The organism is Desulfovibrio ferrophilus, from assembly GCF_003966735.1.
GTDB lineage: Bacteria > Desulfobacterota > Desulfovibrionia > Desulfovibrionales > Desulfovibrionaceae > Desulfovibrio_Q > Desulfovibrio_Q ferrophilus.
The window spans coordinates 2,619,076-2,734,418 of record NZ_AP017378.1 but is presented as its reverse complement, the minus strand read 5'-3'; the positions used below and the strand labels follow the sequence as shown (position 1 = coordinate 2,734,418).

General features: G+C 58.9%; 91 protein-coding genes (1 of these 91 running past the window's edge). 44 read left to right on the top strand and 47 right to left on the bottom strand.

The window, feature by feature from the left end; translation table 11 throughout:
• The 14 genes from EL361_RS12630 to EL361_RS12565 form a co-directional block, all read left to right on the top strand.
• A protein-coding gene (locus EL361_RS12630) for a sugar transferase (protein ID WP_172961741.1) crosses the window boundary here: on the top strand, positions 1-1,055 show its 3' portion. It extends 361 nt beyond the left edge of the window; the window shows 1,055 of its 1,416 coding nt (coding positions 362-1,416); the start codon falls outside the window, past its left edge; the stop codon is at positions 1,053-1,055.
• A 309-nt stretch (positions 1,056-1,364) separates the two neighbouring features.
• Positions 1,365-5,261, top strand: coding sequence for a calcium-binding protein (locus EL361_RS12625; RefSeq protein WP_126380078.1), 3,897 nt, complete (start codon positions 1,365-1,367; stop codon positions 5,259-5,261).
• Between the two features lie 510 nt (positions 5,262-5,771).
• Positions 5,772-7,214, top strand: a complete 1,443-nt coding sequence (locus EL361_RS12620) for a CpsD/CapB family tyrosine-protein kinase (protein WP_172961740.1) — start codon at positions 5,772-5,774, stop codon at positions 7,212-7,214.
• Between the two features lies 1 nt (position 7,215).
• Positions 7,216-8,286 (top strand): polysaccharide biosynthesis/export family protein, encoded by a 1,071-nt coding sequence (locus EL361_RS12615; RefSeq protein WP_126380074.1) that lies wholly within the window; start codon positions 7,216-7,218, stop codon positions 8,284-8,286.
• A 23-nt stretch (positions 8,287-8,309) separates the two neighbouring features.
• Complete coding sequence (locus EL361_RS12610; protein WP_126380072.1) at positions 8,310-9,683, top strand: GumC family protein; 1,374 nt, start codon at positions 8,310-8,312, stop codon at positions 9,681-9,683.
• A 99-nt stretch (positions 9,684-9,782) separates the two neighbouring features.
• The gene (locus EL361_RS12605; RefSeq protein ID WP_172961739.1) at positions 9,783-10,757 is read left to right on the top strand and encodes a sugar transferase; all 975 of its coding nucleotides are present in this window, start codon (positions 9,783-9,785) and stop codon (positions 10,755-10,757) included.
• Positions 10,758-10,781: 24 nt separating this feature from the next.
• Positions 10,782-11,756, top strand: coding sequence for a glycosyltransferase (locus EL361_RS12600; protein WP_126380068.1), 975 nt, complete (start codon positions 10,782-10,784; stop codon positions 11,754-11,756).
• Entirely contained in the window at positions 11,753-13,159 is a 1,407-nt protein-coding gene (locus tag EL361_RS12595) for an O-antigen ligase family protein (RefSeq protein WP_126380066.1), read from the top strand. Before EL361_RS12600 ends, EL361_RS12595 begins: the two co-directional genes overlap by 4 nt.
• Positions 13,156-14,325, top strand: coding sequence for a glycosyltransferase (locus EL361_RS12590; RefSeq protein WP_126380064.1), 1,170 nt, complete (start codon positions 13,156-13,158; stop codon positions 14,323-14,325). Before EL361_RS12595 ends, EL361_RS12590 begins: the two co-directional genes overlap by 4 nt.
• 17 nt (positions 14,326-14,342) lie before the next feature.
• Entirely contained in the window at positions 14,343-15,359 is a 1,017-nt protein-coding gene (locus EL361_RS12585) for a hypothetical protein (protein ID WP_126380062.1), read from the top strand.
• A 14-nt stretch (positions 15,360-15,373) separates the two neighbouring features.
• Complete coding sequence (locus EL361_RS12580) at positions 15,374-16,510, top strand: glycosyltransferase (RefSeq protein WP_126380060.1); 1,137 nt, start codon at positions 15,374-15,376, stop codon at positions 16,508-16,510.
• Positions 16,507-17,991, top strand: a complete 1,485-nt coding sequence (locus EL361_RS12575; protein ID WP_126380058.1) for a lipopolysaccharide biosynthesis protein — start codon at positions 16,507-16,509, stop codon at positions 17,989-17,991. The genes EL361_RS12580 and EL361_RS12575 overlap by 4 nt, the downstream gene beginning before the upstream one ends.
• Entirely contained in the window at positions 17,988-19,061 is a 1,074-nt protein-coding gene (locus EL361_RS12570; protein ID WP_126380056.1) for a hypothetical protein, read from the top strand. Before EL361_RS12575 ends, EL361_RS12570 begins: the two co-directional genes overlap by 4 nt.
• The gene (locus EL361_RS12565) at positions 19,043-19,984 is read left to right on the top strand and encodes a glycosyltransferase family 2 protein (protein ID WP_126380053.1); all 942 of its coding nucleotides are present in this window, start codon (positions 19,043-19,045) and stop codon (positions 19,982-19,984) included. Before EL361_RS12570 ends, EL361_RS12565 begins: the two co-directional genes overlap by 19 nt.
• Before the next feature lie 8 nt (positions 19,985-19,992).
• Here the strand turns inward: EL361_RS12565 and EL361_RS12560 are convergent, their stop codons facing one another.
• From EL361_RS12560 to EL361_RS12540, 5 genes are read right to left on the bottom strand one after another with little or no spacing between them, the layout of a single operon-like run.
• Positions 19,993-20,796 carry an ABC transporter permease gene (locus EL361_RS12560; RefSeq protein ID WP_126380051.1) on the bottom strand — a complete coding sequence of 268 codons (804 nt, stop codon included), beginning with the start codon at positions 20,794-20,796 and terminating at the stop codon, positions 19,993-19,995.
• Between the two features lie 14 nt (positions 20,797-20,810).
• Positions 20,811-21,854, bottom strand: coding sequence for an ABC transporter permease (locus EL361_RS12555; protein WP_126380049.1), 1,044 nt, complete (start codon positions 21,852-21,854; stop codon positions 20,811-20,813).
• A 15-nt stretch (positions 21,855-21,869) separates the two neighbouring features.
• Complete coding sequence (locus EL361_RS12550) at positions 21,870-22,889, bottom strand: ABC transporter substrate-binding protein (RefSeq protein ID WP_126380047.1); 1,020 nt, start codon at positions 22,887-22,889, stop codon at positions 21,870-21,872.
• 46 nt (positions 22,890-22,935) lie between these two features.
• Positions 22,936-24,033: an ABC transporter ATP-binding protein gene (locus EL361_RS12545; RefSeq protein WP_126380045.1), complete on the bottom strand. Its 1,098-nt coding sequence runs from the start codon at positions 24,031-24,033 to the stop codon at positions 22,936-22,938.
• The gene (locus EL361_RS12540; protein ID WP_126380043.1) at positions 24,030-26,141 is read right to left on the bottom strand and encodes a molybdopterin-containing oxidoreductase family protein; all 2,112 of its coding nucleotides are present in this window, start codon (positions 26,139-26,141) and stop codon (positions 24,030-24,032) included. Before EL361_RS12540 ends, EL361_RS12545 begins: the two co-directional genes overlap by 4 nt.
• Positions 26,142-26,467: 326 nt before the next feature.
• Between EL361_RS12540 and EL361_RS12535 the strand changes: the two genes are divergently transcribed.
• Complete coding sequence (locus EL361_RS12535; protein ID WP_126380041.1) at positions 26,468-27,496, top strand: succinylglutamate desuccinylase/aspartoacylase family protein; 1,029 nt, start codon at positions 26,468-26,470, stop codon at positions 27,494-27,496.
• A 29-nt stretch (positions 27,497-27,525) separates the two neighbouring features.
• On the opposite strand, the gene EL361_RS12530 is transcribed toward EL361_RS12535, so the two are convergent.
• The 8 genes from EL361_RS12530 to glpA all read right to left on the bottom strand — a co-directional run bounded on the left by EL361_RS12530 (position 27,526) and on the right by glpA (position 37,758).
• The gene (locus tag EL361_RS12530; protein WP_126380039.1) at positions 27,526-28,437 is read right to left on the bottom strand and encodes a radical SAM protein; all 912 of its coding nucleotides are present in this window, start codon (positions 28,435-28,437) and stop codon (positions 27,526-27,528) included.
• Between the two features lie 178 nt (positions 28,438-28,615).
• Positions 28,616-29,152, bottom strand: coding sequence for a DUF2628 domain-containing protein (locus tag EL361_RS12525; protein WP_172961738.1), 537 nt, complete (start codon positions 29,150-29,152; stop codon positions 28,616-28,618).
• 246 nt (positions 29,153-29,398) lie between these two features.
• Positions 29,399-30,349: a hypothetical protein gene (locus EL361_RS12520; protein ID WP_126380035.1), complete on the bottom strand. Its 951-nt coding sequence runs from the start codon at positions 30,347-30,349 to the stop codon at positions 29,399-29,401.
• A gap of 228 nt (positions 30,350-30,577) precedes the next feature.
• A complete protein-coding gene (glpK, locus tag EL361_RS12515; RefSeq protein WP_126380033.1) occupies positions 30,578-32,092 on the bottom strand; it encodes a glycerol kinase GlpK in 1,515 nt (504 codons plus the stop codon).
• Between the two features lie 11 nt (positions 32,093-32,103).
• Positions 32,104-33,075 (bottom strand): CoB--CoM heterodisulfide reductase iron-sulfur subunit B family protein, encoded by a 972-nt coding sequence (locus tag EL361_RS12510; protein ID WP_126380031.1) that lies wholly within the window; start codon positions 33,073-33,075, stop codon positions 32,104-32,106.
• Positions 33,072-34,799, bottom strand: coding sequence for a 4Fe-4S dicluster domain-containing protein (locus EL361_RS12505; RefSeq protein ID WP_126380029.1), 1,728 nt, complete (start codon positions 34,797-34,799; stop codon positions 33,072-33,074). The genes EL361_RS12510 and EL361_RS12505 overlap by 4 nt, the downstream gene beginning before the upstream one ends.
• Positions 34,796-36,148 (bottom strand): glycerol-3-phosphate dehydrogenase subunit GlpB, encoded by a 1,353-nt coding sequence (gene glpB, locus EL361_RS12500; protein ID WP_126380027.1) that lies wholly within the window; start codon positions 36,146-36,148, stop codon positions 34,796-34,798. The genes EL361_RS12505 and glpB overlap by 4 nt, the downstream gene beginning before the upstream one ends.
• Entirely contained in the window at positions 36,145-37,758 is a 1,614-nt protein-coding gene (glpA, locus tag EL361_RS12495; protein WP_126380025.1) for an anaerobic glycerol-3-phosphate dehydrogenase subunit A, read from the bottom strand. The genes glpB and glpA overlap by 4 nt, the downstream gene beginning before the upstream one ends.
• A gap of 388 nt (positions 37,759-38,146) precedes the next feature.
• On the opposite strand from glpA, the gene EL361_RS12490 reads away from it, so the two are divergent.
• The 8 genes from EL361_RS12490 (at position 38,147) to EL361_RS12455 (ending at position 46,343) form a co-directional block, all read left to right on the top strand.
• On the top strand, positions 38,147-38,881 hold the full coding sequence (locus EL361_RS12490) for a DeoR family transcriptional regulator (protein ID WP_476698602.1): 735 nt from the start codon (positions 38,147-38,149) through the stop codon (positions 38,879-38,881).
• A gap of 103 nt (positions 38,882-38,984) precedes the next feature.
• Positions 38,985-40,067 carry an ABC transporter ATP-binding protein gene (locus tag EL361_RS12485; protein ID WP_172961737.1) on the top strand — a complete coding sequence of 361 codons (1,083 nt, stop codon included), beginning with the start codon at positions 38,985-38,987 and terminating at the stop codon, positions 40,065-40,067.
• Positions 40,068-40,080: 13 nt separating this feature from the next.
• Positions 40,081-41,166, top strand: a complete 1,086-nt coding sequence (locus tag EL361_RS12480; protein ID WP_126380023.1) for an ABC transporter ATP-binding protein — start codon at positions 40,081-40,083, stop codon at positions 41,164-41,166.
• 11 nt (positions 41,167-41,177) lie between these two features.
• Complete coding sequence (locus EL361_RS12475) at positions 41,178-42,047, top strand: carbohydrate ABC transporter permease (RefSeq protein ID WP_126380021.1); 870 nt, start codon at positions 41,178-41,180, stop codon at positions 42,045-42,047.
• Between the two features lies 1 nt (position 42,048).
• Entirely contained in the window at positions 42,049-42,852 is an 804-nt protein-coding gene (locus EL361_RS12470; protein ID WP_126380019.1) for a carbohydrate ABC transporter permease, read from the top strand.
• Between the two features lie 21 nt (positions 42,853-42,873).
• Entirely contained in the window at positions 42,874-43,152 is a 279-nt protein-coding gene (locus EL361_RS12465) for a DUF2160 domain-containing protein (RefSeq protein WP_126380016.1), read from the top strand.
• Positions 43,153-43,236: 84 nt separating this feature from the next.
• On the top strand, positions 43,237-44,979 hold the full coding sequence (locus EL361_RS12460; RefSeq protein ID WP_232034776.1) for an ABC transporter substrate-binding protein: 1,743 nt from the start codon (positions 43,237-43,239) through the stop codon (positions 44,977-44,979).
• Positions 44,980-45,317: 338 nt separating this feature from the next.
• A complete protein-coding gene (locus EL361_RS12455; protein WP_126380014.1) occupies positions 45,318-46,343 on the top strand; it encodes a fatty acid desaturase in 1,026 nt (341 codons plus the stop codon).
• 81 nt (positions 46,344-46,424) lie between these two features.
• Here the strand turns inward: EL361_RS12455 and EL361_RS12450 are convergent, their stop codons facing one another.
• Complete coding sequence (locus EL361_RS12450; protein WP_126380012.1) at positions 46,425-47,045, bottom strand: LysE family transporter; 621 nt, start codon at positions 47,043-47,045, stop codon at positions 46,425-46,427.
• A 28-nt stretch (positions 47,046-47,073) separates the two neighbouring features.
• Positions 47,074-47,985: a LysR family transcriptional regulator ArgP gene (locus tag EL361_RS12445; protein ID WP_126380010.1), complete on the bottom strand. Its 912-nt coding sequence runs from the start codon at positions 47,983-47,985 to the stop codon at positions 47,074-47,076.
• A gap of 99 nt (positions 47,986-48,084) precedes the next feature.
• On the opposite strand from EL361_RS12445, the gene EL361_RS12440 reads away from it, so the two are divergent.
• From EL361_RS12440 to EL361_RS12430, 3 genes are all read left to right on the top strand, one after another.
• Positions 48,085-48,699 carry a LysE/ArgO family amino acid transporter gene (locus tag EL361_RS12440; protein WP_126380008.1) on the top strand — a complete coding sequence of 205 codons (615 nt, stop codon included), beginning with the start codon at positions 48,085-48,087 and terminating at the stop codon, positions 48,697-48,699.
• Positions 48,700-48,770: 71 nt separating this feature from the next.
• Complete coding sequence (locus EL361_RS12435; RefSeq protein ID WP_126380007.1) at positions 48,771-49,595, top strand: AraC family transcriptional regulator; 825 nt, start codon at positions 48,771-48,773, stop codon at positions 49,593-49,595.
• Positions 49,596-49,902: 307 nt separating this feature from the next.
• The gene (locus EL361_RS12430; protein WP_126380006.1) at positions 49,903-50,841 is read left to right on the top strand and encodes a DMT family transporter; all 939 of its coding nucleotides are present in this window, start codon (positions 49,903-49,905) and stop codon (positions 50,839-50,841) included.
• A 107-nt stretch (positions 50,842-50,948) separates the two neighbouring features.
• Here EL361_RS12430 and EL361_RS12425 read toward each other — a convergent pair whose 3' ends face one another.
• The 9 genes from EL361_RS12425 to EL361_RS17105 form a co-directional block, all read right to left on the bottom strand.
• Positions 50,949-51,455, bottom strand: coding sequence for a class IV adenylate cyclase (locus EL361_RS12425; protein ID WP_126380005.1), 507 nt, complete (start codon positions 51,453-51,455; stop codon positions 50,949-50,951).
• Between the two features lie 413 nt (positions 51,456-51,868).
• Entirely contained in the window at positions 51,869-52,822 is a 954-nt protein-coding gene (locus EL361_RS12420; protein ID WP_126380004.1) for a universal stress protein, read from the bottom strand.
• Positions 52,823-52,943: 121 nt separating this feature from the next.
• Complete coding sequence (locus EL361_RS12415; protein WP_232034775.1) at positions 52,944-53,903, bottom strand: CoB--CoM heterodisulfide reductase iron-sulfur subunit B family protein; 960 nt, start codon at positions 53,901-53,903, stop codon at positions 52,944-52,946.
• Positions 53,896-54,462, bottom strand: a complete 567-nt coding sequence (locus EL361_RS12410) for a 4Fe-4S dicluster domain-containing protein (protein ID WP_126380002.1) — start codon at positions 54,460-54,462, stop codon at positions 53,896-53,898. The genes EL361_RS12415 and EL361_RS12410 overlap by 8 nt, the downstream gene beginning before the upstream one ends.
• A 17-nt stretch (positions 54,463-54,479) precedes the next feature.
• Positions 54,480-57,905 carry an FAD-dependent oxidoreductase gene (locus tag EL361_RS12405; protein ID WP_126380000.1) on the bottom strand — a complete coding sequence of 1,142 codons (3,426 nt, stop codon included), beginning with the start codon at positions 57,903-57,905 and terminating at the stop codon, positions 54,480-54,482.
• Between the two features lie 25 nt (positions 57,906-57,930).
• Entirely contained in the window at positions 57,931-59,076 is a 1,146-nt protein-coding gene (locus EL361_RS12400) for a Coenzyme F420 hydrogenase/dehydrogenase, beta subunit C-terminal domain (protein ID WP_126379998.1), read from the bottom strand.
• 16 nt (positions 59,077-59,092) lie between these two features.
• Positions 59,093-59,515, bottom strand: a complete 423-nt coding sequence (locus tag EL361_RS12395) for a hydrogenase iron-sulfur subunit (RefSeq protein ID WP_126379995.1) — start codon at positions 59,513-59,515, stop codon at positions 59,093-59,095.
• 30 nt (positions 59,516-59,545) lie between these two features.
• Positions 59,546-61,543 (bottom strand): CoB--CoM heterodisulfide reductase iron-sulfur subunit A family protein, encoded by a 1,998-nt coding sequence (locus EL361_RS12390; protein WP_126379993.1) that lies wholly within the window; start codon positions 61,541-61,543, stop codon positions 59,546-59,548.
• 24 nt (positions 61,544-61,567) lie between these two features.
• Entirely contained in the window at positions 61,568-61,837 is a 270-nt protein-coding gene (locus EL361_RS17105) for a transposase (RefSeq protein ID WP_172961736.1), read from the bottom strand.
• A 426-nt stretch (positions 61,838-62,263) separates the two neighbouring features.
• Here EL361_RS17105 and EL361_RS12380 point away from each other — a divergent pair, with 426 nt between their 5' ends.
• Positions 62,264-64,174 (top strand): hybrid sensor histidine kinase/response regulator, encoded by a 1,911-nt coding sequence (locus EL361_RS12380; RefSeq protein WP_126379990.1) that lies wholly within the window; start codon positions 62,264-62,266, stop codon positions 64,172-64,174.
• On the top strand, positions 64,174-65,595 hold the full coding sequence (locus tag EL361_RS12375) for a sigma-54-dependent transcriptional regulator (RefSeq protein WP_126379988.1): 1,422 nt from the start codon (positions 64,174-64,176) through the stop codon (positions 65,593-65,595). The genes EL361_RS12380 and EL361_RS12375 overlap by 1 nt, the downstream gene beginning before the upstream one ends.
• 10 nt (positions 65,596-65,605) lie before the next feature.
• Here the strand turns inward: EL361_RS12375 and EL361_RS12370 are convergent, their stop codons facing one another.
• From EL361_RS12370 to ilvN, 10 genes are all read right to left on the bottom strand, one after another.
• Entirely contained in the window at positions 65,606-66,250 is a 645-nt protein-coding gene (locus tag EL361_RS12370) for a chemotaxis protein CheX (protein ID WP_126379987.1), read from the bottom strand.
• A gap of 59 nt (positions 66,251-66,309) precedes the next feature.
• Positions 66,310-67,539 carry an HDOD domain-containing protein gene (locus EL361_RS12365; protein ID WP_232034774.1) on the bottom strand — a complete coding sequence of 410 codons (1,230 nt, stop codon included), beginning with the start codon at positions 67,537-67,539 and terminating at the stop codon, positions 66,310-66,312.
• 36 nt (positions 67,540-67,575) lie between these two features.
• On the bottom strand, positions 67,576-68,457 hold the full coding sequence (locus EL361_RS12360) for a CheR family methyltransferase (protein WP_126379985.1): 882 nt from the start codon (positions 68,455-68,457) through the stop codon (positions 67,576-67,578).
• A 184-nt stretch (positions 68,458-68,641) separates the two neighbouring features.
• On the bottom strand, positions 68,642-69,514 hold the full coding sequence (gene speB, locus EL361_RS12355) for an agmatinase (RefSeq protein WP_126379983.1): 873 nt from the start codon (positions 69,512-69,514) through the stop codon (positions 68,642-68,644).
• Positions 69,515-69,523: 9 nt separating this feature from the next.
• A complete protein-coding gene (nspC, locus tag EL361_RS12350; RefSeq protein ID WP_126379981.1) occupies positions 69,524-70,696 on the bottom strand; it encodes a carboxynorspermidine decarboxylase in 1,173 nt (390 codons plus the stop codon).
• Between the two features lies 1 nt (position 70,697).
• Positions 70,698-71,876 (bottom strand): saccharopine dehydrogenase family protein, encoded by a 1,179-nt coding sequence (locus EL361_RS12345; RefSeq protein ID WP_126379979.1) that lies wholly within the window; start codon positions 71,874-71,876, stop codon positions 70,698-70,700.
• A gap of 27 nt (positions 71,877-71,903) precedes the next feature.
• Positions 71,904-73,820 (bottom strand): biosynthetic arginine decarboxylase, encoded by a 1,917-nt coding sequence (gene speA / locus EL361_RS12340; protein ID WP_126379977.1) that lies wholly within the window; start codon positions 73,818-73,820, stop codon positions 71,904-71,906.
• Positions 73,821-74,277: 457 nt separating this feature from the next.
• Positions 74,278-75,366 carry a butyrate kinase gene (gene buk / locus EL361_RS12335; protein WP_126379975.1) on the bottom strand — a complete coding sequence of 363 codons (1,089 nt, stop codon included), beginning with the start codon at positions 75,364-75,366 and terminating at the stop codon, positions 74,278-74,280.
• Positions 75,363-76,292: a bifunctional enoyl-CoA hydratase/phosphate acetyltransferase gene (locus EL361_RS12330; protein ID WP_126379973.1), complete on the bottom strand. Its 930-nt coding sequence runs from the start codon at positions 76,290-76,292 to the stop codon at positions 75,363-75,365. Before EL361_RS12330 ends, buk begins: the two co-directional genes overlap by 4 nt.
• A gap of 15 nt (positions 76,293-76,307) precedes the next feature.
• Complete coding sequence (gene ilvN / locus EL361_RS12325; RefSeq protein WP_126379971.1) at positions 76,308-76,787, bottom strand: acetolactate synthase small subunit; 480 nt, start codon at positions 76,785-76,787, stop codon at positions 76,308-76,310.
• 186 nt (positions 76,788-76,973) lie between these two features.
• On the opposite strand from ilvN, the gene EL361_RS12320 reads away from it, so the two are divergent.
• Positions 76,974-78,041, top strand: coding sequence for an endonuclease/exonuclease/phosphatase family protein (locus EL361_RS12320; RefSeq protein WP_126379969.1), 1,068 nt, complete (start codon positions 76,974-76,976; stop codon positions 78,039-78,041).
• A 92-nt stretch (positions 78,042-78,133) separates the two neighbouring features.
• Here EL361_RS12320 and EL361_RS12315 read toward each other — a convergent pair whose 3' ends face one another.
• On the bottom strand, positions 78,134-79,288 hold the full coding sequence (locus EL361_RS12315) for a M20 family metallopeptidase (protein WP_126379967.1): 1,155 nt from the start codon (positions 79,286-79,288) through the stop codon (positions 78,134-78,136).
• 184 nt (positions 79,289-79,472) lie between these two features.
• Between EL361_RS12315 and EL361_RS12310 the strand changes: the two genes are divergently transcribed.
• The 5 genes from EL361_RS12310 to EL361_RS12290 all read left to right on the top strand — a co-directional run bounded on the left by EL361_RS12310 (position 79,473) and on the right by EL361_RS12290 (position 84,980).
• The gene (locus tag EL361_RS12310) at positions 79,473-81,041 is read left to right on the top strand and encodes an ABC transporter substrate-binding protein (RefSeq protein ID WP_126379965.1); all 1,569 of its coding nucleotides are present in this window, start codon (positions 79,473-79,475) and stop codon (positions 81,039-81,041) included.
• Positions 81,042-81,112: 71 nt separating this feature from the next.
• Entirely contained in the window at positions 81,113-82,087 is a 975-nt protein-coding gene (locus EL361_RS12305; protein WP_126379963.1) for an ABC transporter permease, read from the top strand.
• A 9-nt stretch (positions 82,088-82,096) separates the two neighbouring features.
• The gene (locus tag EL361_RS12300) at positions 82,097-82,987 is read left to right on the top strand and encodes an ABC transporter permease (RefSeq protein WP_126379961.1); all 891 of its coding nucleotides are present in this window, start codon (positions 82,097-82,099) and stop codon (positions 82,985-82,987) included.
• Positions 82,984-83,982: an ABC transporter ATP-binding protein gene (locus EL361_RS12295; RefSeq protein WP_126379959.1), complete on the top strand. Its 999-nt coding sequence runs from the start codon at positions 82,984-82,986 to the stop codon at positions 83,980-83,982. Before EL361_RS12300 ends, EL361_RS12295 begins: the two co-directional genes overlap by 4 nt.
• Positions 83,979-84,980 carry an ABC transporter ATP-binding protein gene (locus tag EL361_RS12290; RefSeq protein WP_126379957.1) on the top strand — a complete coding sequence of 334 codons (1,002 nt, stop codon included), beginning with the start codon at positions 83,979-83,981 and terminating at the stop codon, positions 84,978-84,980. The genes EL361_RS12295 and EL361_RS12290 overlap by 4 nt, the downstream gene beginning before the upstream one ends.
• A 130-nt stretch (positions 84,981-85,110) precedes the next feature.
• Here EL361_RS12290 and EL361_RS12285 read toward each other — a convergent pair whose 3' ends face one another.
• A complete protein-coding gene (locus EL361_RS12285; RefSeq protein WP_126379955.1) occupies positions 85,111-86,823 on the bottom strand; it encodes a glutamine--tRNA ligase/YqeY domain fusion protein in 1,713 nt (570 codons plus the stop codon).
• Positions 86,824-87,246: 423 nt separating this feature from the next.
• On the opposite strand from EL361_RS12285, the gene EL361_RS12280 reads away from it, so the two are divergent.
• A complete protein-coding gene (locus EL361_RS12280) occupies positions 87,247-89,931 on the top strand; it encodes a bifunctional diguanylate cyclase/phosphodiesterase (RefSeq protein ID WP_126379953.1) in 2,685 nt (894 codons plus the stop codon).
• Positions 89,932-90,261: 330 nt separating this feature from the next.
• Positions 90,262-91,146, top strand: coding sequence for a substrate-binding periplasmic protein (locus EL361_RS12275; protein WP_126379951.1), 885 nt, complete (start codon positions 90,262-90,264; stop codon positions 91,144-91,146).
• A 99-nt stretch (positions 91,147-91,245) separates the two neighbouring features.
• Here EL361_RS12275 and EL361_RS12270 read toward each other — a convergent pair whose 3' ends face one another.
• From EL361_RS12270 to EL361_RS12260, 3 genes are all read right to left on the bottom strand, one after another.
• Complete coding sequence (locus EL361_RS12270) at positions 91,246-92,643, bottom strand: sigma-54-dependent transcriptional regulator (protein ID WP_126379949.1); 1,398 nt, start codon at positions 92,641-92,643, stop codon at positions 91,246-91,248.
• The gene (locus EL361_RS12265; RefSeq protein WP_126379947.1) at positions 92,636-95,095 is read right to left on the bottom strand and encodes a c-type heme family protein; all 2,460 of its coding nucleotides are present in this window, start codon (positions 95,093-95,095) and stop codon (positions 92,636-92,638) included. Before EL361_RS12265 ends, EL361_RS12270 begins: the two co-directional genes overlap by 8 nt.
• A 146-nt stretch (positions 95,096-95,241) precedes the next feature.
• On the bottom strand, positions 95,242-96,879 hold the full coding sequence (locus tag EL361_RS12260) for a bifunctional metallophosphatase/5'-nucleotidase (RefSeq protein ID WP_172961735.1): 1,638 nt from the start codon (positions 96,877-96,879) through the stop codon (positions 95,242-95,244).
• Between the two features lie 68 nt (positions 96,880-96,947).
• On the opposite strand from EL361_RS12260, the gene EL361_RS12255 reads away from it, so the two are divergent.
• Complete coding sequence (locus EL361_RS12255; RefSeq protein WP_126379943.1) at positions 96,948-97,370, top strand: universal stress protein; 423 nt, start codon at positions 96,948-96,950, stop codon at positions 97,368-97,370.
• Positions 97,371-97,398: 28 nt separating this feature from the next.
• Here EL361_RS12255 and EL361_RS12250 read toward each other — a convergent pair whose 3' ends face one another.
• Together EL361_RS12250 and EL361_RS12245 are read right to left on the bottom strand one after the other, a co-directional pair.
• Entirely contained in the window at positions 97,399-98,499 is a 1,101-nt protein-coding gene (locus tag EL361_RS12250; RefSeq protein ID WP_126379941.1) for an HD domain-containing phosphohydrolase, read from the bottom strand.
• Between the two features lie 94 nt (positions 98,500-98,593).
• Complete coding sequence (locus EL361_RS12245) at positions 98,594-98,818, bottom strand: hypothetical protein (RefSeq protein ID WP_126379939.1); 225 nt, start codon at positions 98,816-98,818, stop codon at positions 98,594-98,596.
• A 245-nt stretch (positions 98,819-99,063) separates the two neighbouring features.
• On the opposite strand from EL361_RS12245, the gene EL361_RS12240 reads away from it, so the two are divergent.
• The 3 genes from EL361_RS12240 to EL361_RS12230 all read left to right on the top strand — a co-directional run bounded on the left by EL361_RS12240 (position 99,064) and on the right by EL361_RS12230 (position 100,986).
• Complete coding sequence (locus tag EL361_RS12240) at positions 99,064-100,566, top strand: sodium-dependent transporter (protein ID WP_126379938.1); 1,503 nt, start codon at positions 99,064-99,066, stop codon at positions 100,564-100,566.
• 3 nt (positions 100,567-100,569) lie between these two features.
• Entirely contained in the window at positions 100,570-100,662 is a 93-nt protein-coding gene (locus tag EL361_RS12235) for a MetS family NSS transporter small subunit (protein ID WP_126379936.1), read from the top strand.
• 120 nt (positions 100,663-100,782) lie between these two features.
• The gene (locus EL361_RS12230) at positions 100,783-100,986 is read left to right on the top strand and encodes a hypothetical protein (RefSeq protein ID WP_126379934.1); all 204 of its coding nucleotides are present in this window, start codon (positions 100,783-100,785) and stop codon (positions 100,984-100,986) included.
• A gap of 102 nt (positions 100,987-101,088) precedes the next feature.
• Here the strand turns inward: EL361_RS12230 and EL361_RS12225 are convergent, their stop codons facing one another.
• Positions 101,089-101,379: a peptidylprolyl isomerase gene (locus EL361_RS12225; RefSeq protein WP_126379932.1), complete on the bottom strand. Its 291-nt coding sequence runs from the start codon at positions 101,377-101,379 to the stop codon at positions 101,089-101,091.
• Between the two features lie 162 nt (positions 101,380-101,541).
• Here EL361_RS12225 and EL361_RS12220 point away from each other — a divergent pair, with 162 nt between their 5' ends.
• Positions 101,542-102,447: a Tim44 domain-containing protein gene (locus tag EL361_RS12220; protein WP_126379930.1), complete on the top strand. Its 906-nt coding sequence runs from the start codon at positions 101,542-101,544 to the stop codon at positions 102,445-102,447.
• Between the two features lie 96 nt (positions 102,448-102,543).
• Here EL361_RS12220 and EL361_RS12215 read toward each other — a convergent pair whose 3' ends face one another.
• The 4 genes from EL361_RS12215 to EL361_RS12200 all read right to left on the bottom strand — a co-directional run bounded on the left by EL361_RS12215 (position 102,544) and on the right by EL361_RS12200 (position 109,010).
• Entirely contained in the window at positions 102,544-104,778 is a 2,235-nt protein-coding gene (locus tag EL361_RS12215; RefSeq protein ID WP_126379928.1) for a sensor histidine kinase, read from the bottom strand.
• Positions 104,779-105,957 (bottom strand): ABC transporter substrate-binding protein, encoded by a 1,179-nt coding sequence (locus EL361_RS12210; protein ID WP_126379926.1) that lies wholly within the window; start codon positions 105,955-105,957, stop codon positions 104,779-104,781.
• A gap of 118 nt (positions 105,958-106,075) precedes the next feature.
• Positions 106,076-108,010, bottom strand: a complete 1,935-nt coding sequence (gene acs / locus EL361_RS12205; RefSeq protein ID WP_126379924.1) for an acetate--CoA ligase — start codon at positions 108,008-108,010, stop codon at positions 106,076-106,078.
• A gap of 136 nt (positions 108,011-108,146) precedes the next feature.
• On the bottom strand, positions 108,147-109,010 hold the full coding sequence (locus EL361_RS12200; protein ID WP_126379922.1) for a LytR/AlgR family response regulator transcription factor: 864 nt from the start codon (positions 109,008-109,010) through the stop codon (positions 108,147-108,149).
• Positions 109,011-109,320: 310 nt separating this feature from the next.
• On the opposite strand from EL361_RS12200, the gene EL361_RS12195 reads away from it, so the two are divergent.
• The 3 genes from EL361_RS12195 (at position 109,321) to lepB (ending at position 114,311) form a co-directional block, all read left to right on the top strand.
• Entirely contained in the window at positions 109,321-111,567 is a 2,247-nt protein-coding gene (locus EL361_RS12195) for a methyl-accepting chemotaxis protein (protein ID WP_172961734.1), read from the top strand.
• 256 nt (positions 111,568-111,823) lie between these two features.
• Positions 111,824-113,629 carry a translation elongation factor 4 gene (gene lepA, locus EL361_RS12190; RefSeq protein ID WP_126379918.1) on the top strand — a complete coding sequence of 602 codons (1,806 nt, stop codon included), beginning with the start codon at positions 111,824-111,826 and terminating at the stop codon, positions 113,627-113,629.
• Positions 113,630-113,711: 82 nt separating this feature from the next.
• Positions 113,712-114,311: a signal peptidase I gene (gene lepB, locus EL361_RS12185; protein ID WP_126379916.1), complete on the top strand. Its 600-nt coding sequence runs from the start codon at positions 113,712-113,714 to the stop codon at positions 114,309-114,311.
• 235 nt (positions 114,312-114,546) lie between these two features.
• On the opposite strand, the gene EL361_RS12180 is transcribed toward lepB, so the two are convergent.
• Positions 114,547-115,233 carry a hypothetical protein gene (locus tag EL361_RS12180; RefSeq protein WP_126379914.1) on the bottom strand — a complete coding sequence of 229 codons (687 nt, stop codon included), beginning with the start codon at positions 115,231-115,233 and terminating at the stop codon, positions 114,547-114,549.
• Between the last annotated feature and the right edge of the window lie 110 nt (positions 115,234-115,343).

The following is a 115,343-nucleotide window of genomic DNA, read 5'->3' as shown; positions in this document are numbered from 1 at the left end:
TTATCGTAGCCTTCAGGGTGACATTGGATGTCTATCTCGGGCGTCGCAAACGGCTGGATCGCCATTGCCGCCGGGTGCTGGTTGTGGGGGCAGGGCGCAAGGCCGATCTGGTCTGCAAGGAACTTTCGGCGCAGCGCAGCATGGGCCACAGGATCATTGGCTTCCTGACGACCGAGAAGGACTGCATCCATTGCATTTACGGGTATCCTTATCTCGGAGACCTGCGGGATATGGAAGAGATGCTGACCAGGGAGAGTGTGGATGAGGTGCTGTTTGTTCCGTCCAGGGACGATTCCACCGACATCGAGCCCTACTTGGAGATGTGCGAAACCATGGGTAAGGATTACATGATCGTGCCCTACATGTATGAGCCCGCAGCCAAGAAGCCCCTCAGGGGGGAAAACATCCAGTCCATCCCCGTTCTGGTTAAGCATATGGCCATCCCGAATCCTTCGGGGGCCATGTACAAGCGCATCATGGATTATCTGGTGGGTATTCCGGGGCTGTTGGTCTTCATTCTGATGTATCCTTTCGTGGCCTTGGCCATCCGCTGGGATTCCCCGGGGCCAACCCTTTTTCGTCAGGAACGTGTGGGCCGCAACGGGCGCATCTTTGGCATCTACAAATTCAGGACGATGGTTCAAGACTCCGAGGGCATCAAGGGACAACTGGCAGAGGGCAACACCATGAGCGGCCCCATCTTCAAGCTGGACGATGACCCCCGCATTACCCGTGTGGGTCGTTTTTTGCGTCGCACGTCGCTGGATGAGTTTCCGCAATTCATGAATGTCATCAAGGGTGACATGAGTGTTGTCGGGCCGCGTCCGCCAACCCCGGACGAGGTGGATCAATACCGCCTCGACCATTATCGTCGACTCTCTTTCAGGCCCGGGATCACGGGGCTGTGGCAGGTCTCTGGGCGGAGCGAGATCAAGGATTTCGAGAGGATTGTCGAGCTTGATTTGGAATATATCGATAAGTGGCGCTTTATGCGTGATGTCCGAATTTTACTGGAAACCGTATTCGTCGTGCTGCGCGGGAACGGGGCACAATGACCAACGCACCTTGGATTCTTCTGTGGCGCCTGTGCCACAGGGGATTATTGCAATGGGGTAGGGATAACACCGACATTGTTATCTATTGTTGACTGATTATTTGGTGTTGGATATGCTTCAGTCTTCATATTGTACGGCATTGTTCGATTAATGTCTGAGAGTTGCATTCCGAGGGGGGATATTACTCTACATCAAGATTGCGGTTTGTAATGCGCGAAGCTGTTCGCGTATTGCTCCGCGGATATTTCTGGGCTGCTTTCCATATGCGAAAGCTGTTCTGCCCCAGGCACAACCCACTGGCGACATATCATGAGATCATTCTGGACATTCTCGTTTTTCTCTCCCGTTATCCGGCTGCTGCACGGCCTGGGTAGTTTTTGGAGTGTGCGCCTGCATGGTGGCGACGGCGATGATGTCTTGTCTGGTGGTTTCGGCAACGACAGATTGTACGGCTGGGATGGTGACGACACCCTGTCCGGTGGTTGGGGCCATGACCGTCTTTACGGCGGTGATGGCGATGATTCCCTTGACGGTGGTTCCGGCAACGACAGGCTGTACGGCGGCGACGGTGGCGATACGCTGTCGGGTGGCAATGGTCATGACAGGCTGTATGGCGATGCCGGGAACGACCTGCTTAGCGGTGAGGCCGGAGATGATCGCCTCTGGGGCGATGCGGGTGATGATTCCCTGGATGGGGGAGCCGGCAACGATAGGCTTTACGGCGGTGATGGCAACGACACGCTATTGGGCGGCGACGGCAATGACCGGCTGTACGGTGGCGACGGCGACGACCTGCTGAATGGCGGCGGTGGCAGCGACATCCTGGATGGTGGTGCGGGTGTTGATACCGTCGATTATTCCAGCTCGGAAACAGGTGTTTCCATCGACACGGATCAACTCCTGAACATCGAAATCGTGCACGGTTCCGACGCCAACGATACCCTGACCGGTAATGGCGATGCCGATTCCCTGTTTGGCGGTGGTGGTGATGACACTCTTTCCGGCCTCGCAGGGAACGATACCCTTGATGGTGGCGACGGTTCTGATGTTGTCGATGGTGGCGATGGTGACGATTCTCTGCTTGGCGGCGAGGGCGACGACACTCTGAACGGCGGCGCAGGAGATGATGCCATCGATGCCGGTTCGGGTAACGATCTGCTCTCCGGTGGCGACGGCGATGATTCCCTGGCGGGTGGCCTGGGTGCCGATACCCTGAGCGGTGACAATGGCAATGACTCCCTGTCTGGCGGCGCGGGTGCCGACACCCTGTCCGGTGGTACGGGTGATGATCTTCTCTCCGGTGACGCTGGCGACGATTTTCTTGTGGGTGCGGGGCAGAATGATACGCTCCTGGGCGGACTCGGCAACGATACCCTGGACGCAGGGTACGGCGACGATCTGCTTGAAGGTGGCGAGGGCGCCGATTCCCTGATGGGCAGTGGCGGTGCGGACACCATGCTTGGTGGCATTGGTGACGATACCCTGTCCGGCGACATTGGGGCCGATTCCCTGGATGGAGGAGATGGACAGGATTTCCTGGTGGGTGGCGACGATGCCGATACCCTGAAGGGCGAGAGTGGCAACGACTCCCTGACCGGCGGCGCTGGTGATGACGTTATGGACGGTGGTGATGGGGTTGACACCCTGCGAGGTGATGCCGGTCACGATGTGATCTTTGGCGGTGCTGGCGAGGATATGCTCAAGGGCGGCGACGGTGCCGACACCCTGGATGGAGGTCTGGATGCGGATACCCTGCAGGGCGGTAGCGGCGACGACTCTCTGAGCGGTGGTTCCGGTGATGATTTCCTTGAAGGCGGGATTGGCGCTGACACGCTGCAGGGCAATGAGGGCAATGACTTCATGGCGGGCGACGACGGAGACGATTATCTGATCGGCGCTGCCAATAATGATACGCTGCTCGGCGGTGCCGGCAATGACACCCTCGATGCCGGGTACGGCGACGACTCCCTTGTCGGGGCAGATGGCGACGACTATCTGCTCGGCAGCGGCGGTGATGATATTCTTCTGGGTGATGTCGGCAGCGATACGCTCTCCGGCGGCATTGGTGCCGACTTCCTGTCCGGCGGCGATCATGGCGATTCTCTGGTGGGTGGTGACGGAGCCGATACGCTTGCGGGCGATGCCGGGGCCGATACGCTGTACGGCGGTGCCGGTGATGATTCCCTTGTCGGTGGCCTGGGCGAGGATGTGCTGTTGGGCGAGGATGGGGATGATTTCCTGTCCGGCGGTGACGGGGCCGATGATCTCAAGGGTGGCTCCGGCCAGGATGTTCTGGAGGGAGGGCTTGGCAACGACGTCCTCTCCGGCGGTGATGATCTCGACACGCTCCTGGGACAGGACGGCGACGATAGCCTGAGCGGCGGATCTGGGGATGATTCCCTTGATGGCGGCGCCGGGCGCGATAATATTTCCGGCGACGATGGCAACGATACGCTTCTGGGTGATTCCGGGAATGACTATCTTGCCGGTGGCCTGGATGACGATGTCATTTTCGGTGGAAGTGATGATGACCAGCTACTGGGCGGTTCCGGACTGGACACGCTGTGGGGCGAGCTAGGGAACGACAACCTGTCCGGTGGTGACGATGCCGACGTTCTCTGGGGTGGAGTCGGTGATGACCGCCTGTGGGGTGATGGTGGTGACGACGAGCTGTTCGGTGGCGACGGTGCCGACACGATCAAGGGTGGTTCCGGCAACGATGTCGTCGAGGGCGCATTTGGTGCGGACCACCTGACCGGTGGCAGCGGTGATGACCATGTCGGCGGCGGTGACGGCGACGACTACCTGAATGGTGAGGATGGTAATGATACCCTTTGGGGTGAAGCTGGCAACGATACCCTTGCCGGTTCCAGCGGTGCGGACCTCCTTGATGGTGGTGACGGCAATGACTCCCTGATGGGTGGAGCGTCGGACGATACGTTGTTGGGCGGAGCCGGTAACGATATTCTTTATGGAAACCTCGGCAATGACGTGCTGGAGGGTGGCGCTGGTTCGGATCGCCTGTGGGGCGATGACGGCGACGATGTGCTGCGCGGACTGGCCGATGAGGATGATCTGCGTGGTGGCAGCGGCAATGACCTTCTGGAAGGCGGCGAGGGTGATGACACCCTGTCCGGTGGCTGGGGGCTGGACGTGCTGCGGGGCGATGCGGGTGCCGATATCCTCTCTGGTGGCGGCGACGCCGATGAACTCTATGGCGGCGACGGCAGCGACAAGCTCATGGGCGATGCCGGTAACGATACCCTGTACGGCGACCTTGATGGCGATCTTTTGTATGCCGGAGACGGTGACGACTGGCTCTATGGCGGCGATGGTGACGACGTCGTGGATACGGGCTCGGGCCATGACAGGGCCTGGGGTGATGCTGGTGAGGATACCCTGAGCGGTCAGGACGGCAACGACACCTTGTACGGCGGCAGCGGTCAGGATTCTCTGTCCGGCGGCGATGGTGATGACTATCTTGGCGGTGGTTCCAGCGCGGATACCCTGTACGGCGGGAACGGTGCCGACTCCCTCTACGGTGGTGGCGACAACGATCTGCTGAGCGGCGATATGGGTGATGACAAGCTCGTGGGCGACGGTGGTGACGACACCATGGACGGTGGCCTGGGCAACGATACCCTCTATGGAAGCGACGGCGCAGACAGCCTTTCGGGCGGGGCCGGAACGGATTTCATGGCTGGCGGCGATGGCGATGACCAGTTGTTCGGCAATGCAGACAATGATTCTCTGGCTGGCGGCGCCGGGATGGATACGCTGTATGGCGAACTGGGCAACGACCGCTTGTGGGGCGATGGTGGCGACGACCAGCTGTTCGGTGGTCTTGGTGACGATTCCCTGCACGGAGAATTTGGCGCAGATACTCTGGCTGGCGGCGCTGGTTCCGATATCTTCTATTACGATGCCGCGGGTGAGGGCGGAGACTCCATCCTCGGCTTCAGTGATGGAGAGGACAAGCTCCGCTTCAATTCCGAAAATTTCATCGAGTCGTACGACATCGAAACCCTTTCCGGGTTTGATGGAAGCAACGGTGCTTCCGATGCCCACTATGTTTTCGACAGCAGCACGGGCATTTTCTATTATGACGCCAACGGGGCGGATCAGGCTGGAGGCGAAGAGGCCCTTGCCCACTTTGACAATGCTGATTCCATTGTCTGGGACGGAGATGATATCGAATTTGTCTGATGACTGAAGGGGATGCCGTGCCTTGAATCGGAATTGACCGGGGCCGGTCTATTAGAAGAGGCCAAGCTGAATTTATACTCCAGGGAGCGATGCTGCCTGGATTTTTTTTGTGAATTCTTTAGCTGATTGTGAACTCTGCGTTGTCCCTGTCTTTGAACCTGACTCTTCTTTTGAGTGCTGTGAACGGTGGCCTAATCTGGATGCAGTCCAGATTTATGCCTATATTCCATGAATAATTGTAAATTATTTTGCATTGTTTTCCACAGGTGCAGATTTTGAATACGTCCAGTTGCGACATGTCGGAAGCGAGAAGACTTCTGCCAAGCGGGAATAATGAGATTAAATTCTGAGTGTTGAAGTCGGAATTGAAATTAGTCCCTGGTAACGGGAAGCTCGAAATATAACGTTATCCACAAGGCGATTGGTCGTAACTAATATTTTTTCCCATTAAGTTGAGAATGGGGTAAGATCATGGTGAAAAATTCCAACGTTCGACAGTTAGGCAATACAATGAAGGCAATAATATCGTGTTCATACCGACGAGTAGCAGCCGGCCTGCTTGTTGTCCTGTTTCTGATTGCCCCGTCCACCGGAGCCTTCGGGCAGGAGTATTTGACGTTGCAACTTGCAACGTTTTCGCAAGAGTCCAATTCGCGGCGCTATTTTGAAACCTTGCGGGAACGGATTTCTCCTGACCTCCATGCGCAGTTGCGGGTCGAGCGCATCGGCGGGCTGTTCGCCTTCCGGCTGGGAGCCTGTGAGGACGAGTCCTGTATTCAGAGCCTGCGCGAATTGGTGATCGACGAATTTCCCAATGCCCAGCTGTTGCGGGTCCAGATATTGCCTGGGCGACTTGTGTTGGGCCGTAGTCCTGTTGTGGACCAAGCCCCATCGGTGGCGAAGCCGGCCATGGTCCCGGCAGCAGGGGAGCCGGAGACGGCTGACATCATTCCGGCGGAGTCTGAATCAGTAACGGTTTCGTCCGCACCTTCTCGGACAAAGGTCAAGCTTGCAACCCCACCCCGGTCCGAGCCCCAGCAAGAGCGGACGGTACAACCTTCGACGGGGAATTCTTCTGCACTTCTGGCAACGCCCTGGCTGCGCTACATTGGATATCTGGCTCTGGGGCTGTTGGCTCTGTTTGCGGTATTTTTCCTGAGGAAGAAGTCAATCAGGACGAAGCGCACGGCGCAAGCATCGCCGCCCAATGAGATGGCAACAACAGGAAGAGGTCGTATGACAAATGCAACCACACCCCGGCCCGAAGATCAGGGCACGCACGAAGAGCCACTGCGGGATGTTCCGGGCCTTTCCGAGGCTGACGAGGCGCAACTCAGGGGCAATCTTGCCGAGTTGGTCATGATCCAGGGCAATATTCAGGGCAAGGACAATAATGTCCGCACCATCTATGTGACCAGCTGCTTCAACGGGGAAGGCAAGACCCGTGCTGTGATGAACATGGGACATGGAATGTCCATCAACCACTCCAGAATTCTGTTGATTGATGGCAACCCCCGTGCTCCGCAATTGCATAAAAAGTATGGGGTTCCAAGCGCCCCGGGCCTGATGGATGTCCTTTTTCTGGGCACTTCGACTGAAGATGCCATCCACGAGACCAGATACAGGGACCTGCATGTGATGCCTTTTGGGCAGGGACCTCCCGGCAGGCCCAACATGCTCAAGGACAATATCCTGCGCGATTGGCTGGACAGGATGAAGGACTCCTACGATTTCATTATCATGGACGGTCACTCCCAGATTGGTTCTTCCGACGGTCCTTTGGTGGCTTCGATCTTCGATGGCACCGTGCTGGTGGTGGAATGCGAGAAGACCAAGTGGGAGGTCCTGCAGGACGCGAGCAAGAAAATTGCTCTGCTGGGCGGGAAGCCTCTGGGCATCGTGCTGAACAAGCGCAAGTTTTATATCCCCAGAATTTTCTACGGTAGGAAGTAATATGACCAGGCGCACGACAACACCTCTTTTGACGGCTCTTGTGCTTTGCATGCTGGGCATGCTCTTGGGCTGTGGTCCTCATCCCAACCTGAAGCGGGGTGAGGAGGTCGCCTTTGAATCAACGACCTTTTCCTTCGACAAGGAATCGTATCCTTCCCATGACGGGTTGTTCCCGGAATACCACGTGGTTCCCGGAGATCTTCTGGATGTGCTGTTTCAGGTCCAGTCCGGTGGCCAGGAAACAGCCTTTCGCCTTGCCGTGGATCATACCGTCAGCGTGAAGTTCATCCATCTGCCCGAATTGAACGAGACGCAGAACGTCAAGCCGGATGGGATGTTGTCGTTGCCCTATATCGGTGAGGTCCATGTGGAGGGCATGACCCCCACGGAACTGACTATCGAGTTGAAGAAGCGTTATGCCAAGGTCTTTCGGGATCCGGAACTCTACGTCACGGTCCCCGAGTTCAGCACCAAGATCAAGGAGCTCAAGAAGGATCTGCATACCGCCACGCGCGGCCTTTCGCGGCTGGTCACGGTGCGCCCCGATGGGTACGCCACTTTCCCCTTGCTGGGGGATGTGTTTGTGGCGGGTCGAACCATTACCGAAGCCAACAATGCCTTGGATAACAAATATATGGAGATTCTGCCCGGACTTCAGGTCGACCTGTTCCTGGAGAAGACCGTGGGCTCGGTGATCTATGTCACCGGTCAGGTGGACCGTCCCGGCAGCTACATGATCGAAAAGCCCATCTCGGTGCTTCAGGGCATTGTCATGGCCGGGGGCAGCACCAACGAGGCAGAGCTTGGCAGTGTGGTGATCTTCAGGCGCAACAAGAAGGAGTTCATCGCTACCAGAGTCGACATGGATGATGTCATGTCCGCCGATGGCAATGCGCCGTTCTTCTATCTGCGGCCCGACGACATCGTGTTTGTGCCTCGCACGCGTATCGCGTCGTTGGCGCAGCTGATGGGAGAGATCTCCGAGGTCTTCCTTTTCAAGGGGTGGAACGTCGACGGCAAGCTGTTTGATGATTATGTTTTCAGGTGGAACAATAGCACTTCCCGCAACTAGCGGACAAGACAGGCGAAGTACTCATGATAAAGACTGAAGATTACATGCGAGAATTCGTTCTCATCTTCTTCTCCCAGCAGCGGGTCATCATCTGGACCACGGTTGCGGTGTTTGCCTTGTCGGCTGCTGTGGCCATGTTCTGGCCCCCGACCTATATGGTTGAGGGATCGGTGCTGGTCAAGGGCAAGCGCTCCATGCGCAGTCCCGAGAGTCTGGAAAACGTTCAGTTGCGCACCGTGCTCGTGGACAAGGAGGATCTGAACTCCGAAGCCGAGATTCTGACCTCGCTGGATGTTGTACGTCTGGCCTTGGACAACCTGCGCCAGGAGGGCCAGGCCTATGCAGGGCGTGACTTCTCCGAAGAGCAAATTCAGGCCTTGGCCGGCTCCATCCGAGATGGGATCAAGACGGTGATTCTGCCCAATTCCAACATCATCGAGGTCAAGCTCTATGGCAAGGATGCGGGGCTGGCTCAGGCCGTATTGAACGAGGTTATGGCCAGCTACGTCCGGCGTCGAAGAGACGTCTTCAATCCCAAGGGAATGGAAGAGTTTTTTGCGGGGCAGGTCGGGCAGTTCGACAAGGGATTGCAGGAAGAAGAGCGACGTCTGCTCAGTTTGGCCGAGAAGTCAGGCTCAGCCGATGCCCAGCAGGAGATTACCAACAATCTGACTCTGAAGATGGAGTTGGAACGCCAGCTTTACGCTGCCCGAAGTGAATGGACGGACAGGCGGAAGTTTGCCGATCACATCTCCAATATCCTGACCTCGGACGGGATTCAGTTCTTCTCGTTCATCGACAATCTGTCCATTATCCATTTGGGCGATCAGTTGCAGCAGTTGGTGGTGGAGCGGGGGCAGGCCTTGCGGGTCTATCATCCTGAGAGCCGGCAGGTTGCGCGCATCGACGAGCAGATCGAGAACCTCAATGCAACCCTCAAGAACGAGGTGCGTACCTATAAGGAAGGCATTGAATCACGCATCAGAGTGCTCGAAGATGTTGCAACCACCCTTGAGCAGGATATTGCGAATCTTGAAAGCAAGAATCTGCGCCTCTACGAGGGACACGTGGCTCACCAGCGCGTGCAGCGCGAGATGGCCCTGCGCTCGCAGTCGTTCGAGACCTTTAGCCAACGGCTGCAGGAGGCCCGGATCGGAAGCGGTACCGAGGCCACCAACCTGTTCTCCATCAGTATCCTGAGTTGGCCCAAGACGCCTGCCTCTCCGATTTTCCCCCAGGCGAACAAGGTGATTCCGTTGGGACTGCTTGCAGGATTCATCACCGGGTGTTGCCTGGGCTTCCTGCGGGAATACTTCGATCATACCTTCAAGCGCCCCGAGGATGCGGAGCGTTATGCAGCTCTTCCAGCTCTTTTCTCCATCCCACTCGATCAGTAAGGTGTAACCATGGCATTCGTAGAAGACGCAACAAAACTTCATCCCCAACACTCCCGGTTCAGAAAGGGAGGGTATTTCGCGTATACACCGTGGTCGTTTGTGACGATTACCATTTTCAATGCGGTATTGGCCATTTTGGTAATGATTCCCGCTTTGCCTCTAATGTTTCTGATCGGGCTGACCATCAAGCTCAAGGATCGCGGGCCCGTCTTTTACAAGGGTACACGCTTGGGCATCAGCAAGCGTCCTTTTGCCATGTACAAGTTCCGCACTTTGCCCGTGGGGGCGCAAAAGACCATTGGGACCGATCTGTTCAAACCCGGGACATTTTGCCTCTCGCGGTTTTCCAAGTTCTTGCGTGACAGCAGGTTGGACGAGTTGCCCCAGCTGATCAATATCCTCAGGGGTGATATGGACTTCATCGGGCCGCGCCCGGTGAGGCCCGAAGTCTACGACGAGGTAGCAGACACCATCCGCAACTATGACCTCAGATTTTCGGTTCGTCCGGGGCTCATCGGCTACGCTCAGCTGTTCACCCCGCATAGCGCGCCCAAGCGGCTGCGGGCATTGATCGACAACAAGTTTATCACCCGCAAGCGCAAGCTGTCCTGGGACATGTTGATTATTTCCTATACGGCTTGGATCATAGGGCTGACGGCGTTGCGCAAGGGGACGGGGCATCTGACGGACCTGACGCGATCCCAGGTCTTTCGCTTCTATTCCCAAACCCGCGCTTTCGACCGGGTCCGGGCCAAGGGCGCGTCGGTGATTGTCTCCACCAAGGACGGGACCGTGCTTGAAGACAACGCCTTTTTGGTGGACCTGAACGAAAGTCATTTCAAGATTTTGTCCACCATTGACCTGAATGGTGAAGACTATCGGTTCGTGCTTCGGCGTACCATACGCCGGGGCAGGCGTGATCGTCCCAAGCGATCCATCTGCCATGGAAAGGTGTATAAGACCCTGCCCTGGAAGGGGAATTTCAAGCACGTGCATATCATTGCCTATGAGCCTGTGACGCCTCTCAATCACTATATGGTGGATCAGTATTTCTTGAAGAAAAGCATCGTCTAACGCCCCTGCGCCCTGGAGAGAACCATGACAGCGATGGATTTCGCGGTGATTCTTCCCGCCTACAATGAAGCGGTCCATATCGGTGACGCCATCGACGCGGTGCAGGCTTGTGCACGGGGTGGCATCAGCGTGGAAATTGTTGTTGTGGACAACCTTTCCACGGACGACACCGTCGCCATTGCCCGAGGCCGGGGGGTAACGGTTCTGGAGAATAAGACCGGCAAACGCATGACCATCTCGGCCTTACGCAATGCCGGTGCCCGGGCCAGCACTGCTTCGCTACTGGCCTTTCTGGATGCCGATATGCTCGTGCCCGCCGACTGGCTTGAGAAGGCCGCAGCGCGCTTTGCCACGGGCTTCAAGGGAGCCCTGGGATTTGCCGAGCAGGTGCCCGACGATGCCTCCTGGGTCGGGCGGATCTGGGGCAATCGCTCCGATGCCCCCATTACGGAATTGGCTACGGATTTCTTGCCCGGTCGCAACATCCTGGTAGGCCGCGAAACCTTCGAGTCCATCCAGGGCTTTGATGAAGATCTCACCACCTGTGAGGACAAGGATTTCACTTACAGGCTGAACAAGGTCTGCCGCTGCGTGCTACGCTCACCCGCTGCGACAGTGATTCATCTGGGCTACGAGCGGAGCCTGATGGAGTTCATCAAAAAGGAGTTCTGGCGGCAATCCACAACTCTGGCCTTTGCACGCCGCCATAACTATTCGCTGCGGACCCTGCGCAATCCTCTGATGAGCTTGTGGCATCTTCTGTGCGCGGTGTTTTTTGCCGTGGGCATCGCCCTAGGGGATTGGGTTTGGATCTTGTCGGCAACCGCCCTTTGGCTGGCCCCGTCCGCACTCTTTACCCTGCGCGATGCCATGAGCATGGGGCACCGTCGTGATTTGCCCGGTGTTTTTGCGTTGACGTTTCTGCGTTGGAATGTTTCCGGGGCCGCGTTGATGTGGCAGGGGGCGCTTCTGGTCCTGAAGCGAGGGCAGAGCGCATGATCTCGGGGCAGAATACATCGCGGGAGAATCCCGCCGTCTACATCATGGGAGCGCTTCTTATTGCGGCCACGGTGGCCCTGCTGCCCACCCGTTGGTATTATCTGGCCCCGGCCCCGGCCCTGGCCTTGATGGTCGTGTTCATGATGTGGCGGCGTCCCATGTGGGGCTTTGCCCTGATGATTTTTTTTGTGCCTTTTGATCAGTACCGGTCCCTGTCCGAGCAGTTTCGCTGGTTCACCATTTCCAAGTTGGTGGGAGTGCTGCTGGTCCTGCTGATCCTGTCCAGATGGCTGATCCTGCATAAAACCCCGGCCCTGCGTTCCAGGATGTGGCCCTGCCTAGGTCTGTTTATGGCTTCGGCCGTGGTGGCCAGTTTCTATACCGATAACCTGCCGACGGCACTCAATGAATTGCGCCAGATGGCAACGGCGGTAGTCTTTTTTGCACTGACGCTCTGCCTCGTACAATACAAATCGTTATTCAGTGAGGTGCCTCTGGCTGTGGTGCTCGGGATTTCGGGAAGTGCCCTGCTTTCCCTGTATGGCTACGCCACGGCCAACCCCCTGTTTGCGATGCAGGTGGGCGGCGAAGGCATGACCCGTGCTGTGGGCGGGTCCAACGACCCCAATCTGTTCTCGGTGTCATTGCTATTCTCTCTGCCCATCCTGACCCACTATTTTTTCGAGGCCCGGCTTACGCGCTGGCGCGTGGCCTCAGCCCTGTTGACCGTGATCAATATCATGGCATTGGTCATCACCTTTTCACGCGGCGGTGCGCTCAACTTTCTGCTGCTGTCCGTGTTGCTCTGCATGGAACATTACAAGCGCCTGTCTCCACGCAAGGCCGGGCTGTTGCTCACTGCCGTGCTGGCTACGGGGCTGATGGTTCTGGCCTTTATCCCGTCATCATACTGGGAGCGGCAGCGGTCCGTGGTCCAGACCTCCGATGACTCCATTTCACGACGCATCGACTATATCAAGGTGGGCTGGAATCAATTTTTGGAAAGTCCTCTCATTGGTCATGGCCCGGGGGTATTCAAGGAACTGTGGGCCGAAACCGTCTATTCCGGTGATATCGAGAAAGGCCTGAGCAGAGGCTATCTGCGTCCGGCCCATAACACCTACCTTGAGATGCTTGTGGGCATGGGACTCCTCGGCCTGGGATTCTACCTGTGTGTCATCCTGGCAGCATTGCATAATTTTCAGAAGGCCCAGCGCGGTTTGCAGGAAGCCGGACGCGAGCGGGAAGCCTCCATGGTCGGGGCCTATAAAATCGCCTTCATGGTCGTACTTTTCTATTTTCTGATCCTGAGTGCCCAGACACACAAGTTCTTCTGGGTGTCTCTGGCCTTTTCCCAGATTCTGCTGGCCGGAAGCCTTGTCGCACAGAAGGATGCGGCATGATCATTGGAGGATGGCTGCTCATCTTCGGCGCTCTGCTGGGGCTCGGTCTTTTTGTTGTCGTCAATCCCTTGCTCACGTGGCTGATTTCAACTCTGCATCCCTTGCGCCACAGGCCTGCGGATACCCCCGGTCTGTCCGTCAGCCTGGTCATTGTGGTTCATAATGGGCGCGAGTTGATCGGTTCCAAACTGGACAACGCTCTGGCTCTGGACGTTCCACCCGGTGGACTGGAAATCATCGTGCATTCCGACGGTTCCGGAGATGGCACGGAAGAAATCGTGGCCGCCTACGCGGACCGGGGAGTGAAGCTTTCCTCAAGCCCGCAACACAGGGGCAAGAGCCATGGCCTTAATACCGCCGCCTCATTGGCGACAGGCGATATTCTCGTGTTTAGCGATGTTGATGCCTTGCTCGCGCCGGACGCTCTGACCCGGCTCCTGTCGTGGTTTGTCTCTGATCGGGTGGGCGGGGTTTGTGGTCGGCGTGTGGTGCCGGGAGAGGCTGGTGCCTTCGAGGCCGCCCAGGCGGGATATGTGGGATTGGATTCACGCCTCAAGGCCGGGGAGAGCCGCCTGGGAACGCTGACTTCCAATGATGGCAAACTCTATGCGCTTCGCAGCGGGCTGTTCCCCGAGATTCCAGGGCCGGTGACCGATGACCTGTACGCCGCGTTGGCAGTGGTGAGCCTGGGCCATCTGTTCCTGTTTGATGCCGAGGCCCGGGCCAGAGTTGCCGTGCCTTCGCGTTCGCCCGGCGTCGAGTTGAAGAGGCGTCGGCGTATTGTGTCCACAAGCCTCAACGCCATTGCCTGCCACCGCGCATTGCTGAATCCCGCACGTTATGGGTTCTATTCCCTGCGGCTTTTGCTGAACAAGGTCGTGCGGCGGCTGATGCCCGTGTTCTTGTTGATGCTCCTGGCGGGCAGCGCCTTGGCTGCGGCCCAAAGTGCCGTGGCCGCTCTGCTCCTGGCCGGGCAGATCGCCTGCATGATTCTGGCAGCCAGCTTTCCCCTTGTTTCCTTCCGGTCAGGTGTGTTTGCACGTGTTGCCGGAGCGGCATTCTACTTCTACGTGGGCAACCTGGGCATGCTCTGGGGATTGGTGGACTTTGTTTTAGGCAATCTGCCCAAGCGCTGGTCGCCGGATAAGGGTGGGGCCACACAGTGATTCAAGGAGGATGCATCATGTTGCGTACCGTGTTTGCCGCAATCGTCCTGAGCGCATGGGCCGTTATGGTGTCGTGCTCCTCTGCTGTGGCCGGTCAGGGCCTGACGGGTACCAGCCTGCCGGGTGATTTCAAGGTCTTCTCTGCCGATTCGCCCTGGAATACCGCCATCGCGCCTGACGCTGCCCTGCACCCTGATTCCGCGGCGATGATCGATGCGCTGGCGACAAAAGCGGGGCAGCTCAAGGGCGATATGACCCAATGGACCGTACCGCTGTTTGTCGTTGATGCTGCCGTGAGCCCCAAGTACAGCGTCCGCTCGCCCAAGGAAGCCCTGCACCCGAGCGTGGACCCGGAGGGGAGGGGGGTGGCCGAGAATATTCCCCTGCCCGAGGGCCTCTGGCCCGATCCCAAGAAGGATGGGCACATGCTGATTGTTGATCCGAAACTGCGCAAGACCTGGGACCTGGCGCGAGCCAAGCGTTTGGCTGATGGCTCCTGGAAGGCCACACGACTGGCGGTATGGAATCTCGACGGTTTGGGTTTTGACCCCCCATTCACGGGCAAGCGCTGGTGGATGCGCGGGGCGCGTGGCTCGGGTATGCCGTTGATTGCCGGGTTGATCCGGCCCGAAGAGATTCAGACTGGCGAGATCCGCCATGCCCTGTCCTTTGCGGCGCCGACCACTCGCAAGTCGTCCTCTCCCGGAGGTCCCAAGGAGTTGTGCTCGCCGGTGGCTTCCCGCACAGACGGCAAGCATGAGGGCCGTCAGTATCTGCCCGAAGGGGTGCGTATCCAGCTTGATCCGGCCTTGGACCTCGATAGCCTGGGCCTGTCCCCGCAGACCAGAATCCTTGCCCGGGCCATGCAGGTCTACGGCATGTATCTGTGTGACCACGGGGATACGTTCAAGATCTATTTCCAGAACCTCGGACCGGATCGGGGCCGTTGGAAGGGCATCGGCGAGTTCAGGGACCTGGCCCGTATCCCGGTTAAGAGCTTCCGGGTGTTGGGTTGCAACACCGTGCGCAAGTAGAGGAGAGGTCCGGCGTGGCGCGGCAAAAAACCATCATGCACCTCAGACAGTCCTCCGGAGGCGGGGGCGGCGCTGATACGGTGATCATGGACTGGCTGGAACTGCTGGACCACGAGCGGTTCAACGGTTGTGTGGCCTATCTGCATCGTCGGGATCGGACTGTGGCGCCCATTCTGGAGCGTCTGGATGAGCGGGACATTGATCATTACACCTTTCCCGCCGGGAGAGTCTTCGATTTCGGTCAACTCCTGCGTATCAAGAGTCTGATCCGTGAGCGCAACGTGGGGCTGCTGCATTGCCACGATCCCAAGGCCGATGTGTACGGCAGGCTTCTGCGCCTGCTGGTTCCCGGCCTCAAGCTGGCGGTCACCCTCCATGCCTGGCACACGCATTCCTGGCGTTCAGCCCTGTACAAAAGGCTGGACCTGCTGGCGGTGCGCGGGTTCGATCTGGTCACTGCCGTGGCTCAGGACATTGCCGATATTGCCATCCGTTCCGGGGTGCGCGGAGTGCAGGCCATCCCCAACGGCGTGAATCTAGGACGCTGGACACTGCGCAGTCCCCTCTCAGGTTCGGAGCGCCCCTTTTGCGTGGGCTTTGTGGCGCGACTGAGTCGTGAGAAGGGTGTCGAGGATTTCGTAAACGTGGCCCAGCGGGTTGTGAGCGAGGTGCCCGATGTACGATTCTGCGTGGCGGGCGAGGGACCGGAGGGCGAACGCATGCGCTCCCTTGTGAACAGCGCAGGGCTGACAGAGCGGTTCGAATTTTCCGGTTTTCTGGATGAGGCTGCCATGCGCGGGTTGTATGGTTCACTGGATGTGCTGCTGCACCCGTCCCATTCCGAGGGCACGCCCATGACTCTGCTGGAAGCCGCAGCCACAGGCGTTCCCGTGGTGGCGACCCTGGTGGGTGGAGTGGGGGATGTGTTCACTGATGGAGAAACGGCCTGTCTGACCCGGGCGGGTGATGTGGAAGGTCTGGCCCGGAGTGTGATCGGGCTGGCCCGTGACTCTGCCAGAGCGGCAGCCCAGAGTGCCGCGGCCCGCAGTGCTATTGAGCATGACTATGACATGGCAACCCGCGTGCGCCTGCTGGAAGGTCTCTATCTGAAGGTGCTTGGAGCTGAATCTGTCGGGGAGGCGCGGTCATGAGCGAGAAGACCCAGCCCACAACGGATTCCCTGTCCGGGACCATCGCGCGCTACGCCACGAGTGTGGTGGCGCGGCAGACTTTGGGTGTGCTCAATGCCTACCTCAAACCCTTATTGCTCAGCCCTGCGCTCTACGGGCTGTGGAACCTGCTGAACACTGCTCTGGCCTTTGTTCCACTCACGCATCTCGGCTCACGCTCGGCCATGCGTTATCGCATCCCGGCCAATGAAGCCCGGGGTGACGAGCAGGCCAACGAGCAGGTTGTTGGTGCGGTTTTTTACGGAACCCTGTTCCTCACGGGGCTGGCTGCTCTGGGCCTGGGGGCGGCGGCGCTGTTCGTTGATGCGGGCGTCCCGGAACGTCTGGGGCTACTGGTCATGGCCGTGGTCATGGTCATCACCTGGCTTTCGGAATTTCACGTGGCCCTGTTCAAGGCCCGTAGCCGGTTTGCACCCATTTCCACAGCCAATTACATCAGCGCCGTGGCGGCCTGCGTGCTCAATGCGGTGCTGATTCTGGCCTTTGGCATCTACGGCCTGTTTGCGGCCCTGATCACGACCAATGGTCTTGTGCTGTGGTACCTGCGCAGGCACGCCCCGGCTCAGTCCATGAGCCGGTTCCGCATGGGGCTATTCATGGATCTGGTGCGTGAGGGCTTCCCCATCATCACTTTCAGTCTGGGGGCCACGCTCATCCGCACCGTGGACCGGTTCATCATCTCGGCCTGGCTGGGGCTGGAGGCACTGGGCTATTATGGTATTGCGGTCATGGCCTTGAATTTTCTGATGCGTATTCCTGATGCCTCGCGCGAGGTGGTGGAACCGCTGCTGATGCGCGACTTGCAGACCCGCCCGGAGCGGGATTGCCTGCGCGACTATGTGGAGCGGCCATTATTGGCCACGGCGTATGCCCTGCCCTTGCTCCTTGGGCCGGCCATGTTGCTTTTGCCCGCCGCAGTGAATCTGCTGCTGCCGCGCTACGCCCAGGGGGTGCCTGCCGCACAGATTCTGACGGGAGGCTGCCTGTTCCTGTCCTTGGCCTTTGTGTTGCGGGGCATCATCATTGCCCGTGGGCAGCAGGTGCGCGCCACGGGGGTGATGCTGGCCTCGGTGGTGGGGAATCTTGCCCTGAGTCTGGGGTTCCTGAGCCTGGGCTGGGGCATCGCGGGGGTGGCCTTGGCCAGTGCCTGCTCCTTTGCCCTGCTCTTTGGCGGATTGTGGATCTTTGTGCGTCGCCACGAAGCCGAACTGCCTGCGCCTTCCTGGTCAGCCCTGCTTGCGCCCCTTGCGCTGGCTGTTATTGCCACAGGGGCTGCTCAGCTGGCAGAGTTCTTGATGGGCGTTGACCCACTGGTGTCCGGCCCTGTCGGATGTGTCGTTTTCCTGTGCGTGGCCGTGCCGCTCTACAACCGCAGGGGCAGAATGAGTGGATTCTGGGAGCCTTTGACCGTGCAAACCCTCAGCAGAAGGTTCAGAAGATGAGTGTGACGCGATACGATCTGCTTGGACTGGCTGCCGTGGATTCCCATGATGCCCCCGAGGTTGTGGCCCATGAACTGGAGGCCCGGCTGGGGCGATTCGCCGTTCCTGCGGGTGGAGAGCGTGTTGCCGAGATCGATCTGGCGCCGTTGCCCGCAGAGGGCATGCCGGGTCTGGCCCCTGACCACCTTCAGTCCCAGCGCGGGTTCACCCTGACCACCGTGGAGGGTCATTCCGTGGCCGTGCTGCCGTATCGGGCCCAGGCCGATATCGTGCTCCTGCCCGGCGACCCCCTGCGCATTCGCTATGCCCCGCGCCCAGGGGTGGCGGGCAAGCTGTCGGCCCTGTTGCAGTATGCCCTGCAATGCGTCCTGCTCAGGCGGGACAGCGCCATGTTCCATGGTGCGGCCCTGGTGCGGGATGGGCGTGGCCTCGTGCTCACTGGATTGCAGGGGGCACGCAAGACCTTGGTGATGCTTAATCTGTTGCGACAGGGCTGGGATTTTCTGGCCGATGACAGGTTCCTGCTCCAGGCCGGTCGGGCGCACATGTTTCACGATTCCATCCCGCTCATGCCACATCATTTCGCCGCTCTGCCCTGGCTCGAAGGCCAGGGTGAAGCCGCTCGGAACTTTGCGCGTAGGGCGGGTAGGATGCGGGGCATTGCCCGCTGGTGCGAGAGACATATCCCCTCCTATCTTACCCCCAGGCTCGCCAAGTTCCATAACGCACCGCTCATGGTCCGGCCTGACGATCTGTTCCCCGACTGCAAGGCCGTGGCTGAGGCCCCTGTCTCCGACGTCGTGATGCTTGTGGGTGGAATCACCGGCTGCAAGGAATTGGATCTACCCGAGGCCGTGGAACCCCTGTCCATCATCCTTGATGTGGAGTTCCAGAACTACCTGCGCATGGCACTGGAACTCAAAGTGCGCGGCGTGGAACTCTGCCCGCCCACGGTCCCGGTTCTGGAGAGAGGGCTTACGGGCGCGCGCGTCGTGGAGTTGGGAGTGCCCGAGGCTGCGTCCGTGGACGAAACCGTGCAGGAGGTGCTGCGATGCATAGCGCGAGCATAATCATCCCCACCTACAACCGCCCGAAGGAACTCAGGGATTGTCTGGAATCCCTGCTGGCCCAGACCGTGAAGCCCCTGGAAGTCATTGTGGTCGACGATGGGAATCTGGACGAAGTCCCGTTCAGGCAGGACTTCATTGATGCGGGTGTCGGGTTCGTTTATTTCAAGAAGGATATCCCGGGGCTGACGGAATCGCGCAATGCCGGCATCGGTTTGGCCAAGGGCGAGATCATCTTCTTTCTGGATGATGATGTGATTCTGTTTCCCGATTATGTGGAGCAGATTCTTTCGGTCTACGCCGAGGGGGAAGGCTTCGTGGCCGGGGTCGGCGGCCTGGAGGACAACAAGCCGCCCATGCGTCCGCGCGACTATGTGAAGCGGGCCTTTGAATGGCCGTTTCTGGCCTGGGGCCTCCGGGAGGGGCATGTTCTGCCGTCCGGGTTCTGCACGCAGTTCGGGGAGTCGCCGTTTCCACTCAAAGAGGTGACACAGGTCGATTTCCTGCTGGGCGGCGTCTGTTCCTTTCATCGTGATCTCTTTCGCGAGTTCTCGTTCACCGAACGCTATCGCGAGTTTGGTCTGGGGGAGGACAAGGACTTCACCGTGTCCGTCTCGCGGCGCTATCCATTGTATCTGAATCCCAAGGCGCGGCTGGTGCATTTGGAGGCCGCGGCCATGCGCCCCGAAGATCGACGCTGGGCGCGAATGTTCCTGATGGGCACCTACCTGCTCTTCAAGCGGCATATGTGCCGGGGCTGGTGGAGTTGGCCCCTCTTCTGGTACGGGGTCACGGGCCATTTTTTGGCGCGCTGCGTGGCACTGGCCGTCTTCCCCAACCGGGGTAAGGTCGAAAAACTCAAGGGCCTGGTCGATGCCGTGAAGATCATCGCGGGCGGTAAAGCTCCGGAGATCGGGGGGCGCTGAGGAGGCATTCAGCGGTGAGCTTTCTCTGAACGTTGCCGAACCACACCGGCCATGGTCATCAAGACAACGGCCAGAATGATCAGTACGGCGGACACGGCTGCAATGGTCGGGTCCATCTGGTCCCGGATGCCATCCCACATCTGCTTGGGCAGGGTGGTGGAACGCGCTCCGCTGATGAACAGGGCGGTGATGAGTTCATCGAAGCTGGCGATGAAGGCGAAGATGGCAGCCGTGAACAGCCCCGGACGGATGAGCGGCAGCGTGATGTGGACAAAGGTCCGCAGTCTGCCCGCTCCCAGGCTGTTGCTGGCCTGCTCCAGGTCCCGGTCTACCCCCTGTAAGGTGGTGGTCATGACGATGACCACAAAGGGTACGGCCAGTACCGTATGCGCCAGAATCAATCCACTGATGGTACCGATGAGTTTCAGCTTGGCCATGAAAAAATACATGGCCACGGCATTGATGATGGCCGGAAGGATCAGAGGGCTGATGAACAGGCCATAGGCGCTTTGCCGGGCTGTACCTTTGAGTCTGGCGATGCCTATGGCTGCCAGGGTGCCCAGAACCGTGGCCAGCAGCATCACCGGGGCGGCCACGCGCAGGCTGTTCAGGGTGGCCCGCATCCAGGGCCCGGAGCTGAAGTATGATTGGAACAGCCCCAGCCCCATGGACTGTGGCGGAAAGCGCAGGATGGTGTCGTTGGAAAAGGCGATGGGCAGGATGATGCCCAGCGGGACAATCAGATAGATTGCTACCAGGGCACATACTGCCCGCAGTGTCCATAGGCGCAGAGGCAATCCTTGCAAGGCCATGGGCAGGCCCGAGGTCAGCGCTTCCAGGCTGCGTTTCTTGCGTATGGTCCACTGCAGGCGGACATCTTCACTACGATCCCACCAGCCCTGATCCCATGCGCGATCACCTGGATTACGATATTTTTTCGTGTGTCGAGGCGCTTGTTTCGTGGTGTGCCGTGTGCCTCGGATGTGCCGCCAAACAGGGACTCCAGGCCCATGAAGCGCAGGCACAACGCGAACAGGCCCATGACCGTGAACAGCAGGATGACGCTCAAGGCACCGGCAAAGCCCCAGTCGTTGACGATCTCCAACTGCGAGTCGATGCTCATGGCAATGACCGTGTCTTTGGGGCCACCCATGAGTGTGGGGGTGACAAAGGTTCCGGCCCCCACGATGAAGGTCAGCAAAAAGCCCGCTGCCACGCCGGGCAGGCTCAGTGGCAGGAAGACGCGCCGGAAGCTTTGCCAGGGGGAGGAACCCAGACTGTCGGCGGCGCGCAGCAGGGTGCGATCAATGCCCAGCATCACGCTGTGCATGGGCAGCACGGCAAAGGGCAGCAGGACATAGGCCAGACTGATGTAGACTCCACAACGGTTGTACATCAGCTCCAGAGGGGCGTCGGTCAGCCCTGCCCATTGCAGGAAATTATTGATGACACCAAAGCGGCCCAGGATGATCATCCATGAGTAGGTGCGCACCAGCACCGAGATCCAGAAGGGAATGGTGACCGCAGCCATCAGCATGGTCCGCCAGACAGGACCGAAAAAAGTCATGCCGTAGGCTACGGGATAGCCCAGCAGGATGCTGGCAGCTGTGGCCCAGAAACTGATGTCCAGGGTGTTGAGCAGGACCCGGAGGTACACGGAGTGTGTCCACAAGGCCGTGTAGTGTTCCAGAGTGAACTCCGGATCAAACAGGCTTTGCATCAGCACACCGGCCAGAGGGGCCAGATAGAAGACCACCAGATACAGCGCCAGGGGCGCGATCATCAGCGTCACGCCCCAGTGCTTGTGCAGGGCAGTGGACAGACGGGGCCTAAGCCCCGTCCTGCCCGATATATCATGAAGATAATCCATGCTGTCTGCTGTTTCCTATTGCATCTTCCAGGCTTCCCAACGGGCGGTCACTTCCTTGCCGTGTTCGCGGTACCACTCGCCGTCGATGATCACGGCGTTCTTCATGTTGTCGGGATGGCTGGGCATCTGGCGGGCCATGTCCTCGGGGATGTAGTCGTAGGCCTTCAAGTTGGAGGGACCATAGTAGCTGGCCATGGCCAGCTTGGCCTGGCGCTTGGGATCGGTGGTGTATTTGATGAATTTCATGGCAGCATCCTTGTGCTTGCAGCCCTTCAGAATGACCAGATAGTCCAGATCCACGACGGCACCGTTCCATTCGGGAACAACGGGAACGCCATCCTTGGCCAGGTCCAGCATGCGACCCGCGGCGAAGCTGCCCGTATCGGCCTCGTGGGCGCGCATCACCTGCTGGGCGTGGGCGCCGTTCTTCCAGTAGACCTTGATGTGGGGCTTGAGTTCATCGAGCTTCTTGAAGGCCCGGTCCACGTCGATGGGGTATATTTCGCTGGGGGGTACGCCATCGGCCAGCAGGGCGGCTTCAAGGTTGGAATAGGCCGTGTATTTCACGGCTCGGGGACCGGGGAATTTCTTGGTGTTCCAGACGTCGGCCCAGGTCTTGGGGCCTTGGCCAGCGGGCCAGACATCGGTGCGGTAGGCGACGTTGTGCGAATAATAGACCGTGGATACGCCATAGGGCTGGATGCCGCCCTTGACGAAGTCGTCCACCGGGATGCCGGAGAGATCCAGAGGTTCGAACAGTCCATCATGCGCGCCCAGAACATAGCCGTTGATGGAAGGTTCCACCACGTCCCATTCCACGTTGCCACTCTGCACCTGAGCCTTCATCTTGGCATAGTTGGGAAAGGAGACGAAGACGACTTCGATGCCGGTCTCCGCGGTGAAGGGCTTGGCAAAAGCCTCTTCCAGGGCCTTATTGTAGGTGCCGCCGTAACTGCAGACGGTGATGGTCTCGGCCTGAGCGGTTGTCGTGACTGCCAGCAGGCACAGGGCCATGGCGAAAAGGACGCGTTTCATCTCTGGACTCCGAAGGTAGAAGGGTTGTTAGGGAATGGTCTGATCTTTAGACTACGAAGGTGGCATCATCCGGTCGCCACCCGAAATTGATATTGTCGCCGGGGGCGAAGAGGGGAGTGTCCGCCCGGTTGTGCATCTTCATGACCACCAGCCCGGTGCTGCCTGCACTGTCGAGGCCTTGGGGCCGGATGAAGTATTTGATGGTGTCGCCTTGGTGAATCAGGTTTTCCAGCCGTCCGCTCAAGGCGCAGAGGCTGGCGGCGTTGCCGTTGACCACGGCCAGCTTCTCGGGCCGGATGGACAGGTAGCCCTGCTGGCCTGAACACAGGGGACAGCTGGTGCGGACCGCCGTATTTGCTCCATCGTGAAGGCTTACGGCCAGGGTCGAGTTTCCGGCCTCCAGAGTGGTGGCCCGGAAGAGGTTGGTTTCGCCGATGAACTCGGCCACAAATCGGTTGGCCGGGGTGTCGTAGATGCGGGCCGCAGGGCCGAACTGTTCGACCCGACCTTCGTTGATCACCGCGATGCGGTCGGACATGGTCAGGGCTTCCTGCTGGTCATGGGTCACGTAGAGCACGGTGATCCCCAGGCGCTGTTGCAGATCCTTGAGTTCCAGTTGCATGTGCTCGCGCAGATTCTTGTCCAGAGCGCTCAGAGGTTCGTCCATGAGCAGCACGGGCGGATTGAAGACCATGGCCCGGGCCAGGGCCACGCGTTGCTTCTGTCCCCCGGAAAGCTGGCCCGGCATACGGTCCGCCAGCCCCTCGAGGCGAACGGTGGCAATGGCCTGCGCGGCCTTGCGGGCGCGCTCGGCTCTGGGGACGTGGCGCATGCGCAGGGGGTATTCGATGTTCTGTTGCACGCTCATGTGCGGGAACAGCGCGTAGTTCTGAAAGACCACTCCAATGTCACGCCGGAAGGGGGCCAGACGGGTCACGTTCCGCTCGCCGATATTCACGGAACCTGCCTCGGGCGAGGTGAAACCGGCCACGACCATGAGCAGCGTCGTCTTGCCCGAGCCCGAAGGTCCGAGCAGGGTCACGAATTCCTTTTCCCTCACGTCCAGGCAGACGTTGTCCAGAGCCGTGACCGCGCCGTAACTCTTGGAGATGTTGCGGAGATGGATACCCTTGGCGGTGGTCATGACTGTTCCTCCATCGGTTCGATACGGCAGGGGATTCCGCGCAGGGCCGCAGAGCCCAATTCGCTGCTGCATGGCTCAGGGGCGCTGGTCAGCACATTCAGGTTGGCCTGTCGCCAGCCGAATTCCTGTGCGGCACCCTGCTCAGGAAACCACCAACCGTAATCAGCCATGACCACGCCGGGAGTCAGGCTCTCATCTAGTCGGACGCACTGGCGGATGGAACCGGTGGCTGTGGTCAGAAGGGCCATGGTGCCGTCGTTAAGGCCTAAAGATTGTGCGGTTTCCGGGTGCAGACGCATGCTCGGCTCGGGCTTGCTCCGACGCAACGAGGGCAGTTGTCGGCCACAGGAATGATAGAACTGAGGCGATTTCTGGCTGGTCATGATCAGGGGGAATTGGTCATCAGTGAGGTTGAATTCGCGGTACTCGGGCAGGGGGGGGAGGCCCAATTCTCCCAGGGGCGCGGAATAGAGTTCCACCAGCCCGGAAGGGGTGGGGAACCCGTGTTCCTCATGGGCCAGCAGTTGCTTTGGTCCGGCGATGGTGCCCTGGCTACGGAATTGATCGAAGCTCATGCCTGCGGGGTGCAGGTAGAACTCCAGAAACTCGTCCATGTCCTCGAAGGCATATTCGCCGTGACCAATGCGTCGGGCCAGATCATTGCAGATCTGACCTTCGCTGCGGGTCTCGCCGGGGTCGGCGACCTGTTGCTGAATGGAGGCCACCGGGAAATGCCAGGGCTGCTCCACGCTGTTGTGTTCCAGATAGGTGGAGGCGGGCAGCACGATGTCGGCCAGGGCCGTGGTGGGCGTCATGAAATGGTCCGTGGCGGCAATAAAGTCGAGCTTGGTCAGAGCCTTGGACATCAGCTGCGAGTCGGCGCTGGTGCAAAGCAGATTGCCGCCCTGGAGGTAGGCCCCACGGATGGGGTAGGGCTTGCCGTCCAAAATGGCCTTGGCCACGAGGTTGTGGGGGGCGTAGGCGAAGTCGGGCAGCAGTTTGGCATGGGCTCCCAATCGTTGCGCGGCCATATCCGGGGGCAATAGCTCCGGCCGAGTGAACAGGGGAGAGCGCCGCTGAAGCTCGCCCAGATCGGACCACATGACATCGGAGCCCGCTGCCCCAAGGTTGCCGGTCAGGGCGCGTAGAATACAGATGGCGCGGCAGGTCTGATAGTTGTTCGGTCCGGACTCCAGGGCGTTGCCCCAGAGGATGCAGCCGGGGCGCACCGTGGCGTACATTCGGGCGGCTTCCCGGATCTTTTGGGCCGGGACCCAAGTCATGGCCTGGGCGATTTCCGGTGTGTGGACTTGCAGGTGTGCCCGCAGACGTCTGAAACCCACGGTCCAGCGCTCCACAAATGCCCGGTCATAGAGCCCTTCCTCGATGATGACATGGGCCATGGCCAGGGCCAGCGCCCCATCCGATCCCGGCTTGGGCTGAAGTTGGAGGTCGGCCCTGTCGTTGCTTACACGGGGATCGATGACCACCAGCTTGGTTCCTGCGGAAGTGGCTTTTACGATTTCACGATGCAATGGGGGCAGGGTGACCTTGGGATTGAAACCCCATCGAATGATGCACCGGGGCGGATGCTTCAAGTCTGGATAGGCCATGAACCCGTATGTGTGCTTGGAGGCCAAGGCGCAGGGTGAATAACAGATCGACGAGGTGGTGGAGACGTTGGGAGAACCGAAAATATTGGCCAGGCGGGTCAAGTGATCGTCACTGGTGCCTTTGGAACCGCCCCGCATGAACACCACGGCTTGCGGCCCAAGGCGATTGCCGATCTTTGTCAACTCCGCAACAATGGTGTCCAGAGCTTCGTCCCACGAGACGCGTTCCCACTTGCCGCCGCCGCGCGGACCGGTGCGCTTGATCGGGTGGCGGAGTCTGTGGGGATGATCCAGCAATTCAAGCGCCGCATGGCCGCGTGGGCAGATCATTCCTTTGCTCAAGGGGTGGTCCGGATCGCCTGTGAGCGACGTAGGGTGTCCATCCTTGATACTGATCAGGACACCGCAACCATTGAAACATAGCCGGCAGGTGCTCTTGACGATTGTTGTCTCATCACCTGTGGACGAGTTGGGCATTTCTGCTGCCTGGCGCATAAAAGATGCTCTTAATTATTATTGCTGTGGTTTGGGGATTGAGAAGCTCTAGTATTTGAAATATCTATAGTTGCTATTATAGGCATCAATTAGTTGTGTTGTAAAATCATTCGTGGATACGCACAGTTTTGCACCAAAAAATGTAAAAAATTCAAATGCTGAGCATGAATATTGGTCGGGCTATCCGCCCAGAAATTAGAATTTTTGGAGCAAGGGTGTTGTGGGACGGTGTGTGGGACGGTCTTGTAAGGAGATGTTCTTGGCAAGCCCCGCCCTTGAGATTAAGAACCATGGGAAGCTCAAAGAGATAACTAAAGGTGGTTCCCATGGCACAGGCATCAATTGAATTGGCGGGGCAGGTGATTGCTCCGGGGCAGAAGGCCACGGTGCTCTTGCCCGTGGCGGAGACCTATCTGCGCCAGGACGCAAGAATGCCCGTGCATGTCTTCCACGGCAGGCGGCCTGGCCCCCGGCTTTTTGTCTGCGCTGCCATTCATGGGGATGAATTGAATGGCATCGAGGTTGTGCGCAGGCTGACAAGCCTGAAGCGTTTATCCTCCATGGCGGGAACCCTGTTTGCCGTGCCCGTAGTTAATCTCTACGGGTTTATGGGCAACTCGCGTTATCTGCCCGATCGGCGGGACTTGAATCGGTTTTTCCCAGGGGCCAAGGGTGGTTCGCTAGCGTCGGAACTGGCGCAGGTCTTGTTCAAGAATGTGGTGAGTTATTGCGATTACGGGATCGATCTGCACACCGGCTCTAACCATCGACGCAATCTGCCCCATTTGCGGGGTGACATGTCCGACCCCGAGGTCCTGGCCATGGCCCGGGCTTTTGGTGCGCCTCTGGCGTTGGAGTCGCCCGGTGCCAAGGGCTCGCTGCGGGGTGCTGCAGTGGCCAAGGGCGTGAAGATGCTGACTTACGAAGCCGGTGAGGCCCTGCGTCTGGATGAAGTGTCCATCAAGGCCGGAGTGCGAGGGTTGACCTCGGTCATGGAACACCTGGGGATGCTGTCCACCAGGAAAAGGTCTGTGCGCAGTTCCCTAACCATGCAGGTGGCATTGAACAGTTCCTGGGTCCGGGCCACGATGAGCGGCCTGCTCCAGTCTCGGGTTAAGCTGGGCCAGTTGGTAAGCAAGGACCAGATTCTGGGCTTCATTCATGATCCGTTCGGTACCCAGTCACTTGAGCTGACGTCCCCTCGGCAAGGGGTGGTCATTGGCTTGCAGTCATTGCCTTCGGTCTACAAAGGCGACGCACTGGTTCATTTGGGCAGCTTTGAGGCCCCGGCAAAGGCCGAAGCCCTGGTGGACGAGTTCTCGGAACTGATGAATCAGGACAGCGGTTTGGCCTGAGCTGCGTAGTCGGTCATGGGCTGTAGCAGCTATGCCCCGTAAGCTTGGAGTGGGGCGAGATGGATGGGGAACGTGTCCAGCAATGCCTTGCGCACCTGATAGCAGAGGTGGCAGGCGTCCACATAGCCCTCCGAAAATCCCTTCTTGTGATCCAGTCCGTATTTTTGGGCCAACCTTGTCGGCCCACCTTGCATCAGTGGACCACAGATGGGGTGATCTTCGGGATTGTATGCGCTCATGACTTCGGCCAGGGGGCGTTCCCATACATTGCCGATGGAGATGCCCTGGCAGAGTTGCACGTGGCCGTAAGCATCAATGTGCACGCGCCCTGGCATGCCAAAGTCTTCATCCGTGCACTCGGTGAATTCCCGCCAATAGGTCAGGGGCAAGCCATTGGTCAGTTTCTCTACCGCCCGGCCCCGGAACCGGACCCCGCCTCCCACAATGGGGGCACCTCTACCCCTTTCATATTTAGTGGTCTCGATCGTTTTTGGCGACTCGATGGTAAAGGCCTGTTGGGCAATGCCCAGTTCTTGGGCGGCCTGGAGTGCGGCCTTGGCTGGTGAGGGGCTGGCTTCGCCATGGTGGAGCTCATCGTCACTGACGTTCAGGGTACTCAACCCGGCCTCGACCAGCGGTTTCAGCCAAGCCTTGGCGTCCTCGCTGTCCTGCGCCCAGTAGCCGTTGCTGATGACTTCGGTTTCGAACCCGAGCTTGTGCGCATACTCGATGCCGCGCAGCATGATCGGATAGAACAGGAAGGGTTCGCCGCCCTCGATGGAAATCTTGCGCACGGTCTTCAGTGCAGCGGCCTGATCCAATAATTCCGTGAACTGGGCCAGGCTGAACGCGCCTTCCGAGCCGGGCGAACAGTGCAGAAAGCAATGGTCGCACTGATAGAGGCATGTGTAGCTGAGGAGTATGTGAACACCGTTAAGCATGATTATGCAGTAATCTATGTAGAGAGCTGGCGCAAGGGGGATGATGGACTTGCCTGATGTCTTCCATACTGCAAGTTACGAAGGACGAGCAGGAGGAAGTATCTGCGCGAATGACAAGGGCCGAGTGAATACCCGGCCCTTCTGCTGCTGTTGATTGAGAGCGCCTAGCGAAAAGGGGCTACATGGTACCTCCGCCACCGTTGCCAATGACGGTCAGGAGAACGGCGGTGATGATCAGCAGGAAGCAGAACAGTGCAATGCCGCCTGCAATACTGGAGGTGCCTCCGGCAGACTTCAGATAGGCGTCGCGTTCATCACCGAAGATTCCCATCTCGTTGGCCTTGACCAGGTGTTCCAGGGCCTTGTTGATATAAAATTGCTTGGCAAAGAGTGCGAAGGCTATGGTCATTGCCGACGAACCGGGGTCCTTGATTCCCATGGCTTCCATCGCAAGTGAGAGACCCACAGGAAGAATGATGGTTATTGCTCCAAAGAGGTACATCTTGCGATAGAAGAACCAGACGAAGCCTGTCAGGAAGGTGACCCAACTGAATGTCATGGCGAAATGGCCTGGTTCTTTGGCGGCTTTTTTCTTCTCGTAGATTTTCAGGAAGTGTTCACTACGAGGCCCGAAAAAGTGGGCCAGATCCTTGCGAATGCTCTCCTGGTCTGGTTCCAGGTAGAGCAGATTGATGGCGTCCGTCTTTTTGGACATTTCCCCCTCCCAACGGTTTGCAGGTGAATCAGCCCTGATGTGCGACGGCATCGCTGGCTGCGATTGGTCCTGCTATAGTTGCAAGTGCATACCAGTTTGTGTGCCGCGGCGCAATATTCATCGGCACATCAGTGGGTTAGGTTAGAGAAAATGATTGATAGGGCAGGGGGACGTCAGCGCTGACAACCCCTGATGTCAATGGCAGGAATGAATTGCCATTCAAGACAGCAGATCAGGGGCTTGCTGCTACATGAATGAAGAGTTCAGACCACAAGCCGGGGCCAGCATGGGCAGGGGCGGGAAGAAGCGCGAGGCACTGACATGGTTCAGTTTCGCTGTAACGGTGTCCATCCCTTCGGCGCTGAAGAACACACTGTCCTCGGCGAAGTCCAGAAACAGCGGCGTCGGCTCCGGGGTTTCGCCATCGCAGTAGCTGTTGCGCAGCGGGGGCGAGATGTGCCTGGTGCCGCCATCCTCGCTGCTGATGGTAAAGGTGTGCGAGACAGTGCCCAGCCCGAGGATCGTGCCATCCTTGGCAAAACGCAGGGAGTTGCTGTCCCCGCTGATGCCCACGGCATCGGGATTGAAGGCCAGCAGTTCGCCCAGGGGGGTGGGCACGGCGCCGGGGTGGGCCGGTTCCAGGGACTTGACCTCGCCGCTGTCGTAAAAGGAGACACCGATCCGCGCGGCAATACTGGTTGAACGGTGCGGAACGTCAAGCCCCGTGCCCGGCCACAGGGTCAGGCTGCGCAGCGTGCCCTGCGGCGAAAAGTAGGCGCAGATGACAAGGGCCTCGATGGCCCCCAGCGGTGTCTGAATCTTCAGGGGGCTGGCCAGCTCTGCCTCATCCTCCTGACTCCAATAGCCGGAGAGGCGGCCGTTCAAGGGGAAGACGCGTTTGAGTGCCCCGTTTTCGTAGAAGCCGAGCAGTTCGGCGGGCATGGGGCCGATGGGGGTGGAGATCATGGTCTGCTCTTCCAGCGGCAGCAGGCGCAGCATGCCGTTTTCATGGAAGGAGATGCTGGGCAGTTGGCGCTTGCGCAGGGTGTTGCCCGTGAACTGGGGGATGAGTTCACCGTACTCTGTTTGCAGGGCGCAGAACTCAGCGGCAATGCAACTGCGCACGGTTCCCGATGCGTGATACTCCGAACCGGGCAGGGCCTCGATCATTCCGAATGGCGTGGTAACGCTGGGCATGGCACACTCCTTTGCCTTGGGCAAAGCATCAAACGTGCCACTGCTAAACGTATAATATTGTTGGTTTTGACATTTCTAAGAGGGTGACATGCCGACAAAATGGAAAGGTTTTGGGTACGTTTTTGTAGGTCACTTGTTTGGATCGGTCAGTAAACGGGGGCTGTAGCTTTCGCCACAACCCCCGCCTGAGTGTATTCAACGTCTCTTCGAGAACTCTCTCCCGCTGTCCTACTCCACCCAGTCAAAGGTCCGCTGCACGGCCTTTTCCCATCCGTGGCAGGCCTCGGCGCGGGCATCGGCTTCCATGGCGGGTTGCCAGGTGCGGTCCTCGGCCCAGTTCTGCCTGAGTTCGTCCAGGCTTCCCCAGTAGCCCACGGCCAGTCCGGCAGCGTAGGCCGCACCCAGGCAGGTGGTTTCCGAGACCTTGGGCCGGATCACTGGCACGTCCAGAATGTCCGACTGGAACTGCATCAGCAGGTTGTTGGCCACCATGCCGCCGTCCACCTTCAGGCTGGTCAGGTCCGTGCCCGAATCGCGGTTCATGGCCTGCACGATGTCGCGGGTCTGATAGGCATTGGCCTCCAGCACGGCGCGGGCGATATGGTGCTTGGTGGCGTAGCGGGTCAATCCGCACATCACGCCGCGGGCGTCGGGCCGCCAGTAAGGGGCGAACAGCCCCTGGAAGGCAGGCACGATGTAGACCCCGCCGTTGTCGTCCACCTTGGCTGCCAGTTCCTCCACCTCGGCTGCGTTCTGGATCAGGCCCAGGTTGTCGCGCAGCCATTGCACCAGGGCGCCTGCGATGGCGATGGAACCTTCCAGACAATAGAAGGGTTTCTCCCCACTCATCTGGTAGCCCACGGTGGTGATCAAGCCTTGTGTGGAGGGCACGGGCGTGTTGCCGGTGTTCATGAGCAGGAAGCAGCCTGTACCGTATGTATTCTTGGCCTGACCGATGTCGAAGCAGGCCTGACCCACCAGGGCCGCCTGCTGGTCGCCCAGCGCTCCGCACACGGGCACACGCGCGCCCAGAGGGCCGTCTTCCATGGTCGGGCCCCAGGATTCGCCGTCCGACGAGGGCACGATGCGCGGCAGACACTCGCGCGGGATACCCAGTTCACCCAGAATGTTGTTGTCCCAATCCAGGGACGTGAGGTCCATGAGCATGGTCCGGCTGGCGTTGGTCACGTCGGTTACATGTGCGCCGCCCCTAGGACCGCCGGTCAGCCACCAGATGATCCAGGTTTCCATGGTTCCGACAATGGCGCTGCCGTCGGCCATGGCGTGGGCCGCCTCGGGCACATTGTCCATGATCCACTTGATCTTGGGGCCGCTGAAATAGGTGGCCACGGGCAGGCCCGTGGTGGCGCGGAAGCGGTCCTGCCCGCCATTGGCGATGAGCTGTTTGCAGATATCGTGGGTGCGCGTGCACTGCCAGACAATGGCGTTGTAGAACGGTTTGCCCGTGCTGCGGTCCCAGACCACGGTGGTCTCACGCTGGTTGGTGATGCCGATGGCTGCCAGATCCGAGCCCTTGAGGCCGGCCTTGCGCAGTGCGCCCTGGATGACCTCGCCGGTATTTTTCCAGATCTCCATGGGATCGTGCTCGACCCAGCCGGGTTTGGGGAAGATCTGCTTGTGTTCCTTCTGGTCCACGGCTTTGATACGGCCTTTCTTGTCGAAGATGATGAAGCGGCTGCTGGTGGTGCCCTGATCCACCGCGCCGATGTATTGCTGTGCCATGTGTGTTCTCCTCATCTGCCTGTGGCATTGCTATCGTTTGCGGTGATCGGCTCACCGTCCGTGATCTTTCTAGTGTGTTCTTCATGCCCCAAGGACGAGGGATGGACAAGAGGCGCGGGCAGTTTGGTGAGTCCTACTTCCTCGGGTGACAGTCCGATGCCCAGCCCGATGAGCTGTGCGGCGAGCATGGCTGTGGGGGGATTGCCCGGTGGGTTGTTTATGTCCTGTGCAGCCACTGCGGTTTGCTCTTGCGCGGAGGGTTGCCCATTCTCATTGTCGGCAAACTGCATCTGACAATAGGTGCAGGCCGTGGCCAATATCTGTGCTCCGGCTTGGCGGGCGTCGGTCAGTTTGCGCTCCTTGAGCGCTTTGGAGAACTTGTCGCGCTTGCCACGCAGGGGGTGCCCGCAGCATTCCAGGCGCAGGTCCCACGGTACGGGTGTGACTCCCACCCGGCGCAGCAGACGCTCAAAGATGGTGGGGTTCAGGGGATCGTCGAAATTAGTGACGTTGCCCGGACGCAGTGCATGGCAGCCGTAATGTGCCGCCACGCGCAGCCCGCAGAGTCTGCCCCCGGCGCGGGCGGCCAGTTCGTCGGGCGGCACGTCCTGGTCCAGCACCGTGAGCAGGTGGAACACCTGCGGCTCCTCGGGCAGGATCAGCCCTTCGTTGGACAGTGTTGCGTTCACTTCGGCGCGCAGATCGTGGTTCTCGCGCAGCCAGTAGGCCGCGTGCTTCAAGGAACCAAAGCAGCATTTGCAGGGGGTCATGATGGGCAGGCCCGCGCCATGGGCCAGGGCCAGATTGCGTCCGGCGGACAGGGCCCAGGCCTCGAAGCTGCGGTGGCGCACAGGGTCGCCGCAGCAATTGAACTCCAGCGGTGCGAGATCGATCTTCAGGGCGTCGCACAGGGCGGTTACGGCCTGACCGTAGGCGGGTAGATGATGGGGGATTTTGCAGCCCGGGAAATACGCGTATCTCATGCCTCGCCCCCTTGGGTTTCGGGCTCATGCCCGGGGCTGGTTCCGGCCTCGTCCCAGGCCTCGGGATGTTCGCGCAGCCGCGCCCAGGCCAGGGTGCGCAGTTCGTAGAGCACGTCGGCTACGCGCACGCCCTGCGGGCAGTTTTCCTGGCATTTGTAGCAGGTCACGCAGCTCCAGACCATTTCCGCGCCCATGGCCTCTTCTTTCAGGCCCATGCGTAGCATGTTCATGATTTGCTGCGGGGTCAGGTCCAGCTCGCGGGCCGGGGCCTCGCTGCTGGCGACCACCGGGCAGACGCTGGTGCAGGTGGTGCACTGCACACAGCCCCAGAACGAGTCCCGATTGTCACAGATTTTTACGCTACGCGAAGCTTCAGCCAAAGCGGGTGGCAGGGAGCGCAGGGTTTTGGCCCAGTGTCGGGTTGGGCGCTGTTGAAGCACGGCGTGGGGTTCGTGCGGTCCGGTTATGCGCAGTCGCGCCTTGGACTGCATCCACAGATCCTGAAGATCGATGCCCGAGGGGCAGACCGTGGTGCAACGCAAACATTCGGTACAGATCTGACTGCCCTCGGCAAAGGCGCGCCGAGCCGGGGCATCGAGCCGCCCAGCGGCGTGGCGTTTGAGGGCGCCGAGCTTTTCCGAGGGCAGGATGTCCGGCGTGCCCAGCGCCATGAAGGACGGGGCCACGGAACAATGCTCGCTACAGGCTCCGCAATGGGTGCAGGCGTCCATGCCTATGGGGCGCAGTGCATCAGCCAGGGCCGGAGCAGCGCTGGCCGTGTCGCTTGTGGTCCTGCCTCGGCGCAGGGTCAGGTTGATGGGGGCGGACAGTGGGTGCATGAATTTGCCCCATGGCAGCAGCACCAGCCCCAGAAAACACAGGCCCACATGCAGGTAATAGAAGAGCAGGTCCGCCCGCAGGTTGTTCAGGATGTTGCCCAGCGGGGCCACGGCCTTGGCCAGTGGGTAAGACGCAAAGGCCGATGAGGGGCGCGAATGACAGTAGACGCAGCTTTCTTCGTTCAGTTCGCGGCCTTGGGCCAGGGCCTCGTCAGAGCGTGGCGGGGCCACGGGGAAGACCACCCCGTATTCGTCGGCCCAGAGCAGGCGCAGGGCATTGATCTCCGCCTCGTCATCGGAGCCGAGGTAGTCCTCGACCATGGAGTCGAATACGTGCGGTGAGATGATCTTGGAGGCTTCCAGGCCCACGCCAGAGAGCATGATGCCCGCGAGCAGAGCGATGAGTACCCAATCCTGCAGGCCTGTGGTGCGTTTGACCCGGGGTTGCGAGAGACGCCGCCAGGCCGCGATGCCCAGCCCGGTCAGGGCCAGCACGCCGAACAGGTTTCGCAGCCATTGGAACGGGTCCAAGGTCGGGGCGTAGTCCGAAAACCAGAGCTCGCTGGTCAGTTCATCCATGCCGTGCATGATGAGAAGACCCATGAAGCCCGTGAAGATGAGCATGTGCATCAGCCAGCGGTAGAATCCGTTGCTTGCGATGCGTCTTTGCAAAAGCCCGTCCACGATCAGGGCGCGAAGCCAGCGTGCAGCGGCACAGGGGGCGAGGCTGCGCAACAGTCCTTTGCCGAGAGCGGCAAGCCGGGCGCCCATGCCTGGGCGCGGTGCGGGGGCAACGGTCAATCTTAGCCAGCCGAGAATTTTCCAGATCAGGCCAAGGGCCGCCGCTGTCAGGGAGAGGAGCAGGCCGGTATCGAAAAAGGTCATGCCTTCACCGCCTTGCCCAATTCAGCCATGTCAGAGCTCGTTTCCTTTGTAGTGTCACGGCTCAGGGGTGCGGTGCGTAAACAATCATGGGCCGATTCCACGGCCTTCAGCGCCGTGGTGATGGCTAGCCCTGCCCCACATTTCTGACGCATCCAGTCCTGGTGGGCCAGGATGGACCCGGTGGCGAAGAGGTGCGGATGCGCGGCTTTGCCGTGTTCATCCAGAGGGCGAAGAGAGCTGTCTGTCTCGATGCCCGCCTGGTTCAGTTCGTGACCCTGTGGATCGTAAAAATCCTGGCTGTGCCAGTACTCACGTTTGACGGGTTGGTGCACGGGCAGCCCGAAAACCGGTTCGCGGATCTGTCCGCGTTCAGCCACAAGACCCTTGCCGAAGAAGCGGCCCGTGCCCAGGATCACCGCCTTGGCGCGGATCGTGGTCTCGGGGCGTTCCTTGCCCAGACGCAGTCGGAAGCCTCCGTCGTTCAACGCCTCCTGCGACAGGACCATGCGTTGGGAATACAGGCGCACCCCGCGTGGAGGCAAGCCCCGGTCAAAGGCTGCGCGTAGGCGCGACCCGGCCAGGGACGGAGGCATGGTGGGGATTTCGAATATCCGTGTGCCAAGTAGGTCTTCAAGGTCGGCGCGAACGGCCTCGGCCTGTTCGCGGCCAAGCAGTGCAGGGAAGCCCACGAATTGTTCCCCTTTCAGATGCGGGCGCACGGCTTCGGCCAGGATGCGGCGCAGTTCGGGGGCGTGCAGGGCCGTGGCCATATGATCGGGGTAGAGCTCTTCCTTCCAGCCGGGAAAATCGATGCGCTTGGTCCGTAGGCCGGGCCAGTCGGCTCCGGCCACTTCCCGGATCTGGGCAGCGGAAAAGCCCTTTAACCCGTGAAAGTCCACCAGCAGGCAGGGGGCCTTGCTGCGCAGAGCCTCGGCTCCGGCCCACATGGAACGCGGTGCGCGGAAGGTGTGCTTGGCCGTGCCCATGGCCGTCAGGATGCGTGTGTTTTTGTGGGTGTGGCCTTCCATGGGCATGCCCATGTCAGCCAGGAATGAACAGAACTCGTCAATGGCCCGGCTCATGGATTCGGGCTCCAGCAGGGCGTAGGGGTGCTGCGGGCTGTGCCCGCGCAGGGCCTGGATGCAGGCCCATGGATCGTCCCAGAGACGTTGGTCCTTTAAGGGATGTACGGCCATCAGGTCGATGAGTCCGGTGCTGAAATCGATACCACCCACGGACCCGGCCAGTCCTACGGAGAGTCCCCGGCTCGAGGCGAACAGCGCAGCCGCCATACCCGCCATGCCCGCGCCGATGACCATGAGATCGTAGCTGGTTTCAGTGTTGCTCATGATTGTTCCCCTTCAGGCTCGGTGCTGGAAGCGGCATGTGCCGTTTCCGTTGGCCCGGCTTCGGGGTTGGCAAGCTCCAGCTCGAAGACCGCACAGTGCAGGGCCTCCTGTAATTCGGCCTGCATCAGGTCCGTGCCCCAGAGTACCGGTGCCTTGCCACGCCAGCGGCGCTCGATGAATCGTCTGAGTTCGGTAAGGCCCTGCTGCCCGGAAAGTTTGTCGATGTCGTAGAGGTGCGCGGTGACGCGCGGGCCGCAGAATCCGCCCTGACAGGGGCCTTTGCCCACCCGGCTGCGCAGGCCGATGGCTGTGAGGGTCGAACGTCCGCGCATGTCGCCCATTTCATCGACAATGGCCGTGACGGTATCGCGTGAGACCATTTCGCATTCGCACAGGATTACGTCGCGCCGCCGCAGACGGTCCACCCAGGCTCGTGCCGATTCCCCGGCCCGGGTCCAGCGGCCCTTGGGCGACGCGGGCAGCGGGGCGCTACGGGTCAGGCAGGGCGCGTCGACCTTGAGCTTCTGGCAGATAAGGTCCGTGGCGCGTTCGGCCATCAGGCGGAAGGTGGTCAGTTTGCCACCGGTGATGGTCACGCAATTGTCCACCCCGTAGCGGCTGTGATCGATCAAGTCGAAGCCCCGGCTCACGGCGCGGTCGTCCCCGGCTTCACCATGGGAGACCAGCGGGCGTACCCCGGCATAGGCGCGCATGTAGCGGGTGGTTTCCAGCACGGGAATCATGGCGCGGGCATCGTCGATCATGCGGTCCACCTCGGCCACGGTCGGACGGCAGAGCTTGGGCGAATCGATGCGTACCGAGGTGGTGCCCAGAATGGAGACCGTGCCTCCGGGGACAAGAATGTCGGCATCCGCTGGGGGGCGCAGGCGGTTGACCACGCGTCGGGTGATGCGGTCCTGGGTGATGGCCAGGGTCCCCTGAGAGCAGAGCACAGTGATTTCTGCCCCGGCCATGCGGGCCAGGGGGCCGGTCCAGGCCCCCGCGGCGATGACGACCTGTTCGGCTTCAACGGTAAATGGAGTTCCCGTGGTTTCGTCCAAAAGTTGTACGCGGCCGATGCGTCCGTTCGTGCGGTCGAAGCCGGTGACCAGGGCATTACGCCGGACCTGTGCCCCCAGGCTGATGGCCTGGGCCAGATTGTCCAGGGAAAGCATGAACGGGTCGACGCTGGCGTCATCCACCTCAAAGGCGGCAACGATTCGATCTGACAGGGCGGGTTCCAGTTCCCGGGCGCGGGAGGGACTGACTTCGCGGCAGGGGACGCCGCTTTGTTCGCAGAGGGAGGGAAAGTCGTGGGCAAAGGTTTCATCGTCGCCATCAACGGCTACGAATAGTCCCCCACAGTCATCGATGCATTGTGGGGCCAAACGTTTCAGGAGTGCGCCTTCGTCACGGCATTCGGCGGCGGCTTCGGGGTCCGAGAGGACGTAACGGCCACCGCTGTGCAGCAGGCCGTGGTTGCCCCCCGAGGCTCCGGCATTCACATCCCGCCGTTCGACCACCAGACAGGGTACTCCACGCAGGGCGAGGTCTCTTGCGATGCCGGTTCCTGTTGCACCAGCGCCGATGATCAATACCGTTGTGTTCATAATTGATTCACTGCCCCATTCAAGTGAGATATGTCACGCATCGTTCACGTTGTTGATCATTCATTGATCATTCAATCGGTCGTATGTCCTTTTACGTTCAACATTTCTTTTCGCTTGTGACGAAAGTATGAACATGTTAGAGTTTTATCCGCATTTTTGAACAGTTTTTGTAGAGATATACAGGTTGATCCTAGCGCAAATTGAATATTGCGTCATTATCTTTCGAAACTAACCAGAATGAAATGGTTTTATTTTCGAAAGTGAAAAGAAAAAGGCGAGGGGTGGGGTATTGTCTAGACAAGCAGGGGCGAGTTGGTCTTCCGCGGGGGGCGGCAAGACAATTTCCAACGGCAAGCATGCGTCGGTCAGGCGTCGGCACGAACAGATTCTGGAGCAACTCCAGGTGGGGGGGTTCGTGGCGGTGGGCGATCTGGCCGAGCGGTTTTCCGTTACCCCCCAAACCATGCGTCGGGATATCAATACGCTGGCAGGCCAAGGCCTGGTGCAGCGTTTTCATGGTGGGGTAGGGCCAGCGCTCTCCACGGAAAACGTGGCCTACACCGACCGTCAAATTCTGTGCCGTGAGGAAAAACGGCGTATTGCCCGCGACATGGCCCGCTGCATCCCACCCAAGTCATCCCTGTTCATCAATATTGGCACCACCACCGAGGAAGTGGCCCGCGCGTTGCGAGGTCATGAACGTTTGCGAGTGATCACAAACAACCTGAACGTGGCAACAATTTTGACCGGACACGCAAATATCGAACTGATTGTGGCCGGAGGGGTGGTTCGCCACCGTGACGGTGGCATCGTGGGTGAGGCCGCTGCGGATTTCATCCGTCAGTTCAAGGTTGATTTCGGGATCATCGGCATCAGTGGCATCGATGCCGATGGCACACTGCTGGACTACGACTATCGTGAAGTCCGGGCGGCCAGGGCGATCATCGATAATTCGCGCAAGGTCTTTCTGGCCACGGACTATACCAAGTTTGGGCGTAACGCCATGGTCCGTCTCGGACATCTGTCCGAGATTGACGCATTGTTTACGGATAGAAATCCTCCGGCGGTCCTGGAGGAGGTTATGCGGGAATCGGAGGTTGCGCTGCACGTTGCGGGTGGGTGAACGCACCCGCTCCGGTGTCCGATGCAACCAAAATGAGAACCAAGGCAATCAGGCTCGACACGCGTCCTGACGGCGCGAAGGGCCATAGACTGGGAGACAGCAGGTGGGCCTGAGACTCACAGAAATCAACAAATCCGTCGATCAGGAGATGCATCTCGCGGATGTGTCTCTTGAGCTCGAAGCGGGCTCGCGTTACATCATTCTGGGGCGAACCCTGGCAGGGAAGACTTCGCTCTTGAGGATTATGGCCGGGCTGGATCGCCCAGGTACCGGAACGGTGTTGGCCGACGGCCAGGACGTGACCGGTGTGTCCGTGCGCAAACGCGATGTGGCCATGGTCTATCAGCAGTTTATCAACTACCCCTCGCTGACTATCTACGACAACATCGCCTCCCCCCTGAAGATGGCTGGAGTGTCCAAGGCCGAGATTGATCGGCGTGTGCGTGAAGTCGCCAAGACATTGCAGCTCGATCCCCTGCTGGATCGGTTGCCCGCAGAATTGTCTGGCGGCCAGCAGCAGCGCACGGCCATTGCCCGGGCATTGGTCAAGGAATCGCATCTGCTGCTTCTGGACGAGCCTCTGGTCAACCTGGACTACAAGCTCAGAGAGGAGCTGCGCGAGGAATTGCAGCACATCTTCAAGGAACGTGAGTCCATCGTTGTCTACACCACCACCGAGCCCACCGAGGCTCTGATGATGGGCGGCAACGTCGTGGTCATGGATGAGGGCCGTATCCTGCAGATCGGCAAGACCCCCGAGGTCTTCAACCATCCGTGCAACATGAAGGTGGCCGAGGTCTTCAGCGACCCGCCCATGAACTTCATCCCCGCACGGATCGAGGGTGAGCAGGCTCGCCTGAGTGCCTGCATGAAAGCCCCGCTCGTAGGCGCCCTGAAGGACCTGGGGCCGGGCGAATACACCTTTGGCGTGCGCGCCAGCCGCGTGTTTCTCAATCAGCGGCACGATTCAGACATCGGCCTGTGCGGTGAAGTCAGCCTGAGCGAGATCAATGGCTCGGAGACGTTCATCCATGTGGGGTGCGGCAGAATCAAGCTGGTGGCCCAGGAGGACGGGATTCACAAGATCGAGAGTGGCAGTAATCTGCCCATGTTCGTGAATCCGGAAGATTTTTACGTATTTGACGGGAACGGGGATATTCTGATTGCCCCGTCCGCCATCGACTAACTGGAGATCCACAGTGGCGCGAATCGACTTGCAAGAGGTGGCACACAGCTACCACCCCAATCCCAAGGGCCCTGAGGACTTTGTCTTCAAGCGTATCCACACGACCTGGGAGGATGGCGGGGCCTATGCCCTGCTCGGCCCTTCCGGCTGTGGCAAAACCACGATGCTCAACCTGATCTCCGGCCTGCTGGCTCCGTCGCATGGCAAGATTCTGTACGATGGTCGCGATGTGACTCACCTGCCGCCCGAGCAGCGCAACATTGCCCAGGTGTTTCAGTTCCCGGTGCTGTACGACACCATGAGCGTTTACAACAATCTGGCTTTTCCCTTGCGTAACCGTGGCGTGGCGGAGTCCGAAATCAAGGCGCGTGTGGGCGTCGTGGCCGAGATCCTTGGTCTGTCCGGTGATCTGGACAAACGCGCGGCCGGCCTGGCTGCCGATGCCAAGCAGAAAATCTCGCTGGGGCGGGGACTGGTGCGCAGCGACGTGGCTGCCATTCTGTTCGACGAGCCACTGACCGTCATCGACCCGCACCTGAAGTGGCAGCTGCGCAGAAGTCTGAAAGAGATCCACAAGGAATTCAAGCTGACGCTGATCTACGTGACCCACGACCAGGTGGAGGCCATGACCTTCGCCGATCAGATCGTGATTATGTACGGCGGTGAGTTGGTCCAGACCGGTGCACCCGATGAGTTGTTCGAGACCCCGGAGCATTCCTTCGTGGGATATTTTATCGGCAGTCCTGGCATGAATTTCATGGACTGCACCCTGGGGGACGGCGTGGCCCGGGCCAATGGCTCGTCCATCCCGGTGGATGCCCCGTACGCGGCACGCGCCGCCGAGACCGGGGGCGCCCTGAAGATGGGTATCCGTCCCATGTATCTGGAGGTACATGACACCGAGACTCCGGGCAGTGTTCCGGGCCGGGTGACTCATGTGGAGGATCAGGGGCACTGCAAGATCGTGACGGTCAAGCTGGGCGAGCTGAGCTTAAAGGCCCGTATCAAGGATGGCCGCGCCATCCCTGACGGAGCGTGCCATCTGCTGTTCCCGCCCGAAAAAATCAAGTTCTTTGCCGATGACCGGCTGGTGAAATAAGGGAGGCCTTCATGGAAAAATGGGAAAACAATAGGGCCTGGTTCCTGATCCTGCCTGTCTTCGTCATTGTGGCGTTTTCGGCCATCATTCCTCTGATGACGGTGGTCAACTATTCGGTACAGGACATCTTCGGCCCCGGGCAACGGTTCTTCATTGGCACCGAATGGTTCAAGGCCGTCTTGGCGGACACACGGTTGCACGACGCGCTGGGGCGCCAGTTGTTGTTCTCCGGACTGGTGCTGCTCATCGAGATGCCTTTGGGTATTTTGATCGCTTTGGGCATGCCAAAGAAGGGCTGGGGAGCGTCCCTGTGTCTGGTGCTGCTGGCATTGCCGCTGCTCATTCCATGGAACGTCATCGGCACCATCTGGATCATCTTCACCCGACCTGACATCGGATTGTTCGGGGCCACCGTCAATGCGTTGGGCCTGGGCTTTGATCATACAGCCCATGCCCTGGACGCCTGGGTCACGGTGATGTTGATGGAGGTCTGGCACTGGACGCCGCTGGTGGCGCTTCTGGCCTATGCCGGTTTGCGGGCCATTCCAGATGCCTTTTATCAGGCCGCCAAGATCGACGGCGCGTCCCGCTGGGCCGTGTTCCGTTTCATCGAACTGCCCAAGATGCGCGGGGTGCTGACCATTGCCCTGCTGCTTCGTTTCATGGACAGCTTCCTGATCTACGCCGAGCCCTTTGTGCTCACCGGCGGTGGACCGGGCAACTCCACGACGTTCCTGTCCATTTATTTGGTCAAGGTCGCCGTAGGCCAGTTCGACCTCGGTCCGGCAGCGGCATTCTCGCTGATCTACTTCCTGATCGTATTGTTGTTCTGCTTCCTGTTCTATCAGGCCTTGCAGTCCGTGGGAAAGGGGGAGAGCTAAGATGAAAATCAAGAAGAAATATATCGCACTGGGGTTCTATCTGCTGGTGCTCATGCTGCCCATCTACTGGATGCTGAACATGAGCCTGCGCACCAACTCGGACATTATGGGCAGTTTCGCCCTGTATCCCCATGATCCGACCCTGGTCAATTACATGAAGATCTTCGGGGACCCGTCGTGGTACTCGGGCTACATCAACACCATCATCTACGTCAGCATCAACACCGTGATCTCCTTGCTCACGGCGTTGCCCGCGGCTTACGCCTTTTCGCGGTTCCGCTTCATCGGCGACAAGCACGTCTTCTTCTGGCTCTTGACCAACCGCATGGCACCGCCTGCGGTCTTTCTGCTGCCGTTTTTCCAACTCTATTCGACCTTCGGACTCATCGATACTCACATCGCCGTGGCCCTGGCGCACTGCCTGTTCAACGTGCCCCTGGCGGTTTGGATTCTGGAAGGTTTCATGGGTGGCGTGCCCAAGGAGATCGACGAGACGGCCTTCATTGATGGCTACAGTTTTCCCCGTTTCTTCCTGACCGTATTCATTCCGCTGATTCGGGCGGGTATTGGCGTCACCGCGTTCTTCTGCTTCATGTTCAGCTGGGTGGAACTGCTGCTGGCAAGAACGCTGACCACCACCAATGCCAAGCCCATTGCCGCCACCATGACCCGCACCGTGAGTGCCTCGGGTCTGGACTGGGGCTTGTTGGCTGCGGCAGGCATCCTGACCATCGTGCCCGGGGCACTGGTGATCTGGTTCGTACGTAACCATCTGGCCAAGGGCTTTGCCCTGGGTCGGGTCTAACCCCACACAAGGAGCACCATCATGACTCTTGAATGGATGGCCTGGACTCCGGTGACCGCGGGGTTCTTTATCGTCATCGTGGCCATGCTGATCGGGATGACCATCTGGGAGGTTGCCTCCCCCAACATCGAACGCAAGGGGCTGCTGCCCATGGCCACCACCCGTGGTGACCGCCTGTTCATCGGGCTTCTGAGCAGTGCCTACATTCATCTGGCCTGGCTGGGCCTGACGGAGATGAGCCTTTGGATTGCCACTGTCCTCTCAGTCGTGTTCATGATCAGCATGATGCGCTGGGGCTAGCCCGCGCGGAGGTTGATCGGGCAGATCGGGCGATCCTGTCGTTAACGGGAGTATGTGCGAAACGTGCAAACGAGGAGGATGAACATGCGGACCATGGTTCCTAAACTTTTGTCGGGCGTACTCGTCCTGGCCGTTCTGCTCAGTGCAGGACTGGCTGGTGCAAGCGATGCCCAGTACAAGGACGCCGCCAAGAAATGGGTGGAGACGGAGTTCCAGCCGTCGACCTTGTCCAAGGCGGAGCAGATGAAGGAAATGGCGTGGTTTACCAAAGCCGCCGCCCCCTTCCGTGGCATGGAGATCAAAGTTGTCTCCGAAACCATCCCCACCCACGAGTACGAATCCAAAGTGCTCGCCAAGGCTTTTTATGAAATCACCGGGATCAAGGTCACCCATGACTTGATTCAGGAAGGTGACGTCATCGAGAAGCTGCAGATTCAGATGCAGTCGGGCGAAAACGTCTTTGACGCCTATGTCAATGACTCCGACCTGATCGGTACCCACTATCGCTATGGCCATGTGGTTAACCTGACCGATTGGATGGCTGGTGAAGGCAAGGACGTGACCCTGCCGACTCTGGACATTGATGACTTCATGGGCAAGAGCTTTACCACCGGCCCTGATGGCAAGCTCTACCAGATGCCTGACCAACAGTTCGCGAACCTCTACTGGTTCCGCTATGACTGGTTCAACCGTGCTGACTTCAAGAAGGCCTTCAAGGCCAAGTACGGCTATGAGCTGGGCGTGCCCGTGAACTGGTCTGCCTACGAAGATATCGCTGAGTTCTTCTCTGAAGACGTCCGCGAGATCGACGGCAAGGCCATTTACGGCCATATGGACTACGGCAAGAAGGCTCCTGACCTGGGCTGGCGTTTCACCGACGCATGGCTGTCCATGGCCGGTGCCGGCGACAAGGGTATCCCCAACGGCAAGCCCGTTGACGAATGGGGTATCCGTGTTGACGGTTGTCGTCCTGTGGGTGCCAGTGTGTCTCGCGGTGGCGCGACCAACGGCCCTGCCGCCAAGTACGCCCTGCGCAAGTACATGGACTGGCTGCGTAAATACGCCCCTCCGGGAGCCCTGGGCATGGACTTCTACCAATCCCTGCCGAGCCTGGCCAAGGGTAACGTTGCCCAGCAGATCTTCTGGTACACCGCCTTCACCGCCTCCATGGTTGAAGAAGGCACTCCCGTCGTGAACGCGGACGGTACGCCCAAGTGGCGCATGGCTCCGTCTCCCCACGGCCCGTACTGGGAGAAAGGCCAGAAGCTGGGGTATCAGGACTGCGGTTCCTGGACTCTCATGAAGAGCACCCCCGTGGATCGTCGCAAGGCTGCCTGGTTGTTTGCCCAGTTCTGCGTTGCCAAGACCACGTCCCTTAAAAAGGCTCATGTTGGCCTGACCCCGATCCGTGATTCCGACATCCGCGACAAGTCCTTCACCGAGCGCGCTCCCAAGCTGGGCGGCCTGGTGGAGTTCTATCGCAGCCCGGCCCGTGTGGCCTGGACTCCCACCGGTACCAACGTGCCTGACTATCCCAAGCTGGCTCAGTTGTGGTGGCAGAACATCGGTGAAGCCGTTGCCGGTGAAGTCACTGTGTCCACCGCCATGGATAACCTGGCCAAGGAACAGGACAAGATTCTGATTCGCCTCGAGCGCGCTGGTGTGCAGGGCGAATGCGGCCCCAAGATGAATCCTGAAAAGGATGAGGAATACTGGCTCAACAAGGCCGGTTCCCCCAAGGCCAAGCTGGCCAATGAAAAGCCCCAGGGCGAGACCGTGCAGTATGACGATCTCATCAAGGCCTGGCGCGAAGGCCGCGCGAACTAAGATCGGCCATTATAACCACAAACAGGGGCGCTTCCTTCGGGGAGCGCCCTTTTGGGTGTGAGGGGGATTGACTGTGTTGCCGCCCAAGGCGAGGTGGCTTGCATGTTTTTTTGCCTCATGCTTGATCGTAAAGGACTTGAAGACCCTGGCGACTCACTATATAGAATGGAGAGGTGCGTGTCGTGCGGATGATGCCGCATGGCGTTGACTCGTCAGCCTGCCCTGTAGTGATCCACAGAACGAAGTCTATTCGGTCATTTCCTGTTCTGTATCACCTCATTCATCATCTGTAGATGCGCCTTGACGATCCATGTCTGCTCCAACCCTGGAGGTGTGTCATGAGTATCCTCTCCGAGCAGTCGCGGCAGCAGCGGCAGACCATCAATACCCTGCGCCAGGCCCTCAGACCATATGCCAGAGCCGGATACGGGCCTGCCCTGTGGCAGCTTGCCAGTACCCTTGGGGCCTATCTGGCCCTGTGGGTACTTATGGCAATTCTTGTGCGCTATGATTTGCCGTTCTGGCTTTTTATTGTGCCCGTTGCCATTGCAGCCGGATTGCTGGTCCGACTGTTCATCTTCTTTCATGACTGCACTCACAGCTCGTTTCTCCCTTCCCGCCGGGGCAACCGCATCGTGGGCTACCTGACGGGGGCGTTGACCTTCACTCCGTTCGATTCCTGGGGGCGGGCACATCTGGTGCATCATGGAACGTATGGGGACCTGGACAGGCGCGGAGTGGGAGATATCTGGACCCTGACCGTAGAGGAATACAGGGCCTCTCCCTGGTACAGGCGGCTGGGATATCGCCTGTTTCGAAATCCTTTCGTGTTCCTGGGGGTGGGGCCGGCCTACCAGTTTTTGGTTCTTAACCGGCTGTATGTGAAGGGCCAGGGGGCCAGCGAGCGGCGTAGCGTGAATATCACCAATGCCTTGATTCTGGTCATGATCGGAATCGGGGGGCTGACTGTGGGGTGGAAGGCCTATCTGTTGATCCAGTCCGCAGTGATGCTGACTGCCGGCACACTGGGCGTCTGGCTATTCTATGTGCAGCACCAGTTCGAGGGTGGCTACTGGGCACGTCACGAAGAATGGGACCCGCTGGTGGCGGCCATGAAGGGCTGCTCGTACTACAAGCTGCCCAAGGTCCTGCAGTGGATCACTGGCAATATCGGGCTGCACCATGTGCATCACCTGCTGCCGCGCATCCCCAATTATCGGCTTCAGGAATGTTACGACGAGATACCCGCCTTGCAGGAGGTCACACCGCTGACCCTGCGTAAGAGCCTGAAATCCCTGTTCCTGAATCTGTGGGACGAACAGCGCCAGCGGTTGGTCAGTTTTCGCGCATTGCGTTCCACTTAGGGTGGATCGCTGGCGGCTCTCTGCGGGCATTGTCCGGCAAGGGCTTGGATGATGCCATGCCACGTGCTGAGTTGGTATTTATTATCTGTCCGCCAGGGCCAACCGAATACCAAAATAGAGCATCATGCCACCCAGAGCTTTGGTCAGCAGGCCCTGCACACGGGACAGGCCCGCTTTGACCCGGGGGTTGGTGACCACGGTGCCCAGGAACAAAAACCAGCCTGTGACCACAATGACGCTTTCGGCCCCATAGAGCAGGCGGATGCCACCTGGCGTGTCCGGCGTCAGAATCACACTGAACAGAGCGATGTAGAACAGCGGTGCCTTGGGGTTGAGCAGGTTGCACAGAAAACCCTGACGAAAGGCTTCGCGCATGGGCAGGTCCCTGACTTCGCGTGTGACGCTACAAGGCTCTGGTCCACCGCCTTTTTCCAGCAGACTACGGATGCCGAGCCAGCACAAATAGGCCGCGCCAAGGTACTTGATGATGGTGAAGGCCAGGATGGATTTGGAGATGACCACGGCAAGGCCGAGCAGGCTGTAAGTGGTGTGCACCATGAGGCTTGCGCCAATGCCCAGAGCCGTTAGCCATGCGCTTTTACGGCTGTAGAGCATGGAGTTTTTCATCATTACGGCAAAATCCGCACCGGGCGCCATGGCACCCAGCAGAAAAAACAGGGTCACTCCGAGAAATTCCATCATGTGTCTGTCCTTACGGAGGATATGTAGTTTAGTGAGCCAACTTGCCCGATAGCATGGCCGATGCCCCTCTGACCAGCGCCCGGGTCAACTCCGCCAGCAGGGGCGAGTCCAGATTCCAGCAATGCCAGTGCAGGGTGACGGGCATGGGATGGACCGGAGCCAGATCCACAAGCTTTTCTGTCGCCAGCAGTTCCGTGCTTTGCTGTTCGGGCAGGGTGCCATAACCCCAGCCGCCTGCAATGGCGGTTACGAATTGTTCGGACGAGGGGACGTAATGCGTGGGGTATGCACCCGGCAGATGACCGAAGACGTTGCGCAAAATGACGTTGATGGATTCGTCCACGCGGTTGAACGTCACGGCCGGTGCACGGCGAACGGCCTCGACCGTCAATCCGTGGGGAAACCAGCGCCGGGCAAACTCGGGCGTGGCCACCAGCCGGTATTCCATGCCTCCCAGGACCTCCACCCGGCAGCCCTGCATGGGCTCGGACCGGGCGCTGACACAGCCCACCACATCCCCATCCTTGAGTAGTTTGTGGGTCTCGTCCTGATCATCCACGCAGAGGTCCAGAAGCACCTGATGCTCCTGGATAAACGGTTGTACCGCTGGCAGGAACCACGTGGCCAGACTGTCGGCATTCACGGCGACGGCCACGGTCTGGTTGAATCCGTTGTCGCTGCTTCCCTCTTGATTGGCGTCCATATTCAGATCGCCTTCCAGAATTCTGACCTGCCGATAGTGCTTGAGCAGTTGCCGGCCCGCCGGGGTGGGAACAGGTGGTGTGGAGCGGGCCACCAGAATCTGCCCGGTCTGTTCCTCCAACAGCCGGACCCGCTGGGAAACTGCGGATTGCGTCAGATGCAGCACGCGGGCGGCGCGTTCGAATCCGCCCTCGGTCACCACGCAGGACAGAGCCTCAAGGAGTTTGTAGTCGAGCATGGCTTATATTAGCAATTCTAATGGAAGATGAAAACTATTCATTTTACTGTTGCTAGTTCCCGCCCTAGGATGCCTTCAAACACCAAAGGGAGCACTGCAATGGTTTCACCGTTTATTCAGGGTATGGGCATGGGTGGCGGGTTGATCGTGGCCATCGGAGCCCAGAATGCATTTGTACTGACCCAGGCCGTGCGCCGTAATCATACCCTGGCCATCACGCTGGTCTGTTGCCTGTGCGATATGATTTTCATCAGTCTCGGCGTGACCGGAGTGGGGGCTGCCGTGGCTGCCAATCCGACACTGACCTCCCTGGCTGCCTGGGGCGGGGGCTTGTTTTTGCTCTGGTACGGGTGGGGCGCCTTTCGTTCTGCGCTCAGGGGCGGCACGTTGGAGGCCCGGGGCGATGGAGCCGGTTCGCTACGTGCGACGTTGATTGCACTCTTGGCCGTAACCCTGCTGAATCCACATTTTTATCTGGATACCGTGGTGCTTCTGGGCAGTGTCAGCGGGCAGTTCAGTCAGGATGCCCGGACCTTGTTCGGGGCAGGGGCCATCACGGCCTCGATTATCTGGTTCAGTGGTTTGAGCCTGGGCGGGCGCATGCTGGCCCCGGTCTTTGCGCGGCCCATGGCCTGGCGTGTGCTGGACGGATTGGTCTGTCTGGTCATGTGGTCTCTGGCGGTGTCCCTGATTCGTCCGCAGCTTGTGGCCTGACCCAGGGCAATATCTTGCAAGAGCTGTGTGGACGGGCGTAGTATGCATGGGTCATAGACGAGGACTGTCCCATGAAACCCCTGTTGAATGTCCATTTCTGGCGCGACGAGGACCTGCCCGGCCTGGAGGTCGCCGAGGTCCGCGAGAGCGCCCATGTCTTCCCCAATCATTCCCATGACCACTATGCCATTGCGGTCATGGATAAGGGGGCCAGTTTCTGTGCGGGCAATGGTCGTGACGGTACGTGCGTGACCAGCGGACAGGTGGCACTCATCAATCCCGGTCAGGTCCATGCGGGGATGCCCGCCTATGATGGCTGCATCTCCTACCGCATGCTTTATGTTGATCCGGTCTGGATGCGCCGGGTGGCGCGGGATTTGTGTGGCCGTGACGGAGCCGCCCCCGAGTTTCCCCATTGGGTGGCCCCAGACCCTGCGCTGCACGCCATGTTGCACCGCTTGTGTCTGCTGGTGGCAAACGGGGCCGAAGGCCTGGAAAAGGATTCCGCCATGGTCGGTGCCTTTTCGCGCATGCTGGCTGTCTGGGGCAATGTTCGCGGAGCAGCCGTCTCGCGCAAGGGCCACGAGCACCGGGCTGTGCGCCTGGTCAAGGAATACCTGCGGGCCAGGCTGGCGGAAAAAGTCTCTTTGGACGAGTTGGCCGCCCATGCCGGGTTGTCCCGTTTCTATCTGCTGCGTGTGTTCAAAGGCGAAACCGGCCTGTCGCCTCACGCCTTCCACACCCAGATGCGCATCGATTGCGCCAAGGGTCTGCTGCTGTCGGGTGCCTCCATCTCGGACGCCGCCCTGGACGCAGGCTTCTCGGACCAGAGCCATTTCACCAATGCCTTCCGCCGCTTCGTGGGCGCGACTCCGGGGCAATACCTGGCCTCCTGACATAGGTCGCTCAAAAAGCATCATCTGCGGTGTTGAGTGAGCTGTAGGCCGTACAAATCACTTACACCCTAGGTGTGCTGCAAAAAGTTCAAACTCTCGCGTATGTCCATATACGCGTCGAGCCCGGAAAAATCTTGTTCCTAGCATCCGACCATTTTTGAACGCCCTCTCCAGAAAGCCTTGAAAAGTGGGGATCGCCTCGATTCTGCTCCCCAGCGTTTTCATCCTTCTCCCCCCTTCGCGCGTGCAACATCTTCCAATACCTGCTTCCGGCGTTGGCATAGAACGGGGGCCTTGGAGGATCATAATGAGAGAGGTTGCACGCACATTGTCTCTGGGCCGACTGGCTCTTGCCGGGGAGTCCCCAGCCCTGTCCCGCTGGCTGCCTGTGGTGGCCATTGTCGCCGCCGTGTTTTTGTGGGGCGGCTCGTTTTCGGCCATGAAGATCGCCGGGCGCGCGCTGGATCCCTGGGCCATGATGTGGGCCAGGATGATGGTTGCCCTGATCTGCCTGGCTCCTTTTGTCGGGCGACTCATTCCGCGCAATTATGGGCGTGGAGACTGGAAGCTGCTCACGCCTTTGGTATTGCTCATGCCCTGTCTGTATTTTTATCTGGAATCCCACGCCCTGACCTACACGACTTCGGCTCAGGCCGGGGTTGTCTCGGCATCGGTGCCGCTGCTGGTGGCTGCTGGAGCGCGTCTGTTCCTGGCTGAGGCCGTGTCGCGCGGAACATGGATGGGGTTGGTGCTGTCGGTGTGCGGGGTGGTCTGGTTGACCCTGGCCGGAACCCCGGCTCAGGACGCTCCCAACCCCCTGCTGGGCAATGTGTTGGAGCTGGGAGCCATGATCTGTGCAGCGGGTTATATGCTGCTTATGAAGAGCCTGAGCACACGCTATGGACCCTGGACCATAACGGCCCTGCAAATCGTAGCCGGAGCGCTGTTCTTCCTGCCCGGAGTGCCGAGCCTGCTGGCCGTTGCCGGGAGTCTGACCCTGCCCACGGTGCTGGCGGTACTGTTCATGGGCGCGGGAGCATCACTGGGGGCCTTTGGGCTATACAACTGGGCCATCACCCGGCTGCGGGCCAGTCAGGCCTCGGCCTACATCAACCTTGTGCCCGTGGTGGCCGTGGGCATGGGCTGGATCTTCCTTGGCGAGGCCCTGAATACCATGCAACTGGCGGGTGCGGGGTGTGTGTTTCTGGGGGTGTGGATCAGCCAGCGCGGAAGCGTGAGCCGATAGGCAGGAATTCAAGAAATGAAAAAAAGGGCTCCTGGGAGCCCTTTTTTCGTTTGAAAGAGGATTTTACTTCTTGGCAGCAACGAAGCAGATTGCTGTTTTGGGATTGCCTAAGCAGCTCTCGTCAACAGTTCATCGTACCCTGCCGTCTCGAAACTCGCCGGGTCCAGGCCAAGGCGCCGCATGCAATCACGACATAACAACGCGTACTCTCCCGCCTTGGCCGGATCGGACACCCGGACCTCGATCTCCAGAAATGACCCAAGGCCGTGGATATTATCCAGATGCACCGTGGCCCGGTCAAAGGCGTAGACCTCGCGGTTCTTGAGCATCACCTTGCGCCTTCCGACCATGGCAAGCATGGCCCCCACGCGTGCGGCACCAGCGATGGGTTCGATGTCGTAGCGCACCAGGGCCTGCATGTCTTTGCGGGGATGCTCCCTGTACATCAGACATGAACCGCGTTCGCCTTCGCGTAGTTTGAAGCGGCCCATGGGTGTGCGGAAATAGATGTCAGTGTGGCGGTTCTTGTCCTCAAGCACCGCTCCGCCAGCCAACAGGACTTCACGGATGGCGTCGGGATTGTCGATTCTGGCCTTGGCTTCAACGAGGTACATACAGCTCTCCAAAACAGGCGAATTTCCACCTTGGTGCGGGGCCTCTGGAGTACAGGGCACACCGCAACGCACAAGGCGGATGCGATCAAACGTGGTCGTATGGGCGGAGAGGAACTGATGCTGAGGTGCTGTGCCGCCTCGTGAGCGAAGTACTCAGGCGGCATCCGTGCAACTGGATGCCCCATGCAGGATTGTTCGTCTCATGCGCCGGGGATCGGTGGTCCGAATCCCGACCCGGAAGCGCGCCGGGGTGTGCGCGCCATCTCTATTCTGGAGGCAAAAAGGGCCACTGGTCAAGGCCGAAAAAATCTCCTGAAATCCTGATTGGCTGTGGGGCGCGCAACAATAATCCGGGCCCGGCTGGTTGGCCGGACCCGGGGTTTGGGGTCATGTTGAAGCGCTGTCTTCAGGGGTCAGCTTGCAGTTTCCTTGGCCGGTTCCTCGCTGGTCACGGCCCCGGATTGGTCATAGAACAGGCCGCAGCGCAGGTCGAAGTGGCGGTTGATACTTATGGTGGGACAGCTGGCGTTGAGCGCCACCTGGGCCACAGTGGAACCGAGGTAGGCTTCCTCGGGGTCCTTTTCCTTGCTGTGGTGGGCCATCAGGATCAGGTCCGCCTTCTGCATGCGGGCGTACTTCAGGATCTCCATGCTGGGCACGCCCTCCCAACATTCGTAACTGACCTCACGGATACCTTCCAGGCGCGGACCGAATTCCTTTTCCATACGGGCCTTGGCCGCGGCGATGCCTTCCTCGATCTCCTCCTGCGAGGGCGCATCATGTCCCTGCGGGATGTCCAGAACGGTGAAGATGTGCAGGGCGGCCTTGTACTGGCGGGCCAGCTGACCGCCGTAGCCTATGGCGCATTCGGCCTGGAACGAGAAGTCGGTGGCGACAACAATGCTGTCGAACTGCATCCGTTCCTCGGGCACCTCGCGGGCCACGATCATCACTGGGCAGCGCGCCTTCTGGGTGACGCGTTCGATGTTTGAGCCGGCCACACCCCACATCTTGGCACGGCGGTGCAGGTCGTCCTTGGTGCAGCAGCCCATGACGATGAGGTCCGCATTCTTCTTGCGCGCCAGACGCAGGATCTCGGAGTGCGGAATGCCTGGAACGACCGTGACCTGACAATTCTCATGCTCAGCCAGGTGCTTGGCATAATGCTTTTCCACGCCGGCCTTGATCTTATCCACCTCGCCGGACGGCATCATGTGTTCGATGGATCCCCAACCATGGGACGGCAGTCCGCAGACATGGATCATGGCCAGGTTGGATTCGTGCTTCTTGGCGAACGCGAAGCCCGCGTCGGCCGCGCACTGGCACACTTCGGACGGAGTTACTGCTAAGATGATGTCCTTGAACATGTCGTACCCCCTTTGCTCAGGGTTTTCCTCGGCCGCTACCCGGACAGTCCGGGCTGTGATGACCCGCCGGTTGGGTGCGCATCCCCTCCGGCAGGCCGCCCCGTAGGGCAGGGATTCGCGGTCAGCCGGCCTCGCCGGTCGCGATTCCTTCCTCTTCGGGCGCGGGCGGTGGCGGCCCGGCCGTAAACTTCTGGATGAACCCGCCTGTCACGGACAGGTTCTTGTCGATGTTGAGTTCCTTTTGGGACAGGCCCATGGCCAACCCCAACAATTGGGGCAGATAGAGAATGGTCACGGGGTCGCTGATCCCGGCCTGCTTTTGGAAGCTCTCCAGATTCATCTGACACATGGGGCAGACCGTGACGATGGCGTCCGCGCCATCGGCGGCTTGCAGAATTTCCTGGATGCGTGGCAGGGCTGCAGCACGGTGTGTAGTGGCCAGCGAGGCTCCGCAGCAGCGTGCGCCCTTGCTCCAGACATGGACCGTTGCGCCCGTGGCTTCGAGCAGAGGCTCCATGGTTACGGGGCGTTCCGGGTCGTCGAACTGGGCATAGGGGCGCAGTGTCTGGCAGCCGTAGTAGGGCGCGATGCTGAATCCTTCCAGAGAGTGGCTGACCTGACCGGCAATGGATTCGGGGCCTGCGTCAAAGGCCAACACGTCCAGCAGGTGACGGACTTCGGCAAAGTTATCCCAGGGCAGGTTCTCTGCGGAGAGCACTTCTTCGATGCGAGAATACAGGGAGCGGTCTGCACGGGCCTCCTCACGAGCGGCCAGTAGGTTCAGATAACAGGCGCTGCACGGTGCCAGCACATCACGCCCGGCCAGATCACGTTCGGCCAGGGCCAGATTGCGGGCGGGCAGGGCAAAGGCCAGCAGTTCATCAACGGCCTGCCCGGCACTGGCTCCACAGCAGGTCCAGTCGGGGATGTCCTGCACGTCTGCGCCCAGGCGCGCCAGCAAGGCGCGTGTGCTGACGTCGAACTCCACGGCCGTGCCCGTGAGTGAGCAGCCGGGATAATAGGCGTACTTGATCTGTTTCTTCATGGTTGCAGGGCTGGCCTGCGCGGTGTCGTTACTCATGGCGGCCCTCCATTTCGGCGGCCTTTTGGAACAATGGCTCCAGTCTGCCTTCCTGGGATGATGCCGGGGCGGTCAGGTGCACCTTGCCCTTGCCCATCAGCTTCAGGCCCAGAGGTGCGAATTGCAGGGCCAGGGCGGGGCTCTTCATGGTCATCATCCAGCGTTGCATCAGCTCGGTTTCCTGGACTCGTCCGTGGCGCCGCACATTGTCCATGAACGTGTGGTAGAAGGCTCCCTTGCGGGCCAGGCCCTTATCACCGTGTTGGGCTGCGATGCGCTTTAAGGCGTTCATGGCTCGGGTCAGAGGCAGACCGCGCGGGCAGCGCAGGCTGCACGAGTAGCAGTTGGAACACATCCAGAAGGTTGTGCTGTCGAAGACCTTGTCCTGCTGGCCCAGCAGTGTCAGGCGCCACATGCGTCGGGGCGTCATGTCCATGGCCTCGGCATTGGGGCACGATGCACTGCACGTCCCGCATTGCATGCAGGCGCTCACCATTTCGCGCACCGGGGCAATGTCGCTGTCGGCCTGGTGAGTGACGGGGATCGCTGTCCGGGTCATGGTTTGCCTCCTGGGTCTCAGTTCAGGGCGGACAGGGCCGCGTCGATTTCACGCATGACCTGACCGTCCTTGAATCCGGTGAGTACACTTGCGCTGTTAGGACAGACTGCTGCGCATGAGCCACAGCCCTGGCAGAGCAGTTCATCCACCACGGCCACTCCTGCTTCAAGGTCCAGAGATCTCGCTCCGTAGGGGCAGGCGGGCACACAGCGTCCGCAGGTGGAGCACAGGCTGGCGCGAACCTCGGCCTTGATGCGCCCCCCGATAACGGTCTCCTGCGAGAGGATGCGCATGGCGCGACTGGCAGCGGCCTTGGCCGAGGCAATGGTTTCGGACATGTTGCGCGGGCTGGAACAGACCCCGCACAGGAAGATGCCTTGGCGCAGGAACTCCACGGGGCGCCACTTGGATTCGGCTTCCTGGAAGAATCCGTCGCGATTGCGTTCCACACTGAAGATCTCAGACATGTTTTCTGTGCCGGCGGGGTCAATGCCCACGGAGAGCACCAGCAGGTCCGTGGTGATGGCGATATCGCGCCCGAGGATGGGGTCCGTTGCCGTGATTGTGGGTCGATGCTCGTCATCGAAAGTCACCCGGGGCTTGTCCGTGGGCTCGTAGCGGATGAAGATCACGCCCTTCTTGCGGGCCTCGGTGAAGAAGCGTTCGGTAAAGCCGTAGCTCATGATGTCGCGGTAGAAGACGTAGACCGGCAGATCCGGGTTGCGTTCCTTGAGGGTCAAGGCGTTCTTCAGTGCCGAGGCACAACAGACTCGCGAGCAATAGTTGCGAGGTTCCTCGCGTGATTCAACGCACTGGATCATGGCCACACCCGAGAGTGCCCCAGTGTCCAAGGAACCATCGTTCAGTCCGGCCTCCAATTCGCTCTGTCTGAGCACGGTCTTGTGCACCCGGTAGCCGTAGGAATCGGGCATGACCTCTCGTCCGCCCGTGGCCAGGATGGTGACCCCGTGTTCCAGGGTCACGGCTGTGCCCTCGTCTGCGGCCACGGCGCTCATGAAGCGTCCGGCCCGGCCCATGGAGAGCATGATGCGTGAGTTCATGAAGGTCTTGATGTTGGGGTGTCGCTCCACCTGATCCACCAGGTCTTCCATGAAGCCGCGGGCATCGCCGCCGCCAAGAGTGGAGTGGACGTTCATGGCTAGACCGCCCAGATGTTCAGTGCGTTCCACCAGACAGACTTCGTAGTCCTGGTCCGCCAGAGCCATGGCCGAGGTCATGCCACCCAATCCGCCGCCCACAATCAGGGCCCGCGGCACCACGGGTGACTTGCCGAGCAGGGGCGAGGGGTCGGCATCGGCCAGGCGAACGGCGGCCATGGTCAGGGAGGTGTAAACCTCGCGCTCCAGAGCGTCGCCGGACTCCATGGCTCCGGGGAAGGTCGGGGTGTAGATATCCACCACGTCCATGAAGGCCGGATCAAGGGCGATGCGTGCGCCCAGCTCCCGCAGTCGGGGGACATAGGCGTAGGGCATGCAGGCCCCGATCAGGATGCGGTTGGGCAGATGCTTTTCGGCCAGAGTTTGGATTTCACCCCAGCCAGCGCCGCCACAGGCGTTGCTGATGGAAGCCACATGGACCACCGTGGACAGCCCTCCCAGCTTGGTAGCCAGGGATTCCATATCCACATTGGCCGTCAGAGTCGGGCAGTCCGTGCACAGGGCGATGAGCATCCTGGGCTCCTCTCGCGTGACATCCCGATATTCGGGAATGGGCTCGGGCTGTTCCTCACGCGGGGGGGAGTGAATCTTGTAGGTTCTGGCAGCGCCCAGAGATGCAGCTCCGGCCTGGATGACGGAGTCGGCAATGTCCTTGGGCTGACCAAAGGCGCCGGCGGCAAATACACCCAGGCGCGAGGTGCGCGCGGGCTGGAATTCGCCGGTCAGGGCAAAGCCGGTGTCCAGGGTTTCGATGTCCGCAGCCTCGGCCAGTTCGGCCATCTTTGCCGGGGGTCTGGCCCCGGTGGAAAGCACGAACAGATCGAAGACTTCGGTTTGCAGTTCGCCCTTGTCATCCACATAGCGCACGGGCACGCCGTCCACATTCGGGTCGGCCTCAATGGAATGCAGGCGGGTGCGTATGAAGCGCACGCCCTGTTCCTGTTCGGCACGGTCCCGGTAGCGCTGAAAATCCTTTCCGTAGGTGCGCATATCCATGTAGAAGATGGTGGTTTCGGCCTCGCCTTTGCTCATGCGCTTGGCCAGCATGGCCTCCTTGATGGCGAACATGCAGCAGATGGACGAGCAGAAATCCGCGTTGCGATTCACGTCACGGCTACCCACGCATTGCAACCAGCCAATCTTGCGGGCGGGCTTTCCATCCGGTCGCAACAGTTGTCCGCCCGAAGGGCCGGTGCCCGAGCACAGGCGCTCGAATTCCACGGCGGTCATCACGCCGGGTATGGTTCCGTAGCCCCAGAGCTGTCCTCCCTCGGCCGGATCGAAGCATTCGAATCCGCCCGCCAGGACCACGGACCCCACCTCCAGCTCATGCCTGTTGTCGGACATCATGCGGATGTAGATCTTGTCCAGCCAACGTTTGACCTGTGCGGCAAGAGGGGTGACCAGATAGTCACGTGCCCCTTCATCCAACAGACGCTCGGCCAGGTCCTGCTGGTCGGGATCGATGATCAGAATGACCCGCAGATCCGGGTAGAGTTCCAGTCCGCGGCGCATGACCTTTTCGTGGTCGATATCCGGGGTGGTCAGGTCCAACAGCAAGAGCCGCATGGGTGTGCTTTCCAACAGTTCACGGGCCTTGTCGGTTGTTTCAGCCAGGGAAGCAGGCAGATGCAGCTTGTCGCACCAGCCTGTCAGTTGCTGGCCGATGCTCTTACCTGCAGCAGCCAGGACGTTGAAATCCGGGCGAGCGTCGTCCTTGAAGTCCACGGCCCCGGTGGGGCAGGCCTCGAAGCAGGCCCGGCAGCGGGTGCAGCGTTCCAGGTCCACCACGTAGTGGTTGGGGATGGCGTGGGGCACGGGCAGATGGATGGCCGTGCGCTGAGAGAGTCCCGCGTTGAATTCGCTGGGTACGGAGACCGGGCAGACCTTGGCGCATTCACCGCAACTGATGCAGCGCTCGGGGTTAACAAAGGAGGAATGCTGCTTGAGGGTTGCCCGGAACTTTCCGGGGTCACCGGTCAGCGAGGCCAGTTCGGTTCCGGTAAGAATATCGATGTTCTTGTGGAACAGCCCCTTGCGCATGCAGAACTGGCTGGAGGAATCCCGGCTGGTCAGGGGCAGCATCTTGCACATACCGCAATGGTCGCTGGGAAACTGATGATCCAGCTGCGTCAGGATGCCGCCGATGCCGGGGCGCTTGTCGATGAGTGCCACCTTGTGCCCGGATTCGGCCAGATCCAGCGCGGAGCGAATCCCCGCGATGCCCGCGCCGACCACCAATGCTGCATAGTGCTTCCTGTTCATGGTGCCCCCCCTGGGGTTCTATCCTTTAGTGCGATCCACCTGTGACTTCTGCGAATTCATCCTCGCGGAACACGGTCATGGGCGGAGCTTCGTCCGGGTTCATGCCCGGCATATAGCCAAAGGCCTGTTGCGTCTTGTGGGATACGGTGCGGAACAACTCCATTACTGGCACGTTGTTGGGGCAGGCATTGGAGCATTGCCCACAACCCACGCACGAGGTGCTCATGTGCGCCAGCCGTGTCAGATGGAAGAAGACCGTGTCCGTGGGCATCTTCAGGGAGCCGTGCTTCTCGGCCCAGCCGATGTACTGATCGGGCTTGTAGTCGAAGACATCGGTCAGGAAGACGCATTCCTTGCAGTAACAGACAGGGCAGGCCGCCCGGCAGTTGTAGCAATTGATGCAGGACGACAGGTGTTCGGCCAGTCCGGACAGGGTGTCCGTGGCTGCGCGTGTGACTTCGAACATGGCGTCGCGGAAGGCCTCGCGCTTGGCGATGGCCTGGCTGATGGCCTTGTCGCGCGCACCGTTGATCGGCGCGTCGGAGTAGTTCATGCGGGTCAGGATGCCCTCCCCGCGAGCGGTGTTCGCGATAAGTTGGATTTCCTTGCCCGGGTCCGATCCGAACAGGCCCAGGATTAGGTCCGCGCCTTCGGGCACGGGGTGTTCGCAGGCCTGGCAGGCCTTGGCCACGGTGAACCCGCTCATCTCGGTCTGGCCCTCCAGGGCCTGGCGCATGAACAGCTCGCTCATGGCCTTGGGTTCGCCCTGGGTGGAGTATTGCTGATTGTCGATATTGGTCAGCGCGCCCATGCAGTCGACCCCCACGAGCAGGACGTTGTCCATGCTGCCCTGGTTGAGCTTGACCAGTTCGATGAAAGCCCTGATTTCGCAGGGTCTGAGTACGGCGGCAACAGGTTTGCCGCCGGAGCCCTTGGTCAGGCGCGAGACCATTTTGGCTGCGTTCAGCGGAAAGGCCGGGGACAAGGGGTCGGCCTGGTCCATTTCGGCGGGGTCGCTGATCAGGGCGGGCATGACTGTTCCCTTGAGGGGCATGTGACGGGGCGTGAGCACCGCCGTTGCCTCGTTCTGTTCCAGAAGCTGGACGAGCAGGCCCTGGATAGCGCGCAGGGGGCCGTCGGGTCCGACTTCGATTCGTGCTGTGGTTGCCATGATTCCTCCCTCCCGGTCAGAGAATGGCTGACTGCCTGGCTTCGCCAGGCCCCAGAGCCCGGACTTCCGCCACCAGATCATTGACGGTTTCGGCGAATTCGTTACCCTCGCTGGCTCCGATCCAGGTCAGCTTGACCCGGCGTTCGTCGATGCCGAACTGGGTCAGCAACTCCTTCAGGAGCTTCACCCGCCGCCGGGCCTTGTAGTTGCCGTTGATGTAGTGGCAGTCACCCGGATGGCAGCCGCTGATGAGTACGGCATCGGCTCCGGCGAGCAGGGCCTTGATTACGTACTTGGGGTCCACCATGCCGGTGCACATCATGCGGATCAGCTTCAGGTTGGGCGGCTGGACCATGCGGGAGGTTCCCGCCAGGTCCGCCGCGGTGTAGGTGCACCAGTTGCAGACAAAGGCCACGATGGTTGGTTCAAAGGATCCCATGGGTTTCTCCTTGGTCGTCTTCGGTTAGCCTCACGACTGTGCGGCGGGCGCTTCTGTTGGCTCCTGTACAGCGGGAACCTCGTCCAGCAGACCTTCCAGTTCCGAGAAGACCTGGCGTTCGGTAAAATGTTTGATCTGGGCCGCCCCGCTGGGGCAATGCCCGGCACAACTGCCGCAGCCCTTGCACATGGCCTCGTTGACCACGGAGACTCCCCGGCGGTTGTCGAATTCGATGGCCGAGTAGGCGCACAGCCCGATACAGGCCTTGCAGCCGATGCAGATGTCCGGGTCGATGTAGGACGTGGTGGGTGAGACCTCCACGGTGCCGCGCGCGGCCATGGCCAGAGACTGGGCCGCCGCACCCGAGGCATGGGCGACCGCGTCAGGAATGTCCTTGGGCCCCTGACAACTGCCCCCCAGGAAGATGCCATCCGTGGCCGTGGAGACCGGCCCTAGCTTGGGATGCTCTTCCAGGAAGAAGCCGTCGCGGCCTTGGGACACGCCGAAGATGCGGGCCACTTCAGGGGTGTCGTGGCGGGTCTCCATGGCGGTGCAAAGGATGGCCATGTCCACGGGAACTTCCAACAACTGGGCAGAAAGGGTGTCTTCGGCAATGATCAAGAGCTTGCCGTCGTCGCGTTGGCGGATCTCCGAGGGACGGCCCCGGATAAAGGTCACGCCTTCCTTCTGCACGCGGGTCAGAAATTCCTCGTAGCCCTTTCCAAAACATCTGAGGTCGATGTAGAAATTGTAGACTTGGGTGTCGTGCCCCACCTTGTCCTTGAGCAGATGGTCGTACTTGAGGGCATACATGCAGCAGACCCGTGAACAGTATTCATGATGGTTGACGTCGCGGCTGCCGATGCAATGCAGGATGCCTACGCTCTTCGGGGCCTGACCGTTTTTCATGACGATCTTGCCACCCGTGGGGCCCACGGCATTGTTCAGACGTTCGAACTGCAGGGCGGTGTAAACCTCGGGGTAGCGCCCGAATCCGTATTGGGTCAGCGGGGTGGGGTCCATGGCGTCGTAGCCCGTGGCCAGGATGATGCTCCCTACTTCCAGGTCCAGGCTCTGTTCGGTCTGATCGAAATCAATGGCGCCGGATGGACAGAACTTTTGGCAGACACCGCACTTCTTGCCGTTCAGGACGCGGCAGTGGTCGGCGTCGATGACCGGAGTCCCGGGTACGCTCTGGGGGGAATTGCGATAGATGGCACGACGCTTGGCCATGCCTTCCTCAAAAACTGAGTCCACCTTTGTGGGACATTTTTCCAGGCACAGACCACAGCCGGTGCAGAGGTCCGCATCCACATAACGGGGCTTCTTGTTGACCGTGACCTTGTAGTTGCCCACAAAGCCTTCGACATTGGTGACTTCGGACCAGGTCATGAGGTTGATGTTTGGGTCCTGAGCCACGGCCACCATCTTCGGTGTGGAGATACAGGCTGCACAGTCCAGGGTGGGGAATGTCTTGTCGAACTGGGCCATGTGCCCGCCAATGGACGGTGCACGTTCCACCAGGTGCACCCGGTGACCCGAGCGAGCCACGTCCAGGGCGGCCTGGATGCCCGCGATGCCGCCACCGACCACCATCACGTCCGGGGTCACGGGCACTTCGCGTGAATGCAGTTCCTGATGCCAGTTCACTCGAGCCACGGCTGCGGCCACAAGATGCTTGGCCTTCAAGGTGGCTTCCACGGGATCCTCGGTGACCCAGGAGCAGTGCTCCCGGATGCAGGTCATCTGGAAAAAATAGGGATTCAGCCCAGCGCGGGCACAGGCCTTCTGGAAGGTCTTCTCATGCAGCCGGGGCGAACATGATGCCACCACAACCCGGTTCACGCCATAGTCGCGGATGTCATCGATGATCATGTCCTGCCCAGGGTCCGAGCACATGAACTTGTAGTCGCGGGAGATGATTACACCCGGCAGACTCTGGGCGAATTCGGCCACGCCTTCACTGTCCACCTTGCCCGCGATGTTGGTTCCGCAGTGACAGACATAGACACCGATTCGGTTGGCCATGGTCTTCCTCCTTGGGCTGCCCGGTTATCTGGTCGAGTGTTCGGCCAGAGCCAGGGTCAGTTCGCCGACGAGTCTCTTGAGTCGCGCATTTTCGCGCCGCAGGTCGGCCTGGGTGCGGGCCTTGCGCCCGTCTTCAAACAGCCGGGGCAGGCCCGTAGTCAGCTTGTCCTGCCATTTGTAGTACTGGCTGGGGCAGATGCCGTAGCGCTCGCACAGGATCGACACCGGGGTGCCCTTGATCCCCTGAAGCACGACTTCGGCCTTGATGTTGGGGTCCCAGCGCCTGCGCGTCACGATTCTCTCCGCATCTGCCTGCGCCTCGCCCGCAACGGGCGTGACAACCTCTCTAGAACAAGAAGCGTACCCGTCGTTGGAATTGTCCGTCTTTTCGGGGGGTTTTAGCCAAAGTGTTCCTTCATTCCCCTTGGGGAACAGGGGAAAATATGTCTTGCTCCACAAGATTTGTCTTGTCTGACAAGATTTTATCGAGCTGTATGACCATCTGGAAATGTTGGATATTTCAGAAAAGATCAGAAGCACCACAGGGTCAGGATCGGCGGGTTGCCTTCCAACAGGGAAGATCAGGTTGGAATTGTCTTGTGCAGGAAGACGTTCCGAGTGTTTTCCTCGGATTTTCGTGGTGTTGACATCGGGTGCATTTTCTTCCCATAGTGGACACTTAGAGGACTCCCGGCACCGCTCAGAGCGGAAGGAAACGCCATGGCGAGCTCCAAATCATCAGGGTTCAAGGCGAGGGAAAATCCGTCGCGAAGCGAGGACTGGGCCAATCTGGCTACAGCGACCAGTTTTGCGCTGCTCATTGCGCCCGACGGAACCATCATCGCAGCCAACGAGGCCGTAGCTCGCAGGCTCGAAATTCCTCTGCCCCAGTTCGTGGGCAGTTGCATCTATGACCATTTTCCTGGCGAGGCGGCAGAGCGCAGGCGTGCCATGGCCAAGAGAGCCATGGAGTCGGGTGCGGCTCAGTATTATGAGGACGTATCCACCTCCGGCAATGTGCTGGATACGGTGATTCATCCCGTGCTGGAGCAGGACGGGAAGATCACGGCCCTTGCCGTGTTCGTGACCGATGTCACCGGGCAGCAGCGTATCGTGCATGAACGGTTACGCATGGCCACGGCCATTGAGCAGGCCGTGGAGGCCGTGGTTATCTACGATACCACGTTCAGCATTCGCTACGTGAACCAGGCCTTTGAGGAAATGACCGGCTATTCCCAAAGTGAGGTCCGCGGGCAGTCCGGGGAGACGTTGTATCAGGGGATTCATCAGCAGAAATCCCTGAAGCTCATCAGGGCAGCCATGGATGAGGGAGATGCCTGGACAGGCCGGACCTTCAATACCCGCAAGGACGGGCGCGTGATTCAGGTGGAAAAGACGGTGTCACCCATTCGCGGACGGTTCGGAGTACCCTTGGGATGGGTCAGTGTTTGGCGTGACGTAACCCACGTGGCCGTGTTGGAAAAACAGCTCAGGCAGGCCCAGAAAATGGAAGCCATAGGCACTTTGGCGGGAGGCATCGCTCATGATTTCAACAATATTCTGGGACCGATCATCCTGCATGCCGAGTTGGGGCAGACCATGCTTCCGGAGGGCAGTTCGGCACGCCTGAGCTTCTCGGAGATTCTGGAAGCAGCAAACCGGGCTCGTGAACTGGTGGACCAGATCCTCTCCCTGTCACGCAAGCATGAAGCCGACGACCCCGTCCTGTTCCGGCTGTCCAGTATCTGCAAGGAGTGCATCAAGTTCCTGCGGCCCTCACTGCCTGCCACCATCGCCATTGTGGATGACGTGAAAACCGAAGACGACGTCATTCTGGCGGACCCCACGCAGATCCATCAGGTGATCATGAATCTGGCAACCAACGCGGGTCATGCCATGCGCGAGAGTGGAGGGACATTGACCCTGGCGGTGCAGGCCGTGGAAATGAAACAGTCCATGCGCACGTTGTTCCCGGATGCCGAAGTAGGGAGTTACGTAATGCTGACCGTCAAGGACACCGGACAGGGCATGCCCGAGGAACATCTTGAGCGGGCCTTCGATCCCTTCTTCACGACCAAGAAGAGTATTGGCACGGGGCTGGGGCTGACAGTGGTGCATAATATCGTGGCCCGCCATGGTGGGGCCGTGCGCCTGGAGAGCAAGGCCGGTGTGGGCACGGCCTTTCATGTGCTTTTGCCGCGCAGTTCCATGGTTATGCCAGCATCGGTCCTGGCGCCCGATGTTGGTTCGATGCGAGGCAGTGGGCAGATCCTGTTTGTGGATGATGAGGCGGCCTTGCGTACGAGTACTTCCATGGCCCTTGAATTACTGGGGTATGAGGTGACGTGTTGTGCCAGCGGGCAGGCGGCCTATGACCTGTTCCATGAACAGCCTGACGGCTATGCCCTGGTGCTGGCGGATGTGACCATGCCCGGCATGACGGGGTTGGATCTGGCCCGGCGTATCATGAGCGAACATCCTGAAACGCGGGTGGTGCTGACCTCGGGCTTCAGTGAGTTGATCAATCCTGAAAAGGCCAAGGAAATGGGCATTGGGTTTTTGAAGAAACCCTACAGCACCAACGCGCTGGGCCTTGCTGTGCGCGATGCCATTGAACCGGGGGGCGATTGATGGCCAATATTCTTATTGTTGATGATGACACCATGCTTGTGAATGCCCTGAGCCAGGTGCTGGCCTCCATGGGGCATTCGGCGGACGGGGCAACAACCCTGGTCGAGGGCTTGGAAATGGCACGCGGCAATGGCTACGAGCTGGTCATCCTGGATGTGCGTCTGCCCGACGGCAATGGCCTGGAGGCCCTGCCTCGATTCCGTGAAGGGCCAGGAGCACCCGAGGTGATCATCCTGACAGGAGCGGGTGATCCCGACGGAGCGGAAATGGCCATTCGCTCTGGGGCCTGGAGCTACATCACCAAGCCACCGACCATGAACAATATCAGGCTGCCGGTGGAACGGGCGGTGGAATACCGTCGCAACAAGAAGGAAAGCGGACACAAACTACTGGCCGAGCACGGAGTCGTGGGTGAAAGCTCGGCCATCAAGGCCTGCCTGCGCCGGGCGGCTCAGGGCGCAGGATGCGACGCTGCGGTCCTCATTACCGGAGACACGGGCACGGGTAAGGAACTCGTGGCCCGCGCTATCCATGACAACAGCCGCCGCAAGGCCGGGCCTTTTGTGGTTGTGGACTGTGCCGCCCTGCCCGAGAATCTTGTGGAATCCATGCTCTTCGGCCATGAGAAGGGATCGTTTACCGGAGCTGATCGGCGTTATGGAGGGCTGGTGCATCAGGCCGATGGGGGCACTCTGTTCCTGGATGAAGTGGGGGAATTGCCTCTGGTGGTGCAGAGGGCGTTCTTGCGGGTATTGCAGGATCACCGTTTTCGCCCTGTGGGGGGTTCCAAGGAGCTGACCAGTGACTTCAGGCTGCTGGCCGCCACAAATCGGGACCTGGAGGACAGGGTCCGTCAGGGGTTGTTCCGCGAAGATCTGTTGTTCCGTATCCGGGGGTTTTCCATCTCGTTGCCGTCCCTTGCGGATCGGGATGGAGACGTGAAGGTTCTTGCCGGTCATTTTCTGAAGCGTTTTTGCGGAGCCATGGGCATTGTACCCAAGGGCATGTCCAAGGACTTTCTGGATGCCTTGCACCGTTACAGTTGGCCGGGCAATGTCCGCGAGCTGATGGGGGCCATGGAGCATTCCCTGGCTTCAGCCGAAGGAGAGCCAAACCTGCTGTCCAGGCACCTGCCCACCAATGTGCGGGTGGCTTTGGCCCGGGCCGGGCTGGGCGAGGAGATGTCAGCTCAGGCACCGGTCTGGAGCATCGAGCCCGGCGAGTTTCCGAGTCTCAAGGATTTTCGGGACAGTCATTTGGCTGACCTGGAGCGATTCTATCTGGAAGAAGTGATGCGCCACGCGGGCTGGAAGGTGGCGAAGGCCATTGAAATGTCGGGTTTGTCCAGGGCGCGACTCTATGCCCTGCTCAAGAAATACGGTGTGTCGCGGCCCCGCCGGTCTTCATTTGTCGGGAATTGAGTCGGTGGATCTAGCTGTTCTGCTTATTCTGAAAATGATCGGTCAGCAGGTCGTCCTCGGGGTCTTCCTGCGGTGCTGCTGGGGCTTGCTCAGGCTTTGGCGTTGGCTCGGGAGCGGGCTTCGGCTCCGCCTTGGCAGCTTTTTCGCGGGGGGCGGCCTTGGCGTCTTCCTCGATCTTTTCGGATTTTGTGAAACAGATTTCCACGATGAAGTCGCCACCATCCGTGGAAAAGGGGATGGACAGGATGGCTCCGGCTCCCACGTGGTTGACCTGGTGGCCTTTGCCCACAATGACCGATGGAGTGGAGGCCTTGAAGGTCATGCCGTTTTCGGCGAGGCTGCGTCGGGCTTGTCCGGAGATCATGTTGGTTAATTCACCGACTGCGTCAGCCACCTCGTCGTTGATTTTGGTGTATTCCTCACCAATCATGTTGGTGACGATACCCAGAATCGCGCCCTGACTCATGGTCAGGGCCATGGTGCCAGTGGCAAAACCCGTCACGCCAATGAGGCCGGTGACATCACCGGTCGCGGCCCGGTTCGTTTTCACGAACGGCTTGCCCGGTGTAACCTGCACCATTGCCATGGTTTCCAGGACGTTGATAACAGCGCCCAAGAATGGATTTATAAAAGAAACGTCGTAACGAATCGACATCTATTCTTCCACCTCGCGAGGATGGCGCGGGGAAGGGGGCGCAGCCTGACCCGGACGCACTACAGGAATGCGCCGAGGACGTCCTCGATATGCTCGTCGAATTGATCCACGATTCCAACCAGTTCACGGGTATTCAAGCCCAAGCCTTCCCAAGCATTGTCCTGAATACCGGGGAGAACGTACATCCCGCCGCCAGAAATCTCAACTGCGTTTGTGAGGTTGTCGGCGATTTGGATGATTCCGGCCTCCTTGGGATTTTGTGCAGCCTGTGGATCATGGTGGTGGACAATGGCCGCAGTGATGGCCGCAGGGAAGTTCCACTCCGACAGCAGCAGGTTGGCCACTTCGGTGTGATCAAATCCCAGAACCTCGGCTTCGGCATCCACCAGCGGGAGCATGTTCTCGCGGGCATAGAGCAGGGCCTGAACACTGGCGTAGGGCTGCTTTTTGAAAATGATGAGGCGCCCCACATCATGCAGCAATCCGGCGGTGAACAGCCGGTCGGGTTCGATGCTCGGGTCTTTCTTCTTGGCCCGCATGGCAATCAGCCGTGACAGAATGCCACAGGATAACGAATGCCGCCAGAAGGTCTTCATGTCCATCAGTTCGGGCGGGATGTCCTTGAAGAAATTGATGGTTGAAATACCCAGAGCCAGGGTTGAGATTTCCTTGATGCCGACCAGCGACACCGCGTGCGCGATGGAATCGATGGTGTCTGCAAAGCCGTAGAAGGGGCTGTTGACCAGCTTCAGAAGCTTGGCGGACAGGCCCACGTCGGTGCTGACCACCCGGGCGATATCGTTGGCCGAGCTGGACGGAGCGTCGAGGACTTCCTTGATCCGGAAGTAGATGTCCGGGAAGGTTGCCAGTTCCGTCTCGTGATCCACGATGTCCTTGGCCGTTCCTTCACCGGAACGATACAGATCCTTCATGAACTCGAGGTTCCTGGCCAGGCGCTCGTCCTCGGTGGGCATGATCCAGCCGCGTTCCACGGCCAGCTTCGTTCTGGCCACAGCGATGCGGTAAATCTCGAGCATCGCTTCGTTGTCAGGGTCGCAGTAGACGAAGAAGTTTCTGATGTATTCCTCGTACGGATCAACAATGGTGATGCCCTTGGCCTCGGCCTCGGGAACAGCCTCCACGGCCCCCAGGCCCAGCTTCTTGAGGAGCAGGATATGGCCTTCGCCCAATTGTGTCCCTGCAGGGAGCAACAGATAGCCGTTGCGATCCTCGATGTCGTTGGTCAGGACCATTCCGGGAGTCAGGGTATTGGTCTTTATTTCGCTCACGTCGTCCCTCCGATGACGTGTCCGTCGACTGCAGTGTTAGGCGTCCTTGCGATAGCAGATGCCACCAGGCTTGATGACCGGCCTGTAGGCCGTGGACAGCTTGTGGATGCTTTCCGAATGTCCGAGGAACAGATAGCCGCCGGGCAGCAGGTTGTCGTAGAACGATCCGAGCACCTGTTTCTTCATGGTCTCGTCAAAGTAGATGATCACGTTACGACAGAAGACAATCTGCGACTTGGGAACGCGCTTCAGAGCCATGCGGTCGGACAGGTTGATGGGCGCGAAGCTCACGAGCTTCTGCACCTTGGGCCTGACCTTGAACATGCCGTCGGGCTGCTTTTCGAAATACTTCAGGATCATGCCCTTGGGCGTGGTCTTGAATGAGTATTCGCCGTAGGTCCCCTTGCGGCATTTGGCCAGCATGGCTGGAGACAGGTCATAGGCGGATATCTTGATGCGCCAGCCAATGACCTTCATTCCCAATTGCTCGAGAATCATTATGGCCAGGGTGTATGGTTCTTCGCCAGAGGAGCATCCGGCGCACCAGATATTCAGCTCCTTTTTGCCTTTTTCTTCCTGTGTCTTGAGCATCTCGGGCAGAATCTCGTTCCGAAAGACGTTCAACTGCTTGATGTCGCGGAAGAAGCTGGTTTCGTTGGTGGTGATTTTCTCGCAGAGCTTGTCCATCTCCTTGGTCCTGTTGGGATCACGGACCAGGAAGTTATGGTATTCCGCAAAGCTGGAAAGATTAAGCTCCTTCAGGCGCGTTCCGAGACGGTTCTCGAGCAGATAACGGCGCCTGATGGGGATATCGATTCCCGTCTTGTCGTAGATGAATTTCCGCAGGTCCTCGAATTCCTTATCGGTGATCTTGGCCGTTTTGCGGAGAGTCAGTGAACTGGATGTCAGCAGTCCCATAATCCTTCCGTTTTGTTGAGGGGATGTGCCGGTATAGGTGAGATAATGCCACAGACCCCATGCTTTTGGGAAGCACGTGTTGTAATTCCCGTGGAACGGGCGAAAACATGGATGGCGCAATGGTTGCGACGTCGAGGAAGAGCCGGAGACGTCAGGATATGAGTAAAATAATTGAGGGAGTATTCTACTGGCTGTCGCTCTGGCGGGCGATCATGCCCATCAGATTGTAGGCCAGACGGGCGCAGATGAATTGCGGGGCATGCATGTCGGGGATGGGAGCCAATTCGACCACGTCGAAGCCGATGATGGTGCGTTCGGTGGCGATGGCGTCCAGCAGCCACATGGCCTGGTGCCAGAACAGCCCCCCCGGTTCGGGGGTGCCCGTGGCGGGCATCAGGGACGGGTCCAGCCCATCCACGTCAAAGGTGACGTACACGGCTTCGGGAAAATCTTCGGGCAGAAGGGGGGATTTCGGAGGGCTCAGGGGCAGGTCCGGTCCGTCAATGCCGGGGATGGTCAGCTCCTGGCGGAGTTTGACCTCGGCCGGTGACAGACTGCGGATGCCAATCTGAAACAGTGGCAGCTCAATGTCCAGGGCGCGGTGCATGACACAGGCATGGCTGTAGGGGGAGCCCTCGTAGGTGTCGCGCAGGTCGGCATGGGCGTCGAATTGGATCACTCCGACCTTTTTCCCTGTGGCGGCCACGGCGCGCAGTGCCCCCAGCGTCACGGTGTGCTCGCCGCCCAGCAACACGGGCACGGCTCCGGCCTTGAGGCTGGTTGCCGTGGCCTGTTCGATACGCGTCAGGACCTCTTCGGGGTCTCCAGAACAGTCCAGCGCTGCCAGGGTGTGGATGCCCTTTTCCGCGGGAATGGATTGACCGTCCCAGACTTCCAGCTGGTCCGAGGCCTTGAGGATTTCCTCGGGGCCCTGGGCCGTGCCGCCACCGTAGGAGACGGAGGCTTCCCACGGCACGGGAATGACGTGGAACAGGCTCTCTGTGGCAGGCATGTTGCCGATTTCGTCTTCCATGAAGATCAGGCGGTCATCATTCATGAGGGCTTCCTACAGGCGGTCCTTGAAGTCGTTGTATCCGAACTGGCGCACCAGCTCGAAGTCTTCGCTGTCTGCCCCCAGCAGGTGGATGGCGGGCAGGCCCACTCCATTGAAGGTGTTGGTCTTGACCATGGTGTAATGGGCCATGTCCGTGAACACAAGCCGATCGCCCACAGTCAGCGGGGTGTCAAAGGAATACTCCCCGGCCATGTCTCCGGCCAGGCAGGACAGGCCGCCCAGGCCGTAGGTATGGGCCTTGATCCCTGGCTCATCTGCTCCCACCACATGCGGGCGATAGGGCATCTCGATGACGTCGGGCATGTGGCAGGGCACTGCCGTGTCCAGGATCGCCACGGGTCGTTTGCCGGCAGGGACGATATCCAGAACCTCTGTGACCAGATAGCCCGTGTTCAGGGCCACGGCTTCGCCGGGTTCCAGATAGACGTCTACTCCGTAGCGCTGGCGGAAGTCCCGGATCAGGCGGACCAGCAGGTCGACGTCATAATCCGGGCGGGTGATATGGTGCCCGCCACCGAAATTGACGTAGCGCATTTGGCCCAGAAATTCGCCGAAACGCCGTTCCACAGCGGCCAGAGTTCGTTCCAGACTGTCCGCATTCTGTTCGCACAGGGTGTGGAAGTGCAGGCCCGTGATGTGCTCCATGAGATCGGGCTTGAAATCCGCCCGGCGGATGCCCAGGCGTGAGCCTGGATCGCATGGGTCGTAGAGCGGCACCGTGCCCTCGGAATGCTCCGGGTTGATGCGCAGCGCCAGTTCCAACTCCCGACCGGCATGCTGTGCTTCGTCCAGAGCCAGCTGTCCGAAACGCTCCAGTTGGGCGGGTGAGTTGAAGACCAGATGGTCCGTGGTCAGGGCCAGTTCGCGCACGTGGGCCTCGGAGTAACCCGCAGCAAAGGTGTGGACCTCGCGCCCGAATTCCTCACGGCCCAGGCGCGCCTCGTGAGGCGAGCTGGCGCAGACCCCGTCCAGAGTCTGCCTGAGCAGGCCGAAGACCCGGGGCATGGCAAAGGCCTTCAAGGCCAGCAGCACCTTGGCCCCGCTTTCGCGCCGGACCCGATCCAGAATCTCCAGGTTGGCAACGAGCAGCGCTTCGTCCACCACAAAGGCGGGCGTTGTCGGGACCCGCATGGGGTCGAAACGGATCTCGGTGCGTCCGTTCATCCTACAGCTCCACCTCGGTCCAGGGCAGGCCATGGGCATCCAGGGCAGCCATGAACGGATCGGGGTCGAATTGTTCCATGTTGAAGACACCAGCACCCTTCCAGGTGCCCGTGGCCAGCATCAGCGCACCGATCATGGCGGGGACGCCCGTGGTGTAGGAAATGGCCTGGGACCCGACCTCGGCATAGGCCTCTTCATGGTCACAGATATTATAGATATAGACGGTCTTCTCGCGTCCGTCCTTGATTCCCTTCATCAGGCAGCCGATGCAGGTCCGGCCCTTGGTCAGCGGGCCCAGGGAACCGGGGTCGGGGAGCAGGGCTTTCAGGAACTGGATGGGCACGATCTTCTGGCCCTGGAAATCCACAGGTGCGATGCCGGTCATGCCCACGTTGCCCAGCACCTCGAGGTGCTTCAGGTAGCTGTCACCGAAGGTCATCCAGAATCGGGCACGTTTCAGGCCCTTGATGTTGTTGACCAGGGATTCCAGCTCCTCATGGTACATGAGGTAGCACTTCTTGGGGCCAATGCCCTCGGGGAAGTCATAGCTCATGGACCAGGACAGGGGGTCGGTCTCCACCCATTCGCCCCGTTCCCAATAGCGGCCCTTGGCCGTGACTTCGCGGATATTGATTTCGGGGTTGAAGTTGGTGGCAAAGGCCTGACCATGTTCGCCCGCATTGCAGTCGATGATGTCCAATACGTGGATTTCGTCGAAGTGGTGCTTGGCGGCGTAGGCCGTAAAGATATTGGTCACGCCCGGGTCAAACCCGCTGCCCAAAAGCGCGGTCAGTCCGGCCTCGCGGAAGCGGTCCTGATAGGCCCACTGCCACTTGTACTCGAACTTGGCTTCGTCCAGGGGTTCGTAGTTGGCGGTGTCCACATAGTGCACGCCGGTTTCCAGACAGGCATCCATGATGTTCAGGTCCTGATAGGGCAGGGCCACGTTGAGTACCAGATCAGGCTTGAACTGTTTGATCAGGGCCACGGTCTCGGGCACGTTGTCGGCGTCCACGGCAGCAGTCTGCATGGGGACCGGGCTGTCGGCGGCGATGGCATCGCACTTGGACTTGGTCCGGCTGGCCAGCATGATGTCGGTGAAGACTTCGGGCAACTGGGCGCACTTCAGGGCGGCCACACGGCCAACGCCACCTGCGCCGATGATCAGGATACGGGACATAGCGGAATCTCCTCTGGGAAACTCGTCTTATTTTGAGTGTAGGTAGGTGTAACCGTTCAGGCAGTTGCGAAAGGCCTTCATCACATCGCGCCGTTCCTGGGGTGTGAGTCTGCCATCGCGTACGGCCTGCTCGGCGGTATTGCGAAAATTTCCGGCCACGGTCTTGGGATCATACTCCACATAGGACAACACGTCTGCAACGCTGTCGCCTTCCTGTTCGCGCACGATATCAAAGCCGCCGTCTTCGCCCAGGCGGACGCTGACCACGTTGGTGTCGCCGAACAGATTATGCAAGTCGCCCAGGGTTTCCTGGTAGGCACCCACCAGGAATGCGCCCATGTAATAAGGCTCGCCGGGCTCAAAGGAGTGCAGTTCCAGCACGCGTTTGACCTCGCGCGGGTCGATGAAATGGTCGATCTTGCCGTCGCAGTCACAGGTGATATCGGCCAACAGGGCCTTTTCCGTGGGCTGCTCGTTCAGGCGGTGCAACGGCATGATGGGGAACAGTTGATCGATGGCCCAGGCATCGGGCAGGGACTGGAACACGCTCATGTTGCAGTAGTAGATGCTGGCCAGGGGATAGCTGATGTCGGTCAGACCCCGTGGGGGTGCCTTCAGGTCATCCATGGTGTCGGCCACCTTGCGCATGATGGCCCAGAAGATGGTCTCGCCCATGGCCCGCTGGCGCAGGGTGCATTGGCCCAGATTGAACTGCTGGCGCATTTCGTCGCGATAGAAGATGGCGTCGTTGTAGCATTCCTGCAGCTTGCGCGGGGTGATGGCCTGGTAGACCTCCAGCAGGTTGTGCACGGGGTCGGGGCAGTCATCGGGGACCACGTCGGGCAGTGGACGGTTTTCCAGCCGACTGACGTCCATGACGTCGAACAGCAGCACCGAATAATAGGCCACTGTGGCGCGGCCGGATTCCGTGACGATGTGCGGGTGGGGGATGTCGCGCTCATCAAGGGCGGTCATCACGCTTTCCACCACGTCGGAGCAGTACTCCTCCAGAGAGTAGTTGCGGCTGGATTCGAAATTGGTGTGCGAGCCGTCGTAATCCACGGCCAGACCGCCGCCCAGGTCCAGATATCCCATGGGGCAACCTTCAGCGGCCAGTTCGGCGTACATGCGGCAGACTTCGTGGACGGCGGTGCGGATGTCCCGGATGTTGGGGACCTGTGATCCAAGGTGGAAATGCAGCAGGCGCACGCAGTCCAGCTTGCCTTCGGCCTTCAGCCGGTCCAGGGCATCCACCACCTCGGAGGCGGACAGCCCGAAGATGGACAGGTCTCCGGCGGATTCGGCCCAGTGGCCACCCACCTGGGATGAAACCTTGATCCGGATGCCGATTTGCGGGTCAATGCCCAGAGCAGCTGCGCGTTCGAGCACCAGCTCCAGTTCGCTGGGCATTTCCAGTACCAGAAAGCAGTTGAACCCCATTTTGCGGGCGTACAGGGCCAGATCAATGAACTCGGCGTCCTTGTATCCGTTGCAGATCAGGCAGGCCTGGTGATCCGTCAGGTGCGACAGAGCCGTGATCAGCTCGGCCTTGGAGCCGACTTCCAGCCCGTGGTGAAAGCGCGAGCCAAAGGCACAGATTTCGCCGATGACCTGTTCCTGCTGATTGACCTTGATGGGATAGACACCGCGAAATTCACCTTTGTATCCGAGCTTCTTGATGGCTGAACCAAAGCTCTTGTGGATCAGTGATATCTGCGAGTCGAGGATGTTCTCGATGCGCAGCAGCACGGGCATTTCAAATCCCCGGTCACGGATGCCGGCGATGATTTCCGGGATGGAGACTCGGGTCTTGGATGCAGGGGATGGTTTGATGCACAGATCGCCGTTTTCGGCGACGTCGAAATAGCCGCCACTCCAGCTTTTGACGCCGTAGAGATCTGCGGATTTCGCTGCGCTCCAAGTCTCGATGGATCGCTTGTTCATATAGGTGACCCTCCTCTCGGCCCGTGGATGTGGGCAGAATTCGTGGTGCCAGGGGCACCAGTTCCGGTGATGTCGTAGAGGGCATGACTGAGATGCAACACATCACCGGACGGCACTCATTAGTTATACTCGAGCCGACAGTCAATGGAAAATGATGTACCTGTTGCAGAAATAAAAAGGAAGGCCGCAAGGTGGATTGGCTGAGGCCCGAAGACAGTTCGCTGAGGGGCGCAGAAATTTGAGTGAATTGTTGGCGAGTCTTCGAGCCTTACAAGTCACTTACACCTTGAGTGCATTCAATAAAGTGCGTTGCTGCGGGGCGTGCAAGAACCTCGCGTACTCAAATACGTGCCAATTCTGCGCTCCTCCTCGCGCCTGCTTCTTGATCTTGAGGTTTTTGAGTCCCCCGGAAGAGGAGTGATGATCTCTTAGGAAAAGGGGGCGGCCAACAGGCGTATTACCCCTTGTACTCTTTGATTGCTTCCTGCCCTTCCAGCACGCGCAACGCACCTTGGGCCATGACCTGCATCTCTTCCAGGCCCGTCACGATCTCCACCGGTCCTGCCCAATCCAGCAGCCGGGTCAGCTCATCGGTCAACATTTGGCTGCGGGCCATGCCGCCTGCCAGAACCACGGCGGTGAGTTTGCCTCCGTTCAGGGCGGGCATCAGGGACGCGGCATGCTTGGCGATGCCGTAAGACAGGGCCTGAAAGACGGCCTGTGCCTTGGCGTCGCCGCCTTCCATGCGCGCAGTCACTTCACGGAAATCGTTGGTTCCCAGATGGGCGAACAGACCACCCTCGCGCAGGATCGTATGCCGTAGGGTGGCGCTGTCGTATGTGCCGGAATCCAGCAGATTCAGGACTTCCAGCGCGGGCAATGAGCCGCAGCGCTCCGGGCTCATGGGGCCTTCACCGTCCAGGGCGTTGATCACGTCCACCACCTGCCCTTCGCGGTGCGCGCCGATGGATATGCCGCCGCCCATGTGAGCTACGATGAACCGTCCTTGTGCATAATCGACCCCGTGCCGGGCAGCAGCGGTGCGTGCGGCTCCGCGCTGGGACAGGGCATGGAAGATGCTGCGTCGGCGGACCTGAGGCAGGCCAGTCAGCCGGGCCTTGTCCACCATTTCATCAGTCACGGGGGGATCCACCACGTAGGCCGGGATATCCCAGGTTTGCCCGATTTCCAGCGCCATGGGTGCCCCGAGGTTGCAGGCGTGTTCCCCGTAGCGGGCCTCGCGCAGGTCATCGAGCATTCGGTGGTTGATGCTATACGTGCCGCCGGGCAATGGGGCCAGCAGGCCGCCCCGGCCCACCACGGCGTCGAAGTTTCGGCCATCCTTTCCGGCTTTGGCCAGGGCCTCGGACAGAGCTTCGGTCAGGGCGTGGCTACGCAGGGGGAATTGTGCCGCCACACTGGACAGGGATGCCAGCTCCTGCCGGGGGTGCATCAGCTCCTTGTCATACACGACCTTGTCGCCCTTGAAGATCACGACCTTGGTGGAAGTGGAGCCGGGATTGATGGTCAGGATGGTTCGGGTCATGCAGCGCCCCCCTTGCGCGAGAGGTACGAGGCCAGAGCCAGGGAATAGAATTTGGACTTGGCGCTGTCACCGCGCGAAGGCACCACCACGGGCACTCGACTGCCCACTACCACCCCGGCCATGTCAGCGCCGAGCAGGGTGTTCAGGCTCTTGTACAGGATATTGCCGGATTCGATGTCCGACGTGACCAGGATGTCTGCGCAGCCAGCCACCTCGCCGCCGAAGTTCTTGCAGGATGCGGCATCCGGTGACAGGGCGATATCCAGAGCCATGGGGCCAGCAATGCGGGCATCGCCGAATTCGCCCTTGGCAGCCATCTTGGAGATGACATCGGCGTCCAGAGTGGCGGGCATGGCCGGATAGTTGACCTTCTCGGTGGCAGCGAGCATGGCCACGCGCGGCTTCTCGATGCCCAGGGCGCGGGCCACGTGCAGGGCGTTGCGCACGATGTCCACCTTGCGCTGCATGTTGGGACGGATGTTGACGCCGGGGTCGGTCAGGAGCATCAGACGGCCTCCGTTATGGGGCGCATTGAAGGCGCTGACATGGGACAGGATGCCCTCGGGCGGCACGCCGGTTTCCTTGTCCAGCACCGCGCGCAGGAGAATGGCGGTGGAGACCAGCCCCTTCATGATGAACTGGGCCTCACCTTCGCGGTAGAGGCGCACGGCTTCGCGCACGGCCTTTACGTCGTCGGGCAGGTCGATGATTCTGAGTGCTGAAAGGTCCTTGCCCATGCGTTGAGCAATGGCCAGGGTCTTGGCCTTGTCGCCGATCAGGATGGGGTCGGCCAGACCGGCCTCGAAGGCCTGTAGGGCCGAGTCCAGAACGAATTCGTTGGCCGAACGGGCGATGGCCACGCGCGGCAGATCGCCGTCGGGCAGCGCCTCGCGGACAATATCATCCAGGCTGAAGATGGTGGGCATGTCGCGTTCCTCCGGCTAGTCGTCGCCGCGCTTGAGCGCGATCATTCCGGAGCGGCACATGCTCTTGATGCCATGGGGCTTGAGCATGTTGATCAGGCCGTCGATCTTTTCACGATCGCCGCTCATCTCCACGGTGATGGTCTCCTGGCCCATGCCCACGACATTGGCCCGGAAAACCTCGAAGATCTGCATGATCTGGGGGGTCACGGCGGGTTCCATGGCGACCTTGATCAACACCAGTTCGCGGTCCACGAATTCCTTGCGAGCCAGATCGTCCACCTGGATGATGACGTCCATCTCGGCGATGTCTTCGGTGATTTTCCTGATGTCCTCGTCCTGTCCCACCAGGCCGATGGTCAGGCGCGAGATGTCGGGATTTTCGGTTTCACCGGCGGAGATGCTTTTGATATTGACGTTGTATTTGCGGATGGCTTCGGACATTTCGGCGAGCACGCCGGGTTCGTTCCTGACCAGAGCGGAAATGGTGCGAGGCATGATGGTCTCCTATGTGTATCGGGAGTCACGTGTCTGATTGATTCCCTGTCTCTATCTTTTTTGGCGTTGGGGGACAACATTGGGGCAGAGGGGATGGCCGGGTGTTGATTCTGACTATCGTGTCGTCTATAGTGCTGTTTGGTGTAGAAGATTCGCGAGGGTCAGGCTTTGTTCAAGGGGGGAGTCATGCCGTTTTACCGTGACATAGATACCGCTACTGAGGCCGGAAAGCGGACTGCCGAGCGTTTGCTCCGGTTGCGCCGTGAGTTGGATGCCCAGGTGCCAGCCCGAACTCTGGAGGAGACGTTGTTACTGGCGACCTGGAATATCCGGGAATTCGGAGCAGGAAAATACGGTGGGCGGTTGCCGGAGTCCATCCATTACATCGCCGAGGTGGTGAGCCGTTTCGACCTTGTGGCAGTGCAGGAGGTTCGTCGTAATCTGGACGCGCTGAACCGGGTGCGGTCGGTGCTGGGGCCGTATTGGAAATGCGTGTTCACGGACACCGCCGAAGGCTCGCGTGGCAATAACGAGCGCATGGCCTTTCTGTTCGACTCGCGCAAGGTCCGTTTTGGTGGGCTGGCCGGAGAGTTGGTGATTCCGCCACTGCAGGACGGGCGGCGCACCGTGGGGGCTGCGGATCAGTTCTGGCGCACGCCGTTTGTGGTGGGCTTCAAGTGTGGCTGGTCCTCTTTTTCCCTGTGCACGGCGCATATCCTGTGGGGTTCGGGCGGGGGCGACAATCCGCCGGACCGGGTGGCCGAGATCAAGCATTTGGCGCAATTCATGCGTACCCGTGCCCTGGACCCGGACTCCTGGTCGCAAAACATCGTACTGCTGGGGGATTTCAACATCTGCGATGACGACGATGAGACCTTCAAGCAGCTGACGGACGCCGGGTTCACTGTGCCGCCCGAGGTACGCCAGCATCCCAGCAACGCGCCCAAATCCAAACACTACGACCAGATTGCGTTCTTCGAGAACGACAAACGACTGGAGACCACGGGCAAGGCCGGGGCCTTCGATTTTTTCCAGACCGTGTTTCGCGACCCGGACGATGAGGCTTTGTATGTGCCGGACATGGGGCAGGGGTACGAGACCGACAGCAACGACAATCCGCGAGATGCCCAGTCAAAGAATGGATACTGGAAAAAATGGCGAACCTTCCAGATGTCCGACCACCTGCCCCTGTGGGTGGAGCTGCGGGTGGATTATTCCAATGAGTATCTGCAAAGGAAGCTGGCGGAGGACTGAAGCGGAATCAGCTTTCGGGAAGAAGACACCCAGTCAAAAGCCGCCGCCCGGGATGACCGGACGGCGGCTTTGCTTGTGCAGAATGACTGTTTTTATTGATATTTATCCAGCGCTCTGTGGATGCTCACAGCCGCCAGCAGGGTGCGTTTGACCATGGAATCAGCGGCCAAGTATTCGTCCTGAGTGTGCAGTTTGCCGCCAGCAGGGCCCATGCCGTCCAGAACCGGGATGCCGACCTGTGCCACAATGTTGGCGTCCGAGCCGCCGCCACGGAAGGTGCCCTTGACCGGGAGCCCAAGGTCCGCTCCAGCCTCGGCAACGAGGTCATGCAAAGCGAGAATCGAATCGTTGGTGACCATGGGTGGGCGGCTGGTGATGATCTCCAGCTTGCAGCTTGTGCCCTCGGTTTTTGGGGCGGCGGCGATGGTCTCGATGGCGGCCCAGACCTTGTCGCCATTCTCTTTATTCACGAACCGGGTCTCCACCCTGGCCTTGGCCGAAGCCGACACCGTGTTGGGGCCAACGCCGCCTTCGGTCAGTCCCACGTTCAGGGACGTGCCCGCTTCAGGATCGTTCAGGGCCTCCATGGCAACGATCTGATGCGCCATTTCCAGAATCGCGCTGGGTTTTGGGAAGCCGCAATGACCAGCATGGGCAGCTTTTCCTTGGACTTCCAGATTGAAGACGATGCGCCCCTTGCGGCCGGTCACGATCTCTCCGTTCAGTCCTGAGCCCTCCATCACGAAGCAAAATGCACTCTTGCGGGCTTCTTCCATGACCAGCTCGCGGGAGTTGGGCGAGCCGATTTCCTCGTCGGAATTGAACAGGCAGGCCACGGGCCTTCCTTCCAACAGTCCTGCGGCGTCCAGGGCTTTGAGGGCAAAGATGCCAGCCACGATGCCGCCTTTCATGTCATAGGTGCCTGGGCCGTGGATTTCGTTGCCTTCCCTGTCAAAGCGGTCGAATCCCATTTCAGGTGGGAAGACCGTGTCCATGTGCCCGATGAGCAGGGCCCCAGGGTTGTCGCTGCGTGCCTGATTCCAGGCCACGAGGTTGTCGCCTGTTTCGGGTTGTGCATGACGGCATGTGCTGAAGCCCATGTCCTTCATGGTCGCATCAAGAACGTCGACCACCTTGTCCACCCCCGCCTTGTTGCCGGAGTAGCTGTTGATGCGCACGAGTGATTCGAGCAGCTCGAACATCTCGGATTCATGTTCGACAAGGAAGTTCCGCAAGGCTTTAATCATGTTGTCTATTGTCCTTTTTGGATTTCGAAATGATTAATTGGTTGATCAATGAATGTCGAATAACGCTAAAACAGGCTTGCAATACTGACGATTATGCATGTCGTGGTGGGCTTTTCTTTTGATTTTATCATGAACATATGCAAGAGTTCTGTGTCATTTTTAGGAAAACAACAAGGAGAGAGTCATGCGAAAACAGTTATTGGTTGTCGTTGCCGTCTTGGCATGCCTGACGCTAGGCATTTCCTCGGCCCTTGCCAAGGATTTGACCCTCGGTCTCAAGGGAGAGCCCACTTCCCTTGACCCTCACTTTCATAACGTCACAAACAACAACCAGCAGGCTCTTTATCTTTTTGATAAATTGATTCGTCAGGATTCCAGACAGAAATTGCAGCCCGGTTTGGCTGTGACCTGGAAGCCCATCGCCGATACGACTTGGGAATTCAAGCTGCGCAAGGGCGTGACCTTTCATGATGGTTCCCCCTTTACCGCCGAGGACGTCAAATTCACCCTCGAACGCATTCCGAACGTTCCCAACAGCCCGTCCTCTTTTACCTTTGCCGTCAGCGCGATCAAAGAGGTCGAGATTGTCGATCCCCTGACCATTCGTGTTCATACCGAGAACCCTGCGCCTCTGCTGCCTCGCATGTTCGCTTCCTTCACCATTGTTTCCAAGAAGAATGCACAGGGCATGACCACCGAAGATTTCAACTCCGGCAAGGCCGCCATTGGTACCGGCCCGTACAAGCTGGTGGAATGGGTGCGTGGCGACAGGACCGTCTACGCTCGTAACGACGCCTACTGGGGTGAAAAGTCTCCTTGGGAAAAGATCATCATTCGTCCCATCACCAACGACGGAACCCGCGTGGCCTCCCTGAAGTCCGGCGATGTCGACCTGATCAACTTCGTTCCGCCGGCGGACGTAAAGCATTTGGAAAAAGACTCTGGCATCAAGTTGTCGAAGTCTGCCTCCACCCGTCTCATCTATCTGCATCTTGATTCTAACCGTGATGTGACCCCCACTGTTACCGGCAACGACGGCAGCGTGATCAAGAACCCCATGAAGGATTCGCGCGTGCGCAAGGCCATCTCCAAGGCCATCAACCGCGAGGCCATTGCCGCCCGCATCATGGAAGGTTTGGCTATTCCTGCCAGCCAGATGGTTCCCGACGGTTACGCCGGAACCAGCACCAAGCTCAAGGCCGAACCTTACGATCCTCAGGGCGCCAAAGCTCTGCTGACCGAGGCCGGTTACCCTGATGGTTTCAAGATCACCATCCATGGCCCCAACGACCGCTATGTCAATGATGGAGACATCGCCCAGGCCATTGCCCAGATGCTGACCAAGGTTGGTATCAGGACCGAAGTCAACACCATGCCCAAGGCCGTGTATTTCGGCAGGGCCTCTGCTCTGGAATTCAGCCTGATGCTCGTGGGTTGGGCCACTGACACCGGTGAGCAGTCCAACTGTCTAGCCTCTCTGCTGCATACCTACGACAAGGAAAAGGGTTTCGGTGCTTCCAACCGCGGTCGTTATTCCAATCCGCTGGTGGACCAGAAACTTGAAGAAGCCCTTGTCACCGTGGACCCGGCCAAGCATAATCAATTGATCATCGAAGCCACTGAAATCGGCATCGGCGATACCGGTATCGTGCCCATCCACTATCAGGTCAATGTCTGGGGTTCCAGAAAGGGTCTTGCATACAATGGCCGCACCGATGGTTACACCCTGCCCCGTGAGATCATCGTAAAGTAGCGTAATCGCAACTCAACATAAAAGGGGCGCGCCCTGCGCGCCCCTTTGTTTTTCGGAGCTCCAAAAGATACATGCTCGCGTTCCTTATTCGTCGTATCACCCAAAGCGCTGTCGTGCTGCTGGTCATGTCCGTGCTGGTTTTTGTCGGTGTGTTCTACATTGGCAACCCCATCGACATCCTGATTGCACCCGACGCGACTCCGGCTGAATACGCCCGCGCCGTCAGCGAGTTGGGCCTCGACAAGCCGCTGTGGGAACAATATTTCGTATTTCTGAAAGGGGCGCTGCAAGGCAATTTCGGCAACTCCTTTGTCTACAACGAACCAGCTCTCCAAATCATCCTGACCCGGTTGCCGGCCACCCTTGAATTGGCTTTCACCGCCATGTTCATGGCCGTGTTCCTGGGCATCCCGCTGGGTATGGTCGCGGGCATTCAGCACGACAACTGGATTGGCCGCAACATCATGCGCTTCTCCATTCTCGGGTTCAGCCTGCCCACGTTCTGGGTCGGCCTGATGCTGATCATCATTTTTTCGGTCCAGCTCGGCTGGCTGCCCTCCGGTGGCAGGGGGGAGACCGTCGAACTGATGGGCATCCCGGTCAGTTTCCTGACCTGGGATGGACTGAGGCACCTGATTCTGCCCGCCACGAACCTGGCCCTGTTCAAGACGTCTTTGGCCATTCGCCTGAGCCGGGCAGGGGTGCAGGAAAATCTGCAGATGGACTACGTGAAGTTCGCCAGGGCCAAGGGCCTGAGCAACACCCGCATCATTGGGCTGCACGTCATGAAGAACATCATGATTCCGGTGATTACGGTGCTTGGCATGGAGTTGGGCAACCTGATCGCCTTTGCGGTTGTCACGGAAACGATTTTTTCCTGGCCCGGCATGGGCAAGCTGGTCATCGACTCCATCGGCGTGTTGGATCGGCCCATTATCGTGGCCTACCTGCTGATCACGGTGACCATGTTTATTTTCATCAATCTGCTCGTTGATGTTTTTTATTCCATTCTGGACCCCAGGGTACGCCTGGGCGACGAGCGATAGGACGGATTCATGGCGGTATTCAATAGCGAATCCCTGTTCTGGCAGGCGGTCAAGGAGTTCTTCGAGAGCCGCGTTGCCACCATCGGGCTGATCGTTCTGGCGATTACCATTGGCGTGGCCCTGGCGGCCCCGTACATTTCGCCGCAGAATCCTTACGACCTGATGGGCATCGACATCATGGATTCGAAGCTCACTCCGGGCAGCGCGTCCCTGGACGGCTCCATCACCTATGTTCTTGGCACCGACAGTCAGGGCCGGGACATGTTCAGTGCCATCCTGTACGGGCTGCGCATCAGCCTGGGGGTGGGGGTTGTCAGTACGCTGATTGCCTTGGTCCTCGGGGCGGTCATCGGTCTGTGGGCCGCCTATCAGGGCGGCAAGACCGATGCCTTCATCATGCGCACCGTCGACCTCCAGTTGAGCTTTCCGGCCATCCTTGTGGCCCTCATCCTGCTGGCCATCCTCGGCAAGGGCATCGACAAGATCATTCTGGCTCTGGTCATGGTGCAGTGGGCGTATTACGCGCGCGCCATCCGCAGTAACGTGCTGGTGGAACGCAACAAGGAATACGTGGAGGCCGCCAAGTGTCTGGCACTGCCGCAGCGGCGGATCATGTTCAGCCATGTGCTGCCCAACTGTACGCCGGAGCTGATCGTCATCTCCACCGTCAAGGTGGCTGGTGCCATCGCCCTGGAAGCGACTCTGTCCTTCCTTGGCCTGGGTATGCCCATTACCAAACCGTCATTGGGACTGCTTATCGCCAACGGCTTTAAGTATCTGCAGAGCGGGTATTACTGGATTAGTGTCTACCCCGGTGTGGCCCTGCTTATTTTGATCGTCTGCATCAATCTGGTCGGAGATCGGCTGAGGGATGTGCTGAATCCGAGGTTGAAGCGATGAGTTCCCATCTTCTCGATATCAGGAATCTTCAGACCAATTTCTACACCCGCGCTGGTGTGGTCCGCGCGGTCAACGGCATCTCGCTGACCGTGGACAAGGGCGAGGTGCTGGGCCTTGTGGGCGAGTCCGGCAGTGGAAAATCCGTGACCGGTTTTTCCATCATGGGGCTGGTGGATCCTCCGGGCCGTGTGGCGGGCGGTTCCATCAAATTCAAGGACAAGGAACTGCTGACTCAGACCGATGCCGAGTGGCGGGATTTTCGGGGCAACCATGTGGCCATGATCTTTCAGGACCCCATGATGACCCTGAACCCGGTCTTGCGCATCGATACGCAGATGATCGAGGCCATTCGGGCCCATGAGAGGGTCAGCAAGGCCGAGGCCATGCGCCGCAGTGTCGAGGCCTTGGGCATGGTGGGCATTCCGTCGCCCGAGGAACGCATCAAGTCCTATCCGCACCAGTTTTCCGGCGGCATGCGCCAGCGCGTTGCCATTGCCACGGGGTTGCTCAACAATCCCGACCTGATCATTGCCGATGAGCCGACCACGGCCCTGGACGTGACCATTCAGGGCCAGATCCTGTCCGAGATGCAGAAGCTCTGCCGCAAGACCGACATGGCCCTGATCTGGATTACCCATGATCTCACAGTCATTGCCGGCTTGGCCCAGCGCGTGGCCGTGATGTATGCGGGCATGATCATCGAGCAGGGTCCGGTGCAGGATGTGCTGGATAATCCGTTGCATCCCTACACCGAAGGGCTGATCGGCTCGGTTCCCGGACGCAACAGACGCGGTCAGAAATTGTATCAGATTCCGGGTACCACGCCGTCCCTGATCGATCTGCCTCCGGGTTGTCCGTTCAGGATGCGTTGCCCCCGGGCAACGGATGTCTGCCTTGAAGTGCCGCCTGTGACGACCTATGCGGAGGGACGCGAGGTCTGTTGTTTTCATCCCGGAGAATATCAATCGCAACCGACAACGGAACGTTCCTCATGACCGATGCCGCGACCCCCTTCGTCCGCTGTGAAAACATCAGCCGGGTTTTTGAGAAGAAGCTGGACTTTGCAGGCAAGATGGCCCGTTCTTTGGGCTCGAATGTTCGCGAGGAGCGGGTTCAGGCTGTGGACAGCGTGAACCTGCGGATCATGCCTGGCGAGGTGGTGAGCCTTGTGGGCGAGTCCGGATGTGGCAAATCGACCCTCGGGCGCATGATCTGTGGCATTCTTGCCCAGTCCGAAGGCAAGATTTTCTACAAGGGCAAGGACGTCGCCACCATGAGCGTCGCGGAGAAGCTGGACTACGCCATCAACGTTCAGATGATTTTCCAGGACCCCTTTGCCTCTCTCAACCCGCGCAAGCGTGTGCGCAAGATCATCGGCGAGGCTCCGCTCTTTCATGGGCTGACCACGGCAAGCGAGCTGGATGAGTATCTGGATGGGGTCATGAATCAGTGCGGGCTGGACCCGAGCTACAAGAATCGCTATCCGCACCAGTTCTCGGGCGGCCAGCGCCAGCGCATTGGTATTGCCCGGGCCATGGCTGTGCAGCCGGAATGTCTGGTCTGCGACGAGTCTGTCGCTGCCCTGGACGTGTCCATTCAGGCCCAGATTCTGAATCTGTTCATGGAACTGCGCGAAAATCTCAATCTGACCTGCCTGTTCATTTCCCATGACCTGGGTGTGGTGGAGCATATTTCCGATCGCATCGCGGTCATGTACCTGGGGCGCATCGTGGAATCCGCGCCCGTGGATGATTTGTTCGACGCGCCATTCCATCCGTATACTCAGGCCCTGCTCAACGAGGTGCCAAGGCTGGACAAGCGGGGCGTGGACTTCTCGCCACTGGTCGGAGAGATTCCTTCGCCTCTAGATCCGCCCACAGGTTGCCACTTCCATCCGCGCTGCGCCCATGCCATGGAGATCTGCAAGCAGGAGGTGCCGCAGCGCCGCGAGGTTGCTCCTGGTCGCTGGGCCTGCTGCCATCTGAACGGCTGAAATCAGCCCCGTAAGTTTTTTGACTGTTTCGCAGCGCGGGAGCAGATAACGAAAAAGGCCGGACAATGTCCGGCCTTTTTGGTGTTGAATTGCGGGAGGGCCAGTGGCTGGCCCCGGATGCAGTGCGCTCTTACTTCTGCATCTGGCGCTGGATGCGGGCCCAGGAGTCGCGCAGGGTGACCGTGCGGTTGAACACGGGCTTGCCCGGTGCGCTGTCGCGGGTGTCCACGCAGAAGTAGCCCAGGCGCTCGAACTGGCAGATGAAACCGGGTTCGGCCGTCGCCAGGCTGGGTTCCACATAGGCCTGCACGGACTTCAGGGACTCAGGGTTCAGGTTCGCGGTGAAATCCTGACCTTCTTCCACTTCCATGGGGTTGTCCTTGGTGAATAGCTTGTCGTAGAGGCGGACCTCGGCGGGCAGGGCATGGGGGACGCTGACCCAGTGCATGGTGCCCTTGACCTTGCGGCCATCCTTGGACCAGCCGCCCTTGGTCTCGGGGTCGTAGGTGCAGCGCAGCTCCACGATCTCGCCGGACTCGTCCTTGATGACCTCGGTGCAGGTCACGTAGTAGGCGAAGCGTAGTCGGACTTCTCGTCCGGGTCCCAGGCGGAAGAATTTCTTCGGCGGGTCTTCCATGAAGTCATCACGCTCGATCCACAACTCGCGGGAGAAGGGGACCGTCCGCGTGCCTGCTGCCTCGTCCTCGGGGCTGTAGGGCATCTCGAATTCGTCCACCTGACCTTCGGGGTAGTTCTCGATGACGACTTTCAGCGGATTGATTACGCCCAGCACTCGCGGTGCGCGACTGTTCAGGTCCTCGCGCAGGCAGTGTTCTAGCAGGGCGAAGTCTACGGTGCTATCAGCCTTGGCTACCCCAATGCGCTCGCAGAAATCGCGCAGGGCTTCGGGAGTGTAGCCCCGGCGGCGGATACCACTCAAGGTGGGCATGCGCGGGTCGTCCCAGCCGCTGACGTGGCCTTCCTGCACCAGCTGGATCAGCTTGCGCTTGGAGAGCACGGTGCCCGTTAGGTTCAGGCGCGCAAATTCATACTGCCGGGGGCGCGGGGCAATGCCCAGCGTGTCCAGCACCCAGTCATAGAGCGCGCGGTTGTTTTCGAATTCCAGAGTGCACACGGAGTGTGTGATGCCTTCGATGGCGTCGGACAAGCAGTGCGCGAAGTCGTACATGGGGTAGATGCACCAGGCGTCGCCCGTGCGGTGGTGCGTGGCATGGCGGATGCGGAACAGGGCCGGATCGCGCAGCACCACGTTGGGGTGCGCCATGTCGATCTTGGCGCGCAGCACATGCTCACCGTCCTTGAACTCGCCAGCGCGCATGCGTGTGAACAGGTCCAGGTTCTCTTCCACGGAACGCTCACGGTACGGGCTGTGGGTGCCGGGTGCGGTCAGGGTGCCCCGTGTTTCGCGAATCTGTTCGGCGGTCTGGCTGTCCACGTAGGCCTTGCCCATCTCGATGAGCTTGACGGCGTACTGGTATATCTTTTCGAAATAGTCTGAGGCAAAGAACTGCCGTTCGCCCCAGTCGAAGCCCAGCCAGCGCACGTCTTCCTTGATGGATTCGACGTACTCCACATCCTCCTTGACGGGATTGGTGTCGTCAAAGCGGAGGTTGCAGGTGCCGTTGTATTCCTGGCCCAGTCCGAAATTCAGGCAGATGGATTTGGCATGCCCCAGATGCAGGTAGCCGTTGGGCTCCGGGGGAAAGCGGGTGGCCACATGGTCCCATGTGCCGTTATCCAGGTGCTCGTCGATGATCTGGCGGATGAAGTGCCTGACCCGGTCTTCGCTGTCGTTTCCGGGCGAGGGAGCGTTGGTGCTCATGCATTACCTCGTATGAATGATGAAGGGTCATGTCCTTGGCGCGTGAAAAAATATGCCCTATTTCCTGTCAGGAGGAAAGGTGTGTCAAGGTGGGCCGTGCTTACGGGAATTCCAGAGGAGGGTCAAACGGAGTCGATTTTCCTCGCTTCCCATTTGACTGGTTTTCAATTATCGATTTTTGAAAGGGCCAATGTTTTTATCATTGTATTATTGTCGCTTGCGGTTGTTTTTGTGTGCTCTTGATCCAGTTTGCAGGCGCTGGAGTGCACCGCAGAACGGCTGAGCTATAGGGGTAGTCAATGTTTGACACTGAATGGATTGGTTTTTGTCGAATCTCATAAGCATAATCGATGATATGCGCTTGCTGGTATATTGGATTCTGTGTATGACGGCTGTGACTGCACCTAACCAAACGGATGGCAGATGACTCGGGAACCTGATTTCGATGTGGGACTTCTCAAAGAGGAGAATGAGCGCTTGCGTGGCAGGGTCGCTGCCATGGAGCTGGAATCCTGTAGCGCAGGCTTTTCCGGTATCTTTTCTCAGGTGGTGGAGAAAAGTCCGGTCATGGTCACGGTCGCCAGCCCCGAAGGCAATATCCTCTACACCAATCCTCCCTGTCTAAGTAGTTCCGGCTATCGCAACGAAGATCTCCTCGGTAAGCCCGTTACCATCCACTGTGCCGACGGCGGGCAAATTGAACGCCTGTGGAATGCCATGGATGAGCTGCGCAGTGGTCGCCGCTGGCGCGGGCGGATACGCAAGCGCCGCAAGAATGGCACTGATTATTGGGTCGAGGCCTCATACAGTCCCGTGTTTGCCGAGAAGGGCGGTGTGTCCCACCTGCTGTGTGTCGAGCAGGATATAACCGACCGCATCCGTGACGAAGAAGTCATCCGCCGCAATGAGACATTGCTGTCCATCCTGTTCCGTATCTCCAATACGGTCCAGACCACTCGTGATCTGAATGATCTGTACCGGTCCATTCACGGTATCCTGCGGGAATTCGTTGATGTAACCAATTATTACATCGCCCTTGTTGATGAAGCGCGGGACCGGATGGTCTTTCCCTTTTTCTATGATGAGAAGGATACGGATGAATGCATCATCGAGAACATCAGCGATCCCTCCACGTACTGCTTGGCTCTGCATGTTGTCCGCACCGAACAGCCTCTGCTGATTCGTAAGAACGAGCAGGACGCTTTGATGGGAGTCAACGTCAAGGAAGGACGAGGAGTTATCGGTACCGTGGCGGAATGCTGGCTTGGGGTGCCACTCAAGGTGGGGGGCAAGACTATCGGCGCCATGGCCGTGCAGGATTATTACGATCCCATGCATTACAGCCAGAATGATGTTGACCTGATGCAGGCCATTTCAGAGCAGGTCGCCATGGCCATTGAGCGCAAGCGCATGGACGAGGCCTTGCGGGTTTCCGAGCAACGCTACCGGACGGTTTCGGATTCGGCTTTCAATCTTGAGACCTGGCGCGGAACGGATGGACGGATGCTGTACGTCTCGCCCTCCTGCGAAAGGATTACCGGGTACCCTGCCGAAAAATTGCAGCGCGATCCGGACTTCATGGAAGAAATCATCCATCGTGATGATCTGCCGTTGTGGCGCAAGCATGTTGAGGCTGGATGCAAGGGGACCTCGACCCAGCCGGTAGAGTTCCGAATTTTTCGTTCGGATGGACGGATGCACTGGTTGTCCCTGGTCAGCCGGACCGTGAATGACGACTATGGCAATTGTCTGGGCCTCAGATGCAGCATGCATGACATCACCGAGAGCAAGACCATGCAGCGCGAGCTGCGCTACGCCAATCTGCATGACTCCCTGACCGGGCTTTCCAATCGCAGCCTTTGTCTGGACCGCATTCGTCAGACCATGGAACGCTCCAAGCGGCGCGATGACCACTATTTTGCAGTGGTCTATCTGGATATCGACCGCTTTCGGGTGATCAATGACAGTATGGGCCATTCCGTTGGTGACGAGTTGCTTAGAGAGGTCAGTGAGCGTCTGCTGAAATGTGTGCGCAGTCTGGACACGGTCTCGCGCTATGGCGGCGACGAATTCGTGATCGTTCTGGACGAGCTTGAATCCCCGCGTGAGGCAATTCGGGCCGCCAAGAGGGTTCGCAAGCTGATGCGCCAACCCTTCATTGTCGGGACCCGGGAGATTCATCTGACCGTGAGCATGGGCATTGTCCTGTCTCCGGTGGGAGATGTCGGGGCCGAAGATATTTTGCAGCATGCCAATATCGCCATGCATAACGCCGTCAAGGACGGGACCGGGCGTGTCAGGGTGTTTACTGCCCGCATGCTTGAGCAGGCCGTCATGGCCATGGATATGGAGCATGATTTGGCTCGTGCCCTGGAGCGAGATGAGTTTTTCTTGAATTATCAGCCCATTGTCCGGGTCACTGATGGCGATTTGATTGGCTTCGAGGCTCTGGTCCGCTGGAACCATCCGCAAAAAGGCGTGCTCGGGCCCGGTTACTTCATCCCCTTTGCCGAAGAGAGCGGGCAGATCATTGATCTGGGGCTGGTCGTACTGCGCGAGGCCTGCAAGACCATGGCTGGCTGGCTGCAGGAGCACCCGGACAGGCCGCAAATGCAGATGTCCGTGAATTTGTCATGCCGCCAGTTCGAGCAGGTGATTCTGGTTGAACAGATATCTTGTATCCTGGAAGAGACCGGGCTGCCCGCAGCCAATCTGAAATTGGAGATCACCGAGTCGGCCATTATGCAGGATGCCGAGGGCGCCCTGTCCATCCTGCGCAGGCTCAAGAGCTTGGGCATCAAACTTTCCATCGATGATTTCGGGACGGGGTATTCATCTCTGTCCTATTTGCAACGCTTCCCGGTGGACACCCTGAAGGTGGACCGCTCCTTCATTAGCGAAATGGGCCTGAATGGCGAAAACATCGCCATAGTGCGCGCGGTGGTCGTGCTGGCCCAGAGCATGGGGCTGGATGTGGTGGCCGAGGGCGTGGAGCTGCCAGAACAGCTGGCTCAGCTGCGAGCCTTGGAATGCCAGTACGTGCAGGGTTTCTATTTCTCCAAGCCTCTGGATACCGCTGATGCGCGGATGTTTATCGCTGCCAGCTAGATCCAGTCCTCCGACAATGCCGCTGTTCTTCAGCTGGTTTCAGTTGCAGTTGAACCGAAGAGGTTGGCTTGCTGCGTAACCATCGTGCATCCCTTTTTTTTCTTTGTGATATATGATTCTGTTGATCCGGCTCGTAGGCGATTGCCTATGGGTGTTTTGTGGATGTCATCCACGCAAAATGAGACAAGGTGGATTGATTTTTTGTTTTTTGAGTTGGTATGTGGATAGCTTTGGTGTGTTTATTTAGAAAGTAAAGTATGGGAATAGTATTCTTTGCACCTCTGTGGTTGAAAGTATGGAGTGTTTATCTTTATCGGGAGGTTTTTTCCGATGGCTGCGAGAGTCTGTCATCAGGGTTGGTTAGTTGTCATCGCTTGCGTGCTGTTTATCAATCCGGTCGGGTGTGCATACGCTTTGGATGAGATAGTATTGACTCCTGGTTTTTCAGCACAGGATGACAGATACGCCTATCCTTATGCCATCCTGAAGAGGGCTCTCGAATCCACGGTTGTAACTGACGGGGGTTACACCATTTCTTACAGCCCCTCGGCAATGAGTAGAAAAAGAGCTCTGGAGGAATTGGTTCAGGGAAAGCTCCTCAATGTGCATATCGCAGCAACACGACCGGAATGGGAATCAGAAGTCCTGCCAGTTCGCATTCCTGTCTTGAAAGGGCTTTTGGGGTACCGATTGTTTCTTGTTCGTTGCGACAGTCTAACGAAATTCGAGCATGTTCAATCACTTGCTGAATTGAAGAGTCTCCGTGTTGGTTCCGGTGCGCAATGGACGACTACAGAGGTGCTGAGAAAGGCCGGGTTTAATGTCGTGGCGGGAACGGATTATGAAGGTCTATTCGGAATGTTGGACATCGGTCGGTTCGATTATATTCCGCGTGGCGTCAACGAGATTTTCTTGGAATTGAATTCTCGGAAGGAACGGTATCCGGGCTTGTGCGTGGAGCCTTCATTGATGCTGTATTTCCCGACTCCCAGTTATTTTTTTGTATCTCCGCATTTTCCTAAACTGGCGGCCCGCATCGAACGTGGGATGGAGCGCATCATACAAAGTGGGGAGATGGATCTGATATTTGAGGAATATTACGGCGAAGCCATTGCCCGCGCAGAACTCAAGAGGCGGATGGCACTGACAATCGACAATGATCTTCTTTCCCGGGAGACGCCCTTTGATCGCCACGAATTGTGGTATCGCCCATAAGGTCTGTGCCGAAGGGGCGTCAGGACAATCTCAGTCAGAGCCGTTTCTCCCTTTTGAGAGGAATGGTGATGCTCCTCAAAGGGGTTGAGTTGATGGCTGTTAGCTCTTCCTGAATTGATCCGCGTCGATATCCAGACGTTTCAATATCTTTTGCAGCGATACCCGTTCCAGGCCCGAGGCGCGTGCCGCATGGGAGATATTGCCTTGCGTGGCCGTCAGCAACTGGCGGATGTAGGTCCGGGTGAAGTCGTCCACCACCGTGGCCTTGGCTAGCTTGTAGGGGGGCAGGTCCTGATCCGCGTTTGTGTCAGCACGGCTGTCGGCCAGTCGGGCCAGTGAGAGGCTAACGGTCTCGTCCTGGGCAAAGACCGCCAGCCGACGCATGAAGTTTTGCAACTCCCGGACGTTGCCCGGCCAGGGGCGCGAAGCCAGATGAGCGAGCACCTCGGGAGCAATCTCCTTGGGCGGAATGCGCATTTCGCGGCAGGTCTCGGACAGGAAGTGGTGCGCCAGATGGGCAATGTCCTCTGTCCGCTTTGCCAGTTGTGGCACTCGAATGGCCAATACGTTCAGGCGGTAGAACAGGTCTTCGCGGAAGGTGCCTGCTCGCATCTTTGCTTCCAGGTCTTGATTGGTGGAGGCAATAATCCGAACGTTGACCTGTATGCTGTTGCTGGTGCCCACAGGCCGGACTTCCTGCTCCTGCAGGACGCGCAGCAGCTTGGTCTGGATATCCATGGAAATGTCACCGATCTCATCCAGCAGCAGGGTGCCACCGTTGGCACTGGCAAACAGGCCTTTGCGGTCACGGTCTGCACCGGTGAACGCGCCTTTGACGTGGCCGAAGAGTTCGCTTTCCAGCAACTGATCCGGGATGGCCGGGCAGTTGACCGTGAGCAATGGTCCGTCGCTGCGCTTGGACTGGGTGTGGATGGTGCGGGCCACTAGTTCCTTGCCGGTACCGGATTCGCCAGTGACCAGCACGGTATAGTCGCTGGCGGCTACGGCGGCTACGGATTCGCGTAGCCGCTTCATGGCGGTGCTTTCGCCCTGCAACAGAGTTTTCGAATTCGTATTCTGCTCCACCAGTTTTTTCAGGCGGCGGTTTTCGTCCAGCAATCTGGCCCGCTCCATGGCCTTGGATACGGCCCGGATCAGGCTTTCCCGGTCCACGGGCTTGGTCAGGAAATCGTAGGCGCCGCCCTTCAAGGCATCCACGGCGGTCTCGATGGAACCGTAGCCGGTGATCATGATCACCGAGAGCTGGGGCAACAGAGCAAAGGCCTGGTCCAAGAGCTCCTGGCCGGAGAGCCCCGGCATGCGTAGATCCGTGAGCATCAGCGGCACGGGCGTTGCGTCCAGAATCTGCAGGGCCTCTTCTCCGCCCCCGGCGATCAGGCATTCAATGTCGGGAAACTCCCGTTCAATGAGTCGGGCCAGACCACGTGCGAAATCGGCCTGGTCATCCACAATGAGGATGGCGTCGCGCTCACTCAAGGTGATTGTCTCCTTGGTTTTTGGCAGGGAGTGTCAGGGTGAAAACGGCTCCATCGGCATTGTCTACATCAATGCGTCCGCCTACCTGCTGCATCAATCCATAGACCACGGCCAGACCGAGGCCGGAGCCTTTGCCGACCTCCTTGGTGGTGAAGAACGGGTCGAAAATGCGCGGCAGGTCGTGCGGGGCGATACCCGGGCCGTTGTCACGAATGGTGATGACGACTTCATCCGTCTCCTGGATTTCAGAGGCACTGACGTTGATGCTGCAAGAGGCCTGATCATCACCGCAGGCGTCGATGGCGTTGAGCAGCAGATTGCTGATGATCTGCTCCAGGGACTCGGGGCCGATGTTGACCCTGGGCAGGCTCTGGGGCAGGTCCAGCTTAATGGAAGCACCGCGCTTTTCGGCCTGGACCGAAAAGACCTCGCACAGGGTGGTGATTACGGTCAGTGGATCGCAAGGGCCTTTGGTTGCCTTGCGCGGGCGGGCAAAGTTCAACAGGTCCTGCAGGACGCGCTGGGCCTGCTTGGTGTGATTGATGATGATTTCTACATCGGCCTTGCTCTGATCGGTCGAGGCCGCGGAACGCAGCAGTTCGGCGTAGCAGAGGATGATTCCCAGCGGGTTGTTGATTTCATGCGCCAGTCCCGCTGCAAGCTTGCCCACGGTAATCAGCTTTTCATTCTGTTGCAGGCGCGCGAGCATGCGTTTTTCCGAGGAGTTTTCACGGACGTAGATAACCGCCCGGCCTCCACGGTCTTTGGAGCCGGGAACGGGGTAGATGTTCAGGGCGAAGCTTCGCCCTGCGAGCAGCTCGGTTTCGTAAGACTTGGGCGTGCCGTCTTCCAGAACCTGACGCAGGGGGCAGGCCTTGCCCTTTGCCGGATCGATCCCGAGCATCCGGGCCAGCAGGATGTCCACGTCCTTGGCCGGGATGTTCTCGTATTGAGCCAGGGCGCGTGCGGCCTGGTTGGCAATGATGATGTTGCAGGCGCCGTCCATGAGCAGCAGCGGGTCGGCGATGCCCTCGAAAATGGAGGCCAGGACATCGTTTTGACGCAACAGGTTGTCCAGAGCGTTGATGTTTTCCATGGCAATGCCCAGCTGTCTTCCCAGGGCGATGAGCACATCGCGCATCTGTCCGGGTTCTTCGCCGGTGTCTTCGTCCCAGCGCAGGATAAGGTAGCCTTCCAAGGCCGTGTCGTTGGGCTGCACGGGAATCAGCGCCGTGTCGTAGGTGAATACAGGGCGGGATTCGGCCAGGATGGACGGCCAGTCCTCGGGCAGCTGAGGCCGGATGTTCTTCACGGGCCATGAATAGGAATTCTGGGAGGCCAGGGTACAGACAAATGCTGCTTCCCGGGCGCGGTAGCGTTCCCCGATCTTGGGCAGGGCTGTTTCGATGAGTTCGCGTCGCGTCTGGGATTGGTTCAGCCCATCCAGCAGGCCCACGAACAACAGAACGTCACTGCGCCGTTCCATGGCTTCCAGGGAAAGCTCCTTGGTCCGCTCTTCGACCATGCCTTCCAGGTTCTTGGCGTATTTTTCCAGTTCGCTGCGAGCCGTGGACAGGTTGCTGGCCAGTTCTTCCACAGAACGCTGGATCTCATCGATTTCGTCGCCTTCCTCTCCCATGGCGTCCAGCCGACTGAACAGGGTCTGATGGGCCTGCTTGCCGAAATAGCGGGGGAAGGCATCCAATACGCCACGCAGGCTCTGGATGACCACACGGTTGAACAGGATGTTGACCACGGCAAAGCAGATAAACGTGCCGAAGATGGCCATCAGCACATAACCCAGAGTGGCCCCTCGGATGCGCGATAGGGCGCTGCCCACGGGCATGATCACGGAGGTGACGCCGCCCACCGAACCTTCGATGCGCCCGAAGCCGTTTCTGTCCCCATAGCGCTCGATGAGCACGGCAGGTGCGTCGGCGGGTTCGCCGTGGCAGTTCATGCACGACTTGCCGAAGCGCACGGGGCGGGCAATGAGGTAATATTGCAGTCCCTCGATGGTCTCAAAGCGGGAGATTTCAAGGGCCTTGGGATGGTCCTGGAAGTAGCGGACCAGTGTGGCTTCGCGCTCGGTGGCTTCGAATTGGGGGTTGCGCGCATCAATGGACACCCGACGATAGGTGAATGGGTCTTCGCCGCTGTCCACGTTTTCCATGACCTTGCGCGAGATGTATGAGGTGCTCATGGCCTCGATGATGAATTCATCTTCGGGTAGCAGTCCGTACATGACGGGGCGGAGCGTCTCGCGCACATAGCGGCGAACGGCTTCCACCTGAGAGAGGATCAACTCTGCCTTGTGCGCCACCTCTGACTCCAGCAGGCCGCGCAAATGAAAATACAACCCAAAGGAAAAGATCAGCCCGCCTCCGAGGGCGATGGCTGCCAGCCCCAGCAGGAATTTGGTCTGGATGGTTTTGGGTTTTGCTACTTTCATGGGCCGACTTCCGGTCAGAATAGGTTTTCAAGACTGCCAACCCTATGTCCGGAATGGAAGCAAGGCAAGCAGGGCAAAGGAATCCGCCACCTTGGATACACAGGTGCTAACTTGTGTTAGCATTCACTGCTGCCTATGGGAAGTCCTCAGGGCATTTGCCTGATGCGGTTGCCTGTTCCCGGAGTGGTCAGGGGGCTGTGCAATTCAAAATACTCCCTCAGGGCGTCTGCCGTGGAGAGGGAGGTGGTATAGGCCGACGGCCCGAAGGGCTTGAGCATGGTGTAGCCGTCTCCCCCGCCAAGCAGGTAGTCGGGTAGAGCGATGCGATAGCTGTCGTTGGGGTTGAGGGGCAGCCAGAAATGCCCGTCAAAGATTTCCGCCTCAAGGATGCGCTGTCCTTCCGGGCGTGAGGGCGACCAGGAATAGCGTAACCCGGCGGTTTGCAGAAAACGCCCCGTGCCTGAATCGTGGGTCCCGTCGGCACGGCTGACGCCGTGCTCAAGAACTTCGAGTAGAATCTGTCCGGGGAGTTCGGCGACCAGAATCTCATTGGCGAAAGGCAGAGCCGTGAGCACGTTGCCCAATGTCACTTCGCCAGCGGGAAGTCCGGCCCGGAGGCCTCCGCTATTGATGAGAGCGGCTCGTGCTCCGGCTTGGAGGGATACATCCAGGGTTGCGTCAGCCACGAGGTTGCCCAGGATGCATTCGCCAAATCGGCATTGCTTTTTGGGGGTATCGATGCGGCTCTGTAGCCTGCCCACCGTGGAGGAACGGAAAGAAGCCAATTCGGTTTGATAGCCCCGGACCAGTGCGACGATGTCTTCAGCGCGGGGCTGGGAATTGTCGAGGTTCAAAGGTTGCCCGGACCAGGATACGGGGACGCCGGAATCATCAAAATCCACGGTGAGACGCCCGAGATTCCGACCCCATTGCCCGTCCTGAACCACCAGTACCGGTTGCTCGGAGGGACCGTTGACTACAGTGGGATAGGGACCAGCGGAGTTTGGCTCCGAACCCAGCCGGGTGTGGGAATGCCCGCCGACCACGATATCCAGCCCTGGGGTCGTGCGCGCCAGTTCAAGGTCTGCGGCGTAACCGTTGTGGCTCAGGGCAATGATGATTTCGGCTCCTTGGGCACTGAGGTCATGTATGGATTGGCGCAGACAGGGTGCGGGATCGTTGAACTGAAGCGTTGCTCCGGGGGAGGAGAGAAATGCGGTCTCCGGGGTGATGACCCCGATGATTCCGATACGGCGGCCGCCGCGTTCCAGCAGCAGGTGCGGTTTGATCCGATCGCTCAATGGTGTGTCTGTTGACGCATCAACGTTGCAGGCGAGGAGAGGGAAGTTCAGAGACGTGGAAAAATCAGCAAGCACCTGGGGGCCCGCGTCGAATTCATGGTTTCCCAGAGCCATGGCATCGTAGCCCACGGCATTCATCAGTGTTGCGGCAGCTTGCCCCTTGAACCGAGTGAAATACAGGGTCCCCTGGAATTGGTCGCCCGCGTCCAGCAGGAGAACGTTTTGTTCCTGTGCACGCTCGGCACGGGCCGCATCGGCGATGCGAGCCATACCGCCGGAACAGGGCTTGTCCGTGGTTTCGGGGCAGAGCTGGCCGTATTTGTCGAACTGGGACAGGTGGGCGTGAATATCGTTGGTATGCAGGATGGTCAGGCTGTAAGTGCGGGCACAACCGCCCAGTGTCAGAACGGTGACCAGAAGCAGAACCATGATCGGGGGAAATTTCCTGCCTGGCGAAGGGGTGTTTCTTCTCAGGGTGGGCATACTATTTCTCCTTGCGGATTTGGCAGAGAGTACATCAGGTCTTATCATAAAGAAAAGAGGAGGGCGTTATGAGGATCAAGAAAATACTCGTCCCCGTAGACGGTTCCGAACCTTCCTTGACTGCGGTGGAGCATGCAGCGGAACTTGCTGCACTGAGCGGGGCATCCATTCTGTTGCTGCATTGCCACAAACCGGTGCCCACCACTCTGGGTGAACCCAATTTCCAGTTGGTGTTGGATCGGCTGATGGCCGACGCCGAACTGGTGATTGAAATTGGGCGTGCTCCTTTGGATGGCAAGGGGGTGGCGCATGCCTCCAAGGTCATTGGTGGCAATACGGCTCAGATCATCGTGGAGGTCGCCGACATCGAGGGATTCGACCTGATCGTGATGGGGAGCCGGGGGCTAGGAGGCGTCAAGGGGCTGCTTTTGGGCAGTGTGACGCACAAGGTCCTCCAGGCTGCCTCGTGTCCGGTACTTGTGGTTCGTTGAGGATTGATGAAGTCCTAGGATTCGTGGCTCAGGATTGGCTTGAGTCCGGGTAGCGGGTGGTGATGGCTGAAATCTCATCGGTGCTATTCAGCAGGATGTCCGTCAAATGGGGATCAAATTGCAAACCGCTTTGCTTGCGATACATATCCAGCACTTTGTCCAGCGGCCAGGCATCCTTGTAGATGCGTTTTTGGGTCAGGGCGTCAAAGACATCGGCGATGCAGGTGATGCGACCGTAGACGTGGATGTCCTCACCAGCGAGGCCGTGGGGGTATCCTTTGCCGTCCCAGCGTTCATGATGTTGCAGGGCGGTGATGGCTGCGGCCTTCATGATGCGGCGTTTAGAGTGGTTCAGGATCTCGAAGCCGATCAGGGTGTGTGACTTGATGATTTCGAATTCTTCAGTGGTCAGCCTGGCAGGCTTGTTGAGAATGGAATCCGGGATGGCGATTTTGCCCACGTCGTGCATGGGGGAGGCCAGGCGCAGCGTCTCGGCTTCGGTTTTATCCATGCCACTCTTGATGGCCAGCAGATAGGAGATTTCGGCCACGCGTCGAACATGGTTGGCGGTTTCCTTGGAACGGTGCTCCACCACGTCGCCCAGAAGCATGATCAGTTCCTTCTGGGTGTGAATGATTTCCTCGTTCAGGACCTGCACCTTGTGCTGAGCCTCGAGGCGCTCATTGGCCTCCTTGCGCAGGTCGGCAGTCCGCTTTTTGACCTCTTCTTCCAGATGTTCCCGGTAGCGCCGGTTCTGGCGTAACAGATCGGCTCGTTCCAGGGCTTTGCTGACCCTGTGTTCGAGCACGTTCATGTCGCGGATGGGTTTGGTGACGAAGTCCCATGCCCCGTGGCGAACGGCTCGAACGGCATCGGCGATGACACCGACTCCGGAAACGACGATGACCGGGGTCTCGGGAGATTTGTGTGTGATGGCGTCCAGCACGCCGAAGCCGTCCAACTGGGGCATGTTCAGGTCGCACAGGACAACGTCGGGTTGCGTGGCTTCGAAAGCCTGGACCCCTTGCCGTCCATCGAACGCAGTCTCGCACTCATAGCCCATGTCTTCGAAGAAGTCGGCTATGGTCTGGCAGAGAAATCTTTCGTCATCAATAATAAGAATGCGCATAATCGTCTTGTGTTGGTCCGGATTGGTAGTTCTTTGAATAAATAGTCTATTTAAGGGGCAAGGGCAACGTGATTTGCTTTTCAGGTGGCCAGTTTCAGCAGAATTCAGACTTGATAAGTCTGGAACGAGGGCTGGCAGCCTCAACATGAGAAATTGCTTTTGCAGCAGCGAGTTTAGACTTTTTATAGATTATTTTTAGATCAAAAATCTTTGAAAATATCTGTGATTTCGGCACAAAACCATTATTTTCTGCGGCGCCTTCTCTAAAGGTGGGGAGCCCTGTTGTTTCTGGTTTGCCTGTTATGGGAAAGCTGTCCATGAAACTTCCTTTGCAGAGTTCGGAATGAGAAAAAACTTAAAAGAATAATACGCATTCAGAATAATTTCCCGGAATAATCTTTTCAATACAATATATCATTGTAGACAATTTCAGATATGGGGGGTATGCAAACCGTCCGTAATGGTGCGGGGTGCGGTAAAAACTTTTTATTTTTCATTTAGTCTCGACCGGTCATTAGCACAGCGACAACTCATTCGGGGCAGAAAATCTGAGAGGAGTGTTCCATGGCAGAACGCGAACAATGGGGATCACGAGTAGGATTTATCCTCGCGGCCGTAGGCTCAGCCATCGGCCTTGGAAATATTTGGCGCTTTCCTTATATGGCGTATGAAAATGGCGGCGGGGCCTTCCTGGTACCGTACATCTTCGCCATGCTCACCGCGGGTATCCCGTTCATGGTGATGGAGTTCGGGTTGGGGCATCGCTTCCGCGGTTCCGCTCCCAAGGTCTTCGCTAGTATCAACAAGCGCTGGGAGTGGCTGGGCTGGTTCCAGGTCCTCGTGGCAGCGGTCATTTCCGTGTATTACGTGGCCGTCATTGGCTGGACCATTTCCTATACCGGATTTGCCTTCACGCAGTCCTGGGGTGCAGATCCCAAGGGCTTTTTCTTTGGCGAGTTCCTGGGCCTGACTGGTGGGCCTTTGGAATTGGGTAGCCTGCAGCCCAAAATTTTTGCTGCTGTTCTTCTGGCCTGGAGTATCACCTGGCTGGCTTGTATGACTGGCGTCAAGAAGGGTATCGAGCGCGCAGGCAAGGTCCTGATGCCGGTGCTGTTCCTGATGGTGGTGGTGCTCACCGTGCGCGTGCTGTCCCTGGACGGTGCCGCAGACGGCGTGAACTGGCTGTTTAAGCCCGACTTCTCGCGGCTGACCGACTATAAGGTCTGGGTTGCTGCTTACGGTCAGATCTTCTTCAGTCTGTCCGTCGGTTTTGCTATCATGCTGGCCTATTCCAGCTATTTGCCGGCCAAGTCCGATATCAACAACAACGCCTTCATGACCGTGTTCATCAACTGCGGCTTTTCCATGATGGCCGGTGTGATGATCTTCTCGGTGCTCGGTTACATGGCTGCCCAGCAGGGCGTGCCCATCAAGGACGTGGCTGGCGGCGGTGTGGGCCTGGCCTTTATCACCATCCCCATGGCCATCAATCTGATGCCCATGCCCGCGTTTTTCGGCACCCTGTTCTTCCTGTCCCTGACCATGGCCGGTGTGTCTTCGCACATTTCCATTGTCGAGGCCTGCATCTCAGCCTTCATGGATAAGTTCGGCTGGAGCCGTAAGAAGACCACCAACACCCTGTGTCTGGTCGGTTTTCTCGTCTCTCTGGTGTTCTGCATGGGCGGCGGGTTGTACGTTCTGGATATTGTTGATCACTTCATCAACAACTTCGGCATCTTGGGATGTGCTCTCATGGAAATTTTTGCGATTTCCTGGTTGTGCCGTCTGGACGTGCTGCGTGACCACGTGAACCGCACCTCTGAATTCATGGTGGGCCAGTGGTGGAACTTTTCACTCAGGTTCCTGACCGTGGGCATGCTCGGCATGCTCGTAATCAGCAACTTCTACGGTGATATCGCCAAGAACTACGGTGGCTACGACCTCGGTCCCATTATTGGGTATGGTTGGGCTGTCGTGCTGGCCTGTTTTGCCCTGGCCTTTGTGCTGAAGAGCAAGAGTGGCCGCGCCGGTTTCGCCATGAACAACGACAACAGCTTGAGGAGGTAGAGTATGTCTACTGGAGCCATCGTCATGATGATCATCGGACTTGGCATCACCTGGGGTGGTGCCGCGCTGTGCATGCTCAAGGCCATGAAGAAATAGGCTTTGTGAGCTGATACGATAACGACAGGGGGCATCCGCAGGGGTGCCCCTTTTTTGTTGCCCTTGCTCCTTTCCGCTGAAGACTTATTCTATAGGGATAGGAATCGAAGGAGTAACACCATGAAGACCGATGTTCGCAGTGAAGACTACCGGGGCTGGACCATCACTCTGCGTCCCACCGATGAATATTGCGCACGCTTTGCCATGACCCTGACCGACCCTGACGGTGGTGAAAAGCACTTTGCTGCCGCTGGAGATACCGAGGCCCGAGCCCTGGAACGTGGGCGGGAAGTTGTTGATATGGAAATGGATCATTTTCAGTAGCCTGTGCTCTTGGTCAACAATAAAGCCCCTGCCGGAAGAAACCGGCAGGGGCTTTGTCATCTGTTCGACGTTCAGTCGGGCGATGATGAGATTCTGAGTGCGCTATTCGGCCTTGCCGTTACGCTCGGTGATCAGAATCAGATGGTAACCGAACTGGGTCTGGATGGGGCCGTGGACTTTGCCCACTTCCTCGGTGAAGCAGACCTTGTCGAATTCAGCAACCATCATGCCGGGCTGGAACTGGCCCAGATCGCCGCCGCGCTGGCCCGATGGGCACTTGGAGTTTTGTTTGGCTGCATCATCAAAAGAGGTGCCTTCCTCGATCTGTTTCTTCAGGTCCAGACAGGCTTCTTCGGTCTCCACCAGAATGTGCTTGGCGCTACAGGTCAGCATCGTGTTGTCTCCTTGGTATCGATTTGTGTGATTTTTACGGTGAGCGGGGACAATTGCATGATCTGTTGCGGCTTGGCAAGTCGGTGCGGTCATCCTTGACAGGGTGCTTGGGGCGCCTTATCCGAGTGGTTCGACCCCATCGTAACCTACGAGGAAATCTAAATGCGTACAGCTATTAAATTTATGATAGTGCCCCTGCTTCTGGTGGCGCTGATCGCCATGGATGCCGGCTTTGCCGATGCCAAACGCTTCGGCGGCGGGCGCTCCTTTGGCGGCAGTCGCTCCTTCAGCAAGAGCTACTCCAAACCCGTTTCACCGACCAAGCAGGGCACAGCGGGTTCCACCGCGACCCAGGGGACGCAACGTCCCTCCCGCTTTGGCGGCATGGGCGGCATGTTTGGTGGTTTGCTGGCCGGAACCCTGCTGGGCTCCATGTTCTTTGGTCATCCCTTTGCCGGTGGCGGAATGATGGATATTCTGCTCATTGGTGGCCTGATCTTTTTGGCCATGAAGCTGTTCCGACGTCGGCGTCCGGCTCCGCAGGTGGCGGGTGGCCGTAGCGGTGGCATGTCTTATGGCGGTGGTGGCCCTCAACCCCATGAGGATTCCAGCATGCAGCGTCAGGCCCACGGGGCCTGGGGCGGTCTGGGTTCCACCCAGGGGGCGGCAGAGTCTGCTCCGGAGTTGGACCTGCCTGCCGGTTTCGACACCGATGAGTTTCTGGAAGGGGCCAAGCTGGCATTCAATCGCCTGCAGGCTTCGTGGGACAGCCGCGATATGGATGATATCTCCCAGTTCACCACTGGGGCCGTGCTGAATGAGATCAAGAGCCAGGCGGCCCAGGACCCCGGACCGTCCCGGACCGAGATTCTGATGGTCAATGCTCGCCTGCTTGAGGTCAAGCAGGAGGGCGGAGCGACCCTGGCGACAGTCTATTTCGACGCTCTGATGCGCGAAGACACCTCCGGTGGCTCCGAGCAGGTGCGCGAAGTCTGGCATTTCAAGCAGGACGATACTGTTCAGGGTGGCATGTGGCTGGTGGATGGATTGCAGCAGTTGGAAAACTAGCAGCACCACATCATGAAAAGTAGAAGGGCGGCTCCGGTTGGAGTCGCCCTTTTTTATTGGCTGGCCACAATGTGCGGAGTTCTTCGCTCTTGCCGGTCAGGACTGAGCGCAGGGAGGGACTGTGTGCTCCGGGGAGGCGTTGAGAGGCAGGCTGATGGTGAACGTTGTGCCCTGTCCGGGGGTGGAGTCCACGGCAAAGGTGCCACTGTGGTTGTTGGTAATGATGAAATAGGACACGGAAAGGCCCAGGCCAGTGCCCTTGCCCACTTCCTTGGTGGTGAAGAATGGCTCGAAGATGCGGGAGCGTATATTTTCCGGGATGCCGGGACCGTTGTCGGTAATGGATACTTGAACGTACGGGGGTCTGACCCGGGTACTGATCGTGATCGTGGGCTCTGAAGGAGGCTCTGGCATGGAGTCTATGGCATGTGCTGCATTCTTGAGCAGGTTGAAAATGACCTGTTCGATCTCTGTTGTCGTGCATGGCAAGAGCGGCAGGTCGCTGTCGAAATTGCGGATGATTTTAATATTTCTGAAATCGTAGCGTTTTTTGAGGTCGTAGTCGCTGGACGCCAGACCAATGACCGTGTCGATGAGTTGATGCAGTTCGCAGTGCGTGTGACAGGGCGCGCTATTGCGGGAGAAATTGAGCATATTACTGACAATGTCCGCCGCCCGTTTACCGGAGGTGATGATGCCCTCAAGCATCTTGGGGATTCTTCGGGCATCGAGATAAGCCTGCATGGTGCTCAATTCGAGGTTTGTCTCCTGTGCTGCCTTGATATTGGCGGGCAATTCGGGGTCGAATCGGCGCAAGATGTTTTGCGCTCCCTGCAGGATGCCACCCAGCGGATTGTTGATCTCGTGTGCCATGCCAGCGGCAAGGCCTCCGACAGACATCATCTTCTCGGTCTGAATCATGATCTCTTCAAGGCGCATCCGGGTGGTGACGTTGTCCATGCGCAATACGGCTCCGCGCTCCGGGGCATCCTGTAGTGGATAGACTTCCAGATGATAGATGGCGGTGCCGGATTCCGTGTTCCAGTTCAATCTGTCCAGTGAGGCCGGGCGTTGTTCCTGAAGGACCTGGCTGATCATCTTGGTCACCGGTTCAAGTTGGGGCAATAGCTCCAGGATTGGGCGACCAATGGCGTCCCCTGCAGGTATCCCCGCCAGATCGTGGGCGCCGGAACTCCATTGCGTGACGATCCCGTCCGCATCCAGGGCTGCGAAGACCGAGGGCAGGGAGTCGATGACACTGCGGATATATTTGCGGCCCTGGCGCAAGAGATGCTCACGGTGCGCAATCTCACGGTACATGAGAGCGAATTCGTCCTCGATGGCCGCCAGTTCCGCAAAGGTCTGGTCGGGGGCAGAGGCAGGAGGGATGCTCCTGTCACGTGCCGTGTGTTTGATGAGCGCTGCAAAGGACGAAAGCGGTGTGACGATGTCCTTGTTGAGTTCGGCTCGAAATAGGGCCGTCATCATCAGGAAGAACGCCACCAGAAAGACGACCAGCGCGATGACCGTTTGAGCGATGGGGAAAAACACTGCATTGGCCGATGTGGAAAGGGCAAGCACCCATCTCAGGGATTCCATGCGCACCAAGGAACTGAAGAAATAGAGATCGCCGTCTTTGTGCAGGCTGTACCCATGCGAGTCCTTACCAAGTGATTGCAACAATTCCTCACCGCCGATATTGACCTGCTGCCGGACCAGGCGCTGGTCAGGGTGAACGATGACGTTGCCGTAGGCATCTGTGATGACGATGTTTCGCTCTCCTCCTGCGGGAGAGAAGAGCTTGAGATGATCCTGCAGGGCGGAGAGGTCAAGTTCCGCAATGGCCCTGCCTCCTCCGGGAGCAACATGTCCGACGTAGATGGTCAGCTTGTTTGCCTCCGGGGAATAGATCGGTCGGGAAAGCAGGAGCTCGGGATGCGTTTGGGCCTGGGGGAAGAGCAGGGGGAAATCGACACCCTTGAGGCCTGTGGGATAGGCCGCCAGCACGATATTTTCCGCATTGACCCAGAGCAGTCGCTCGAAATGTGGGAAAGTGGTGTGCATTTGCCTGAGGTCCAGGGTCAGGGATTGTTCCTCCGATTGGTTGGCTCGGTAGGCCAAATGCTTCAGGGCGTAGAGTGCGTCCTCGACATAGGCTTCAGCGTAGCGTGCAAGAGAGTCAGCCAGCAGCTTGTCTTGCTGCTTCAGGTTGGCATACTGCCGGTACGAGAAGAATCCTCCGATGAATACGACGAAGACAATACTCGGAATGAGCAGAAATCTTGTGAGTTTGGTGCTCAGGATGCGGTGCAGGGGGCGAGGAACTGGCATCTAGTCGTTCTCGATGGTGGTCAGAGTGACGAATGTGCGATCGCGGATGGTCACGATGAATGAAGGGCGGATAACGTCGCCGAATTCGTCGAATCGGATGGGGCCGCTGACTCCGGGGTGGTTGCCCATGGCCATGATGCTTTCGGACAACAAGCTGGGATCGCCTCCCCCCCAGCGCAGGGCCTCGATGAGGACACTGGCAGCTTCGAAGCCGAAGGCTGCGGCGTAATTTGGTGGCCAGCCGAAGCGCTCCTGGTAGTGTACCTGAAAATTAGTGAATTCCGAGCGCTTGTTGTCCCCTGTGTAGCTGACGGCAAAGATGATTCCTTCAACGGCTTTTCCTCCGGCCAGGGTGAGCTCGCGGGTATAGGCCCACATGGAACTGTAAATGGGGATGTCGATGTTCTGGACCCGCAACTGGCGGGCCAGTGCGGCGAGGTCCCGGGCCGATAGGGCGACTGTCAACGCTTCTGCGCCGGAGGAGGCAATGCGTTTGGCGATGTCATTCCAATCTTTAATGGATGAGGACCGGATGTCGATTTGATCCAACACGGTACCGCCCAGGGCAATGAATCGCTTTTCGAAAATCTGGTTGAAGGGGAGACTGTAAGCTTCGTTGTCCCGATCCTGAAGCGTGACCACGGTCCTGGTTTTGTCAACGGTTCGGCAATAGGTGGCGAGTCCATTGGCCCAGTCCCTGCTGCTGGAAATGACCCGGAAGAAAAGATCTTCTCGGTGGGAGAGCAGGGGCGTGGATGTGGTTGGTGAAATTCTGGGGAGTTTCAACTTTTCGGCCAGGTCATAGCTGGCCATGCTCTGGGCACTGGTCATATGGCCGATGACGACTTTGACCCCGGATTCCTTGAGAGCCTGGATGGCAACTTGGGCTTCTTCAGCGGAATAACCATCATGTTGGGCAATGAGCTTCAGCTTTCTGCCGTTTATGCCGCCTCGTGTGTTTTCCAGTTCGATGGCCAGTTGAGCACCGTTGCGCCCCTGAACGCCCAGGTCGGAATATTTGCCTTCCAGTGGTCCGGCAAAGCCGATGAGGAAGGGGCCGGACTCGCTGCATGACCAGAGTTGGGCCAGCAACAAGGCTCCCACCAGTAGCATGGCTACAGAGCAGAGGGTGACAAGCCTAGAACGGCCAGGATGAACCGGGCTGGGTGAAGCTCTCATATCAATCAATCCTATCAGTCATGCGGGGCTACTGCAACGAGCAGGCGATAGTGGAGGCAAGGTCAACGAAAAAAAGCCCGGCTGAGCCGGGCTTTTGGGACATTGATTGGAATGGCAGCTAGTCCAGGTCTTCCAGGGTTGAAGTGTCGCCCACGTCCTCACCCAGTTCTTCGGCCTTTAAGATGCGGCGCATGATTTTCCCACTGCGGGTCTTTGGGAGTGTGGTGCGGAATTCAAGGGATTTGAGGACAGCCACTGGTCCGAGTTCACGCCGGACGTGATTTTTCAGTGCCGAGACCAGGTCTTCGGAGGTGTCGTATTCGGCCTCCCAGCCATCGGTCAGGATGACGAAGGCCTTGGCCACCTCTCCCTTGATGGTGTCAGGGATGCCGATGACCGCGGCTTCGTTCACGAAACGGTGTGCCACCAGAGCGCTTTCCACTTCGGCGGTGCCGATGCGGTGTCCGGCGATGTTCAGTACATCGTCGGCGCGGCCCTGAATCCAGATGTATCCGTCCTCGTCCTTGCGGGCCACATCGCCTGCGAAGTACATGCCGGGAATCTTTTTCCAGTAGGTGTTCTCGTAACGCTCGGGATCGTTGTCGATGCCGCTCATCATTGCGGGCCATGGCTTCTTGATGACCAGGAAGCCGCCCTTGCCCGCAGGCACAGGGTTTCCTTCGCGGTCCACGACATCGGCCTCGACTCCGGGCAGGGCCTTGTTCACGCTGCCGGGCTTGAGCGGCGAAATGGGCAGGGGGCTGATCATGAACATCCCGGTTTCGGTTTGCCACCAGGTATCCATGATGGGGCACTTGGCCCCCCCGATATGCTTGTGCAGCCAGACCCAGGCCTCGGGATTGATGGGCTCTCCCACCGAGCCCAGAAGGCGCAGGGTGGAAAGGTCCTTCTGGCGCGGATACTGGGTCCCAAAGCGCATCAGCATCCGGATCAGCGTGGGCGAGGTGTAGAGGATGGTCACCCCGTAGCGGGCGACGACATCCCAAAGCCTGTCGGCCTGAGGATACAGGGGGTGGCCTTCGTACATCACCGTGGTGGTTCCCGCGACCAACGGGCCGTAGATGACGTAGCTGTGGCCGGTGATCCAGCCGGTATCGGCGGTGCACCAGAAAATATCCGTGGGTTTCAGGTCAAAGACCCAGTTCAGAGTGCGGTTGATACCCACCATGTATCCGGCGTGGGAATGGACGATGCCCTTGGGCTTGCCCGTGGTGCCGGAACTGTAGAGCAAAAATAGCGGATCATCAGCGTCCATGACCTCGGTGGGGGACGAGGGGCGCTCGCGCCGCACCAGGTCCTCGTACCAGAGGTCGCGCGGCTCGTGCATTTCGGCATCGACATTGGCCCGATGCACCACCACGCAGGTTTCAACGCATTCGGCGCAGGCCCCGAGCAGCGCTTCGTCCACGATCTGCTTCAGATTCACGACTCGGCCATTGCGGTAGAACCCATCGGCCGTGACCACCAGCTTGGCTTTGGCGTCATTGATGCGCTCGCGCAGGACTTTGGCCGAGAATCCGCCGTAGATCATGCTGTGCACGGCCCCGATCTTGGCTACGGCCAGCATGGCAATGGTGGTTTCGGGCAGAAGCGGCATGTACAGCACCACCCGGTCGCCCTTGGCGACGCCAAGAGACCTGAGGGCGTTGGCGAAGCGGTTCACCTCGCGGTAAAGTTCGTAATAGGTGTACTTGCGCTGGTCGCCCGGTTCGCCTTCCCAGATGAGTGCCAGTTTGTTCTTGTTGGCGGTCTCAATGTGGCGATCAAGGGCGTTGTAGACGATGTTGCAGCGCGCGCCGGGGAACCAGCGGTAGTGGGGGGCATTGGAGTCGTCCAGCACCTGATCCCACTTCTTGAACCAGTCCAATTCATGGGCTGCGTCTTCCCAATAGGAAAGGAAATCCCGATTGGCCTGCTCCTGAGCCTGTTCCAGCTCATGCGGGTTCAAGTTGGCCTCGATCACCATCTGCGGAAGCGGTCGGAAGACCCGTTCCTCGTGCAGTAATGCGTCTAGTGCTCCGGTCTGGTCCATGGATGCGTCTCCCTAAGTCGAGACAAATTGTCCGGCAGAGGCGTCTTTGTATCGTGAATCAGGCGGTTCGAGGTTCGAATTTCGGCAAAAGGACCGTTCATGGCGTTGAACGGTCATGCCGTCGCCTGTGCGGGCATCACAGCCCGAGTATTTTCTTCAACTCAGTGATTCGCCTGCGGCTGATGGGCAACTCGATGCGGGTCTTGCCTTGGGTGCGCAGCATGAAGTTGCTGCCCGGCAGCGAGGCGATTTCGGTGACCATTTCCAGGTTCACCAGGAATTTTCTGTGCACGCGGAAGAATCGATACTGCCTGAGCCTTTCCTCCAGGGTCTTCAATCTGTAGGAGGTCAGGTACTTCTGCGAAGCGGTGTGAACATATGAGTAATCCTCGTAGGCTTCCACGAAGATGATCTGTGTATAGGGAATCAGGATGGTGCGGCCGTCCATGTTGATGGGCAGCTTTTCGATCTCCACGGGGCGGCTGATATTGGAGAATTCCCAGGCCTGGGACAGGGCTTTCAGGAAACGGTCTTCTTCCTCTTCGCCCAGAGGCAGTTGCAGGGTATGCTCGTCGGCTGTTTCATCTTCGTCTTCGGTCCAGGACGGGGGCGGGATCTCTTTGTAATGCGCCTGGAATTGGCGCAGCCGCTGCAAGGTCTGCTTGAATCGTTCCGGGGTGGTGGGCCAGAGCAGATAATCGGTGGCTCCCAGCTCGAAAGCGGAAAAGGCCTGGGATTCGTCATTTGCGATAAAAACCAGAGCCGGTTTGTGCTTTCGCCCGGCCAGCATCTGCGCCAACTCAAGACCGGAGACTCCTTCGGCCAGTTCCATACCCACGAAGAACACCCCGTAGGGCACGTGCTCCAGAAGTTCCAGGGCTTCGAATCCGGTTACGGCCTCACCCAGCACGCGCAGAAATTCCACGTCCTCAAGGTAACCGCGCAAGGTGGCGCGGACCTCGGAGTCGGGGTGCAGCAGCAGAGTGTTCAGATGGCGCATGTGGCTTCGTTTCCCGTGGGGTTTTGGAGCATAACATCGGGAATATCCTGAAAATAGATCAGGTGCAAGGGGGCTGCCCGGTCAGTGGCAGGAACGGCCCGGTGAATGGTGAATAAAGAGTTTTTGTATGAACTGACTGATATGTCAGATGCATACATGTCTATATTTGTCTGATGGATTATTTATTGTTCACAAACTCCTTGTGATATGTCAGAAGGAAGGCGGTTCTGCAGTTGTAAAAGTTGAGCCTGCCAGCCTTTGGAGGGGGGAGGGGAGTGGCTCAATCGCCTATCCGGAGAAAAGGGAGAACATGGTGTCTGTAAAGGGAAAATTGATACTCATTGCTGCGATTGCAGTGGGTGCGTTCGCAATGGTTTTTGGTGTTGGACTGGTTGGCGGTAGGTATAAACTGGATGCCGAACACGCCGACGAAGTGGCTCTTGGAGCCAAGGTGTCGTTGCTTGAGGCACGGCGGGCCGAGAAGGATTTCTATGATCGCCATGCTGATATCTATGTAGAAAAAGTGCGGCAATTTGTCGCCGAGTTGGGCGAGGATGTGCGCACGGCTGAAGCTCTGGAGCCGGACTTCGCTGCCCTGGTCGCTGAGATCAACGCCAAGGCTGCGCAATACGAGAAGAATTTTCTGGCCACGGCAGAGGTCCTTCAGGCCATGGGCTATACCCGCGAGGATGGGCTGCGGGGCAGACTGCGTGGAGCCGCCAGGCAGCTGGAAGGCCACATAGAGATGACCAATCTGGATGAGGATGGTCTGCTGCAGAATTTGCTTATGCTCAGGCGCCATGAGAAGAACTTCATCATCACTCACGATGATGCGAATATGGCGACTTTCAAGGCTGATTTGATGAGGTTGCGCAGGGACATCGAGTTGTTTGGTGCGCAGGGGGGCAGTAAGGAAGCTGGGGCCATGCTGGTTCTGGTCAACGAATATGCCCAGGCTTTTGAAGCCTATGCCAAGCAGGACCAACTGTTGCGTGTAAGCAAGAGCGCTGTGTCGGACAGTGCCCATGAGTTGATGCCCCTGGTGCAGGAGTTGGAACACGGCTTAAGTACCATTGCTGAGGATATTAATTCGCGTATTGGGCTGATTTCCAGCTCCGTGGAAATTGGTATGGCGATCCTGTTGTTGATTGCTGTGACTCTGACCATTCGTTCCATTACTGTCCCTCTTGCGCGCCTGCAGTCATACGCTCAACAGGTGGCGGGTGGTGATTTCAGCGAGGTGAGTGCGGATGGTTTCAGTGGCGAACTCGAGTCTCTGCATGAGGACATTTCAATCATGGTCAGTGAACTCAAGGTCAAACTCGGGTTTGCCCAAGGAGTACTCAAATCCATCCCCATCCCCAGCCTGACCACTGATCGTGACGACAAGGTGACCTTCGTCAACCCGCAGATGGTGGAATTCACGGGCCGCTCAGGGGCTCCTGAAGGTTTCTTGGGTTGGGCACATTCGCGCTTCATATTTGACAACAACGCCGAAACCATGTCGCAGCAAGCCATGGCCCGGGGAGAAACTCTTGATCAGGAATACGTCTTCACCAACCTTGCCGGGGTGGAGATCATTGCCAATATCGTGGCTTCACCCATCCATGATCTGGATGGCGAGTTGATTGGTTCCGTGTTGCTGTGTGTGGATCTGACCGAGGCACGAAAGCAACAGCAGGCCATAGAACAGGCCCATCAGGTCATTGCTGCCGCCGCTGCTGATGCCACTGCCATTTCCGATCAAATTGCCTCGGCTTCCGAGGAGTTGTCCTGCCAGGTGGAGCAGTCCAGCAAGGGCGCCGGTGCCCAGAGCGCCAAAGCTGGAGAAACCGCCACAGCTATGGAGGAGATGAACGCCTCGGTTCTCGAAGTGGCGCACAATGCCTCGGATGCGGCAAATGTCGCTGAACGTACCAGGGAGAGCGCGGTTACAGGTTCGACCGTTGTGGGGGAAGTGGTTGATGGTATCCATGGCGTGTACAGCGATTTCCATGGTGTGCATCAGACCATGGATAATCTGTGTACGCAGTCGGATGGCATCAGTGACATCGTGCAGGTCATCGAGGACATAGCGGATCAGACCAATCTTCTGGCACTTAATGCGGCCATCGAGGCCGCCCGCGCAGGAGATGCGGGTCGAGGTTTTGCTGTTGTGGCCGACGAAGTCCGCAAATTGGCTGAGAAGACCATGACCGCCACCAAGGAAGTGAGTGGGGCGGTATTATCCATCCAGCAGGCTGCCAAGGAAACGGTCCTCGGTATGGGCGAGGCAGGCAAGGTCATCGAGGGGATCACAACGAAATCCGAAGAAGCCGGAGCGTCCTTGCAGAGCATTCTGGGAATGGTCGAGGAAACCTCCTCGCAGGTTCAATCCATCGCCAGCGCGGCCGAGGAACAGTCCGCTGCCAGTGAACAGGTGACGCAGGCCACCGACGAAATCAATCAGATTGCCATTGAGACAGCAGATGCAATGGAACAATCCTCACAGGCTGTGATGGATCTGGCGCGGCTGGCTCAGGATCTCAAGGGAATCATCGGCAGAATGCAGGTCTAAGATGCCGGCAATTGCGTAATGGTATAGGGGGGAGGCTGATGGCCTCCCCCCTTTTTTTGTTGAATCCCAGATTGACAGGACTTTTTCCCGGAATGCCCACTATGGATTATTTCAGGATTTGCGTGCGGTTGCTCCAAGGGCTCTGGCCGGGGTAACCGGTATTAGACTTCCTGCTTCAAATACCTTACACAAGGCCCACACCCCGGACATCTCCGGGGATGTCCTCCCTTATACCGGCCCATACCGGCGAAGAACAATGAGTAAGATACAACATATACGCAATTTCAGCATTATCGCACACATCGACCACGGTAAGTCCACCCTGGCCGACCGCGTTCTCGAAATCACCGGTTTGGTGTCCGAGCGCGACAGTCGCGAACAGTATTTGGACAAGATGGACCTCGAGCGCGAGCGTGGCATTACCATCAAGTCCCAGGCCGTGCGTATTCCGTACAAGGCCAAGGACGGGCAGGAATACATCCTGAACCTTATCGACACCCCCGGGCACGTGGACTTCTCCTATGAGGTCTCCCGTTCCCTGGCCGCGTGCGAAGGGGCGCTTTTGGTGGTGGATTCCACCCAGGGCGTTGAGGCCCAGACCCTGGCCAACGTCTACCTGGCTCTGGATCACGACCTCGAGATCATCCCGGTCCTGAACAAGACGGATCTGCCCAGTTCCGATCCGGTCGCTGTGGCTCAGGAGATTGAGGATATCATCGGCCTGGACTGCACCGACGCCATCTGTGTCTCGGCCAAGACCGGCCAGAATGTGGATGCAGTGCTGGAAAGCATTGTGGAAAAGCTGCCTCCGCCCGAAGGGGACCCGGATGGGCCACTCAAGGCGCTCATCTTCGATTCCTGGTACGATTCCTACCGCGGAGTCACGGTCCTGTTCCGGATGCTCGAAGGCACCGTGAAAAAGGGGCAGAAGATTCGCATCTTCTCCACCAAGCGCGATTTCGAGGTCACGAACCTGGGGGTGTTCTCCCCGGAAGCCAAGGAAGTGAAATCCATGGGCCCCGGCGAGGTCGGCTTCCTTTGTGCCAGCATGAAGGAACTTTCCGACGCGCCTGTGGGTGATACCATCACCGACGCCAAAAATCCTACGGACACACCTTTCCCGGGATTCAAGAAGATCAAGCCCATGGTCTTTTGTGGATTGTATCCCGTGGAGCCCTCGGAGTATGAGCCTTTGAAGGCCGCACTGGAGAAGCTGCAGCTCAATGACGCTGCCTTCTGGTACGAGGCCGAGACCTCCCAGGCTCTGGGCTTTGGATTCCGCGCTGGTTTTCTGGGCTTGCTGCATATGGAAATCATCCAGGAGCGCCTGGAGCGCGAGTTCGATGCCCAGTTGATCACCACTGCCCCGTCCGTGGCTTACAAGCTCGTGAACAATAAGGGCGAGACGATTTACATCGACAACCCCAGCAAGATGCCCGATCCTTCACTGATCGAGTCCATGGCAGAGCCCTTTGCCAAGCTGGAGATTCACGTCCCCAATGATTACGTGGGCGCGGTACTCAAGTTGTGTGAGGAAAAGCGCGGCATCCAGCGCGACATGCGCTATCTGACGGCTACCCGCGTGATGATCACCTACGATATCCCCTTCAATGAGGTGGTCTACGACTTTTTCGACAGGCTCAAATCCGTCACCAAGGGCTATGCCTCCCTGGACTACGAGGTCGAGGAATTCCGTGTGGCCGATCTGGTGAAGCTGGATATGCTCATCAACGGCGATCCCGTGGATGCCCTGTCCATCATCGTGCACCGTGAGCGGGCCACCATCTATGGCCGCAAGGTTGCCTTGAAACTCAAGCGTGCTATCCCTCGCCAGTTGTTTGAGGTGGTCGTTCAGGCCGCCATCGGCCAGCGCATCATCGCTCGGGAACGCAATCCTGCCCTGCGCAAGAACGTGACCGCCAAATGCTACGGCGGTGACATCTCTCGTAAGCGCAAGCTGCTGGAAAAGCAGAAGAAGGGCAAGAAGCGCATGAAGAAGATGGGCAACGTCGAGATTCCTCAGGAAGCCTTCCTGTCGGCATTAAAGGCCGACGAAGACTAGACAACTGGCCCTCGGGAGCCTACCTTCCGGGGGTTGTTTTGCGCATTCATCCCTTCCTGCAGGAAGGAGAAAGGAAAATTATATGAATCCCAAATGGCATGAAGTTCTACGCGAATGGGTAGAAGCCCTGATTTTCGCTCTGCTGCTCGCTCTGTTTATTCGTTCTTTCGTGGTTCAGGCGTTCAAGATTCCTTCGGGGTCCATGCTCCAGACCTTGCAGATCGGTGATCACCTGCTGGTCAACAAGTTCCTGTACGGCATCAAGCTGCCGTTTACGGACATCACGCTGTTCTCGGTGTCCGATCCCGAGTTTGGTGACGTCATCGTCTTCGAATATCCCAAGGACCCCAGCAAGGACTACATCAAGCGCGTGATCGGTCTGCCCGGCGATACCATCGAGGTGGTGGATAACCATCTGGTGCGTAATGGTCAGGCCGTGGACGAGCCGTATCTGGCCGGATTGCCGCCGCGTAACCCCATGGTGCGGACCCACTTCGGCCCAGTGAAGGTGCCCGAAGGGCATTACTTCATGATGGGAGACAATCGTAATAATTCCATGGATTCCAGGTACTGGGGATTCGTCGGGCGTGATGCCATCGTGGGCAAGGCCTGGCGCATCTATTGGTCATGGGCCAGCCTGCTGGATGTCCGTTGGAGCCGTATCGGTTCTTTGGTGGAATAGATATTCGAATAGATTGAGTTGTTGCAACGGCCCGCTTCCGCAAGGAGGCGGGTCGTTTTTTATGGATGAAGATCAGAGGGGAATGATCTGTTGCTCGTTCTGGTGAAAGATACGGATGTGGTGTCGTCTTTCCAGCGCAGAATTGCCCTCAGGAGCAAAGGTGGTCTTGTGGTCTGAAGACGGTGCCCAAGGTGATGTTGTCTCATGGCAGGCCTTGGGGGGCTGGGAGATCTGCTCAGCAATGCGAAGAGGCATCAGGCGGGAACTGGTCGTGAAGGCGCAGGCTCATCCACGTCAGATTCAAGGCGCTTCCCATGAAAAAGATCAGGTAGGCGATGTGGGGGGCAGCCTGGAGAGCTCCGGCAATGAGCCGACCGGCTGGCATGGGGGAGAGGACGTTGATGGTGATGCGGATGATGGAAGCAACGGCCACCACCATCAGGAAGAGTGTGGTGATGCGCAGATGGATCACCATATCTCCGCTGGCGGTGCCGAATTCGCGGATACGGAAGATGCCCAGCAGGCTGAAAATGATCAGCACAATGCACGAGATAATGATCCGGGTCTGGAGATCATCCTGATGGATTCCGAAATAGTAGGCTGAAAAAATTTCGATGGAGGCCAGGACCAGGCCGATACCAGGCAGTTGCCGTGGCGCGCGGAGCAGGCGCAGGAGGCCTTCATGATAGCAGGCCATACCGATGGCAAGCAGGGCGTGGGCAACGAAAAGCGTCAGATTATCAGGCAGGTTGCCGCGTGCTGCAGAGAGCAGAGTGCAGATTCCCCAGAGCAGATAGGCCAGGGCGGACCAGCGGGTTCCTGGGAATGGCTGGGTCAGAAAAGAATACAGCAGTAGCCAGATGCCAAAAAGCAGGCAGATGGCGGATTCAATACCCAGGATGGTGAACAAATCGAGCTGCATGGGGGCGCCTGAGTCTCGTGGCTGTTTCCGATAATGATGCTGGGGCAGTATGTGAAACAGTTGGAGACGCTATCTTTTGCTGCTGAAGAAATCAATGGTGGAAAGGGTGC

What these genes read in the sequence shown, in the direction of transcription:
- EL361_RS12245 (WP_126379939.1), bottom strand. Translation starts at nt 98,818, where the DNA reads ATGGACAGCTTTCCCATAACAGGCAAACCAGAAACAACAGGGCTCCCC.
- EL361_RS12395 (WP_126379995.1), bottom strand. Translation starts at nt 59,515, where the DNA reads ATGGGATCCTTTGAACCAACCATCGTGGCCTTTGTCTGCAACTGGTGC.
- EL361_RS12310 (WP_126379965.1), top strand. Translation starts at nt 79,473, where the DNA reads ATGCGAAAACAGTTATTGGTTGTCGTTGCCGTCTTGGCATGCCTGACG.
- EL361_RS12275 (WP_126379951.1), top strand. Translation starts at nt 90,262, where the DNA reads ATGGCTGCGAGAGTCTGTCATCAGGGTTGGTTAGTTGTCATCGCTTGC.
- EL361_RS12195 (WP_172961734.1), top strand. Translation starts at nt 109,321, where the DNA reads ATGGTGTCTGTAAAGGGAAAATTGATACTCATTGCTGCGATTGCAGTG.
- EL361_RS12415 (WP_232034775.1), bottom strand. Translation starts at nt 53,903, where the DNA reads ATGAGTAACGACACCGCGCAGGCCAGCCCTGCAACCATGAAGAAACAG.
- ilvN (WP_126379971.1), bottom strand. Translation starts at nt 76,787, where the DNA reads ATGCCTCGCACCATTTCCGCTCTGGTCAGGAACGAACCCGGCGTGCTC.
- EL361_RS12370 (WP_126379987.1), bottom strand. Translation starts at nt 66,250, where the DNA reads ATGTCGATTCGTTACGACGTTTCTTTTATAAATCCATTCTTGGGCGCT.
- acs (WP_126379924.1), bottom strand. Translation starts at nt 108,010, where the DNA reads ATGGACCAGACCGGAGCACTAGACGCATTACTGCACGAGGAACGGGTC.
- EL361_RS12410 (WP_126380002.1), bottom strand. Translation starts at nt 54,462, where the DNA reads ATGACCCGGACAGCGATCCCCGTCACTCACCAGGCCGACAGCGACATT.
- EL361_RS12585 (WP_126380062.1), top strand. Translation starts at nt 14,343, where the DNA reads ATGTTGCGTACCGTGTTTGCCGCAATCGTCCTGAGCGCATGGGCCGTT.
- EL361_RS12305 (WP_126379963.1), top strand. Translation starts at nt 81,113, where the DNA reads ATGCTCGCGTTCCTTATTCGTCGTATCACCCAAAGCGCTGTCGTGCTG.
- lepB (WP_126379916.1), top strand. Translation starts at nt 113,712, where the DNA reads ATGAATCCCAAATGGCATGAAGTTCTACGCGAATGGGTAGAAGCCCTG.
- EL361_RS12530 (WP_126380039.1), bottom strand. Translation starts at nt 28,437, where the DNA reads ATGCTTAACGGTGTTCACATACTCCTCAGCTACACATGCCTCTATCAG.
- EL361_RS12555 (WP_126380049.1), bottom strand. Translation starts at nt 21,854, where the DNA reads ATGGATTATCTTCATGATATATCGGGCAGGACGGGGCTTAGGCCCCGT.
- speA (WP_126379977.1), bottom strand. Translation starts at nt 73,820, where the DNA reads ATGAACAAGCGATCCATCGAGACTTGGAGCGCAGCGAAATCCGCAGAT.
- EL361_RS12260 (WP_172961735.1), bottom strand. Translation starts at nt 96,879, where the DNA reads ATGCCCACCCTGAGAAGAAACACCCCTTCGCCAGGCAGGAAATTTCCC.
- speB (WP_126379983.1), bottom strand. Translation starts at nt 69,514, where the DNA reads ATGAATGATGACCGCCTGATCTTCATGGAAGACGAAATCGGCAACATG.
- EL361_RS12550 (WP_126380047.1), bottom strand. Translation starts at nt 22,889, where the DNA reads ATGAAACGCGTCCTTTTCGCCATGGCCCTGTGCCTGCTGGCAGTCACG.
- lepA (WP_126379918.1), top strand. Translation starts at nt 111,824, where the DNA reads ATGAGTAAGATACAACATATACGCAATTTCAGCATTATCGCACACATC.
- EL361_RS12405 (WP_126380000.1), bottom strand. Translation starts at nt 57,905, where the DNA reads ATGAACAGGAAGCACTATGCAGCATTGGTGGTCGGCGCGGGCATCGCG.
- EL361_RS12560 (WP_126380051.1), bottom strand. Translation starts at nt 20,796, where the DNA reads ATGGCCTTGCAAGGATTGCCTCTGCGCCTATGGACACTGCGGGCAGTA.
- EL361_RS12470 (WP_126380019.1), top strand. Translation starts at nt 42,049, where the DNA reads ATGAAAATCAAGAAGAAATATATCGCACTGGGGTTCTATCTGCTGGTG.
- EL361_RS12505 (WP_126380029.1), bottom strand. Translation starts at nt 34,799, where the DNA reads ATGACCTTTTTCGATACCGGCCTGCTCCTCTCCCTGACAGCGGCGGCC.
- nspC (WP_126379981.1), bottom strand. Translation starts at nt 70,696, where the DNA reads ATGAACGGACGCACCGAGATCCGTTTCGACCCCATGCGGGTCCCGACA.
- EL361_RS12595 (WP_126380066.1), top strand. Translation starts at nt 11,753, where the DNA reads ATGATCTCGGGGCAGAATACATCGCGGGAGAATCCCGCCGTCTACATC.
- EL361_RS12390 (WP_126379993.1), bottom strand. Translation starts at nt 61,543, where the DNA reads ATGGCCAACCGAATCGGTGTCTATGTCTGTCACTGCGGAACCAACATC.
- EL361_RS12215 (WP_126379928.1), bottom strand. Translation starts at nt 104,778, where the DNA reads ATGCCAGTTCCTCGCCCCCTGCACCGCATCCTGAGCACCAAACTCACA.
- EL361_RS12475 (WP_126380021.1), top strand. Translation starts at nt 41,178, where the DNA reads ATGGAAAAATGGGAAAACAATAGGGCCTGGTTCCTGATCCTGCCTGTC.
- EL361_RS12600 (WP_126380068.1), top strand. Translation starts at nt 10,782, where the DNA reads ATGACAGCGATGGATTTCGCGGTGATTCTTCCCGCCTACAATGAAGCG.
- EL361_RS12375 (WP_126379988.1), top strand. Translation starts at nt 64,174, where the DNA reads ATGGCCAATATTCTTATTGTTGATGATGACACCATGCTTGTGAATGCC.
- EL361_RS12250 (WP_126379941.1), bottom strand. Translation starts at nt 98,499, where the DNA reads ATGCGCATTCTTATTATTGATGACGAAAGATTTCTCTGCCAGACCATA.
- EL361_RS12255 (WP_126379943.1), top strand. Translation starts at nt 96,948, where the DNA reads ATGAGGATCAAGAAAATACTCGTCCCCGTAGACGGTTCCGAACCTTCC.
- EL361_RS12320 (WP_126379969.1), top strand. Translation starts at nt 76,974, where the DNA reads ATGCCGTTTTACCGTGACATAGATACCGCTACTGAGGCCGGAAAGCGG.
- EL361_RS12535 (WP_126380041.1), top strand. Translation starts at nt 26,468, where the DNA reads ATGGCACAGGCATCAATTGAATTGGCGGGGCAGGTGATTGCTCCGGGG.
- EL361_RS12425 (WP_126380005.1), bottom strand. Translation starts at nt 51,455, where the DNA reads ATGTACCTCGTTGAAGCCAAGGCCAGAATCGACAATCCCGACGCCATC.
- glpK (WP_126380033.1), bottom strand. Translation starts at nt 32,092, where the DNA reads ATGGCACAGCAATACATCGGCGCGGTGGATCAGGGCACCACCAGCAGC.
- EL361_RS12465 (WP_126380016.1), top strand. Translation starts at nt 42,874, where the DNA reads ATGACTCTTGAATGGATGGCCTGGACTCCGGTGACCGCGGGGTTCTTT.
- EL361_RS12525 (WP_172961738.1), bottom strand. Translation starts at nt 29,152, where the DNA reads ATGTCCAAAAAGACGGACGCCATCAATCTGCTCTACCTGGAACCAGAC.
- EL361_RS12330 (WP_126379973.1), bottom strand. Translation starts at nt 76,292, where the DNA reads ATGCCCACCATCTTCAGCCTGGATGATATTGTCCGCGAGGCGCTGCCC.
- buk (WP_126379975.1), bottom strand. Translation starts at nt 75,366, where the DNA reads ATGACCCGAACCATCCTGACCATCAATCCCGGCTCCACTTCCACCAAG.
- EL361_RS12460 (WP_232034776.1), top strand. Translation starts at nt 43,237, where the DNA reads ATGCGGACCATGGTTCCTAAACTTTTGTCGGGCGTACTCGTCCTGGCC.
- EL361_RS12615 (WP_126380074.1), top strand. Translation starts at nt 7,216, where the DNA reads ATGACCAGGCGCACGACAACACCTCTTTTGACGGCTCTTGTGCTTTGC.
- EL361_RS12240 (WP_126379938.1), top strand. Translation starts at nt 99,064, where the DNA reads ATGGCAGAACGCGAACAATGGGGATCACGAGTAGGATTTATCCTCGCG.
- EL361_RS12455 (WP_126380014.1), top strand. Translation starts at nt 45,318, where the DNA reads ATGAGTATCCTCTCCGAGCAGTCGCGGCAGCAGCGGCAGACCATCAAT.
- EL361_RS12300 (WP_126379961.1), top strand. Translation starts at nt 82,097, where the DNA reads ATGGCGGTATTCAATAGCGAATCCCTGTTCTGGCAGGCGGTCAAGGAG.
- EL361_RS12435 (WP_126380007.1), top strand. Translation starts at nt 48,771, where the DNA reads ATGAAACCCCTGTTGAATGTCCATTTCTGGCGCGACGAGGACCTGCCC.
- EL361_RS12290 (WP_126379957.1), top strand. Translation starts at nt 83,979, where the DNA reads ATGACCGATGCCGCGACCCCCTTCGTCCGCTGTGAAAACATCAGCCGG.
- EL361_RS12520 (WP_126380035.1), bottom strand. Translation starts at nt 30,349, where the DNA reads ATGCCCAGCGTTACCACGCCATTCGGAATGATCGAGGCCCTGCCCGGT.
- EL361_RS12180 (WP_126379914.1), bottom strand. Translation starts at nt 115,233, where the DNA reads ATGCAGCTCGATTTGTTCACCATCCTGGGTATTGAATCCGCCATCTGC.
- EL361_RS12625 (WP_126380078.1), top strand. Translation starts at nt 1,365, where the DNA reads ATGAGATCATTCTGGACATTCTCGTTTTTCTCTCCCGTTATCCGGCTG.
- EL361_RS12345 (WP_126379979.1), bottom strand. Translation starts at nt 71,876, where the DNA reads ATGTCCCGTATCCTGATCATCGGCGCAGGTGGCGTTGGCCGTGTGGCC.
- EL361_RS12285 (WP_126379955.1), bottom strand. Translation starts at nt 86,823, where the DNA reads ATGAGCACCAACGCTCCCTCGCCCGGAAACGACAGCGAAGACCGGGTC.
- EL361_RS12565 (WP_126380053.1), top strand. Translation starts at nt 19,043, where the DNA reads ATGCATAGCGCGAGCATAATCATCCCCACCTACAACCGCCCGAAGGAA.
- EL361_RS12570 (WP_126380056.1), top strand. Translation starts at nt 17,988, where the DNA reads ATGAGTGTGACGCGATACGATCTGCTTGGACTGGCTGCCGTGGATTCC.
- EL361_RS12610 (WP_126380072.1), top strand. Translation starts at nt 8,310, where the DNA reads ATGATAAAGACTGAAGATTACATGCGAGAATTCGTTCTCATCTTCTTC.
- EL361_RS12220 (WP_126379930.1), top strand. Translation starts at nt 101,542, where the DNA reads ATGCGTACAGCTATTAAATTTATGATAGTGCCCCTGCTTCTGGTGGCG.
- glpB (WP_126380027.1), bottom strand. Translation starts at nt 36,148, where the DNA reads ATGAGCAACACTGAAACCAGCTACGATCTCATGGTCATCGGCGCGGGC.
- EL361_RS12225 (WP_126379932.1), bottom strand. Translation starts at nt 101,379, where the DNA reads ATGCTGACCTGTAGCGCCAAGCACATTCTGGTGGAGACCGAAGAAGCC.
- EL361_RS12315 (WP_126379967.1), bottom strand. Translation starts at nt 79,288, where the DNA reads ATGATTAAAGCCTTGCGGAACTTCCTTGTCGAACATGAATCCGAGATG.
- EL361_RS12265 (WP_126379947.1), bottom strand. Translation starts at nt 95,095, where the DNA reads ATGAAAGTAGCAAAACCCAAAACCATCCAGACCAAATTCCTGCTGGGG.
- EL361_RS12430 (WP_126380006.1), top strand. Translation starts at nt 49,903, where the DNA reads ATGAGAGAGGTTGCACGCACATTGTCTCTGGGCCGACTGGCTCTTGCC.
- EL361_RS12295 (WP_126379959.1), top strand. Translation starts at nt 82,984, where the DNA reads ATGAGTTCCCATCTTCTCGATATCAGGAATCTTCAGACCAATTTCTAC.
- glpA (WP_126380025.1), bottom strand. Translation starts at nt 37,758, where the DNA reads ATGAACACAACGGTATTGATCATCGGCGCTGGTGCAACAGGAACCGGC.
- EL361_RS12445 (WP_126380010.1), bottom strand. Translation starts at nt 47,985, where the DNA reads ATGCTCGACTACAAACTCCTTGAGGCTCTGTCCTGCGTGGTGACCGAG.
- EL361_RS12235 (WP_126379936.1), top strand. Translation starts at nt 100,570, where the DNA reads ATGTCTACTGGAGCCATCGTCATGATGATCATCGGACTTGGCATCACC.
- EL361_RS12440 (WP_126380008.1), top strand. Translation starts at nt 48,085, where the DNA reads ATGGTTTCACCGTTTATTCAGGGTATGGGCATGGGTGGCGGGTTGATC.
- EL361_RS12230 (WP_126379934.1), top strand. Translation starts at nt 100,783, where the DNA reads ATGAAGACCGATGTTCGCAGTGAAGACTACCGGGGCTGGACCATCACT.
- EL361_RS12620 (WP_172961740.1), top strand. Translation starts at nt 5,772, where the DNA reads ATGAAGGCAATAATATCGTGTTCATACCGACGAGTAGCAGCCGGCCTG.
- EL361_RS12360 (WP_126379985.1), bottom strand. Translation starts at nt 68,457, where the DNA reads ATGGGACTGCTGACATCCAGTTCACTGACTCTCCGCAAAACGGCCAAG.
- EL361_RS12510 (WP_126380031.1), bottom strand. Translation starts at nt 33,075, where the DNA reads ATGAGATACGCGTATTTCCCGGGCTGCAAAATCCCCCATCATCTACCC.
- EL361_RS12575 (WP_126380058.1), top strand. Translation starts at nt 16,507, where the DNA reads ATGAGCGAGAAGACCCAGCCCACAACGGATTCCCTGTCCGGGACCATC.
- EL361_RS12540 (WP_126380043.1), bottom strand. Translation starts at nt 26,141, where the DNA reads ATGCGCCAGGCAGCAGAAATGCCCAACTCGTCCACAGGTGATGAGACA.
- EL361_RS12545 (WP_126380045.1), bottom strand. Translation starts at nt 24,033, where the DNA reads ATGACCACCGCCAAGGGTATCCATCTCCGCAACATCTCCAAGAGTTAC.
- EL361_RS12280 (WP_126379953.1), top strand. Translation starts at nt 87,247, where the DNA reads ATGACTCGGGAACCTGATTTCGATGTGGGACTTCTCAAAGAGGAGAAT.
- EL361_RS12590 (WP_126380064.1), top strand. Translation starts at nt 13,156, where the DNA reads ATGATCATTGGAGGATGGCTGCTCATCTTCGGCGCTCTGCTGGGGCTC.
- EL361_RS12210 (WP_126379926.1), bottom strand. Translation starts at nt 105,957, where the DNA reads ATGAGAGCTTCACCCAGCCCGGTTCATCCTGGCCGTTCTAGGCTTGTC.
- EL361_RS12400 (WP_126379998.1), bottom strand. Translation starts at nt 59,076, where the DNA reads ATGGCAACCACAGCACGAATCGAAGTCGGACCCGACGGCCCCCTGCGC.
- EL361_RS12200 (WP_126379922.1), bottom strand. Translation starts at nt 109,010, where the DNA reads ATGCGCCATCTGAACACTCTGCTGCTGCACCCCGACTCCGAGGTCCGC.
- EL361_RS12380 (WP_126379990.1), top strand. Translation starts at nt 62,264, where the DNA reads ATGGCGAGCTCCAAATCATCAGGGTTCAAGGCGAGGGAAAATCCGTCG.
- EL361_RS12450 (WP_126380012.1), bottom strand. Translation starts at nt 47,045, where the DNA reads ATGATGGAATTTCTCGGAGTGACCCTGTTTTTTCTGCTGGGTGCCATG.
- EL361_RS12420 (WP_126380004.1), bottom strand. Translation starts at nt 52,822, where the DNA reads ATGTTCAAGGACATCATCTTAGCAGTAACTCCGTCCGAAGTGTGCCAG.